This is a genomic window from Nostoc sp. (assembly GCF_036919675.1).
Lineage (GTDB): Bacteria > Cyanobacteriota > Cyanobacteriia > Cyanobacteriales > Nostocaceae > Nostoc.
On the sequence record NZ_JBALCP010000050.1, the window covers coordinates 1 to 115,343 of the forward strand.

Annotated in this window: 98 protein-coding genes, 1 tRNA gene and 7 pseudogenes (1 of these 106 running past the window's edge); 47 read left to right on the plus strand and 59 right to left on the minus strand. The window is 42.0% G+C overall.

Features of this window, described 5'->3' with window-relative positions; all coding sequences use genetic code 11:
* The first annotated feature begins 312 nt into the window (after positions 1-312).
* Complete coding sequence (locus tag V7K49_RS09250) at positions 313-555, plus strand: hypothetical protein (RefSeq protein WP_335205312.1); 243 nt, start codon at positions 313-315, stop codon at positions 553-555.
* Between the two features lie 8 nt (positions 556-563).
* Here V7K49_RS09250 and V7K49_RS09255 read toward each other — a convergent pair whose 3' ends face one another.
* From V7K49_RS09255 to V7K49_RS09265, 3 genes are all read right to left on the minus strand, one after another.
* A complete protein-coding gene (locus V7K49_RS09255; protein WP_335205313.1) occupies positions 564-1,118 on the minus strand; it encodes a hypothetical protein in 555 nt (184 codons plus the stop codon).
* A 13-nt stretch (positions 1,119-1,131) separates the two neighbouring features.
* Positions 1,132-1,497: a toll/interleukin-1 receptor domain-containing protein gene (locus V7K49_RS09260; RefSeq protein ID WP_335205314.1), complete on the minus strand. Its 366-nt coding sequence runs from the start codon at positions 1,495-1,497 to the stop codon at positions 1,132-1,134.
* A gap of 711 nt (positions 1,498-2,208) precedes the next feature.
* Positions 2,209-2,397, minus strand: coding sequence for a hypothetical protein (locus V7K49_RS09265; RefSeq protein WP_335205315.1), 189 nt, complete (start codon positions 2,395-2,397; stop codon positions 2,209-2,211).
* Positions 2,398-2,525: 128 nt separating this feature from the next.
* On the opposite strand from V7K49_RS09265, the gene V7K49_RS09270 reads away from it, so the two are divergent.
* From V7K49_RS09270 to V7K49_RS09280, 3 genes are all read left to right on the plus strand, one after another.
* Positions 2,526-2,903: a hypothetical protein gene (locus V7K49_RS09270; protein WP_335205316.1), complete on the plus strand. Its 378-nt coding sequence runs from the start codon at positions 2,526-2,528 to the stop codon at positions 2,901-2,903.
* Between the two features lie 234 nt (positions 2,904-3,137).
* A complete protein-coding gene (locus V7K49_RS09275; protein WP_335205317.1) occupies positions 3,138-4,013 on the plus strand; it encodes an SDR family oxidoreductase in 876 nt (291 codons plus the stop codon).
* A 217-nt stretch (positions 4,014-4,230) separates the two neighbouring features.
* Positions 4,231-5,727, plus strand: coding sequence for an HlyD family efflux transporter periplasmic adaptor subunit (locus V7K49_RS09280; protein WP_335205318.1), 1,497 nt, complete (start codon positions 4,231-4,233; stop codon positions 5,725-5,727).
* A 232-nt stretch (positions 5,728-5,959) separates the two neighbouring features.
* Here the strand turns inward: V7K49_RS09280 and V7K49_RS09285 are convergent, their stop codons facing one another.
* The 6 genes from V7K49_RS09285 to V7K49_RS09310 all read right to left on the minus strand — a co-directional run bounded on the left by V7K49_RS09285 (position 5,960) and on the right by V7K49_RS09310 (position 14,197).
* Entirely contained in the window at positions 5,960-6,436 is a 477-nt protein-coding gene (locus tag V7K49_RS09285) for a Uma2 family endonuclease (RefSeq protein WP_335205319.1), read from the minus strand.
* A gap of 372 nt (positions 6,437-6,808) precedes the next feature.
* The gene (locus V7K49_RS09290; RefSeq protein WP_335205320.1) at positions 6,809-8,602 is read right to left on the minus strand and encodes a S8 family peptidase; all 1,794 of its coding nucleotides are present in this window, start codon (positions 8,600-8,602) and stop codon (positions 6,809-6,811) included.
* A gap of 468 nt (positions 8,603-9,070) precedes the next feature.
* On the minus strand, positions 9,071-9,265 hold the full coding sequence (locus tag V7K49_RS09295; RefSeq protein WP_335205321.1) for a hypothetical protein: 195 nt from the start codon (positions 9,263-9,265) through the stop codon (positions 9,071-9,073).
* 159 nt (positions 9,266-9,424) lie between these two features.
* Entirely contained in the window at positions 9,425-12,172 is a 2,748-nt protein-coding gene (locus V7K49_RS09300; protein WP_335205322.1) for a peptidase domain-containing ABC transporter, read from the minus strand.
* Positions 12,121-12,903: a peptidylprolyl isomerase gene (locus V7K49_RS09305; protein WP_335205323.1), complete on the minus strand. Its 783-nt coding sequence runs from the start codon at positions 12,901-12,903 to the stop codon at positions 12,121-12,123. The genes V7K49_RS09300 and V7K49_RS09305 overlap by 52 nt, the downstream gene beginning before the upstream one ends.
* Positions 12,904-13,351: 448 nt before the next feature.
* The gene (locus V7K49_RS09310; protein WP_335205324.1) at positions 13,352-14,197 is read right to left on the minus strand and encodes a DUF92 domain-containing protein; all 846 of its coding nucleotides are present in this window, start codon (positions 14,195-14,197) and stop codon (positions 13,352-13,354) included.
* Between the two features lie 506 nt (positions 14,198-14,703).
* Between V7K49_RS09310 and V7K49_RS09315 the strand changes: the two genes are divergently transcribed.
* On the plus strand, positions 14,704-15,135 hold the full coding sequence (locus V7K49_RS09315) for a VOC family protein (RefSeq protein WP_335205325.1): 432 nt from the start codon (positions 14,704-14,706) through the stop codon (positions 15,133-15,135).
* A gap of 124 nt (positions 15,136-15,259) precedes the next feature.
* On the opposite strand, the gene V7K49_RS09320 is transcribed toward V7K49_RS09315, so the two are convergent.
* Complete coding sequence (locus tag V7K49_RS09320) at positions 15,260-15,964, minus strand: esterase/lipase family protein (protein WP_335205326.1); 705 nt, start codon at positions 15,962-15,964, stop codon at positions 15,260-15,262.
* A 404-nt stretch (positions 15,965-16,368) separates the two neighbouring features.
* On the opposite strand from V7K49_RS09320, the gene V7K49_RS09325 reads away from it, so the two are divergent.
* Entirely contained in the window at positions 16,369-16,914 is a 546-nt protein-coding gene (locus V7K49_RS09325) for a hypothetical protein (protein ID WP_334870349.1), read from the plus strand.
* A gap of 55 nt (positions 16,915-16,969) precedes the next feature.
* On the opposite strand, the gene V7K49_RS09330 is transcribed toward V7K49_RS09325, so the two are convergent.
* The 6 genes from V7K49_RS09330 to V7K49_RS09355 all read right to left on the minus strand — a co-directional run bounded on the left by V7K49_RS09330 (position 16,970) and on the right by V7K49_RS09355 (position 24,668).
* Positions 16,970-19,276 carry a VIT domain-containing protein gene (locus V7K49_RS09330; protein ID WP_335205327.1) on the minus strand — a complete coding sequence of 769 codons (2,307 nt, stop codon included), beginning with the start codon at positions 19,274-19,276 and terminating at the stop codon, positions 16,970-16,972.
* An 88-nt stretch (positions 19,277-19,364) separates the two neighbouring features.
* Positions 19,365-20,429, minus strand: coding sequence for a tetratricopeptide repeat protein (locus V7K49_RS09335; protein ID WP_335205328.1), 1,065 nt, complete (start codon positions 20,427-20,429; stop codon positions 19,365-19,367).
* 64 nt (positions 20,430-20,493) lie between these two features.
* The gene (locus V7K49_RS09340) at positions 20,494-21,201 is read right to left on the minus strand and encodes a 16S rRNA (uracil(1498)-N(3))-methyltransferase (protein ID WP_335205329.1); all 708 of its coding nucleotides are present in this window, start codon (positions 21,199-21,201) and stop codon (positions 20,494-20,496) included.
* A 13-nt stretch (positions 21,202-21,214) separates the two neighbouring features.
* Positions 21,215-21,859 (minus strand): Uma2 family endonuclease, encoded by a 645-nt coding sequence (locus V7K49_RS09345; protein WP_335205330.1) that lies wholly within the window; start codon positions 21,857-21,859, stop codon positions 21,215-21,217.
* 112 nt (positions 21,860-21,971) lie between these two features.
* On the minus strand, positions 21,972-23,888 hold the full coding sequence (gene sir / locus V7K49_RS09350; protein WP_335205331.1) for a sulfite reductase, ferredoxin dependent: 1,917 nt from the start codon (positions 23,886-23,888) through the stop codon (positions 21,972-21,974).
* A 240-nt stretch (positions 23,889-24,128) separates the two neighbouring features.
* The gene (locus V7K49_RS09355) at positions 24,129-24,668 is read right to left on the minus strand and encodes a hypothetical protein (protein WP_335205332.1); all 540 of its coding nucleotides are present in this window, start codon (positions 24,666-24,668) and stop codon (positions 24,129-24,131) included.
* Positions 24,669-25,195: 527 nt separating this feature from the next.
* Between V7K49_RS09355 and V7K49_RS09360 the strand changes: the two genes are divergently transcribed.
* Positions 25,196-26,137 (plus strand): ADP-ribosylglycohydrolase family protein, encoded by a 942-nt coding sequence (locus tag V7K49_RS09360; protein ID WP_335205333.1) that lies wholly within the window; start codon positions 25,196-25,198, stop codon positions 26,135-26,137.
* Between the two features lie 134 nt (positions 26,138-26,271).
* Here the strand turns inward: V7K49_RS09360 and cutA are convergent, their stop codons facing one another.
* The 4 genes from cutA to V7K49_RS09380 all read right to left on the minus strand — a co-directional run bounded on the left by cutA (position 26,272) and on the right by V7K49_RS09380 (position 29,290).
* Complete coding sequence (cutA, locus tag V7K49_RS09365) at positions 26,272-26,604, minus strand: divalent-cation tolerance protein CutA (RefSeq protein ID WP_335205334.1); 333 nt, start codon at positions 26,602-26,604, stop codon at positions 26,272-26,274.
* Between the two features lie 5 nt (positions 26,605-26,609).
* Positions 26,610-27,617, minus strand: a complete 1,008-nt coding sequence (locus V7K49_RS09370; RefSeq protein ID WP_335205335.1) for a transposase — start codon at positions 27,615-27,617, stop codon at positions 26,610-26,612.
* A gap of 21 nt (positions 27,618-27,638) precedes the next feature.
* Positions 27,639-28,490 carry a hypothetical protein gene (locus V7K49_RS09375; RefSeq protein WP_334870369.1) on the minus strand — a complete coding sequence of 284 codons (852 nt, stop codon included), beginning with the start codon at positions 28,488-28,490 and terminating at the stop codon, positions 27,639-27,641.
* A gap of 140 nt (positions 28,491-28,630) precedes the next feature.
* Positions 28,631-29,290: an Npun_F0813 family protein gene (locus tag V7K49_RS09380; RefSeq protein WP_334870371.1), complete on the minus strand. Its 660-nt coding sequence runs from the start codon at positions 29,288-29,290 to the stop codon at positions 28,631-28,633.
* A gap of 356 nt (positions 29,291-29,646) precedes the next feature.
* On the opposite strand from V7K49_RS09380, the gene V7K49_RS09385 reads away from it, so the two are divergent.
* Positions 29,647-29,719, plus strand: a tRNA-Arg gene (locus tag V7K49_RS09385).
* Positions 29,720-30,031: 312 nt separating this feature from the next.
* Here V7K49_RS09385 and V7K49_RS09390 read toward each other — a convergent pair.
* Positions 30,032-31,333: a dihydrolipoamide acetyltransferase family protein gene (locus V7K49_RS09390; protein ID WP_335205336.1), complete on the minus strand. Its 1,302-nt coding sequence runs from the start codon at positions 31,331-31,333 to the stop codon at positions 30,032-30,034.
* A gap of 25 nt (positions 31,334-31,358) precedes the next feature.
* Between V7K49_RS09390 and V7K49_RS09395 the strand changes: the two genes are divergently transcribed.
* Both V7K49_RS09395 and V7K49_RS09400 read left to right on the plus strand, forming a co-directional pair.
* Positions 31,359-31,706, plus strand: coding sequence for a hypothetical protein (locus tag V7K49_RS09395; protein ID WP_335205337.1), 348 nt, complete (start codon positions 31,359-31,361; stop codon positions 31,704-31,706).
* Between the two features lie 245 nt (positions 31,707-31,951).
* On the plus strand, positions 31,952-32,473 hold the full coding sequence (locus V7K49_RS09400; protein WP_335205338.1) for a hypothetical protein: 522 nt from the start codon (positions 31,952-31,954) through the stop codon (positions 32,471-32,473).
* Positions 32,474-32,733: 260 nt separating this feature from the next.
* On the opposite strand, the gene V7K49_RS09405 is transcribed toward V7K49_RS09400, so the two are convergent.
* Both V7K49_RS09405 and V7K49_RS09410 read right to left on the minus strand, forming a co-directional pair.
* Positions 32,734-33,183: a YlqD family protein gene (locus V7K49_RS09405; RefSeq protein WP_069072569.1), complete on the minus strand. Its 450-nt coding sequence runs from the start codon at positions 33,181-33,183 to the stop codon at positions 32,734-32,736.
* Positions 33,184-33,225: 42 nt separating this feature from the next.
* Positions 33,226-35,202 (minus strand): AMP-dependent synthetase/ligase, encoded by a 1,977-nt coding sequence (locus V7K49_RS09410; RefSeq protein ID WP_335205339.1) that lies wholly within the window; start codon positions 35,200-35,202, stop codon positions 33,226-33,228.
* 257 nt (positions 35,203-35,459) lie between these two features.
* Between V7K49_RS09410 and V7K49_RS09415 the strand changes: the two genes are divergently transcribed.
* From V7K49_RS09415 to V7K49_RS09445, 8 genes are all read left to right on the plus strand, one after another.
* Entirely contained in the window at positions 35,460-35,705 is a 246-nt protein-coding gene (locus tag V7K49_RS09415) for a hypothetical protein (protein WP_334870383.1), read from the plus strand.
* A gap of 1,153 nt (positions 35,706-36,858) precedes the next feature.
* On the plus strand, positions 36,859-37,200 hold the full coding sequence (locus V7K49_RS09420) for a CU044_2847 family protein (protein WP_335205340.1): 342 nt from the start codon (positions 36,859-36,861) through the stop codon (positions 37,198-37,200).
* A 6-nt stretch (positions 37,201-37,206) separates the two neighbouring features.
* A complete protein-coding gene (locus V7K49_RS09425; RefSeq protein WP_335205341.1) occupies positions 37,207-38,100 on the plus strand; it encodes a trypsin-like peptidase domain-containing protein in 894 nt (297 codons plus the stop codon).
* Positions 38,101-38,117: 17 nt separating this feature from the next.
* Positions 38,118-38,246 (plus strand): hypothetical protein, encoded by a 129-nt coding sequence (locus V7K49_RS34625; protein WP_442948660.1) that lies wholly within the window; start codon positions 38,118-38,120, stop codon positions 38,244-38,246.
* A 255-nt stretch (positions 38,247-38,501) separates the two neighbouring features.
* Positions 38,502-39,773: a hypothetical protein gene (locus V7K49_RS09430; protein ID WP_335205342.1), complete on the plus strand. Its 1,272-nt coding sequence runs from the start codon at positions 38,502-38,504 to the stop codon at positions 39,771-39,773.
* Positions 39,774-39,787: 14 nt separating this feature from the next.
* Positions 39,788-42,577 (plus strand): tetratricopeptide repeat protein, encoded by a 2,790-nt coding sequence (locus V7K49_RS09435; RefSeq protein ID WP_335205343.1) that lies wholly within the window; start codon positions 39,788-39,790, stop codon positions 42,575-42,577.
* Positions 42,570-43,523, plus strand: a complete 954-nt coding sequence (locus V7K49_RS09440) for a radical SAM protein (RefSeq protein WP_335205344.1) — start codon at positions 42,570-42,572, stop codon at positions 43,521-43,523. Before V7K49_RS09435 ends, V7K49_RS09440 begins: the two co-directional genes overlap by 8 nt.
* A complete protein-coding gene (locus tag V7K49_RS09445) occupies positions 43,492-44,079 on the plus strand; it encodes an SPASM domain-containing protein (RefSeq protein WP_335205345.1) in 588 nt (195 codons plus the stop codon). Before V7K49_RS09440 ends, V7K49_RS09445 begins: the two co-directional genes overlap by 32 nt.
* A gap of 40 nt (positions 44,080-44,119) precedes the next feature.
* On the opposite strand, the gene V7K49_RS09450 is transcribed toward V7K49_RS09445, so the two are convergent.
* The 3 genes from V7K49_RS09450 to recQ form a co-directional block, all read right to left on the minus strand.
* Positions 44,120-45,259, minus strand: a complete 1,140-nt coding sequence (locus V7K49_RS09450; RefSeq protein WP_335205346.1) for an MFS transporter — start codon at positions 45,257-45,259, stop codon at positions 44,120-44,122.
* Between the two features lie 62 nt (positions 45,260-45,321).
* Complete coding sequence (locus tag V7K49_RS09455; protein WP_335205347.1) at positions 45,322-45,894, minus strand: Uma2 family endonuclease; 573 nt, start codon at positions 45,892-45,894, stop codon at positions 45,322-45,324.
* A 242-nt stretch (positions 45,895-46,136) separates the two neighbouring features.
* Positions 46,137-48,296 carry a DNA helicase RecQ gene (recQ, locus tag V7K49_RS09460; protein WP_334870397.1) on the minus strand — a complete coding sequence of 720 codons (2,160 nt, stop codon included), beginning with the start codon at positions 48,294-48,296 and terminating at the stop codon, positions 46,137-46,139.
* A 28-nt stretch (positions 48,297-48,324) separates the two neighbouring features.
* Here recQ and V7K49_RS09465 point away from each other — a divergent pair, with 28 nt between their 5' ends.
* From V7K49_RS09465 to V7K49_RS09480, 4 genes are all read left to right on the plus strand, one after another.
* The gene (locus V7K49_RS09465) at positions 48,325-48,477 is read left to right on the plus strand and encodes a hypothetical protein (protein WP_335205348.1); all 153 of its coding nucleotides are present in this window, start codon (positions 48,325-48,327) and stop codon (positions 48,475-48,477) included.
* 38 nt (positions 48,478-48,515) lie between these two features.
* Complete coding sequence (locus V7K49_RS09470) at positions 48,516-48,728, plus strand: type II toxin-antitoxin system HicB family antitoxin (RefSeq protein WP_335205349.1); 213 nt, start codon at positions 48,516-48,518, stop codon at positions 48,726-48,728.
* Positions 48,729-48,868: 140 nt separating this feature from the next.
* The gene (locus tag V7K49_RS09475) at positions 48,869-49,108 is read left to right on the plus strand and encodes a type II toxin-antitoxin system HicB family antitoxin (RefSeq protein WP_292759850.1); all 240 of its coding nucleotides are present in this window, start codon (positions 48,869-48,871) and stop codon (positions 49,106-49,108) included.
* A complete protein-coding gene (locus V7K49_RS09480) occupies positions 49,105-49,335 on the plus strand; it encodes a type II toxin-antitoxin system HicA family toxin (RefSeq protein ID WP_335205350.1) in 231 nt (76 codons plus the stop codon). Before V7K49_RS09475 ends, V7K49_RS09480 begins: the two co-directional genes overlap by 4 nt.
* Positions 49,336-49,628: 293 nt before the next feature.
* On the opposite strand, the gene V7K49_RS09485 is transcribed toward V7K49_RS09480, so the two are convergent.
* The 6 genes from V7K49_RS09485 to V7K49_RS09510 all read right to left on the minus strand — a co-directional run bounded on the left by V7K49_RS09485 (position 49,629) and on the right by V7K49_RS09510 (position 55,881).
* Complete coding sequence (locus tag V7K49_RS09485; RefSeq protein WP_335205351.1) at positions 49,629-51,236, minus strand: eCIS core domain-containing protein; 1,608 nt, start codon at positions 51,234-51,236, stop codon at positions 49,629-49,631.
* Positions 51,237-51,451: 215 nt separating this feature from the next.
* Entirely contained in the window at positions 51,452-53,014 is a 1,563-nt protein-coding gene (locus tag V7K49_RS09490) for an AAA-like domain-containing protein (RefSeq protein WP_335205352.1), read from the minus strand.
* Between the two features lie 130 nt (positions 53,015-53,144).
* Entirely contained in the window at positions 53,145-54,530 is a 1,386-nt protein-coding gene (locus tag V7K49_RS09495) for an AAA-like domain-containing protein (protein WP_442948661.1), read from the minus strand.
* A 318-nt stretch (positions 54,531-54,848) separates the two neighbouring features.
* The gene (locus tag V7K49_RS09500; RefSeq protein ID WP_335205354.1) at positions 54,849-55,511 is read right to left on the minus strand and encodes a class I SAM-dependent methyltransferase; all 663 of its coding nucleotides are present in this window, start codon (positions 55,509-55,511) and stop codon (positions 54,849-54,851) included.
* 27 nt (positions 55,512-55,538) lie between these two features.
* The gene (locus tag V7K49_RS09505; protein ID WP_335205355.1) at positions 55,539-55,760 is read right to left on the minus strand and encodes a hypothetical protein; all 222 of its coding nucleotides are present in this window, start codon (positions 55,758-55,760) and stop codon (positions 55,539-55,541) included.
* Positions 55,744-55,881, minus strand: a complete 138-nt coding sequence (locus V7K49_RS09510) for a hypothetical protein (RefSeq protein WP_335205356.1) — start codon at positions 55,879-55,881, stop codon at positions 55,744-55,746. The genes V7K49_RS09505 and V7K49_RS09510 overlap by 17 nt, the downstream gene beginning before the upstream one ends.
* Before the next feature lie 592 nt (positions 55,882-56,473).
* On the opposite strand from V7K49_RS09510, the gene V7K49_RS09515 reads away from it, so the two are divergent.
* Both V7K49_RS09515 and V7K49_RS09520 read left to right on the plus strand, forming a co-directional pair.
* Complete coding sequence (locus tag V7K49_RS09515; protein ID WP_335205357.1) at positions 56,474-58,465, plus strand: alpha-amylase family glycosyl hydrolase; 1,992 nt, start codon at positions 56,474-56,476, stop codon at positions 58,463-58,465.
* A gap of 322 nt (positions 58,466-58,787) precedes the next feature.
* Entirely contained in the window at positions 58,788-59,726 is a 939-nt protein-coding gene (locus tag V7K49_RS09520; RefSeq protein WP_335205419.1) for a phosphoribulokinase, read from the plus strand.
* 138 nt (positions 59,727-59,864) lie between these two features.
* Here V7K49_RS09520 and V7K49_RS09525 read toward each other — a convergent pair whose 3' ends face one another.
* The gene (locus V7K49_RS09525) at positions 59,865-60,134 is read right to left on the minus strand and encodes a hypothetical protein (protein ID WP_334866574.1); all 270 of its coding nucleotides are present in this window, start codon (positions 60,132-60,134) and stop codon (positions 59,865-59,867) included.
* The gene (locus V7K49_RS34630) at positions 60,082-60,420 is read right to left on the minus strand and encodes a DUF6972 family protein (protein ID WP_442942247.1); all 339 of its coding nucleotides are present in this window, start codon (positions 60,418-60,420) and stop codon (positions 60,082-60,084) included. Before V7K49_RS34630 ends, V7K49_RS09525 begins: the two co-directional genes overlap by 53 nt.
* Positions 60,421-60,764: 344 nt before the next feature.
* Between V7K49_RS34630 and radC the strand changes: the two genes are divergently transcribed.
* Entirely contained in the window at positions 60,765-61,496 is a 732-nt protein-coding gene (gene radC, locus V7K49_RS09535; RefSeq protein ID WP_335205358.1) for a RadC family protein, read from the plus strand.
* Between the two features lie 83 nt (positions 61,497-61,579).
* Here radC and V7K49_RS09540 read toward each other — a convergent pair whose 3' ends face one another.
* The 4 genes from V7K49_RS09540 to V7K49_RS09555 form a co-directional block, all read right to left on the minus strand.
* A complete protein-coding gene (locus V7K49_RS09540) occupies positions 61,580-62,371 on the minus strand; it encodes an SDR family NAD(P)-dependent oxidoreductase (RefSeq protein WP_335205359.1) in 792 nt (263 codons plus the stop codon).
* Between the two features lie 206 nt (positions 62,372-62,577).
* The gene (gene ccsB / locus V7K49_RS09545; RefSeq protein WP_334866580.1) at positions 62,578-63,576 is read right to left on the minus strand and encodes a c-type cytochrome biogenesis protein CcsB; all 999 of its coding nucleotides are present in this window, start codon (positions 63,574-63,576) and stop codon (positions 62,578-62,580) included.
* A gap of 161 nt (positions 63,577-63,737) precedes the next feature.
* A complete protein-coding gene (locus tag V7K49_RS09550) occupies positions 63,738-65,210 on the minus strand; it encodes a PGAP1-like alpha/beta domain-containing protein (RefSeq protein WP_335205360.1) in 1,473 nt (490 codons plus the stop codon).
* Positions 65,211-65,433: 223 nt separating this feature from the next.
* Positions 65,434-67,389 (minus strand): hypothetical protein, encoded by a 1,956-nt coding sequence (locus V7K49_RS09555; RefSeq protein WP_335205361.1) that lies wholly within the window; start codon positions 67,387-67,389, stop codon positions 65,434-65,436.
* Positions 67,390-68,212: 823 nt separating this feature from the next.
* Here V7K49_RS09555 and V7K49_RS09560 point away from each other — a divergent pair.
* The 8 genes and pseudogenes from V7K49_RS09560 to V7K49_RS09595 form a co-directional block, all read left to right on the plus strand.
* Complete coding sequence (locus tag V7K49_RS09560; RefSeq protein ID WP_335205362.1) at positions 68,213-69,607, plus strand: NADH:flavin oxidoreductase; 1,395 nt, start codon at positions 68,213-68,215, stop codon at positions 69,605-69,607.
* 66 nt (positions 69,608-69,673) lie between these two features.
* Positions 69,674-71,140 (plus strand): cytochrome c, encoded by a 1,467-nt coding sequence (locus V7K49_RS09565; RefSeq protein WP_335205363.1) that lies wholly within the window; start codon positions 69,674-69,676, stop codon positions 71,138-71,140.
* A gap of 31 nt (positions 71,141-71,171) precedes the next feature.
* Positions 71,172-72,608, plus strand: coding sequence for a cytochrome c (locus V7K49_RS09570; protein ID WP_334866591.1), 1,437 nt, complete (start codon positions 71,172-71,174; stop codon positions 72,606-72,608).
* A gap of 7 nt (positions 72,609-72,615) precedes the next feature.
* Positions 72,616-73,896: a hypothetical protein gene (locus V7K49_RS09575; RefSeq protein WP_335205364.1), complete on the plus strand. Its 1,281-nt coding sequence runs from the start codon at positions 72,616-72,618 to the stop codon at positions 73,894-73,896.
* Positions 73,897-73,901: 5 nt separating this feature from the next.
* Complete coding sequence (locus V7K49_RS09580; protein ID WP_334866595.1) at positions 73,902-75,488, plus strand: GMC family oxidoreductase; 1,587 nt, start codon at positions 73,902-73,904, stop codon at positions 75,486-75,488.
* 38 nt (positions 75,489-75,526) lie between these two features.
* Positions 75,527-76,168: a hypothetical protein gene (locus V7K49_RS09585; RefSeq protein WP_335205365.1), complete on the plus strand. Its 642-nt coding sequence runs from the start codon at positions 75,527-75,529 to the stop codon at positions 76,166-76,168.
* Between the two features lie 88 nt (positions 76,169-76,256).
* A pseudogene (locus V7K49_RS09590) lies at positions 76,257-76,436 on the plus strand (IS630 family transposase); the annotation flags it as partial.
* 125 nt (positions 76,437-76,561) lie between these two features.
* Positions 76,562-77,469, plus strand: a pseudogene (locus tag V7K49_RS09595) (IS630 family transposase); the annotation flags it as partial.
* Between the two features lie 171 nt (positions 77,470-77,640).
* Here V7K49_RS09595 and V7K49_RS09600 read toward each other — a convergent pair.
* A complete protein-coding gene (locus V7K49_RS09600; RefSeq protein WP_335205366.1) occupies positions 77,641-78,315 on the minus strand; it encodes a glutathione S-transferase family protein in 675 nt (224 codons plus the stop codon).
* A 461-nt stretch (positions 78,316-78,776) separates the two neighbouring features.
* Between V7K49_RS09600 and V7K49_RS09605 the strand changes: the two genes are divergently transcribed.
* Complete coding sequence (locus tag V7K49_RS09605) at positions 78,777-78,986, plus strand: DUF389 domain-containing protein (protein WP_335205367.1); 210 nt, start codon at positions 78,777-78,779, stop codon at positions 78,984-78,986.
* 301 nt (positions 78,987-79,287) lie between these two features.
* Entirely contained in the window at positions 79,288-80,841 is a 1,554-nt protein-coding gene (locus V7K49_RS09610; protein WP_334866601.1) for a cation:proton antiporter, read from the plus strand.
* Positions 80,842-81,270: 429 nt separating this feature from the next.
* On the opposite strand, the gene V7K49_RS09615 is transcribed toward V7K49_RS09610, so the two are convergent.
* The 9 genes and pseudogenes from V7K49_RS09615 to V7K49_RS09655 all read right to left on the minus strand — a co-directional run bounded on the left by V7K49_RS09615 (position 81,271) and on the right by V7K49_RS09655 (position 87,993).
* Positions 81,271-81,885: an FAD-dependent oxidoreductase gene (locus tag V7K49_RS09615; protein WP_335205368.1), complete on the minus strand. Its 615-nt coding sequence runs from the start codon at positions 81,883-81,885 to the stop codon at positions 81,271-81,273.
* Positions 81,886-82,155: 270 nt separating this feature from the next.
* Positions 82,156-82,866 (minus strand): FAD-dependent oxidoreductase, encoded by a 711-nt coding sequence (locus V7K49_RS09620; protein ID WP_335205369.1) that lies wholly within the window; start codon positions 82,864-82,866, stop codon positions 82,156-82,158.
* Positions 82,867-83,286: 420 nt separating this feature from the next.
* Complete coding sequence (gene speB, locus V7K49_RS09625; protein WP_335205370.1) at positions 83,287-84,321, minus strand: agmatinase SpeB; 1,035 nt, start codon at positions 84,319-84,321, stop codon at positions 83,287-83,289.
* A gap of 132 nt (positions 84,322-84,453) precedes the next feature.
* Positions 84,454-85,494, minus strand: a complete 1,041-nt coding sequence (locus V7K49_RS09630) for a hypothetical protein (protein ID WP_335205371.1) — start codon at positions 85,492-85,494, stop codon at positions 84,454-84,456.
* A 22-nt stretch (positions 85,495-85,516) separates the two neighbouring features.
* Positions 85,517-85,753, minus strand: coding sequence for a hypothetical protein (locus V7K49_RS09635; RefSeq protein ID WP_335205372.1), 237 nt, complete (start codon positions 85,751-85,753; stop codon positions 85,517-85,519).
* A 2-nt stretch (positions 85,754-85,755) separates the two neighbouring features.
* Complete coding sequence (locus tag V7K49_RS09640) at positions 85,756-86,028, minus strand: hypothetical protein (RefSeq protein WP_335205373.1); 273 nt, start codon at positions 86,026-86,028, stop codon at positions 85,756-85,758.
* A 225-nt stretch (positions 86,029-86,253) separates the two neighbouring features.
* Positions 86,254-87,465: pseudogene (locus V7K49_RS09645) on the minus strand (ISAzo13 family transposase).
* Positions 87,466-87,623: 158 nt separating this feature from the next.
* Entirely contained in the window at positions 87,624-87,782 is a 159-nt protein-coding gene (locus tag V7K49_RS09650; protein WP_335205374.1) for a hypothetical protein, read from the minus strand.
* Positions 87,775-87,993 (minus strand): hypothetical protein, encoded by a 219-nt coding sequence (locus V7K49_RS09655; protein WP_335205375.1) that lies wholly within the window; start codon positions 87,991-87,993, stop codon positions 87,775-87,777. Before V7K49_RS09655 ends, V7K49_RS09650 begins: the two co-directional genes overlap by 8 nt.
* 279 nt (positions 87,994-88,272) lie before the next feature.
* On the opposite strand from V7K49_RS09655, the gene V7K49_RS09660 reads away from it, so the two are divergent.
* Entirely contained in the window at positions 88,273-88,476 is a 204-nt protein-coding gene (locus V7K49_RS09660; protein WP_335205376.1) for a hypothetical protein, read from the plus strand.
* A gap of 147 nt (positions 88,477-88,623) precedes the next feature.
* The gene (locus V7K49_RS09665) at positions 88,624-89,484 is read left to right on the plus strand and encodes a leucine-rich repeat domain-containing protein (protein WP_335205377.1); all 861 of its coding nucleotides are present in this window, start codon (positions 88,624-88,626) and stop codon (positions 89,482-89,484) included.
* Positions 89,485-90,003: 519 nt separating this feature from the next.
* Here the strand turns inward: V7K49_RS09665 and V7K49_RS09670 are convergent.
* Positions 90,004-92,253 carry a glycoside hydrolase family 65 protein gene (locus tag V7K49_RS09670; protein WP_335205378.1) on the minus strand — a complete coding sequence of 750 codons (2,250 nt, stop codon included), beginning with the start codon at positions 92,251-92,253 and terminating at the stop codon, positions 90,004-90,006.
* A 1,061-nt stretch (positions 92,254-93,314) separates the two neighbouring features.
* Here V7K49_RS09670 and V7K49_RS09675 point away from each other — a divergent pair.
* On the plus strand, positions 93,315-95,975 hold the full coding sequence (locus V7K49_RS09675; RefSeq protein WP_335205379.1) for an ATP-binding protein: 2,661 nt from the start codon (positions 93,315-93,317) through the stop codon (positions 95,973-95,975).
* 458 nt (positions 95,976-96,433) lie between these two features.
* Here the strand turns inward: V7K49_RS09675 and V7K49_RS09680 are convergent, their stop codons facing one another.
* On the minus strand, positions 96,434-97,135 hold the full coding sequence (locus tag V7K49_RS09680) for a helix-hairpin-helix domain-containing protein (protein ID WP_335205380.1): 702 nt from the start codon (positions 97,133-97,135) through the stop codon (positions 96,434-96,436).
* A 24-nt stretch (positions 97,136-97,159) separates the two neighbouring features.
* The gene (locus tag V7K49_RS09685) at positions 97,160-97,501 is read right to left on the minus strand and encodes an NINE protein (RefSeq protein ID WP_335205381.1); all 342 of its coding nucleotides are present in this window, start codon (positions 97,499-97,501) and stop codon (positions 97,160-97,162) included.
* A 544-nt stretch (positions 97,502-98,045) separates the two neighbouring features.
* Between V7K49_RS09685 and V7K49_RS09690 the strand changes: the two genes are divergently transcribed.
* Positions 98,046-98,210 (plus strand): hypothetical protein, encoded by a 165-nt coding sequence (locus tag V7K49_RS09690; protein ID WP_334866630.1) that lies wholly within the window; start codon positions 98,046-98,048, stop codon positions 98,208-98,210.
* A gap of 39 nt (positions 98,211-98,249) precedes the next feature.
* On the opposite strand, the gene V7K49_RS09695 is transcribed toward V7K49_RS09690, so the two are convergent.
* On the minus strand, positions 98,250-98,594 hold the full coding sequence (locus V7K49_RS09695; protein ID WP_334866632.1) for an STAS domain-containing protein: 345 nt from the start codon (positions 98,592-98,594) through the stop codon (positions 98,250-98,252).
* Between the two features lie 815 nt (positions 98,595-99,409).
* Positions 99,410-99,802: a hypothetical protein gene (locus tag V7K49_RS09700; protein WP_335205382.1), complete on the minus strand. Its 393-nt coding sequence runs from the start codon at positions 99,800-99,802 to the stop codon at positions 99,410-99,412.
* A 605-nt stretch (positions 99,803-100,407) separates the two neighbouring features.
* Here V7K49_RS09700 and V7K49_RS09705 point away from each other — a divergent pair.
* The 5 genes and pseudogenes from V7K49_RS09705 to V7K49_RS09725 form a co-directional block, all read left to right on the plus strand.
* A pseudogene (locus V7K49_RS09705) lies at positions 100,408-100,581 on the plus strand (alpha/beta fold hydrolase); the annotation flags it as partial.
* Positions 100,582-101,156: 575 nt separating this feature from the next.
* Positions 101,157-102,710, plus strand: a complete 1,554-nt coding sequence (locus tag V7K49_RS09710; protein ID WP_335205383.1) for a group II intron reverse transcriptase/maturase — start codon at positions 101,157-101,159, stop codon at positions 102,708-102,710.
* Positions 102,711-102,798: 88 nt separating this feature from the next.
* Positions 102,799-103,176 (plus strand): annotated as a pseudogene (locus V7K49_RS09715) (alpha/beta fold hydrolase); the annotation flags it as partial.
* Positions 103,177-103,295: 119 nt separating this feature from the next.
* The gene (locus tag V7K49_RS09720; RefSeq protein WP_335205384.1) at positions 103,296-105,020 is read left to right on the plus strand and encodes a serine/threonine-protein kinase; all 1,725 of its coding nucleotides are present in this window, start codon (positions 103,296-103,298) and stop codon (positions 105,018-105,020) included.
* A 13-nt stretch (positions 105,021-105,033) separates the two neighbouring features.
* Positions 105,034-105,132 (plus strand): annotated as a pseudogene (locus V7K49_RS09725) (transposase); the annotation flags it as partial.
* 375 nt (positions 105,133-105,507) lie between these two features.
* On the opposite strand, the gene V7K49_RS09730 reads toward V7K49_RS09725, so the two are convergent.
* The 5 genes from V7K49_RS09730 to V7K49_RS09750 form a co-directional block, all read right to left on the minus strand.
* A complete protein-coding gene (locus tag V7K49_RS09730; RefSeq protein ID WP_335205385.1) occupies positions 105,508-106,296 on the minus strand; it encodes an ABC transporter permease in 789 nt (262 codons plus the stop codon).
* 46 nt (positions 106,297-106,342) lie between these two features.
* Positions 106,343-107,323, minus strand: a complete 981-nt coding sequence (locus V7K49_RS09735) for an ABC transporter ATP-binding protein (protein WP_335205386.1) — start codon at positions 107,321-107,323, stop codon at positions 106,343-106,345.
* Positions 107,324-107,910: 587 nt separating this feature from the next.
* A complete protein-coding gene (locus V7K49_RS09740; RefSeq protein ID WP_335205387.1) occupies positions 107,911-109,557 on the minus strand; it encodes an ABC1 kinase family protein in 1,647 nt (548 codons plus the stop codon).
* Positions 109,558-109,589: 32 nt separating this feature from the next.
* Positions 109,590-109,886 (minus strand): membrane protein insertion efficiency factor YidD, encoded by a 297-nt coding sequence (yidD, locus tag V7K49_RS09745; RefSeq protein ID WP_335205388.1) that lies wholly within the window; start codon positions 109,884-109,886, stop codon positions 109,590-109,592.
* Between the two features lie 78 nt (positions 109,887-109,964).
* Complete coding sequence (locus tag V7K49_RS09750; RefSeq protein ID WP_335205389.1) at positions 109,965-111,131, minus strand: mannose-1-phosphate guanylyltransferase; 1,167 nt, start codon at positions 111,129-111,131, stop codon at positions 109,965-109,967.
* Between the two features lie 115 nt (positions 111,132-111,246).
* On the opposite strand from V7K49_RS09750, the gene V7K49_RS09755 reads away from it, so the two are divergent.
* A complete protein-coding gene (locus V7K49_RS09755; protein WP_335205390.1) occupies positions 111,247-112,761 on the plus strand; it encodes an LCP family protein in 1,515 nt (504 codons plus the stop codon).
* A gap of 48 nt (positions 112,762-112,809) precedes the next feature.
* A complete protein-coding gene (locus tag V7K49_RS09760) occupies positions 112,810-113,316 on the plus strand; it encodes a pentapeptide repeat-containing protein (RefSeq protein WP_273767147.1) in 507 nt (168 codons plus the stop codon).
* A gap of 106 nt (positions 113,317-113,422) precedes the next feature.
* On the opposite strand, the pseudogene V7K49_RS09765 reads toward V7K49_RS09760, so the two are convergent.
* Positions 113,423-113,677, minus strand: a pseudogene (locus tag V7K49_RS09765) (sensor histidine kinase); the annotation flags it as partial.
* 177 nt (positions 113,678-113,854) lie between these two features.
* On the opposite strand from V7K49_RS09765, the gene murJ reads away from it, so the two are divergent.
* Positions 113,855-115,343: the 5' portion of a murein biosynthesis integral membrane protein MurJ gene (gene murJ, locus V7K49_RS09770; RefSeq protein ID WP_335205391.1), read on the plus strand. The gene runs 116 nt beyond the window's last position; only the first 1,489 of its 1,605 coding nucleotides appear in the window; the start codon lies at positions 113,855-113,857; its stop codon lies beyond the right edge, outside the window.

The following is a 115,343-nucleotide window of genomic DNA, read 5'->3' on the forward strand; positions in this document are numbered from 1 at the left end:
ACTATTTTTTCTCGAAGTTCGACAGAATATGACTTCATTTAAAAGTATTTATATTTTAATCTAGTGTACCTCATAACAGACGGAAGTGCTGTAAGAACTGGAGTTTAGACTAACGAATGACAAAATGACCCAGCAGTAGTGAGTTTACAAGTTACACGTCTCAAAGTAGAAAAACTAAAAGGTTAAGCGGACTTGGGTTGTTATTTTTTCGGCTTTTAGTACTTTTTCTGACTACTGGATACCGAATTATACGTAGGCGGACATTTCCAGTAGGCCAGCCAGGGGACTTTCTACGGGGTTTGGGTGGAACAGATGGTGTACCAATCGCGGCGAAAACTCCTGCCATTGCCTGAGCCACCCGTCCAAGGGATAACTTGGACTATTGCTTCTGCCAAGGCAAAGGATTGTCGGTCACAATATCATGTGCCAGCCAGAGTTGCCAAGCCATTAAGGGTAAAAGGTCGCTCCACCTTTCACACTGTTCTGGGGTGCTCAGTTGAGGCAGAGTTCAATACAAGCGCACTAACCAACCTCCCTCCCTCAATGATTACTTGATCGGTGTTCTAGTGTTTAAAAATCTCCCAATGTGTACCTGTATATCTATCTCCTGTATTAGGAGCTAAACCAACAGAATGATCTTCTGTTATACGATCTAACCAACTTAAATAACGAATTTCTTGCAGATTTTTTAAGGCTACTGTTCCATCATCTAATATATTGATTTCCCAGTATATATATGTATGGTTATCTCTTGTGTTAGAAGCTAAAATTACATCACAATTTTGTGTTATAGCCAACCATTTTAAACTATTATTTACACCCAGATTTTCTAAGGAAACTATACCATTACCAATAATATGTACCTTCCATTTAGTTTGAGCATTTATATTAGAATATAAGGTTATATTTCCATTTTTTATGTTATAAGATAACCATTTAAATTTAGTATAAAAGCTTCCCCTACATTCTAATGTAATAACATCATCTTGTAAGAGTGAAGAAGTTTTGGTCATCTTAAATTTTTTCCCGTTGCGGAGTTCGCTGTAGTCTACACCTTTTTCAGAACTGAAGTCATCAATTTGTTGTCTTGGAGTTTCCGATGGCGGAGTTACCTTCACCACTGTCGCTGGTCTATTCCCTGTAATACCCCATTCCAATAAGTCTAAGAAAAATTGGGAGTTGAGGCTGGTGTGGTGTATTCCCAAGCAAAACGGGAATCACGGGACAGTTTCTCTTTACAAATTCGTTTAAAAAAGCTCTCATCTCTTGATCTTGCCAGGGGACTAATCCACTGCTACCTATAAAAACTGCTGCTGATTTAATATTTTTTATTTGTTGTTCTAGTAAAAACTGCCATGCTAAACCAGGACGAAGTTCCCACTTATCTAGCCAAGGTTTAATTCCTTGTCTTGTTAATTCATTAGCAATTTCTTCTACTTCAGGCTTGTCTTTGCTATTGTGGCAAAGGAAGACATCAAACTGATCTTCGTTACTCATCTTAAAGTCTCCTAAGATCTACTTCTCTATATAGGCAATAATTGCCAACGCCCTATACTTACTATTTTAATTAATTTTATATTACGTAATATAGTTTGATTTATTCTTGCTTGCTTACTTAAGGTATTAGTTAATACATCGAAAAAATGAATAAGGGGTTTCCAACAAATAAATTATTCAATCTTGTAGAGTGGTCATCTTAGAGGTTGTTTGAAAAGTAGTTGGCTGTGATTTTAATCGAATTTTTACCCCCCTTAATCCCCCCTTTCCAAGGGGGGAAACTGGAAAATCTAGTTCCCTCCCCTTGTAAAGGGGAGGGTTAGGGTGGGGTAAAAAAACGTTGATACACCAATTATGACTTTTCAAACATCCTCTCAACAGCTTTTGGCTAAACTGAATATTTTTTCATTTGGGAGTCCCTAAAATCGAATTTAATAAGCAAAATGACATTTGACTTACTCAAAAGCTGTGTTTGCTTTCTCATTTCGGTGTATTCCGCAAGCAAAATGAGCTTTTACTTTCTCAAACCCCAGTTTGCTTTCTCATTTCGGTGTATTCCGCAAGCAAAATAAGCTTTTACTTTCTCAAACGCCAGTTTGCTTTCTGATTTTGGTGTATTCCGCAAGCAATCAAGCATAGTGCTATCTCAATATGCTTGATTGCTGACTAATTCCAGTAATTCACACACTCGTGACAACTATCCCTTTGAGATTACTTGTCTTTATCCTTATCTAATGCTTCCTGGATTGCACGACGGCAAAATTCTGGAGGATCATCCTTGGTGGATAGTTCTTCCTTCATAGTCTTGGTAATGCGTAGGTTAATCCTTTCTGTTAATGATTCTTCTCTATTTGATTTAATTGGTTGTAAATTTTGTGGGTTCCCTTTAGGATTAGGCATTATTGAGAAATATGAACAAGACTTGATTTACTTGGTGCCAAAACAATAGATTGTTTTTTGGTGGTTGCTACAACTTGCCTGAAGTACAACCACCAATATCCAATTTCAAAAATGGACACTACTATTTTATGTTCACGCGTTCTGAACTTGAAATCAAGACTATTAAAGAATTACGCGACTTGTGTGGTAGATACGGCATCAAACCAACCGGGAATGCAGGATACAAAACCTCGTACATCGTAACTCTGATGGCATTTTCACTTTTAGCGCTGCAACAAATGAAGCAAGGTAAACGATTAAAATTCCCTAACTTTAACGCTATCCAGGTAATCAGTTCTGCTATTGAGGAGATGAATTCACCCACAGATGAGCAAGCAGCACTAATTCGGATAACTTTAGAGGGCAGGAAAATGAGCTATCCTGACCGATACGACCAGGAGAACCTGCTGAACTTGCACAAGGCTAAGATGTCGCTTGAACAAGCTATTAACTTGTTGAGCCAGTAAAACTAATCCCATTACCCTATCCCCTGCATCTACAAGGATGTGGGGGATCATTTTTAGAGTATTAAGATAAATAAGGTGTGATCTATTGGCTTAGTTGGCGTGAGGATATCTTGAGCATAGTAACAAAGTATAAAGATATGCTCATGTTGTTTAAGTATTGCTCAACGGATTTTGAGCATATATCAAGGATTTCAAGAATTATAAACGCTGAAAGTATTCAATTTAGGTATTTATATGTTTCTAGTAACTGGAGCAACGGGAGGAATTGGTCGCAGAGTTGTGCGACTCCTACGGCAACGAGAGCACTCTGTGCGGGCATTTGTCCGCCTTAACTCACGCTACAGCGAGTTAGAACACCGGGGTGCAGAAATTTTCATCGGTGACTTGTTAGAGGAAAAAGATATCCAAAAAGCTAGTCGGGATATCCAGTATATTATCAGCGCCCACGGTTCTGATAGCGATGCTCTATCTTTAGATTACCGCGCCAATATTGAACTGATTGACCAAGCAAAAGTCAATGGGGTAGAGCATTTTGTCTTCATTTCTGTATTGGGAGCCGATCGCGGATATGAAGACGCTCCTGTGTTCAAAGCCAAACGAGCAGTAGAGCGATATTTGGCAGCTAGTGGCTTAAATTACACAATTTTACGCCCAGCTGGATTAGCATCTAACTTGTTGCCACTGGTAGAACGATTTCGGGAAACGGGATTGTATTTGCTGATTGGCGATCGCAAAAATCGTACCTCAATTGTCAGTACCGATGATTTGGCAAGGATAGTGGTGGATTCTGTGACAGTTGAAGGTGCTCGCAACCAGATTTTACCAGTGGGAGGCCCGGAGATTTTATTACGAGAAGATATTCCCCGAATTTTTGGTCGGATCTTCACCAAAGAGCCAGTAATAATTAACTCACCACTATTTCTCATTGATGGGTTACAAGGTGGATTGGGTTTATTTAATCCCCAAATCCAGAAAGCTTTAGGAACCTATCGTACATTGCTAGCAAATGAATTTTTCTGTACAAAAGATGAAATTGCCAATTTAGAGGCGATTTTTAACTTCCAGTTGGAGACATTAGAAAACTTTTTGCGGCGCTATCTAGCTGTTTGAATTAAGTAATGGGGCATGGGGCATGGGACATGGAGCATGAGCAGAAAAACTAATACCCAATGTTCTAATACCCAATGTCCAATGCCCAATACTTCTCTACGAGAGGCTGCGCCAACGGCTTACCTCGGCTCCGGTTCCATCGAGCGAAGTCGAGATGCTCGGCACAAGTCGCTCAGTACAAGTGCCCAATGCCTAATTACCGATAATCTAAAATTCTATGAAATCTTCCCTAGCTGCAAATGCTGCTCAAGCCCGTCAGACAAAAGAGCGATTCGCTCAACCAGAGGAACAACTCACCTATGAATTAGGGAAGGCAGTACAGGAATTGCCACCCCTGTACACTAGATTATTAGCGGGAACGATGAGCGTCATTGTATTTGGGGCGATCGCCTGGGCGCACTTCTCACAAATAGATGAAGTAGCAACAGCACAAGGGGAATTAATTGCTTCCACACAGGTAAGACCGGTGACATCCTTGGGTGGGGGGTCAATTGTCGCCGTCAAAGTGCAAGAAGGCGATCACGTTACCAAAGGTGAAGTTCTGATTCAAAAAGATCCAGACTTGCAAATAACCGATGTTTCCCGCCTAGCTAAATCTACTAGATTGATTCAAGACGATTTGCAACGTTTGGATGCAGAACGCACCGGAGGCAAAACTACTGGGACGAAAGTGCAAGATGAACTTTTAAATTCCCGCCTGCAAGACTTCCAAGCTCGTCAAGCAGCGGCGGAAGCAGAAGCAAATCGCCAAATAGCACTCATCAATCAAGCCAAAGTCCGCTTGACTAGATTGCAAGACAACTTAGTTAATGCCAAAAGCAGCGTTGGCAATGCCAAAACCAACCTTGTGAACGCAGATAGTATCAGAATTAAAATTGAAAGTAATTTGGCGCTTGCTCAAGAAAGGGAAAAAAGCCTACACACCCTAATTACTCCTGGCGCCGTACCTCGTGTGGATTATTTGGATGCCCAAGAAAAATTAACTCTTGCAAAGACAGAAATCACTAGAGCACAAGATAATGTTACCAATAGCCAGAATAAAATCACAGAGGCTCAAGATAAAGTCACATCATTAGAAAAAGATATTGCTGCCCAAGTCCAAGAAATTCACCAAGCAGAACAAGCTTACAACGCTGCACGCAGTCAAACCGAGCGTGTATCATCAGAACGCCAAAGTGAAATTTTGACCCAGTTCAACAAGCGTAAAGAGGAACTGACAACTGCTCAAGGTCAATTAGAGCAGGCGAGGAAACAGCAAGCTTTAGAAACGATTGAGGCTCCCGTTGCTGGTACGATTTACAGAGTTAAAGCCACCAAGGGGCCAGTGCAATCTGGTGAAGAATTGCTGTCAATTTTGCCGGAAGGGGAAGAAATGCTCTTAGAGGTGAAAGTTCTCAACCGCGATATTGGGTTTATTCGTCAAGGAATGAAAGCAAAAGTCAAAATGGCGACTTTCCCCTTTCAGGAATTTGGCACTGTGGATGGCGAAGTCATACAAGTCAGTCCGAATGCAATTGTTGATAAAGAATTGGGGTTAGTTTTCCCCACCAGAATTAAGGTAAATAAACACTCAGTTAACGTGCGAGGCCAAGAAGTAGAATTTACACCAGGGATGGCTGCTACAGGTGAAATTGTCACTCGTAAAAAGTCAATTTTGACATTCATCACTGAGCCTGTGACACGGCGGTTCAATGAGGCATTTTCTGTTAGGTAGGTTTGTAGTTTCTCCTGTTTGAACAAAATCGCCCTCACCGAATTTACGATGTTTAAATTTTGGAGAATGGAATTAAAAGATTCATCTTGAAAAGTTTGCTGCGGAGGAAAACCCTTCCGCAGCGCTGGCTCATTATTACAACTTTTCGCAAAATTAAAAATTTAAAAAGGGCTGAGAGCAATCGAATTTAAACAACGCTATTGCACCGCTATCCCACAAGATAATTCATTACTTACCGTTTAATTTGCTTAGGAAACTCAGGGATTAACAAAGATTGCTCTAATTCACCTTGTTCATTATAAAATTTTATTTGACCTTGTTCACTACATAACCATACTTCTATAGCTTTAGCTTCTAAATATAAACTTTTTTTAAATTCCATTTCATCGAAAGTGTTACCACTGGATTTCACTTCCACACAAATTTCTGGTGCAATAGATGCTGATACCTGATCTTCAATTTGAGCAAATCTTGTATCTGAACACCAGACAACATCAGCAACTTTAACCCCATCAGACGTATCAACAGCACATTCTGGCATAACTTCTCCTGTCTGCAAGAAAGATTCTAATAAACGTTGAATTCTTCCTTGATAAAAAGAATGTTTAATTTTAACGGGACTCATTACAATTTGACCCCATTTATTTAATTCTATTTTGAATGGTAAATTTTGTAACTGTTTATGTTCACAAACTTCTTCCCATTTCATAGTTAATATTTGCCTAGAGTGATTTAATTGTAACTCATCCGTTCTGACTGATTGTTCCCTGTCATTTCAGACAATCTACAAAAGAGCGATCGCACTCTATTATTCCAAGCAAGAGAAAGGCGATCGCTGCCAATTAACTTCTGTAAAAAAGAGCGATCGCCTATTTTCTCTTATCCTGTGATAGCTTTTTATCAAATATATTCTATCTGAAATATATGTTCTTTTCGCTTGGTATACTTATGGGGTAAGGATTATTAGCAATAATTATAAAAATGTAGAGACGCAAAATTTCACATCTCTACAAACTTTTTTATTTGGTTAATTTTCTGAAGCGAGCAGTATTAAACTCAATTGCAAATCGCTATATAATTTTCAAGCGATACCCAAGTATTTTTTAGACTGCTCTATTTGTTTTTGGATTCCCTCTAGTAATTTGCCAAAATCAGGATTATTCTGATCATCATTATCATCATTGCTATCCACATTGATGCTGCTCAGAATCTTCTCAGACTTTTGGAATTGCGACCGTAATTCTGGATTGGCTAATCCGTTATTACCTTCGGTTGATGTCTGATAGTTTGTCCTTTCTGTAATTGCCTGACCTGTTAGAGAACTGACATCAGAATTATTAAAACTAGAAATTGTCTCTGGTGTCTGATAGTTTGTCCTTTCTGTAATTGCCTGACCTGTTAAAGAACCGACATGAGAACTATTAAAACTAGAAATTGTCTGTGATGTATAATTTGCTGTTTGTGCGTTGATGTGTAGCAGGTTGTCGTCAGACATCGCCTGCCTTGCCAGAGAATTGACATTGGAAAGATTAAAACTAGAGCTTGTAGTTTGTGTACTATTTGTTGCTGTGCTTGCAATCACCTGATTCGCTAGAGAACTGACATTGGAAAGATTAAAACTAGAGCTTGTAGTTTGTGTACTATTTGTTGCTGTGCTTGCAATCACTTGATTCGCTAGAGAACTGACATTGGAAAGATTAAAACTAGAGCTTGTAGTTTGTGTACTATTTCCTGCCGTTTCTGTGACAATCTGACGGACTTGGGCATCAGTCAGGTTGTGGTTAGCACTAAGCATCAGAGCAACTACACCAGCAACATGGGGAGCAGCCATAGACGTGCCGCTATAAGTGGCATACTGATTATTCGGAACTGATGAGTAGACTTTGACTCCTGGGGCTGTGACGTAAGCGATTTCCTTCGTTCCAGAGCGGTCAGAGAAGTCGGGCATATTATTATTTCTATCTACTGCCCCAACTGCAATTCCCGACTTGGATGCATAGCTGGCGGGATACTCTGGTGATGAGCCACCATCATTACCTGCTGCCATGACGACAATCACTCCTTTGCTGCTGGCATAGTCAATGGCTGACTCTAAAGTACTATTGGAAGATGGCCCTCCTAAACTGAGGTTAATCACATTAGCTCCATTATCCACAGCGTAGCGAATACCTTTAGATATGGAATTAAAGGAACCGGAGCCAGAGTCATCTAAAACTTTGACGGGCATAATCTTGGCATCATAAGCAATACCAGTAACACCGTAGTTATTATTTTCTCCTGCGATCGTGCCGGAAACATGAGTACCATGACCGTTGTCATCTAGGACATTATTAGTATTGTCAACAAAGTTCCAGCCGTGGATATCATCAGCATAGCCATTGCCATCATCATCTTTACCATTGCCAGCAATTTCCTTGGGATTCGTCCAGATATTATCCTTTAAATCCTCGTGATTATAGTCAACTCCAGTATCTACAACAGCGACAACAACACCTTTACCTGTGTATCCATGTGCCCAGGCTTCCGGTGCTTTAACCAGGTCTGCTCCCCAATTATTGCCACCAAGATCAGGAACATCAGCAAAGGTATTCTGATTAGCAGCTTTAGCCACTGCTGCTGCTGCATTAATCAAGCCATAGCCATTGGTGGAGTTATAATTCGCAGCATTAAAAGCAGTAGCAGTAGCGTTACCGCTATTTTTAGAGTCACCCCTATTTTGCAACTGCACATCAGCATCGGCTGAGTTGTAGCTCCTACGTCCGATTGAGTTGAGGCTGTAGTCATCCTTCGTATTAAAGCTATCTAATGAGGAGATTGAAGTGACATTGAGCCGTTTATTTGACAACACATTGTTATTAACATGATCAATGCTCATAAGTATTTTTTCTCAAAGATAGCAATCTTTTTTTGACAGTTTGAAGCGTTAAAACCTTTCTTTCAAAGGTTTTAATGTGTGAATTAACTCCATTGTCAATAATTACTATGAATTTTCATAAAAAATTGCTAAATTTACTACCAAAAAACATTCTAAAAATAGTGCTTTTTGTGAAGAGTCAATTTATCAAGTCAATTTTAAATTATTAATAGTTAACTAATCGAAATTAGTGCCATATAAAAATTGCATTATATTTCTCAAATTAGAGTTTGCAGAGATTTTTAATGCATTACCTTAACTGTGTCATGCCAGTAGGGTGCGTTACAGTCCGTTAACGCACCTATTTTTATACCTTAAAAAGAATTGTTCCTATTTCCCTTTCCGGTGATGCAAGACTAAGACGACAAATACCTAATTTAAAAGCACACCATTCTGATCACACCTGTAATACAAGTGTTGGATTTAAGATTAATCATCTAATGTGTCTTGCGTCTGTGTATCCATCTTGTGCTTTTTAGTATTTTTTTGGCGCTTATCTTCTTTCCATCTCCCTGTTTTGCGTGCTGCTTTTGTCAGCAGATACTCAATTTGAGCATTAACGCTCCTTAATTCGTCAGAAGCAGAAGACCATTTTTCCAGCACATTAATATAAGATTTGGGCAAAGGGAGAAAGCCAGAACGTCACCAAACAGCAAAACGCTCTTAATCCCAGAGAGCGTTTTTAGTTGAATTATTGAGGTGAAATAGAAGTTGGCTGCTTATCCAACAGGCGTTTTAGAAGCCGAATTAGGAAAGGTGGTGTTAAATCTAGACTTGGCATCACTAGATATTTGCCTGCTGCCGTTGATATAGTGACCAGTACAAACCCTTTTGTTGCAACAACTGGGAGTGAGTACCACGTTCGGCAATCACGCCTTGCTCTAATACCAAAATCAAATCAGCACGTTTGAGGGGGGCAAAGCGGTGAGCAATCAGAAACACGGTGCGATTAGCGGAAATTTTTTGTAGGTTATGCAGTACCTGCTGTTCAGTTTCACTATCCAAAGCGCTGGTAGCTTCATCTAAAACTAAAATCGGTGCTTGGGAAAGAAATAGCCTTGCTAGGGCAATACGTTGTCTCTGTCCGCCAGATAAAGCTGTACCGCGTTCACCAACATTGGTTTCGTAACCGTAGGGTAATTGACTGATGAAGTCGTGGGCCACGGCTAGTCTTGCCGCCTCTACTACTTGCTCTGCGGTAATGTCAGGACTACCGAGAGTGATATTTTCCAAAATGGAACCGTTGAATAAAAAGTCTTCTTGAAGAACTACACTAATTTGTTGCCGCAGTGAGGCTAAATCGGCACTTTTAATATCAAAACCATCAATAAGGATGCGTCCTGATTCAATTTGATAGAGGCGTTGCAATATCTTAGACACCGTACTTTTACCAGAACCGCTGCGTCCGACAATGCCAACAAATTGCCCTGGTTCGACATTGAAAGATATTCCCCGCAGAATTGCTTCAAAGTTTGGCCGGTAGCGGAAAAATACTTGCTCGAAGGTGACTTGACCTTTCAGGGGTGGTAAAACTAGGCCAGTTCCTAGTTCAGCTTCTGGAGAGACGTTAAGAATATCACCAATGCGATCTACAGAAAGTAGCACTTGTTGGAGATTTTGCCACAACTGTACTAAGCGCAAAAGTGGCCCTGTGACTCTTCCAGACAGCATTTGAAAGGCAACTAGCTGTCCGATTGTGAGCTTTTGTTCGATGACTAACTTGGCTCCAAACCAGAGAATCAGCATGGTGGAAAAATTGGTGAGAAAGTCACCGATGTTGCTGCTGATATTGGAGGTGGTAGAAGCTTTGAAACCTGTGCGAATGAAGCGAGCAAACAAGCCTTCCCAGCGATCGCGCGCTACTGGTTCTGCTGCATGGGCTTTAACGGAGTGAATTCCTGTGATTGTCTCTACTAGAAACGATTGACTATCGGCACTGCGGTTAAAAGTTTCGTTGAGCCAGTTACGCAGAATTGGTGTTGCAACTATCGTTAATGTGGCAAATAGCGGCAGTACTGCTAAGGCGACAAAGGTGAGTGGGACGTTATAGTAAAACATCAACGCCAGGTACACCACAGCAAAGATGCTATCTAGAATTACAGTTAATGCTGTACCTGTGAGAAACTGACGAATTTGTTCAAGTTCCTGGACTCGTGCTATTGTGTCTCCAACGCGCCGCGACTCAAAATAAGCCAAAGGCAGACGCATTAGGTGGCGAAATAGCTGTGCTGATAAACTCAAATCCAGACGACGGGCTGTATGAGTAAAAATGAATAGGCGCAGAATACCAAGTATCGATTCAAATATGGCTACGAACAAAAGTGCGATCGCCATCACATCGAGAGTCGGCAAACTCCCCTGCACCATCACTTTATCAATGACAACTTGCGTAATTAGCGGTGTTGTTAACCCCAAAAGCTGCAAGGTAAAAGATGCTAACAATACTTCTGTTAGCAATTTCTTATACTTCCAAACTGCCGGGGTGAACCAACTGAGGTTAAATTTTTCTTGCTGAGATATTAGTTCTACTTGCCACAATTGTCCATCCCAAGACGCCTCAACTATCGACTGCGGCAAGCTTTCGCAAATCCGATCGGGATTTAGAGGGTTAGCGATAATTAGGCGATCGCTCTTAACTCCATAGGCTACCACCCAAGATGGACTCTGGGGTGAGTCAGAATTCCACAGCAGTAAGGCTGGAAATGACAGCTGTCGCAACTCACCCCAATTTACTTGTAACCGCCGCACCACTAACCCTAACTTTTCTGCTGCTTCCACAACCTGTTTTGGGCGTTGTCCTCTGAGTTGGCGCTGCACCCATTCCAGTTGCACAGAATTTTCTAACTGTTGCGCCACCATTGTTAAACAAGCAGCAGCGGTGTTCCAGCTGGCAACAAACGGATAATTTGAGACGATTAGATTAGCGGCTGGGAGTCCTCTTTGGGGTTGGAGGCTGTGGGGGCTGGAAGTTCCCTCTGAGGCTGGCGCTAGTGAACGAGTGGAAGAGAAAGAAAATGTCTCCCTTTCTCTCTCCATGCCCACTGGTAATACTTGCCAGAACTCCTGAATTTGTGGGTTAGAAAATTCTGCCCACAACGCTGTATCCCAATACACTACTACCACTTCTTTACTAGCAGCTACAGCTTTAAAATCCGCAGACAGCTTTTGTAAGTCACCAAACCAATCCCCTACATCTAGGGCTGCTAAAGGTTTGCCAATGCCCTCTTGAGATAGCGCGTTGGGCAGCTTTGCCGACTTGTCGCGACTGTCGTCTCGCAAGCGAACTTTTCCAGCCACAATTAAGAATTGGTAACCGCCGACATCGTTTGACCAAATTTTTTCTCCAAGACGATACTGACGGGTTTGGGACTCATTTTCCAATCGGGATTGTTGTTCGGGAGTCAGCCAGCATAGCGGTGGCTGATTCCAAGGCAAAGAAGCTAGCACTTTTAATCGTAAAGATTCATTATCCAGAATATTTAACTCACTTGTAATTTGACTGTCAGTTTTTGAATTTTCTCTGCTAGCCATTTTTCAAATAACTCATTTTGTAGTGCTTGCTTTAGTTGAGTATCTTCTAAAGACGCTGGCAGAAATTGTTCTACTCGAAACAAACCATAAGGTCCTTCTCCTGGGGGAGAGTCTTTGCCAACGATTTCTATTGGTCCTACTAATTGTCCAGGACTCGCCACATCAATAGCTGCCCGTAATATATCCGGCATACTTCCTCGGCTGACTATTCCCATCATGCCGTTCACAATTCGGTCATCTGAAAGTGAATACTCTTTGGCTAGTTGCTCAAAGCTACCTCCTTCTTCAATTTGGGTTTGTAGTTCGTCTGCCAGTTCTTGATTATCAACAACGATCCGGGAAAGTACTACCCGATCCAAAAAAATTTTGCGTTCAATAAAATATTCTTGGAGTTTTGCTTGGGTAACTACAGCTTTTAGCTTTTCTAACTTGTAACCAAAAGCAACCGATGTGTGAAAGGTAGTGTAATCTGTGTTATTAGTTTTTAACCATTCTTGAAAACTTTGGGGGTCAGTCAGTTGATTTTTCAGCCTAAAGTCAATAATTGCCTGTTCAGTTATTGCTGTACCAATCTCAACATCATCTCGGTTTCGGATTTCTTCCTCAATTACGTACTGGCGAAGAATATCCCCAATGAAGTGTCCCAATTTTCCAGAGGCTTGCAGGTACTTTATTGCTTCCTCAAGGGAAATTATTTGGTCATTGATTGTCAAAAATGATAAAGGTTCCATGAATTAATTATGTTAATATGGTTAAACACTTATAGGACTTTTAAATTAAATCATACATATAGAAATTATCTTGTCCTTGATGGATCAATATGATAAATATTCCATGAACTAATTACATCTAAATGGTCAAAAAATTATATACCTAGTAAATAAAATAATTTCCCATGATTACTTTTACGGTCTAGTGGGGACAAAACAGGATTGAAAATATCAGTTGTAAAGCAAAGCAAGTTGTGTAACCAAATCTTTATAGATTCAGAGAAATAATCAGGTAGGTAGATAGGCGAAAATAAAGCAAAACATATTAAGAATTGTTTCTTGCCAGTTTTCTATCCTAGTTGCTAAAAGTCGAGCCACTGCGTTGCTCAGGTGACCAAAGTTGTCGCAAGTGGCGCAAAAAACCCATACCATACCCGATATTAACGAGTAATTGTTTATTCTCACCGAGCTACTTAATGATGCTTATCCATGTCCAGGCAAGTAGCACAGCCGCGATCGCACCGATTAAAGTATTAAAAATATTAACTACTTCATTGGTCAGCCAAGTATACTTAGATTGGAGTGTTGCCCCAATCACACTTTCTAAGTTGTTGGCAATAAATGCTGCTAGGACACACAAAGCTACTCCTAATAGATCAATTAAACCAACTCCCCAACCAACAAATGCGATCGCTACAGAAGCCACAATACCAGCTAAAGTTCCTTCTAAGCTTACCGCCCCTTCGGTACCGCGAGGTACTGGTTGAAGTGTGGTAATTAGAAAGGTGCTTTTACCATACGCTTTACCGACTTCGCTAGCAGTGGTGTCAGCCAGCTTGGTACTGAAACTCGCTACATAGCCTAACAAAAGTAGGGACTGGAGACTTGTACTGAGCATCTCGGCTTCGCTCGATGGAGCCGCAGCCGAAGTATTGGGGACTAGAAATTGGGGACTAGGTACAATAAATCCCGAATTTATTATCCCTACTCCCAAAGCACACAGCGCCCCAGTCAAAGCCGAACCCCAAACATTTTCTGGGCCTCTTGCCCCAGAACGCTTTTCAGCAATTCCTTCAGCCTCCTTCTGCGCCATACCGATGCGGGTGACCCCAGAACCAACCAGAAAATAGAACATTACTACTGCATATCCTTGCCAGCCTAGAGTTACCCAAATTAAGATGGCTAGAAACCAAGCGTGCAATAACCCTGCTGGAGTAAGCAGCTTTTTCGGCACAATCCAAGCTAAACCCACTAAAATTGTGTTTAATCCTACCGCCACCAACCAGGGATTAACAGAATCAATTAAGGATGACATCAGCAATTAATCACGAGTAATTTTGTCTGAATATCAACAGAATAACGAATTTATCACCCTTAATGCTTAATTTCTGACACCTCCCCAGATCAGGTAATATGTTTGTATTATTAACTAAATAGCATAGGCATCACTCTGAAAACTGAGTATAAAACTACAAACAATGTCTTAGATATACACTGCAATATTGACTAAAGAACCTGGATTAAACAAAATGCAAAACTTCTGTTTAGTTAAGTGAACACTTTGAGTGCGTAACGCACCCAACACATCCTAAAAAAGCTTTAATTTATTAAATCTACGTTCCTAAGTGTGTGCTCATGCAAACCTAAATTAGTATAGCTGCCTGGTGCAGCGGCTGAAGTGGTACTCAATCCCCAATCTTAGTCATCACGATAAAGAATATAAGTTAATGTCAATTAAAACTGTGTTCAAGTTGACCACAATCAAGACTTAACAGCAGAAATTGTAGATAGCATCAACTACTAGTCTTTTCCACACAAGCTATGAGCCAAACTTTATTCCATCTTGCTTTCCCTGTGACTGACGTTGCCCAAACAAAAGCATATTACGTGGATGGCTTGGGCTGTATTCCTGGTCGTGAAAACCAGCACGCCCTGATTCTCAATCTCTACAGTCATCAACTAGTGGCTCACGTCACCAAAGAACCCTTGGTACCGCAACGCACTATCTATCCCAGACACTTTGGGCTAATTTTTACTCAAGAATGTGACTGGCAGGATTTACTAGAAAGGGCACAACAGCAACAGCTACTTTTTCGCGAATCAACCAAAAACCGCTTTATTGGTTCTCCTCTTGAGCATCGTACTTTCTTTTTAGAAGATCCTTTTTATAACCTAATGGAGTTCAAATATTATCGTTACCCAGAGGCAATTTTTGGGAGTTATGAACATACACAAATTGGCGATAGGACTTAAGCAATTCAAAATTAAAAATAAAAGAATGCAAGTGTAACAAGTATCCTGGCTACTAACTGGATGCTTTCTTAAGGAAGAGCAGTTTAATCCGCTTTCAATCCGCTTGGGTTAAGCTGCACAATCTTTAAAGATCCCCCTTAATCCTCCTTAAAAACGGGGAAATAGAGACATTCTGAGCAAGCTTTTTTAACGGGGGTTGAGGGCATCGAGCCTTATCCGAACCGGATTGAATCCGCTCTGCTAAAGCTGCTGTGACTACTGCTAAACTCTTGGAGTCTATCAGCATCCAAGGGTGGAAAGAAACTGGCACAACTACCTCTTCTCCTACGGGCATTTGTGAACTATTCGCTGGGACAATCATCAAATCATAAGGTGTCCAGATAGATGTAAAGTTAAGCTGTCTTAACATATCAGCATCAGAATTCAAATCCTTGAGAAAAAGGCTGTTGGGGCGCATTTGTATACAACCAGGACGCTGGGAAGCATAAGCAACCACAGTTCCATGATGGGGCGAAGAGATGGTGATAAACCTCTGTACGCGGTTAATTCCTCCCAATCGCTGGACATAGTAACGGCTGACAATTCCTCCCATGCTAAAGCCGACTAAATCTAGGCGTTGTTCTGACGCAAAGCTGGTCGTGACATAACCAGCTACTTGCTTTGCCAACTCATCAAGAGCCACATCACCATTATTAGGAACCAGATTCAAGCTATATACAGACCAACCCCGTTGTATTAGGTATGCCCTCATTTTATGGAAAACTGCCTCTGTGTCGTCAATCCCGTGTACTAGTAACACGGGATTGCGCTGCTGATTTTCAGTGTTCATCTACAAAATCCGGCTGAATTAAGTCTGTAGAAAATGTAACTGAGTAGCGTTGCTATCTGTCAACAAACTATGACACTCCTCCCACTGGTTGAAAGTAAACTGCTTGCTTTTCTCCAATCAGTAATTTTCAAACAAAGAAATGTTAATTATTGTGAAGCCTGCTTTCAGGATCTTGCTCTTAGTTACAGTAAAATTTAATAATTAGTTCTCGGTGATACAGGTCGCAAGTGCTTGCAAGAAAACATTTGCCCTCTAGTTTTACTACAATGTTGATTAAGCACAAACCCATAACGGTTGTCACCAGAATGGGGTGACGCAAAGCATAAAATGTAACATTTTGTCGTAATTTTTAACAATTACGGTTGAGTTTCAAATATAAAAGGTAAAAGGCAGGAGCAATTGTAATGGGTTTTATCAAAAAGTCAATTTCGAGTATTCAGGGTTTTCTTAGCGGTATTCTAGGTTTCATTACCGGACTCTTACCAGGGAAGAAGAAAAGCAACGGCTACTTCCTAGAATTGGACGAAGCCAAAGATGCTGTCAAAGATGCTGCTAAAGATGTAGCATCGAATATGAAGAAAGTAGCAGAGACAGTTGGATCGAATGCTAAGAAAGTAACGGCAACAATTGGATCAGAAGCACCAGATCCATCCAAGCCAGATTCATTGAACGGAACAAAAACCGCCACAGCTAAGGGTAAGGCAAAATCAGCTAAAAATGCCAAACCACCTGATGTTACACTAGTTCAGACTGCTGAGGGTCTTAAAGTTGAACCTGGCAAAAATGCAAAAGCCGCAGCAGCCAAAGTCCTCAAAGAGGAGCCAAAAGAAACAACGTTTGCGCCTAAATATCTCGCTCCTTCGGCTACTAGCTCTAATGGCCGGCGGCGTCCAGGAGCGAATATGAGTGCTTACTTAGACATGGCACGTCAGATAAAAAAGCCTGGTTAAGTCACAGAGGCGCGGAATTTGGTGCCTATTTTGTGTATCTATTAGGACTGATGAGTTAAGTGTGAATACGCAAGATTAAGATAAGTTTACCAGTTGTAGATGGGAGAATCCAAACTAGGAGCGATCGCTTAATTTTCTCCACTACAACTGCATTTTTTAGGGTAGAGGCTTTTTCATCCAACACTACCCGTTCTACCCGACCTTTGTTGAGAGTGAACTCAAAGACGATTTCACCACTGAAGCCGGAAGGCAAGTTTAATTGTTGAAGGTGTTGGCTTAGGTTAGCAATTCCTATTTCATCCAAGCCAGTGACGCTGATGACCTCTAACTGATGGTTGATGGCTGCGTCTAATATTTCATCTTGTTCCATCTCCTCAAAATCAAAGCTCAAAGAGATATCGACTTCTTTCGCTATTGGGGATCTTGGCGATCGCTTTTGCCGGAGAAAATCTGGAACGTCTGCAAAGGTTGGTGCTGCTGCCTTTAAGGTTGAGACTTGACCCGCAAAACCACCAGCCGGAAGACCACCAATGTAACTAACTGCTTCAGGCATTTCTACTGGCACTTGCATAGACACATATTCGCTTCCTGGTTCAACCCCCACGTCATCACTGACAGCTACAAAAGCAGTGTATTGAGAAAGCAATTGATAAGTTAAGGCAGTTTCTGTAACTGCTTCTACACCAGCCTTGGTTTCAAAGCTGATCATTTGATTCATCAAATCTTTGATGCAAGCACGTCCCCATAACTGCGCTACAGCAAGATTTCCTGTTTCCTCAAATTTGAGGTGAAGTATTTTTTCATAGTGCTTATCACCCGCAGCAATGCCGGATATTTGCAGATTACCGCTGACTCTATCCTGTTTGCGACCAAACAAAACTAATGGTTGTTCGCTGAATAAATCAGGCGCTGTAGCTGGGTAAATGACAGGTGATTCTGCGTCACCTTGCCAAGAGATTTGAATATTTGTGAGTACGGGGTTGTTGATTTGCCTGTAAAACTTTTCGGCAACTTCTTTTGTGGGTTCATCATGACGAATAATTCTGGATATTCCCCGGCCAATTTCGGCAAGGCGATTCAGTAAAAAACGGTTAACTGAACTACCAGCACCAAAACTGTAAAGGCGATTTCCTGGTTGGAGGTGTTGTTGTACCTCCGCCAAAATTTCATTTTCGTTACCGATGTAGCCATCGCTTAGGAGTACAACACTCCGTAATCTTCCAGCTGGTGTAGGGAAATTTATGGCTGCACGAATGCCACTGAGCATTTCTGTGCTGCCATCAGCTTGTAAATTGTTAATGTAAGCGATCGCTTTGGCACGATTTTCTGATGTATTCGGTAGAGGTGTTGGTGATAACTGTCTGACTCTATCGGAAAAATCGATAATTGTGAAAGTATCATTAGGATTCAACCCATTAATAAATCGCCGCATTAATTCTTGACACTTTTGCAATGGATCGCCCGATTGTGAACCTGAAGTATCCACCAAAAATACGACATCTTTGGGGACAATTTCATCAGTAGAATATTCCAAAGCTGGAATCAGATAAATTGCAAAATGTCCGCCGCGATCGTCGGCTTGGGTTAATATCGTAGATTGAGTTTCTTGACTAGAAATTTGATAGCGGAGAATTAAATCTTTGTTGGGAATTGTATCTTCTCCAGCTAATTGAATCCGCACTATTTGACCTGAGTGTTCAATTTTTAATTGATGTGAAGGAGAACGCACTTGAGAAATTGGTAAACCTGCATCAATTTCTACTGTGACATTAATATCGTGACGCGAGCGCATTCCTTCTGGGACTACAGGCGGTGTAATCCGAGAAGCATCAGGAACTTGGTCTGTATCACCGCTACCATCTATCGGCGTTCCTGGAATATATCTTGGCCCCACCACCGTCGGGAAAACAAATTCGTAATTTCCCGACTCAAATTTTAAACTTTCGGTGTAACGAATTGTGACATCAATTTGTTCACCAGGTTTGATGTTAGCCAGAGATTGGGTAAAGATGTTGTCTCGTTGCTGTTCTAGAAGTCCGGCGGTGCGTCCTTCTTGTTTGGCCTTTTCGTAAATTTGTTGCGCTTCTTCACGTTTTTTAATATTACCTTTGATAATGCGGCTACCTATTTTGATTTCCATGTCATCCACCGCCGCCTCATCGGGTAACGGAAAGATATACACTGCTTCTAAAGGCTGTGTGAAGGGATTTTTAAAGCTTTGAATCACCTCAACTCGTGATAAGTTACCTGCAATTTTTGCTAGAACTTCCGTATGCTTGAGCGGAAAAACTAGTTGCTCTCCTTGAAGGGATTGAACGTACAAACCGCCTAACTGTTGATTTTGGTTGACTGCTGAATTCATAGGTTAGATAGAGTACTTTTATTTGATTTGTAAACTTACTACTTAAGGTAGGCAGTAGGTAATAATAAACTTAATTACGAATTACGAATTATTTAACAAACACCAGTCCACTATATAAATGAAAAGCTGAGTCCCAATTAGTCTCTTCCCTGCGAAATAGATGAATGTGAGACTTGATATGGCCCAGCATTTCTGTTTGATCTAATGTTGTATTTGCAAAGGATGTGAAATCTGACCAAATTTTGACTTGAGGTAGTTGCTGGTCAATCCAACTTGATAAACTATTCCAATTAATTCTGATTGTATTTTGGCTAGCTTGGGAAATGATTTTTAAACCTTGCTGAAATTCATAGCCGTTGTCATTAAATCGGAGAATGCAACATCTACCAGGTAGATGTAAATCACAAAACTGACTATAATCTTGTGTTTGAGTTTTCCGTTCCAGTTTCCGGTAGGCATCAACATCTACAACTTGTTCAAAAATGGGCAAAAGTCCCACTACTCTTGCTGTGACTTCTGACCAGTCAAAGGTGAGAGAACCGAGTTGATTTGCCTGGTTGCGGCAAACAACAGTAACTTGTGGGGTAAATTCCTGGAAATATTTGACTTGATAAACTTGAATTTGCTGAATTTGAGCTATTGTTGCCCAAAAGCAAGGAATGCCAGCCTGCTGTAACTGTTTTCCGTAAAATTTTAGTTCTCCTACTTGGCCAGTGCGGTACAATCTCCAGCCACGACTTGGCAGTATTAGTCGTGCAGTATAGGGGTCTAGCTGCATAATCTGGGCGAATTTTCGAGATGCTTCTGTTTTCATCTCGTTACTGAGAGGCTCTAAGACTAATACGCCAAGTTCGGTGTTATTAGGTTGAGATGTTGCTTGAGAAATGGCTCTTTGTCTTTCTTCTAGCTCCATTTCTTGTAGTCTTTGCAAACCTTGACGTGCTAGCGTCACTATTTTGGTATTTGTCGTATCTTGCAGCAGTTGCCGATAAATTTTTTCCGCATCCTGATGCTTTCCAGATACTTCATGCAACCGACCAAGATAAAATTGCACCCAAGGATTGTCTGGCGATTCTTTTCGCAGCTGTTTGAGTAATTTAGCAGCTGTTTGATAATCTTTATGCTCAAAGGCGATCGCAACTTGCTCAATCATCACTTTAAATACACGCTGGAGTGATGTCTCGCGCAAAAGGAAATTTGCGTGAGCTATAAATCATTTATACTTCACAAATTGCGGTAATCAAGGATAATGCTACTATCGGAGCTGTAACTGCTCTCAGGATGCGCCGACCAAGGGAAACAGGTTGAAATCCAGATGACTTCGCATTTTCAATTTCTTGTGTTGTCCATCCTCCCTCTGGCCCAGTAGCAATGACAATCTCCTCAGAGATGCTACTCAGCACTTTGTTTAAATGGGGATACTCTCCACGAGCCTCACAAATGTAACGGTGACTTGTCTGATTAGCGGTGACAGCAGTATTAAAAGTAACAGGTTCTAAAATTTTCGGCACGAATGAGCGCTCTGATTGCTCGGCGGCTTCTGTTGCGATGCGCCGCCAGCGTTCGAGTTTTTGAGGACTAGGATCAAGCAAAGTGCGATCGCTCAATACTGGTGCAATACAAGCTACTCCTAACTCTGTACAAGATCGTACAACTTCATCAAATCCATTGCCTTTAGGCAACGCCACCATCAGCGTAATCAATACAGGTAATTCAGTTTCTACTGAAACGGGTTCTAAAACCTGTGCTTGTTCATCTGCTAGCTGCGCTAACCACCATTTTCCCCTACCATCCATTGCAATAAAGCGATCGCCCTCACGCAAGCGCAACACACGCCCTAAATAATGCTGTTGTTCTTTGGTGAGCAAAATTTGCCCTTGTTGAAATTGGGAGGGTCCGATCGCAATTCTTTGCAGTTGAGACATTTTTCTTAATAAATTACTGCCCTGTTGTAGACATCTGCTGTCTAACCCAGGTGCGGAAAGCACGGGTTGCTGCTATTTGTCCAACTTTCTTGCTTTCTTGGATAAATCGGGAAATCTCCGTCACCAGCACAGGCGCAAAAGTTGGACTGCGATCGCTCTGTGAGTATTGCCCACCATTGAGGGTGTAAACGCGCAACACATTTCCGTTATACCGCCAGAATTCTGGAACTCCCATTGAAGCATAAAGAGCCAACTTGTCTATCTTGGATCTGGAGTATTCTACTTCCAGTACTAAGTCTGGTGGTGGGTCTGTACTCAGATCAATATTTTCTTTATTGCGGACTAACAATTCATTTTGGATGTAGTAGCTACTGTCCGGCTCGGCTCCTTGTTCCAAATCATCTCGCGTCATAGTCAACGAGCCAGCGCTTTTAACTTCTAAACTAAATTCTTCACACAGCACAAGAACAAAACCTTCAATTAGACGGTTTGAGTTCTGGTGTGGCATCAGCGGAGTCATGATTTCTACTATTCCGTTGTCATAAGCTAGCCTTTTGTTTCGCTCACATCCCATATCTGCCAGCATGGCTTTGAATGTGTGCCAGCTAATGTTTTGCAGCACATCCCTAGTTTCTGCAAATTTTGCTGTTGTTACCATAGTTCAGTTTTCCTGTGGATGTGTTACCTAACGGCATTAGGATTTACACAAGATAGACACAGATAAATCCATCTGTGTCTATCTGTAGTTTTATTATCTTCAATTTTTCGGCTTAGGAAAGATTCTGGAAGTAAACCTCTAGCGCTTCACTCACCAACTGAGTCATCGGCTTACTTTGGCTTTGGGCTACTTCCTTCAACTTGCTATAAACCTCTGCTTTCAAATTCACCCGGTGGCGTGATTTGTTTGCACCATTGGCTGTTTGGGGATCGTAAGTGGCGGTAAATTCCCGGATAGCATCAAAACCAACGCGATCGCAAAAATCACCAAAGCTTTCCTTCGATTTCCGAAATTTCTTAAAGTAAACAAAAATCGGCTCTAGGAAGCTTTCCAAGTCATTATGGTGCAGCTTCTCTGTGTAAGGTTGCGCCAGTCGAGTCTGATTTGGCGAACCCCCTAACCATAATTGGTAAGATTCTGGGGCGCTACCGACAAAGCCCAATTCTGCTAAGTAGGGACGAGCGCAGCCGTTAGGGCATCCGGTCATCCTCACCACAAAATGCTCATTTTGTAAACCTATTTTATCTAACAGGGCGCGAATCCGCTCCAAAATCCCCGGTATTGCCCGTTCGGATTCCGTGATTGCCAAGCCGCAGGTGGGCAAAGCAGGACAAGCCATTGCATACCGCACTAAAGGTTCGATTTTACTAGGGTCGTCTCCGACACCGTGACGGCTGAGAATGTCTTGAATAGCTTGCTTGCTATCTGGTTCGATATCGTAAAAAATCAGGTTATGGTTGGGTGTCAGGCGGATGGACAAGTTTAACTGCTCGACAATTTCCCGCAAGGCGGTTTTCAGTTGAAACGAACCTTCATCCTTGATTCGACCATTGTCAATGGAAATTCCTAAGAATAGCTTGCCATCACCTTGTTCATTCCAGCCGAGGAAGTCGTGATATTTAAACTCTGGCAGTGGTTTGAAGGCTTCAACAGGTTTACCGAAATATTCTTCAACTTGGGTACGGAATTTATCTACACCCCAATCGTTGATTAGATATTTTAATCTGGCATGACGACGATCAGTGCGATCGCCATAATCTCTCTGGGTAGCAACAATCGCTTTCACTATATCGTAAACGTCATCCTTAGCCACATAGCCAATCGGATCTGCTAACCTAGCGAAAGTTTCTTCTTTACCGTGTGTTCTCCCTAAGCCACCACCAGCAAAAATATTAAATCCTTCTAATTGTCCCTTCTTATTGGTAATTACTACCAAGGTCAGGTCTTGGGAATACAAATCAACCGAATTATCCCCTGGCACTGTCACGCAAATTTTGAACTTGCGGGGCATATAGTGAGTGCCATAAATTGGTTCTTCGTTGTCATGAATAATTGTGCCATTACCATTGCGCTGTCGGGCCGCCTTCACCTCTGGGCTTTCTTCAGCACTAATTGCTTTTTCCCCATCCAACCAAATTTCGTAATAAGCACCTGTTTGCGCTGAGAGCAAGTCAGCAATATTCTGGGCATACTCCCAAGCATACTGATATTCTGGGCGATTCTTAAAGGGGGCTGGTGGTGCCATCACGTTGCGGTTGATGTCGCCGCAAGCTCCCAAAGTCGTACCCAGGTTCTTGACAATTGTGGCGATCGCTGTCTTAAGATTCTTCTTTAAAATTCCGTGCATTTGGAAACCTTGACGGGTAGTTACTCGTAAGGTGTGGTTGCCATACTCATCAGCTAGTTTATCTAAAGCCAGATACAGCTGCTGTGGTACTAAACCACCTGGATTTTTTGTCCGCAGCATAAACTGGTAATCTTTTTCCTGTCCCTTAGTGCGGTTGTCACGGTTATCCTGCTGGTAAGAACCGTGATACTTCAAAAGCTGCACCGCATTTTCGGTAAAATGGGTAGTATCTTCAAGGATCTCAGTTGCTACAGGTTCACGCAAAAAATTACTATTTTCCTTGATTCCTTCTAGTTTGGAAGGCTTACGGTTAGTGATGGGGGAAGGAGCAGATTTAACCATTAGACTTGTATAGTATTCTCAATAAAGCATTACGTAGACGCCGAATCAGCACCCTTCGGCTACTTGATCCCCGGTAATCCGGCCGGAATAATGAGGAATAATTTAATTTTACCACGGCAAAAGCCGGCTTTCTCAGTGATGTAACACTTAACAAAATTAGCTTTTTGGCGCAGTGAGTGAAGAAGTGCTAAGTCCTGAGTACTAAGTAAAGTATAGAGTGAGTGAGGACTCAATAATCTTTTATTTGAAGCTATAGCCAATACTACGATTGATACCAACAGCAGAAGCATCGCTATTTTGGTAAGCACCAAGCCCTACGTTGGCATTAGTATAGACGAGGAAATTGTTAGCAACTTCCGATTCAACACCAGCACCTATCGCTACTGAATCTCCGTTACCTATGGGAATTGATGAGCCATCTTTCTCTACAAAAGAATAACCACCAGTTAAATAAGCATTAGTTCTATTAGCGATAGGTACATCCACAGAAAGTTCTGGGATGATGGCACTCGTCTTATTACTCCAGAGGACATTAACGCGTGCAGAAAACGGCGTATTTCCTAATTTCACGCGACCTGTGAGATTACGACCAAATGTGGCATCATCGTTGATGCCTTGTCTACCGCTGGTAACGCCAGCTGCAACACCAGCACCAACATAACTAGCATCAGTACCTTTTTTGGTTTCAGCAGAAGCTTGACCAACTGATAGAACAAGAGGAGCAACTATTAAGGAAGACAATGCAGAAATTGTCATTAAACAATTGAGTGAGCGTTTCATAATTTTTACCAAATTTTGTATTTTTTACTTATATATTCCAAGTCAAAATTATGTAAAAATGTTCCAAATAATTCATAAATTTTATTAAATGACTGTTATTGATTCATAACGCTTACAGGGTAACTATCCCTGAAAATAATAAATAAGCTATTATAATTACATTTCAATATCTTCTCATCCTAGTTCTTTATCTCAAGACAGACGCTTTTTAAACTAGCATAATATTTGGAACTTAAACTGATACCAATTATCAGTAAACTTGCACTAAATGATTATTCCTTCTTCCTTGGCGTACTTCTCTCCGAGACGCTGCGCAATGGCGTACTTGGCGGTTCGTTAAATAAAAATTAATTGCATTTTCATAGCGAATTGGTATAAGTCAGAATATGGTAAAAAAAATACCCGATTAACAACTTTTTACCGAGCTTTTCACATAGGATGAAAAAGTAGGCTGTAGCATCTGTTGCAACAAGCTATAGAGGGAATCTATAAAGTTAATTTTGAGCAATTATTGTGGAGATTGAATAATGCTAACCGCTGCAAAAACGTTGTCTGGTTTGATGGGTTTATGTGTCGGTGATGCGTTGGGTGTGCCAGTGGAGTTTACTAGCCGTGCTGAACGAGTGAAATCTCCAGTGACAACAATGCTGGGTTATGGCACATGGAATCAACCACCAGGAACTTGGTCAGATGACAGTTCGTTAAGCTTTTGCTTGGCAGAATGCCTTTGTAGAGGGTATTCGTTGGATGCTATAGCTAATTCCTTCTGGCGCTGGTACAAGGAGGCTTACTGGACTCCTCGTGGCGATGTCTTTGATATTGGTCAAACTACCCACACAGCAATTATGCGCCTGAAACAGGGAGTTGTTCCCCATCAGGCGGGTGGCAAGGTTGAAAATAATAATGGCAATGGTTCGTTGATGAGAATCTTGCCAATGGCTTATTGTCACAGAAATTTAACTTTAGGCGAATTGCTGGCGCGGGTGCATGATGTTTCGGCGATTACTCATGCTCATGCGCGATCGCAAATCGCTTGTGGCATTTATATTAGTATTGCAGTGGCGCTCTTGGAAGGGGCTGACCTGCAAACAGCTTATTTACAAGCATTACAAGATATCCAAACAATTTATTCTGCCCGAGAATTTTTGTTAGAGAAGCCCCATTTTGGCAGAGTTTTGAATGGTGAGATTGCCAAGTTACCAGTGGAAGAGATTAGTTCTAGTGGCTATGTGATTGATACCTTAGAGTCATCCCTATGGTGTTTATTAAATAGCTCCTCTTATTCTGAAGCGGTACTGAAAGCTGTTAACTTAGGCGGGGATACTGATACTACCGCTGCTGTGACAGGTGGATTAGCGGGAATTTATTACGGAGTCGAAAATATTCCTCAAAAATGGATGAATCAAATTGCTCGTAGACAAGACATTATTTACTTGGCAGAGCGTTTTGCAAAGGCTATTTACAGCTAGTTTGGAATTAGAAATTATACCAATTGCTGGTAAGCAGGACATTATTAACTTGGCAACTCGTTTTGAAGCAGCTGTTTACGCTTAAAGTTAGTAGTTGAGAGTGAGGAGTGAGGAGTTATGAAAATCCTCACTCCTCACTCTTCACTTTTAACTTGCTGAGAAATCCACTGCAAGTAGGCTTGAGAACTGGCAACAATTGGTAAAGCAATAATTTCTGAAACTTCATAGGAGTGCAGTTCCTTAATTTTGGCCTCCATTGCAGGAAATTGCGCCAAATCAGTTTTAATCAGTAATTGCCATTCTTGCTCTTTATGCAGTTCCCCTTGCCAGATGTAAATTGAGTGGATTGGTAACAGACTCACACAAGCAGCGAGTTTAGCTTCCACAAGGACATTTGCAATTGCTTCTGCCTCCTGCATGTTGCCGGCTGTCACCAATACCACACCATAGCCACTAGGTATCTCCATAACCTCTAAACCGTCGTAGACAACGAATAAACCTGACCATCAATCAACAGTCGTGTAATGCCCTTGGCTTGAAGATGAGTCCGAGCCTTATGAAGCATTTTACTATCAGGAACTTTAATCACGCGATCGCGCTTAGTAGAAAAGCGCTTGGCGACACGATGGTTATCAAACACCGGCAAAGTTCTTTGCTGAGTTTCGAGGCTGGGAATTTGCCCCAAGTCACCAAAGTCCTTGAGAGGTCGGGTAATTAATTCTGAGGAACGGTCAATCACTAGATAGCAAGTTTTAGGCAAATTGGCTACCGACAGAGGTAAAACTTGAACTGATGCTTCACCTGGTCTTCGTTTTGTGACTAAAGGTCTTTGCTCATCCAGGTCATCGTCATCAAAGTCTTCTTCCTCAAAGTCATCATCTTCTAAATCATCATCTTCTAAATCGTCCAAATCCTCCGATTCGTCTAGCAAGTCTTCGCCCAGCATCTGCGCGATGACGGCCGCTCCTGGATGTTCATTCTTTAGCGGTGGGATGGGGATGCTAACTATTTCCGGCGGCTTTTGCTCTGGAGTTTCTAATTTCTCTGTAACTCGGAGCTTCGGTTTTTCCGACGCCGAGGGGCGTCGCCGCACCCGTCTACTAGCGGCGATTGACTCCGCCGTTTCCCCTGAGTAAAGTTCCTGCTCTAGATGAATTACCCGACGTGGCTGTGGCTCTACTTTTGGCACCTCCAAGGGTTGACTTTCATTTTCAGTGGGTGGAACTTCTATCTCAGGCTCTGGTTGAATCAGCAGGGGTAACTGCTCGTAGCTTACCTGCGCCCTACCCTCAGGAGTTCTAGCAGCCCGCTTTAAGGAGACCAAGTATTCATACTCATCTTCTGGCAAAGTGCTTTTGAGCAGGCGACTAATTGTCGAGTTACTCACACCATAGCGGTCTGCCAAAGTTGAGGTTGTTTCGGCAGTCTCTCGATATAACTTAAGAATTTCTTGCTTGTCAGAGTCTGTTAATTTTCTCACGGTAGATACCAAAAATCTTTACTAAGCTCGTTTTCGTCCGCTGGTACGCCGCGTTCGTCTTAGTGATGCGTCATATTCTAAGACAGCGCCCATGCCAAATAACACTCCACTAAACACCCAAAACACTTCTAATATCTCCCCACTTTGATAATTGGGGCCTTGGGCGTATTTAAACCACATATCTGCAATGTAAAGCGAAAAGGCCGCCGCTGCAATCATTCGCCAAGACTGGGAAACTCTTCCCCCCCAAAAGGCTAAAAGCAGAATGGTAGCAATAATTAATAGAAGCACATCACTAACTACGTAAAACCAATTCAAAATAGCAACTAGCAGTTCTGAGGGTGTCTCCTGTTGCATAGAAATCCACCATGCTAACAAACTACCGAACACTGCGATTGCTAATACAATTAGCCACTGCCATTTTTCCAGATTGATTCGCCTGGAAGCCACAGCGAAAATCATCCCTGCGCCAAGTAATAGATAAGTGAGTACAAAAAATATATCGCCTAAAGACACATCCGGTTCATTTTTTAAAACTATTTCGGTATAGCCGAAAATTATCCCCCCAACTAAATAGGAAAGCATACCTAAGCCAATTAAGAGCCAAACATTCCGGCCACTGACGATTTGTGGACTCAGCCAGTTCCTCAAGCATAAGATACCGGCACTCAAATAAGCTAAACCTTCAAAAATATTTGTACCAATCACATACCACTCGGCCCGGCTTTCTATGCCATCTGCTCCGGGAACTTTGGCACTAAACAACAAATAGTATAGCAGTGCCAGTACAGCCCAGCCAATATTAGCTAAGACAATGTTCTGAGTGGTGAAAATGGATTTAGAAAGGAACGAATTTTCGTAAGAGTTATTCATAAGACTTGACTATGTAGATGCACTCTGGCAGGATTTTGAGTTAAAAAACTGTATATCTAGTACTGTGTCTGCTAAACAATACACAATCAGACACCAAAAGCAAGTACCAGTGGCAGGAACTTTGTTAAAAAATTTCCATGCTACTGCCATAGTTTACCCAGTGGCGATTGATTTAGCCAACTGATAAACAGCGATCGCTCGCCTTCTGGCATATCTTCTAGCTTATAAATCACTTGTTTGGTAAAATTAGCGTTGCCAAAATATGCCTTTCCTAGTCGATGCAGTTCTTCCAACAGGATAACTACATGATTTTCTTGCCAATCAGGTATTTTGGCACTCGGCAAAGGATTCGTAGATATCAAATATTTAACTGCTTCTAGGGAAGATGCTTGGGGAAATTGTTTCTGCTGTAATACCTCCGCAATATCTTTCTCAAATAATGCAGCTTGCCTAGCACCTAAAAACTCTTCAATGTCGATAGAAACACCTTGCAACAGCAAAATACTGGCTTGGATTAAAATCCCCGTTTTACTATGACCAGCTGTGTCATTACCCAGATGCTCTAAACGGATTTTACCCCAGACGCTAAAGCGTTCCGGTTCCTCCAGCAAAACACAGGCTTTACCCCGATTATCCGTTAATTCTCTCCATAAGGCTCTAGCTTCTTCTTCTTGACTAGCTTTGAAAACACTAATCAAGCGAAAAGTCTGCCCTTGATAATTGAGGATCGGCACCTGCTGATCCCGTTTTGGGTGCTGAATGCTTGATATTTCAACATCCTGCCGTTTGAGAATAAACATGGCACTAGCAAATAACTCCTCACAGGGGCACTCTTAATATGGAATATATAATGGCATTTGGCAGCATCGCCAAGGCTGAAATTACCTAACGTGCTGTGGAAATGAACGTAGCGATCGCTAGATACTTCTCGAAGGTAGCTAACCAGGGGCATTAGCGCTAACAGGCAAATAACCCCTTGGCAACACAATATATCTAAACCAATACCCCATCTGTTTCGTTTTTAATGTAAATTGACTAGCTAGCGACTAGCATCTTAGCCTTGCTAATGGTGAATTTGCAATTTTCGATTGCTTCTTGGTAGGTAAGAACGATATAATAACGCAGGTGACTCCTTTGGGAGCCATAGTTTTGTTTTGGGCGCGTAGCTCAGTGGATAGAGCAATTGCCTTCTAAGCAATCGGTCGCAGGTTCGAACCCTGCCGCGCTCGTTTTAAATAAATATTAACCCTCAAGCACTGGGACGTGATCTGATGATTTCCTCAATTGAGGGTTTAAGTCCCCCGCAACTAGTAAACTGCATGGTTTGTGTCGGGGTTTAAATCCCGACACAAAACGTAATTGCTTTAGCGAAGCCTTGAGCGTCATTGCGAATTGGTTTAATGGACAGATGCTGTCCATTGTGATATTAATTTATGTGCATAAAAAATTTAAGTGTAAGTATTGTTTGTTGTTAGCGCTACTCTACGACAAACTGCTGCTCGCTGATAGCGCTAACATTTAAATTTGGTGTCTTTTCAAAATTACATTGTCAAAGATTGAGGATTCGTCTCAATCAATTTCGCTAAATCTTGCAAGAACGCCGCAGCATGGGCACCGTAAATAATCCGATGGTCGGAAGTAATATTGACTTGCATTTGTTGTCGCACACCAAACAAACCGTCTGCTGTTGCTACCACTTGCGGACGGGATGCCCCGATCGCTAAAATTGACCCTTGTCCAGGCGGTAAAATCGCATCAAATTTGTCTACGCCAAACATCCCTAAATTTGACAGGGTAAAAGTACCACTGTTGTATTCTTGGGGCTGTAGTTGTTTTGCCCTAGCTCTTTCTACCAAAGACTTCCAAGTACGTGATAGAGAATATATATCCACTGCGTCGGCATTTTGCAGCACAGGCGTAATCAATCCGCCATCATCCATCGCTACTGCTACGGAAATGTTGATATCAGAATGATAGACAATGCCCTGGTCTGAGTAGCTAGCATTTAACAATGGGTGTTTTTGTAAAGTCACTGCGGCAGCTTTCGCCAGCAGCGCTGTCATTGTCACGCCTTTGGATTTAATTTGTTTATAAAGCTTGTCTAAACCATCGGTGGTAATTGTATAACCGACGCGGAAGACAGGCACGGATATGGTGGCTACCATGTTCCGCACTACGGCATTTTGGAAGGTAGTTAGAGGCACGATTTGACCAGGAACAGCCGCTACTGCTGGTATTGGTGCTGGTGTCCGAGGTGCTGGGGGTGCAACTGGGGTGCTGCTTGGTATAGGTACTGGTGGGGCAACTGGGGTAGTAGCAGGTTGCTTGCCCTGATTGGACAATGCTTCTATATCTTCGGCGACAATGCGGCCGTGGGGACCACTGCCTTGGAGAGTAGTCAAATCAACTTTGAGTTCTTTGGCTAATTTGCGGGCACGGGGTGAAGCTACAAGCCTTCCTTCTTTGTGGTTAGACCCGTTTTGAGAGACTAAGGCAGGTGTTGCAGCTGAGGCTGTGGCGGGGATTGGTTCGGGAGATGACGTAGCATTAGCAGCCACGCCGCCTGAATTGGCAAGAGATTTCGCCTGTTCAATTTCAGCTTCCGTTTCTGCAATAAAGGCGATCGCAGATCCTACCGGGGCAGTTTCACCAGCTTCAACTATGATATGAGCAAGAAATCCCTCATAAAAGGTTTCTACATCCATATCTGCCTTATCTGACTCTACAACCACCACTGTTTCGCCTTTTTCCACTTTGTCACCTGGCGATTTCACCCAGGAGACGATTTTGCCTTCGGTCATGGTAGAACTCAGCGCCGGCATAAATACTTCGTGAATGCTCATAGGGTGGTTTGGGAATCAATGGTTTATGGACTTTAACAGCTTTTATCAGATCGAATTGTATCTTGTTGACACTCCCCGGACTGAACAAATCTCGCTGCGCTCATTTGTTCGGAAAGTCTGGGGATTCTTGGTTCATCCAGCAATCGCTAACGGGGGAATTTTTAGCGAACCGGATTGGGGCGGGATGTCGGGTGAGCGCGATACTTTGACTGTTACAAAAAGAATTTTGGATTGGAGATTTTATATTTTAGGTTGGGCATTGGGCACTTATACTGAGCATTTCGGCTTGCTTCGACTAAACTCAGTACAAGTCGCTCGATGGAGCCGGCGTCGTTGGCGCAGCCTCTCCAAACTCCAAACTCTAGGAACCTAAATATAACTTAAAGGTCTATAATACAGAGCTATCCTCAATGGTTAGCCAATATCTCGATCTCGTTTTAGTAGTTAACTAGCAAAAACCACCACGAGTTGTTCACAGATTAAATGGGATTGCTATTTATATTCCTCATAACCACTGCTTAAGATACAGGAGCTTCTCACAGGTAGAGGATATGGGATGCAGTTCAATCTAGAATTCAAAATTGGTAATAAACCTATTTGAAATTCCTGTTTACTTTTATGCCGGCAAAGTTGAAATTCTTTTTGATTGTGATACTAAGTATCTTTGCCACTACTGGCGCTGGAGTATATATTACCCAGAGCCAGCAATATGCACCGATTGTTGAGACTAGTAAGGGATTTGCCCAGCAGGTGGGAGCAATACATCAGTCTCAGGAGGTTGTGGCATACTTAGAGCGTTCCGATTATAAAACTATACCTTTAGAAAATATTAACTCATCGCTCCAAGGTAGTGATCCTGCTACCCTTGCGCTGAATGCTTTTGACGACATAGCATCAGTGGGAGGAACGCGAAAGGTAGAGGTAGCTTATCCGCAACGAAATCAGGCTTTTGTAACGATTACGCAAATCAAGCGGGGTGATGATTCTGTTGGTATTAAATATCGAGTTGAGATGACAACCTTTGGGCGATCGCTTTTTATTAGCTCACCTCCAGTGTGGGAAATTGTTTGGGCTGGCTCCCAGGTGGAATGTTGGGCTGGGAGCCAGCCCAAACTCAAGTTAAATCACATCTGTCGGTAATTAAAAGTCTGCCAATTTTAGATTTTGAATTTTGGATTTTGGTGAAGCAGTGCGGTCTTCTCCCAAAAAGAGAGGCTAGCGCCTGCCGTAGGATGCCCGAAGGGCTGTAGGGGGTTTCCCCCATGAGTGACTGCTGTTAGCGCAGCGTTAGCGAGGAACGAGCGTCACCCGTTCGCGCAGCGTCTCCGACAGGAGAAGGGATTAAAGGAAAAATTTAAAATCTAAAATCTAAAATCCAAAATTGAACGACTCATAACTTTCTAAATGTCGCCGCGAATTTCTTCTACAACGCCATCACGCAGAACAATTTCGACCTGCATTTTGCTAATCAGATTATCTCCCGTCTCTACCCGGAAAAAGCCTTCCATTTGGAATTGGTTGACTTCCTGATCTTGCTGGAGAAACTGCACTTGCTGGAGATTTTGCAGCAACTGATTTTTCTGCTCTAGAAATTCACTTTTCTTTTGATTGACTTGGAGTTGGATATTGTCAATTTGTTGGAGGGTCTGGGGTCCAGGTGGTTGCAGACTCTGCTTTTGAATTGCAGCGATCGCTCTTTGTCCTTCAACGTCTAGCTGTTGCAGTTGCTGGTCAAGTTGATTGATCTGTGTTTGCAGCTGCTGTTGTACTTCCTCTTTCCAGAGGGGAGTAACAATGACTTTGACGTTAACAACGCGTTTTAGGAGCAAATTAGATTTGGAGACATCCATAAATATTTCACGTTCACTCTTACTAGTTGGCAGGTGGAATTATCAGGCAAACATGCCGTCAATAATATCGTGATAGCGTTCCGTGACGACCTGTCGTCGAACTTTCAGTGTTTGTGTCATCATGCCATTTTCGATGGAAAACGGTTCCAGAATGAGTTTGAATGTCCCGATGCGGTCATCCGGTCGAAAGCCTGGACGATTTTGCACTTCTCGATTCAATTCTTGCCGAAATAAATCCTGGATCATTCTACTCTCCAAGTCAATTTTTTGACTAGGTGAAGAAGTAACCTGATCATTTTGCCTATCCAGCGTCAGATTCTGACTTGCTGCCCATTTTTCTAGGGCTTCGACATTGGGGACAATTAAGGCTCCCAGGCTGCGCTGATCTTGACCGACGAGCATAATTTGATCGATATATGGCGATCGCAAACACGCATCTTCGATCGGCTGCGGCTCGATGTTTTCCCCATTAGTCAATACAATCGTATCCTTTGCTCTGCCAGTCAGCACCAAGTCGTCTTGTGCTGTCAGCCAACCCAAATCGCCGCTATCAAACCAACCTTCGGCGTCAATTGCTTTCGCTGTCGCTTCGGGATTTTGGTAATAGCCTTGCATAATCTGCGGCCCCCTCAACAATAACAAGCCTCGCTTCTCTACTGGCAAAGGCGCTTTTGTCTCAGGATCTACAATTTTAGCTTCTGTAGCCGGAAGTGGTAGCCCTGATGCACCAATCAAATTTCGCCAAGGACGCCGCACATGGGTAACAGGAGAAGTTTCTGTCAAACCATAGCCTTGCAAAATCTGCACACCAATAATTTCAAAGAAGTTATCTATGTGTCTGGGAAGCGCACCGCCGCCGCTAATCATCTGCTTAACTTGTCCTCCTGTGGCTTCTCGCACTTTGGCATAAACCAGTCGTTCTCCCAAGGCATGGAGAGCTAATAAAGCAGATGCTTGGATCTTAGCTGCTAATCGTTCGCCAGATGAGGTATGAAGATTATTTAAACTCAATCCCTGAACAATTCGCCGCGCTTTGATGTATTTCTCACTAATGTCCAATAAAAAGTTAACTAGGCGTTGCTTATTTGCTGGTTGTTCGCGGAATTGCTTTTGAACTCCTTCATAAATCGATTCCCACAGGCGGGGTACACCCACCATATAGTTGGGTTTAAATTCTCTCAAATCTCCTTTGACAGAGCGCAAGTTAGTATAAACTTGCGTGCAACCTTGAGATAGTAGGTAATATTCAACAGTCCGCTCGTAGCTGTGCCATGAAGGTAGGATGCTGAGAACGATGTCGCCCACGTTTGGTTGCAATACTGTGCCAAAGGTTGTTACTTGGTGCATCAAATTGTTATAAGACAGCATTACACCCTTGGGTTTACCTGTGGTGCCAGAGGTGTAAATTAGGGTTGCTAAAGCGTCACGATTTTGCTTGACGGGCACAAAATTATGATTTACCCCAATTTTGATCAACTGTGCAAAGTTCAGTACCTTTAGGGTTTCATCTGTTGGTGGTGCTTCATCCGAAAGTAAGATGACTACCTGAATTGGTAAATCTTGAAGGCGGTCTTGTAGTTTTTTAAATGTCTTTAAATCCTCAACAACTATTGCTGTGCTGCCACTATTAGCAATGATAAACAGCAGTTCTTCTTTTTCGGCTTGGGAGCTACGCACTGCATCAACTCCACCAGCAGTCATGATACCTTGATCGGCAATAAACCAGCGAGGACTGTTGTCAGAAATTAAGGAAATGCGATCGCCAACTTTTATTCCCAACGCCTGTAACCCAGCAGCAAATAGTTGTATTTGCTCTGCTAACTGGGTATAAGTAATCACTACTTCTAGTTTAGCGTGAGGGCTGCGGAGGGCGACAACATCACCAAATCGTTGAGCTGCCAAAGGCCAAATTTCTGGCAGCGATTCCACATTTGTGTAATCTACCAACCGCTTTAATGCCTGGCGTTCTCGCTCACTGATGTTAGATAAAAAAGAAGACGCGGTTTGGGTTTTTGACATAACACCTTACCTAAATATTGTAAACTGATCGTTTTCCAGTTTATTTGTTATTTTGCTACAATCACCGTCATTATTATCCACATTCGCTTCTGTGCATGATAATTCCAGGAATTCCACGTTTATATTTACAAAAATTTATGTTAAACTTAGTTTACATAGATTGCAAGCAATAGATTGACTGAACATCAATCCTACACATATATTATGCTTGCATCTAAGAACAGCGATCACCTATTTTTGACAGGGGATGATTACCTATGAATTTGATAGAGGCTATACTGGTAACGCTAATCAACACTGCTGCTTGCATGGTATTTCCTAAGCTTGTAGCTATCCTTCTAGCTAATAAAACCAAACCTACTGAAGCGTTGCTGAATGGTTCAGAATTACAAACAGCCAAAGTGGAACTTACGAGTTTTCCTTATTGTACAGCTTACACACTAACAGGCAGTCAATTCTGTAAATTCAGTCCTGATTTTTGTCCCAAGTGTTCTCCAAATTGATGGGCTATTTGCCACTAAAAATTACTCTGTACTTCAGTCCAACTTTGTAGATATTTATATTGGGAATTGGAAAAATTTGTTTTTTCTGACACCTATATTTTGCGTTCCAAGTAATAATTTATGCGTCTACTTAGTCCAGCATAGGCATAGCCCGCACTTCTCTACGAGACACTCTTGCTAACTTGCTTCCCCGTAGGGGTACGACATGGTTCGACTGCGCTCACCAGCCGCTCAGTGACCATCGTAGACATCGCTCATTCTACTATAATCGCTGAAACTCATATACTGTAAGCATTTATAATTTCTACATAAGTCCATTGTCCAGTGCGTACATACTTTCACAGTGGCATCCTGTCGGTGATTGTAGTATTTACTCATGAGCATGTGATTAAGCTGGTACGCAGAATTTCTTAGTATCCAGCATGAACATAGCAAGTAAGATTGCGAAATTGCCGTGGGAAAACGTTGGATAATCAGACATCCAGACCTTTTTGAGTCTGGTGGGGTGACATTATTGGGAGATAACCGATGTGTGAATTACCCACCCAATAAGGCTTCCGCTACATCTTTGTTTGCTTGCCAAAGTCAGACTCAGTATAATTACTAATTGAAGTTCCGGTCTACATATAACTAATATAACAATTAATATATTAATTGTTAAATCTATTACATGAGGTCAAACAGCTTGTAATGCCCAAGCAGCCGGAAGTTGGTCAGTTTCTTAAGAAACTTCACAAACTTCTAGGGTTAACGCAGGAAAAGTTTGCAGCAAGCATTGTTTGTAATGAGCGATTCATCGCTCATAGCAGGGTCTATTAGGACTAAAGTCCTTACCCAACAGGAAAGTTAGGCGCTCATGGAGAGCCACTGCGGTGGACGGGTTAAGAGGCATTAAGGGAGCAGTGCGCCCTTGCGGTTTTCCGACTTGTCCCTTGCGCGTCTCCCTTAGGAGAAGCAACTGCCGTCAAGTGGCGTGGAAACCCCCTTAGCGCTAGCCTCTTTCTTTGGGAGAAGACCGCGCTAAATCACTACAAACTTTAATTTATTTACGCCTAGCTACTTAGATTAAAAGAGGATTATATACAAAAAAATTCTACCAACTATCTTGATTATCAACACATTCAACTATTAGTTCAAAATCAAAGGTTTTACCATGATTCGGAAACAACTTACAGAATTTTCTTTAGAAGATGGCACGAAGTTTTTAGCTGAAGTTGATGAGCCAGAAAATAGCAATGCTCTTGTACGTGTTGCCAGACCAGACACTGGGCAAATGGTAGTTGAAGCTAAAAAGAGATTTGACGAGGTATTAGATGAAATACAACCTGTAGCTTCAGCAATTATCACCAAACTGAGTCAGCTTAATACACCTGCCGATGAGGTAGAGGTTAAATTTGGTATTAAGTTAAATGCTGCTGTGGGTGCAATTTTTACTTCTGTAGGTGGTGAAGCTAACTACGAAATTACCTTGAAATGGAAGCAAAACAAGGCATAGTAACGTATGGCAGCGAGTACAGATAATTATATTCAAACTTTTAGGTCAGCGATCGCCCGAATTTTTCATGCTAATGGTGCGGTAGTTGGTGGAGGTTTTTTAGTCTCTGGGCGAACTCGAAATTACATCCTGACATGCGCTCACGTTGTTACCTCAGCTCTATCTTTACCAGAGGATATAGTTGAAGCTCCTAGTAATGATATCTACTTCGATTTTCCCTTAATTGCATCAGGACAACTACTAAAAGCTAAAGTTGTTTTTTGGCAACCTGTTGTCAACAATATATCAACCTCCAAACCTGAAGATATTGCTGGGTTGCAAATAGAAGGGCAGTTGCCTAAACAAGCGCAACCTATCAAGCTCATCTCAGCTAGTAACGTCTGGGAGCATCCTTTCCGCATATTCGGTTTTCCTCACGGACACAATGATGGCGTTTGGGCCACAGGCGTGTTGCGAGACGGGCAAGGAAAGGGATGGGTGCAACTGGAAGACAGTAAGGTAACTGGCTACAGGGTAGAACCGGGCTTTAGTGGTGCGCCTATATGGGATGAAACCCTTGCGGGAGTTGTTGGTATGGCTGTGGCGGCAGAGAAACAGCGAGAAGATATCAAGACTGCTTTCATGATTCCTGCGGATGTATTGATCAAAGCATGGGATGAAATAACCTTGCCGATTTCATCAAATGCATATACTCAGAATAATCCGAGCCGGATACAACAACTCAAAGTCAAAACTTTGGAACAACGCTTTGATGTTCTAAGTAGTGATTATGAGGCAGCTTACAATCAACTTAACTATACACTCAGCGCCAGCGATCGCAATATCATCCAACGCCAAATAAATACCATACTACAAGAACTTGAGCGAGTAGAAAGCGAACTTAATGCCATTAGATATTAATTTAGTACCTAAATGCCATGACAAATTCTTCAGATTTACGAAAAAACCATCAACAGCAGTTAATAAACAATTTAAAAACTGAGATTGAAAGTATCAGTAACCAAATAGGGTGGACGCTTAATGATGTAGATAAAAATAAATTGTAAAGGCAACTTGACGATAAGTTCGATGCATTAGAAAAAGCTGAATTAAAGTTAAACCAGCTAAATCGACAATCTCTAGAGCTTGAGCCTGACAAGATCCCATTCACTAATAGGGATGCTGCAATTAATGAGATTACAGCAACTAATTCTCCTCCTTATCGTTTGGTAACTGCTCCAGAAGGTTACGGAAAAACAGAATTTCTCAAACATGTCTTGAGGCAGTTTCAAAAATTACAATGGTGTTGTGCTTATGCTTCTATGTCTAGTTTTGAAAGTATTGAAGACTTAGAAAAACGATTAGCAAGTTCTCTGCAAATTACGCTTCCAGAAGGGCATGAATTAAGTTGGGGAGAGCGTTTAGGTTTACTATTGCATAGAAATTGGGCTAGATGGCAATCTCAGGATAAAAAAGGTATTGTGCTGCTAATCGATCTGGATGGAAGTGCCCCACAAAAGCAACGTTTAAACGAAATTTTTAATAACTTTAAGGAATTTGCATGGAGAATTGAAAGATGTTTGAAAGAATTACAGTTCTTTAAAGATAATTCCCGGAGACTTCGAGTTGTGATTGCAGCTCGCTGTCTGATTGATCTCCCCTTAGATCGGACTTTTCCTAAACTAACACTCTCTCCTTTTAACTGGGAAGTGATTCAGGATACAGCAACCAAATATCTCAAGCCCATCGAGATGACTTCTGAAAGTCTTGCTCTACTAGCAGCACACTTACTGTATTTAACTGGCGGACATCCAGGGGGAATTGCTGAAGCACTAAAAGTTTATCGAGGTGGCGGTTACACAGTTAATTTGTTTTTAAACAGTTATGGCAACCAATTATGGGAAAAAAACCTCAAAAAGTGTAGAGACCAAATTAGAGAAAGCTTGACAAAAGAAAATAACCATCTATACGAATCCATTGAAAAATTAAGTATATTTCCCATAATCAATAGTAGTTGCATATTAAAGGAAGCTGTTCAGAGATTTAATTTACCTTTCAGTGATGATAGTTTTAAACTAAATACTGAACTGACAAAGACATCTATTTTTACTCGTGAGAAAACGATTATCAAAGATGGAATGACACGGCGGCTACTAGTTATTGGTCTTCTCCGAGAAAGTTCACCTGAGAGCTTTCAAGAGCTTTGTAAGCAAGCGGCTGAAATCTGCTTGAAATATATTCATGAACTGAAATCAAAGAATGATTCTGCTGTCGCGGGTACTTGGTCTATGCAGTATTTTTTTCAAAGTCTTCAGCAACATGCTGGATTTATCAATTGTGGTACTAATAGTCTGGCTTATCGACAAGAACTCCGCAAAACTTTCTTCGATCAAACTGTTGAAGAAACTCTGGGAATATTCTGCAATACAGACCGAGAGCAAACCCATGAATTTCTGTCTACGCTTAAATCTGAAGTAGAACACGATTGGAAATTTCAGTTTCTTGTAAATTACTATCTGCATAATGACGAATATAATGATACACCCTATAGAGATTTAATTCAGAAGCTTGATGAAGCCATTCAAAATAACTAACTCAGGAGTCTATTATGTCTGAACTAGATAAATTAGAGTTTGTTGGTCGTGAAGAACATCTAAATCGAATTATTTCCCTTGTTCTGGAGCCTAATCTGCATGTAGTTTTGGTGGAAGGTAGAGGTGGAATTGGTAAAACTTGGTTGCTTCGTGCATTACAATCCCGCCTAAACCAAGTTCAGATTGGAACAAGTGAAATTATTGATTGCGATACCCCTGTTTTTAATGATGCAGAAGATTTATACACTCAAATCGCCAAACAATTATACGATTATACATATAAAGAATGGTTACTCCGGTTACGACAATTGCGAGAAGATAAAAACCGCCTCAGTCTAACCGCATACCAAGAGAAACGAAAACAAATTGAAAAGTTCCTAGTCGATGAAATTAATCGAAAATCCAGCCAACAGAGACTAGTATTTCTAATTGATACGGTTGAGAAGTTAGGACAAGCAGATGTAAGAGAGCAAGTTTGGAAGTATATTAGCGATCTATGCCATCAACTAGAGAATGCCGTATTTATTTTAGCAGGTCGCCCTAGTATTGCCCGTCAAATTCTGGAAAAGTCATTCAAAGAAGAAGAATTAACTTATTTGGAGTTAAATGAATTTACTCGTGAGGATGTGCAAACGTACATTCTTTCCAAGGAGGAGCAGCTTCACTTTACTCTTGGGAAAGACTTAGTTCAAAAGATCATAGTTCTTTCTGGTGGCAGCCCCATCATGATTGAATTTGGAGTAGAGTATGCTTATCGAGAAGTCATACCAGATTGGTTAGAGAGTGAAGATATAGAAACTATTCCAGATAGGTTGGAAAAAACTGGTGGATTTGAAGCTGAGATGGTTCGACATATTACGCAGCTTCGGACATCAATGGATCGGCTAACCCTGTTACTTTCACGTATCTACCCATTAGATAGCTCTGATATTGCTAATTTATTAGAAATATCTACAGAAGATGCTCAAAGATTATTCATTGATGCACAGAGTTACTTTTTTATCAAACCAGTAATGAGTAATACTCACATATCATTGCATGATATTGTCCGAGACTTGGTTGATAAATATGTATGGTCAGATATTGACCCAGATATGGAATGGAGAAAACGAGATAGTCGGATTGCTGCTAAATATTTCGAGCAAAAAGATTATGAGCTAGGTCCACATAAAAGGGTATTAGAGGTTCAACGTTATTCTGATGATTTTCATAAAGTTGCTAACATCGAGTTTCTGATTGAAGAAGTGAAGCAACTGCGGGAATTCAATACTACGCGATGGCTATCGAATGCTTTATACGCCGATCCGATAACAGGCTTTGATACTTGGCATGAAGTTACTGATAGGATACGCAGTCAATCTAAGAAATATAGCTTTGTGGAACAATTGTTGATAGTTGCGAAACAGTTTGAAAAAGAGCTAACCCCTGATCAAAGATTTAAACTGCTTATTCTTGAAGCAAAGCTTGTTTATGCCCTTGAAGGCAAGATTAAAACAGAAAATGAGGTGAGAAAGCTAGAGGAAATTCTATCAGAACAATCTTGTAATTATTCTTATCAAGCAGATATTTATAATGTCTTGGGAATGCTGAATGCCAAATTACATCTTTATGACGAAGCCTTGAAATATCAACAAGAGTGTTTATCCCTAGTTCAAAGCAACAAGCTATCATCTGCTATACCTCGCGTAGCTAACCTAGTTGGTTATCTTTATCGACAACTCAACAAGTTTAACGAAGCTGAAAAATATTACAAACTAGGTTGGGATGCTGCTATGGAAGTTGACACACCTGACAAAGGGTTAACTCAAGTTATGGCTAGCATTCAGAATAATTTGGGATTCTTGTACGGACAAGAAAAAGATTATTTAAAGGCTGAACAGTGTTTTAAGGCTGCTATTGATATGTGGTCGAGTGTTGAGAGTGAACGCGAAATAGCCCACGCCGAAATTGCCTCTGCTACTATTTCGGTAGAGAATGGTAACTATATTAAAGCTAAACAGCTACTTGAACGAGCCTTAAGCCGTTGCGACAATGAAGAAAACGATCATCGAATATTGTGTAGGGCATACTTTCAATTAGGCTTAAATCAGTGGTTTAGTGCCGAGGTAGTAAATCAAGCCGTTTGGGATGTGACACAGGTAGAGTGGGATCTCAATCTGCTAAGTCTTGCTCAAGATGCTTTAGAAAAAAGCCTGAAATTGGCAGAGAAATACGGAATTGAAGAAGAATTACCTAGAATTTTGCACCAAACTGCTAGTGTCTATTGGCATCTTGGGTTTCAAAAGTGCGATCGCTCGCTGCAAGAACAAGCTCTAAAACTCAACGATCGCTCTTATCAGACTAGTCTAGAATACAATGATACGCGATATGCCATTGAAAGCCTGGTAGGTAAAGCAGAGTTTGATTATTATGCAAAAGCTTATGAGCATATTTCAGATTATGCACGAGAACTTAGCGATCGCTTCCAATCCTATGAAAATATCCATCAATTATACTTTGGTCGGATATTACGGATAGAAGGTGATGTCGCTTTTCAACAAGCTAACTACGATTTTGCTTTTAAGAAATATGCTCAAGGAATACCCAAAATCTTTCAGGATGGAGGTTTCGGGCCATATTCGAGCCAACATGAGCTAAATCTGCTCCAAAAGAAAATTGAACGCTTGCCTATAGAACTTTCTAAAACTTTGATCCAGCAACTCAAATCTCGGTGGAATGATCAGAAAGCTCTTAAGGAATGGTGTGATCAACAAATGTTTCTGACTCGAATACGTGCCACAAAACAGCCATCTTCTCATGTTTAGTAAAAAAATTGCTCAACCCAAAATTTTAGTTTCTCTAAATTCTACCTACGTACCCACTGGGCAATGCGATTGTGATGGAGGGGACTGTGCCTGTGACTTATCCCCTTTACCAGAATTAAGCTCAGATATCCGATTATCTTTGGGGATGTTGGAGACAGAGTTTATGAGAGTTCCCAACTCGCAGATTATGAATCTAGATGATACTTATTCTATCTGTTATGGTACGCATCATCAAGTAGCACTTCTGAATCAATCAGCATTATATTTACTAGATAAATTTACAAATCCTCAGAAATTAGATGATATTGTAATAGAGCATCCTCAAATTAACCTAACAGACTTACAGACAGCTATTCAGGAACTATATCAAGCACGTTTGATAGCACCAAAGAATAATTGCTCATTTAACCTAAATGAAATACCAGAAACTTTAACAGCATGGTTGCATATCACCGATCGTTGTAATTTAAGATGCGACTACTGCTACCTTCCTCATCTAGCAAAGGATATGTCAATAGATATTGGTAGAGCAGCTCTTGAATCTACATTTCGCTCTGCCAGCTTAAATCATTACCGCCGCGTCAAACTGAAGTATGCAGGAGGAGAGGCATTACTATGCTCTCCTTTAATTAAGGATCTCCATTTGTATGCTCAATCCCTTAGCAAAGAAAGAAACATCATATTAGATGGAGTCGTTCTTAGTAATGGAACATTGATTACGCCTGAGATTCTTGAGATGCTGCAAACATTGAATCTGCGTCTAATGATTTCACTAGATGGATTATCAAATTTCCACAATATCCAACGATCGTATGCAGGCGGAAAGGGATCGTTTCAAGATGTTGAACGAGGTATTAAAATTGCTTTGCAAAATGGTCTGATACCAGATATTTCCATTACAGTTAGTGGGCGTAATGCAGGCAGAAGGATTACCCGAGCTGATTGAATGGATATTGGAGCATAATCTGCCCTTTAGTTTAAATTTCTATCGTGAAAATGAACTGTCAGCTTCTTACGAAGACTTGCAACTAGAAGAATCTAGGGTTATAGAGGGAATGTTGGCAGCGTTCAAAGTTATCGAATTGAAATTACCTAATCGGAGTTTACTAGGTTCATTGATTGATCGTGCCAATTTATCGTCTCCTCATAAACGAACTTGTGGAGTTGGGCAAAGCTATCTTGTATTTGATTACCAAGGGCAAATTGCCAAATGCCAGATGCAGCTACATAAAACTGTATCCTCAGTTGACAATCAAGATCCTTTAACTGTTGTGCGACAAGATAAAGCAGGTATTCAGAATTTGTCCGTTGAGGAAAAAGAAGGCTGTCGGACATGTGAGTGGAAATACTGGTGTACAGGTGGTTGTCCTCTGGCAACGTTTAAGGCTACAGGTCGTTACGATATTCAATCTCCAAATTGCAATATTTACAAAGCTCTCTATCCTGAAGCTGTCCGACTAGAGGGTTTACGCCTTCTCAAATATAGTTACCTAACTAAGTAAGTAGGCAATAATAAATCAAAAACGAGAGTTTGATTATTTATTATTTATTTATTCTTGCTGTAGTTATTTTAGGTCTGACGATCATAAAAAATGCCAGCAAAGTAAAACCTAACATTTGCCAAGTCACCAAATTCCAGCCACCAAGATGCCAGCATAATAGACCAATGCTAGTACCTATAGCACCGCCGAGAAAATAGGTAGTCATGTAAACTGTGTTGATGCGACTATTCGATTGAGCATCAAGAGTGTATATCGTTGCGACATTAGTGACCTGCGTTGCCTGTACACCTACATCTAGTAACAATACAGCAACAGCGATCGCCAGCGCTGAACTAGAAGCAATTTTAGCAATTACTAAACTTGCAATCACCAGCGATACAGCAATAGTCAAGGAACGTTGGGAGTTACCTTTATCAGCTAATTTACCAAAAACTGGTGCCATCAATGCACCGACAATCGCCACAAAGCCATACATCCCAATTGTGTCAGATTGAAAATTAAAAGGCGCTCCACTTAAATGGAAAGTTAGCGTTGTCCAAAATGAGCAAAAAACACCAAACAATAACCCACCAATTAAAGACGTTTCTCTCAAGAGTGAAAAACGTTTTAATTGTTGAAGCGTTGATTTTAATAAATCTAAATAATCACCACTATATTCATTCTTGACATTAGGCAAGTATATCTGTAGTAAAATAGTAACAATTAAAATCATTCCTGCTGAAAATCCATATACATAACGCCAACTCAACCATTCAGCAATATATCCACTAAAAACCCTTGCTCCTAAAATTCCGATCAATATACCAGTAAAAATGTTACCTACAGTTTTGCCTGTAGTCACTCTATCTATACTTGCTGCTAAGGGAAGAATAACCTGAGCGGAGACTGTCGCAATCCCAATTGCTACGCTCAATATCCAAACTTCGACGATGTTTTGTGAAAACGTCATGAGGATCAACAAACAGAACAAACATGTCAGTAAGGAAAGAATTAATTTTTTCTTGTTGATTTTATCGCCCAAGGGGATTAAAAAGAAAAGCCCAAAACCGTAACCAACTTGCGTAAGCACAGATATGCTACCCGCTTCGCCTTCACTGACTCCAAAAGAAGATGCAATATCTTTGAGGATTGGCTGATTATAATAAACGTTGGCAACACAGACACCAGCTGCGATCGCCATAATCAGTACCTGGACTTTAGTTAATCCGTTACTTGAGATTTGTTTTTGCATTCAAACTAAATTTATACAGGAAAAAACTGGTTTACAGTACAGCTAAAACCAGGCAATAAAGGAGAAATTATAATATCGCTACTAAATAGGGTTTCTACTAATTTAAGTTGATTGTCTTCGCGCCGATAGACCTCTAGTTTACGCGATCGCCAATCAGCAATCCAATATTCTTTTACTCCTCTGGAAGAATAAAGTTTAAGTTTAGCTTCCTTATCCCGTCTTTGATCTGACTCGCTAAGAGACAAAACTTCGACTACTAAATCTGGTGCGCCAGTTAAATGTCCCGCTTCATCCAATGTTAGCGCCAAGGTTTCTTTAGTAGCCCAAACTACATCAGGTATCACATTATCTGATTCTGAAAACAAAACGTCGGGATTGATCACAGCTTCCCCTAAACCAGAAAACTCCGACCAAATATTAAGCTGTTGGAAAATTCTGCCACAAGTTTGCTGATGTTTAAAGTGAGGTGCCCTAGTCACAAATAATTCTCCATCAACTATCTCGTTGCGTGTCCCTTCATTTTCTGCGAAGAGTTCCACGTCATGAATTGTCCAGCGTACTCCTGTATTAAGCATCTGACTCATCGGCTAACTCCTTTAATCTTGCTCTTGTATTTTAATCATAAGAAGATGTTTGTAAAGCCCTGGCGATTATAAATTGCACGCCAGGTGCAAGATATGAGGCACTGGCTTGGCTATACAGACAAAACCCACCTCCGTGGGTTTAAAGCCTTGATTTTATCTTAGTCCACGGAGGTGGACAATGCTAGTGTAGTAGCGAATTCTATTCGCCCAATACTTTTAAAACATCCTCTAAAATTTAATTATTACTTGCGATTTTCGCGCCGCCATTTTCCCCGTACTAAACGAATTTCATCAAAACTGTAACTTTCGCCTAGTTGTTCTCGAATTGGCGTTAAAGATATATCACCCAGCACTTCTAAAACTTGCCAAATTTTTTGTTGATGTTCAAGAGATACTAACTGATTTAAATCTACAGGCTGATTTTTTTCAATTAAATCTGTCAAATGACGAATGATTGTAGTAGGACGAATGTTGCGTTTTTGGGCAATTTCATTAACACTCAAACCTTGTTTATGCAACTGGAATGTGAATATTTCTGTGTCGGAAGGTAAGCTAAGAGAGGGTGTAAAATTAACCTGTGGTGGATCTATCAAACCTTTTTCTTGGCGGTAGGCGCGAATTTCTGTGAGGAACTTATCGCCATATTGGGAAAGTTTGTGACTACCTACGCCCGAAAGTTTACCAAATTCGGTTAGTGTTCTAGGTTGTACCTGTGCCATCAATTTCAAGGTAGAATCCTGAAAGACAACGTAAGGTGGAACGGACTGTTCATCAGCAAGTTGTTTACGGAGCGATCGCAACCTCTGCATTAATATCTCTGCTTCAGCAGCTTTCTCACTCCCTTCTTCCCAAGTAATCTTCTGTGCTGTGGGAACAGCAAGAGAAACTGTGTGCTGTCGCCGCATCACTTCCCAACTGAGGGCGTTTAGTTTCAAAACTGAGTAACCATCGCTAGTCTGTTCTAGCAACCCTTGATGTAAAAGCGATCGCCCCAGCATCCGCCACTCATCTACACTCTTATCTTTGCCAATACCATAGGTAGAAAGTTTATCGTGTTCGTTTTGGGTGATTTTCTGGTTTTTTGCCCCCCGCAACACATCAATAATGTGCAGCATCCCAAATCTTTCTTTACAACGCGCCACACAAGATAAAAACTTCATGGCTTCAATTGTCCAGTCTTGCATTGGTTTGGGATAACGGCAATTATCACAGTTACCGCAATTCCCACCGAAACGTTCCCCAAAATAACCTAGCTGAATTGTGCGCCGGCAGACAGTACCTTCAGCATAGTCAATTACCTGACGCAGTTGTTGTTTAGCAATCAACTGTTCTTGAGGGTCAGTTTTTTGGTTAATACTCCATTCAATGGTTTTAATATCACTGAAACTGAAAAAAAGTGTACAACGTGAAGGTTCACTATCCCTTCCCGCCCTACCTGATTCTTGATAATAACTTTCCAAATTACGCGGTAAATCAAAGTGAATTACTAACCGCACATCTGGCTTATTAATTCCCATCCCAAAGGCAATTGTTGCCACCATAACGCGCACATCATCTCGAATAAATCGAGTTTGATTGCTGCTGCGTTCTTCATCAGTTAATCCGGCATGATAGGACAAAGCGGCAATATGATCATTTTGCAGTTTAAAGGTGAGTTCATCAACTTTTTTTCGCGTCAGACAATAAATAATTGCTGAACCCTCAGTTTCCCGAACGAGTTCTAATAATTCAGCGTAAGCAGACTTGCTTTTAGAACGAACTTCGTAGTAAAGATTTTGGCGGTTAAAGCTAGCAAGATGGATACTGGGTTGCTTTAGCCCTAGTTGTTGGATAATATCAGCACGGACGCGATCGGTTGCTGTGGCGGTGAGGGCGAGGGTAGGGACATCAGGATAGCGTTTCCGCAAAGATTTCATCTGCCGATATTCTGGGCGGAAGTCGTGTCCCCACTCAGAGACGCAGTGGGCTTCGTCAATGGCAAAAGCTGCAATCCCAATTTTTTCCTTGACTAAATCGAGAAACGGAAGAAATCTTTCACTCAACAGACGTTCTGGGGCGACGTAAAGTAATCTAACTTTACCGCTAAGGATAGCTTCTTCCCGCGATCGCACCTTATAGGGATTCAGACTACTATTCAGAAATGTGGCAGCAATGTTATTATTTCGCAGTCCTTCCACTTGGTCTTGCATCAAAGCGATTAATGGCGACACTACCACCGTTAAACCTTTTTTGATCAATGCAGGTAACTGAAAGCACAGAGATTTTCCCCCGCCTGTAGGCATGACAATCAATAAATCTCGATTTTGCAGCGCATCTTCGATAATTTGCCGTTGTCCGGGGCGGAATTTGTCGTAACCGAAGTGATACTTTAGCGCTTGTTCGAGATTGGGGTACTGAAGCATAGCGATCGCTTTTTCGGGGGCTGTCTGCGTGAGTAGTTATGAAGATATCAGGATTTTAACTCACATCATCGGCAGTGTTGGTCAGACCATGCTTTCTGTTGGCGATCGCAATTGTCTTAACAGAACTTCTCTTACCCCAGCTTTGACAGCGTTGCTTTCACTTAGCTGGTACTGGCGGTAATCGTGAGAGAATGGAATAATAATCTTGGGCAGCTAATCATGAAGCGAGAATTTAATGTGATTATCGAGCAGGATACAGATGGCTACTTTGTCGCTTCGGTTCCTAATCTTGCTGGGTGTCATACGCAAGCTAAATTTTTAGATGAGTTGATAGAACGTATCCGAGAAGCGATCGCACTCTGTTTGGAATTTGAGGATGAACAGGATTCATTGGATTTTGTGGGTGTCCAACGAGTTGCAGTTGAAGTATGAGCTAACTGCCAAGTTTGACAGGACGCGAAGTCATAGCAGCCCTTGGTAAAATAGGTTTTGAAGTTGCTAGGGTGCGCGCAAGTCATCATATAAATCAGTCTAAGTTAAAAGTAGGTAGATCACAAACAAGTTGAAAATATATGGACAACAACAATAAACAAATTTACAATTACACAGTTCTTCTTGAAAAAGAATCAGATGGAGGTTATCACGCTTTTTGTCCTATTCTAAAAGGTTGTCATTCTCAAGGAGATTCTTTTGAAGAAGCCATCGAGAATATTACAGAAGCTATTGAATTATATATTGAAAGTTTAAGGGCTGATAATCAGTCAATTCCTAGAGATGATTTAATTGTTAAACCTTTAAGTATCTTGGCATGAGTAATTTTCCCTGTGTCAAAGCTAAAGAATTTATCAAAGTCATCGAAAATTTAGGTTTTTATCTTGACCGTCAAAAGGGGAGTCATGCTATTTACAAGGATAGTCATGGACAAAGGGTTGTTGTTCCTATTCATTCGGGAAAAGACCTAAAACAAGGGACTTTAATCGGTCTGATTCAGGATATTGGTATTGATAAGGAAACTTTCTTTGAGTTATTGGGAAAATAAATTAGGTGTAATTTTATTGTTTGATGTCGGTACTAAACCCAACCTACAAGCTCGGCGATGTCTACGACGGGCTACGCCTACGCACGCTCATCAACCATCATGCTAGGAGCGATCGCTTTTATTGTTTGACTCTCGCTATCAGATAAGCGATCACACGCTCATCAATCATCAGACATGATGCGATCGCTTGACTTTTAAAAGAGTTGCTACAAGAACCGCGATCGCTCTACAAGAATGGCTATCACACTATATATTTTTTATTATATGCGGACATTTTCCTGTATTTATCGACGTTAGTATGTCCCCTTTTTTTCCGCGCTTTCATTCTTTACCCAAAGTCCTTGGCTTGCGCTTATGGGTGTTGTGCTAGCCAATTTACTACGTCCTCCAACATGAGGATAAATTGTATACTCTGCGTAAATCCAATCGCAGAAGTTGCTCAGATATCCCGACTTATTGAGGATGGCTTTATCGTTTTTGGATAAATTCTTACCAGCTAGTTCTTCCGCTGTTGGAGGCTTTTTATAATGATATGCCGCTTGTATATTGTAGAGTACATCCTTCCCCTGCTTTACACTATTTTTTACAGTCCTTTCAAAGAAGTTCAGCATCGTTGTATTTGCAGAGCCCGTAATTGGGGTCAGATTTTTCATCAAGTCACCGCCACCCACATGATGGTTCAATAAATGCCCCTGTACCAAATAGTTTTCACTGAAGTATTTTATGCCTGGTGAAAGACCCTTAAATTGACTCCACCAGTTTGGCCTTGACGATGGGGGTGATTTACCTGTTGGTACGTTAGAAGCATCAATATAAGCATCCACTGACCTTCCGCAGTTGTTGTACATCGAGCCGTATTGTATGTCCGATACCTTTTGTAGCAGCTCTTTCTGCACCTGTTGCACCACAACCGCACCTTTATTATTTTCCTCATGCACCCCCGACGCTCCGATGTGAGCGTCACTTGTCTGCGATCCCCCCGTTTCCGCTAACTGTGCCCGTTGCACCTCCCCACCTTTCTGTTGCACTACATGGGTCAACTCATGCGCCAACAACTCCTGCCCCCCTCGACTCCCCGGCTCATACGCCCCTTGCCGAAAGAACACATCCTGACCTGTCGTAAATGCCTTCGCCTGTATCGCCCGATTCAGTTGGTCAGCCTGAGTATCAGTGTGAACCTTCACCCTACTGAAATTAGCCCCAAATGCTTGCTCCATCGGTTCACGGATATTCTTTGCCAATGGCTGTCCCCCACCCCGTGCCTGATTGATGGATGCTTCCAAATCTTGTGTTGCTGCTACACCACCGTTTGACACACGACGCTGCACCATCGGCTTCATTTGCAATTCTTCTTCATCAGGCAATGACTCGCGCTGGATATTGCCCGATGGTTTCATTTGCAATTCATCTTCCTCTTCAGGCAATGACTCACGCTGATGTTTATCGCTCTGTGGCTGATGAATCCTTTGCACAACCTGACGCGCTGTTTCGTCAGCTTCCTGCTCGTACTTATCTCCAGGCTCCCCAATTGTCAACTTTGCCTGAATTGGTGTTGGTGTATCTGGTCTTCTTAGTGGAATATTGGCAATGTTATGACTAAATCGCCTTGCGTGTTCCAGTTGAGAATTCAATAAACCATTCATCTTGGCTTGCAGCACAGTCAGGCGTTCCTGCCCTTCGGGCGTAATCTTGCCATATTTGGCTTGTAATTCCAGTCCAAAAGCCTCCATCTTTTGTTCTGCAAAGGCAACATCTTCTTTTGTACTTTGTGTCACAGGTGCAGCTGATGCTTTTTGAATTTGGCTACCAAACGGTCTATAGGCTAATTTCGGGTTTTGTTCTGCTGCTTGGGAATTGCTATTGATGGATGAGGGAGTCTTTGACAATCTTTTGTTATGCATTGTTTTTACAAGTTCTGTACTTGGTAGTCAACCTGACATTAAGTTTTTGGTCTACTGACTTTGAGTAATAACTTTATCCAAAGTAATACATATGTAGTACTAGATAGAATTATTTGTTCGCTGAAAAACCTATTCATCTCTCTTCAGATAGAGATTACTATTCCTATAATGTAAATTTTAATTAATTCTGCACAAAGTAAAATCTAAAATTCGCTTCAGCATCCACCTAACCGAGAATTTGCAGTTATTACTTTGCCCTGATGCCCTATTTGGGTGCATTTTCCCTGTGATTCTAAAGCATCAATCTTTCGTAAAAGCGACATTCCCCAGATTATAGAAATCACCAACTTAATCGTCATGCCCAAGAGCAAAAATGTTACTATTCTGGCAGATTTCTTTTGTTGAGCCAGTCTTTTTTGTTGTTCTGCAAGTCGTGCTTCAACTTCTTTGGCACGTTCAGCCTCTAATGCTTGCTGCATTTCTCGCCGATCTAATTCTTCACTAGCAGCTAAAAATCGATAATCTAAGTTGCTCAAGCTTTTGCCATTTGCCCAAGTTTGGGCATCAATCAAGGCTTGTCCATGTAATAAGCGAGATTCATCCTTTTCTTTTGAAGCTACCCATGCATTGAAGGTTTCGTAGTAGGGGCGCAAGTAAGCTAATTTTTTTCCAACCCATTCTAAATTGAAAACTTCTTGATAAATTCGGTTTTTGATTTGGAGAAAACCTTGCTTTTTGATCACCAAACCAGACAGTAACAGTTCTACCTGTTCTCGACTATCGTCGGCTGGTACTTCCACTCCTTGGAGAATTTGTTGATAAATTCCTAGCAATCTGGCGGCAATTTGTTCGTTTCTGAGGATGCGATCGCGAATTGTCCGCAAATGCTCCGGTTCATCAAGTGATTCCCATTTCTCGATGATGTGCGATCGCACCACATTTTCTATCCAAAATTCTTCTGTGCCAGGGGGAATTTTTAGCTTTCTACCCAGATCATCTTGAGATAAACTAACAAGCAGCCGACACAGCTTTTGAGTAAGAAATGGTTGCCCTTTTGTCCAAGCTAATACTTCTTTCAAAACTTTCTGGGGATGATTGTCTTTTATATCCAGTCCCAAAGATAGTGGTTGAGCTTCTTCAAATGTAAAACCATTCACTTGTATGGCTTTACCAAAATTAAACGGTGTAGGATGATTTCGATATAGAATTAATTCTGAAGGTGTCGCAACACCGAAAATTGCAAATGTAATCCGATGATACTCTGGATCAATTGCTCGTTGGTTATAGCAAAATCGAATTAAGTTAAAAAAGTCATCAACAGAGAAATCAAGGTTGAGAATACTATCAATTTCATCAATAAAAATAAATAATCTTTCGTTAGGAAATTGAGCTAACAGATTTTCTGAAATAAATCGACTGAGTTTCTGAACTGAAGAGATATCATTTTGTTGTTCACACCAACTTTTTAGATTGACTTTTCCTAACAGTTTAAAACCTAACCATAAGTCCCCGATAATTCCCTTATACCACTGCTCTGGAGTTATATTTTCGCAACCAATATTAGTCATGTCAACGGTTGCACATCTAAAGCCTTCTTGTTGCAAACGATGCTTTGTTTTGACCATCAGTGAGGATTTGCCCATTTGTCTACAGCTAAGGATGTAGCAAAATTCACCCTGTTTCAAGGCTTCGTAGAGTTCTACATCTGCCCTGCGCTCAACATAGCTAGGAGCGTCACTGGTTAAAGTGCCGCCAACTTGGTATCGATAATTGTTCATTTGATTTAAAATTTCAAATTCGTTCTCATTCTTAATAAATGAATTGGTATCGAGACAATTGATAAAATTCATATTAAGAATGAGAATTACTTATTTTGATTATTTGTCTTTCAACAGTCTACCAGAACCATTAGCAACCTGAGTGCTTTCCAAGTTGTTGGCTAAAATAAAGGCGATATAACTCACACATCGTGTGAGCTTGATTGCCATTTAGTTGAACCAAACCCATACTTTCTAGCTTATAAGCAGCGATCGCGTTTAGCTCTACTTTTTCATCTGTTGCAATTACCTGTTGCATAGCTGACATTAATTCTGGTTCTTTTTGGAGTAGGTTCAACAATTCTCGTAAATGCTGACTGTAAATTCCCACTGGTGTAGATGCGGTTTCTAGTAACACCTCTAATGTCATTTCCTCCTGACATAGATGATAAAGCGCAAGGCTCACCAAATAGGGATGTCCTCCTACCATTGTTTGTAGGGGTACAAGGCGTTTTGCCCCTTCGGAGTCTGCTGCCGAATGTAGTCCGTAACATAATGCTAAATTCTGTATCTGATTGAGAGTAAACGGTGGCAGCGTAATTGTTATCCCTACATTGAAAGGTGATTGGTTGAGGTTGAGCGGAATATAAATTTCTGTTGTGTGAACCACCACCATCCGCAGTTTTTGCCAGATTTGATTCTGCTTTCCTTGTTCGTGCCAAAATCGCAGCATTGGCAGAAAGTCTTGGGCAATATTGGGATGTTCAAAAACTCGATGGACTTCATTCAAAGCCAAAACTACAGGACTATGATCAATGTATTGCAGCAGATACGCTTCAAAATAGATTTTGCAGCTTACCTTGCTGCCCATTTCCGTATCCCAAAAATCATCTAGAGAGGGAAGGAGATTTAACTGCCTGCTGACATTGACACAAAACCAACGCAAAAATTTATCAAGACAAGCAAAAACATCTTGGTCAGCTTCTTGAAAGTCCAAATAGACAATTTGATAACCTTGCTCTCTAGCATAAGCAATCATCCGGTTGAGCAGTGAACTTTTTCCCATCTTTCTAGGTGCTTTGATCCGGATTAAGCAACCAGGGTGTAAAATCTCATTACAAACAAGTTCTTCCAGGGGAGGGCGATTGATGTAAAAAGGAGAACTCAGTGGTACAGGGCCGCTAGGAAATTCTATCTTGCTTGCTGAAAAAAAGTCTGGAGATATTTCTAAGCTAGATTCTTCGCTGAACTGATGTTGGCTCTGATTCTCCCGATCACCTATCTCGTTTTGCAGGTATTTATTCAAGGCTAAATGCAGATTTTTTTTCGTTACTCTTTTTCCAAGTGCAACGGAAAGGTCTTGCCACAACTCAGAGCCAACTTCCTTGATGTAATTGTTGCGGTAGCCTGATGCCTCTGCCATTTCACTGTAACTTTTGCCCAACCACGATTGAGAGAGCACAAACCACTGAATGGAAGCAAGAGGCTTGTCTTGCAAAATTCTTTCTACTGCTTGCTGAATATCTTCCACGGATATTAAAGGTTAAACAATTAGTAGATGCATTTATCCACTTTAGTCTAGTAATAATATACTACTGAATAAATACTTAAAAAAAGAAAAAAAATGTGTATGGGTAAAAAATTGTCCCCTTTATTAATCTTCAAAGAAAGAAAATTCTTAGTGTGACACTTCAGAGTAGCAAAAGTGCATTTTAGTGGGAATCAGCTGCTACAAATAGTCTTCTTCTCAAGGGTCACAGATGAAAGTAACTTATGGAACCACTATTTTTTGTCAAAGCGACACTACGGCCGCTTCTGCGTTCGTAACAAATGGATAAATGGGGATTCAAAGATATTACTTCTTCAGTGCCAGAGTCAAGCCATCTGCGATCGCTACTACACTAAGACTAACTCGCTGGTCTTGATGCAGCTTTTGATTAAAGGCACGAATTCTTCTAGTTCTATTATCTTGCACTTGGGGGTCGGCAACCCTGCCTGACCAGAGGACATTATCGATCGCAATCAGTCCCCCCCGTCGCACTAATTGCAGCGATCGCTCATAATAGCCATCATAGTTACTCTTATCTGCATCGATGAAGGCAAAATCAAAAGTTTCCGCTTCTTTGGTTGCGAGTAGCCGATCCAAAGTCTCCAAAGCTGGGGCAATGTGCAGTTGAATTTTATCCGCGACTCCTGCTTGCTGCCAATAGCGCCGTGCGATCGTTGTAAATTCCTCACTCACATCACAGGCTACCACCTGACCGTCGCTCGGTAACGCCAATGCCACCACTAGGGCACTATAGCCCGTAAATACCCCAATTTCCAAAGTTTTCTTAGCTGCCAACAACTGCACCAGTAACGCCAGAAACTGCCCCTGTTCGGGAGCAATCTGCATTCTCCCGATTGGATACTGGGCTGTTTCGTGTCTGAGTTGGGTTAAAATCTCTGGTTCTCGCAGAGAAATTGATAGTAAATAGTCATAGAGGTTTTGTTCGAGTCCTAGTGTTTGAGTTGTCATAACCTGCGTTCCTGCAATCCATAATGTTCACACAGCGCTTGCGGTTTCAATCTCAACAGCGAGTGGGGAATCTGCACAAAGTTGAGGCAGTGCATTGCGTATTTCTCCAAGAGTTGTAGCAATTGCTGTTTGATTGTCGCGCTTACCAATATTGATTTCTTGCTTGATTCCGGGGTTGAACCCAATAATCACGGTTTTGATCTGGTTAGCGATCGCCAATTCAACACTACACTTAGTACAGCATTTCATTAATTCGTAGCAAATTAAATTTGGTAATACCCGGCAATGCCAATGCGTCGGCTTGCATTGTTAATGCGTCGGCTTGCAATGCTAATGTGTCGGCTTGCATTGTTAATGCGTCGGTTTGCATTGTTAATGCATCGGCTTACATTGTTAATGCGTCGGCCGCATTGTTAATGCGTCGGCTTGCATTGTTAATGCGTCGGCTTGCATTAAAAACGCTACGCTTTTACGCAAAGCTGTACCTAGTACTTAATATATAGTTCTTTTCTTTACCTTTAATTATAAATATGCAGAAAACCCGAAATGCAATCTTCAAAACTCCAAAACTTTTGAGGATTGAATATCTTTGAAATCGGGGATGAAAGCTAATAGCAGGAAATATCAAAACCTTGATAAACCGCGTCCACATTGAAAACTGTAGTTCTGTATAAACAGAAAAACCCTCATCCCCCAGCCCCTTCTCCCAATATTGCCAGAAGGGGAGCCGGAAAAAAGTCCCTCTCCCTACTTGGGAGAGGGATTTAGGGTGAGGGCAAAAACTACGGTTCTTAACATAGATGAGGTTTATATATAGTTAACTTCCTAAATTTACCAGCAAAATACTCAATCCACTGCCTAATATTGACAGTTCAAAGAAATTCAACCTCTCGTCTGGAATAACGCTCGGCTGTTGTGTAAGAACTTCATAACTGAACTTTGCTCACCCAGAGGTTTTTGTAATGTTTATCGATTTATTGAGCCGCAAAAAAACTCATTTTGTCTTGTGGCGTCCCGGTGCTTCAGAACTAGCTCCCACTCTCTATATTGGCAACACTGCTCCCGAAAGCCCAGACAGATTAGCTCAATTTAAAGAAGTTCCGCTTCGTCAATCAACGGAATTTCCACAATTGTGGGAAGTTTCGGCTCAAGAATCTGGTCTGACTGAAGGACAGGTCTACTTTTACTGGTTTAAAGTCCGCAACTCAGACCCCTACGACTCTGCCAATGCTAATCAAATTCTCTACTGCACAGATCCAACAGCGACAACTGTGGATCGACGCTTACGTGCACCAACGCCGTCAGAATCGGGAGGTGTTGCTAGCTTCGATCCGGCAAGCGTCGTGCTTTATCAAAATGGGACGCTGATTCCCTGTGATCCCGAAGGGCAAACTGTAAATTGGGAAGGCGATGCTGCTTTAGAGACGCTGCCAATCAATAATCAACTGGTGATTTACGAATTACCAACTCGCTGGACAAAGATTAACTCAAATGGATTGATTGAAGAAGGAACCGGCACATTTCGTGATGTACTAGCACTATTAGTACCAGAAGCGATCGCTCCTACTTTTCCCATACTCAGCGCCTTGAATAACCGCGCTCATCTTGTGGAACTGGGAATCAACGCCCTAGAACTTCTGCCACCAGAAGACAGTGATGATAATCTCAATTGGGGCTATGGTACAGCAAATTATTTTGCAGCGGATTTTGACTTAGGACGCCCAGATAGCGAGTCAGCACCTACTGCTTCGACTGATTTAGCTAATTTGATCAAAGTTTGTCATCAGCAAGGGTTGCGCTTTTTTGTAGATGTGGTGATGGCATTCTCGCGGAATAATCCTTACCATAACGTTAATTTTTTGGAATTTTACATCAAATGGGCCAGTGGTGATCCAGAACAAGGGTCAAGAGATGGCTTTGGTGGCGATTTATTTAAGTACGACTATTGGGTAGAGGGTTATAACCCGATTACTGGGCAAAAGTCCTGGCTTGTCCCAGCCCGTGAATACTTAAAAGCCCATATTGCCCACTGGTTAGAATACTATCGGGTTGATGGTCTGCGGTTGGATAGCGTGAACAATATCGCCAACTACGACTTTTTGCAGGAATTCAAAGATTTTGCCCGCACCCTTTGGGACAAAAGAGGCGGAACCAGCGATAGGTTCCTCGTAGTTGGCGAAGAGTTGAGTGTACCCCTATCTCTAATCCACCAAAATCGTCTAGATGGACTTTGGAATGAAAAGTTCAAGCAAATCATCCGACAGGTGATTTTAGGTAAGAACGCCTGGGATGAACCCAGCTTTGAGTGGAGTATCCGCAAACTAATTGATTGCCGAAACTTAGGCTTTACAGATGGTTCTCAGGCGGTAAACTATATAACTTCCCATGATGTTGGCGGTTATGGTAACGAGCGTTTCTTCAGCTACCTGGTTAGTAATGGAATTGATCATACTGAACCGCGGATTAAGTTGGCATTTGTCTGTCTGCTTACCGCTGTAGGAATTCCCATGATCCTTGCCGGAGACGAATTTGCTGATCAGCAGGATTTGCCTCCAACAGATGATCATAAGCAGATTGACCCTGTTAACTACAGCCGTGTGAAAGATGATTGGCGGCAACGCATTTTCCAATACGTTGCCAGGTTGGTTCGCTTGCGTAAGACTTCCGATGCTTTAGCTGTAAATGAGACTCAATTTCTTCATGTTGACTTTAATGATGGTAAACGAGTTCTAGTCTGGCAGCGTGGTAATAAAGCCGATCAATTAGTAGTTGTTGTGGCGAATTTCTCTGACTACGGCACTCCTGTTGGTTCTGAGTACACAGTCCCGAATTGGCCTGCAACTCCAGTTGGCAAGCAGTGGAAGGAAATTACTCAAGAGCGGATAGTTCCATCTGAATGGGTAGGCAGAGAAGGTATCTTCCCTTGGGAAGCAAAAGTGTACGCTCTAGTTTAATCTCAATGCCGCTCAGTGAAAGATCATGTTAGGTCAAGTTTGGTACTTCAAACTGACCTATTTCTATTACTAGGGTGAAATACCACAAAATTCGGATGCTTAATTCTGAAACTCAGCGGCTACATCCATAATTATGGGTACAAATGACTCTGAAAGTAATGTAGTTTGTAATTATTATGCAATAAACCAGCGCATAGACATTCTATATGTAGAGATATTGCATACCAAGCCTTTACTTGAGTTACTCGCCTAAACCCTTCTAGAATTAAAACTATTGTAGGGAAATTGTATTAATAAACTTGCTTTTATTCTGGGAGGTATGATGAGCCGTCCAATAATTCTTGGTATTGTCGGCGACAGCGCTGCTGGGAAAACAACACTAACACGCGGAATCGCTCAAGCACTCGGCCCAGAAAATGTCACAATCATCTGTACAGATGATTACCACCGTTACGATCGCAAAGAACGTGCAGAAATTGGGATTACTGCTCTCCACCCCGACTGCAACCACCTAGATATTATGCAGCAACACCTGTCGCTGCTACGCACAGGACAACCAATTCTTAAGCCAGTTTACAGCCATAAAACCGGCACATTCGAGCCACCAAAGTATATCAAGCCCAATAAATTCGTGATTATTGAGGGATTACTCGGTTATTCTACCCGTGCTGCCCGTGACTCTTACGATGTTAAAGTTTACCTTGCACCTCCAGAAGAACTACGCGCTAAGTGGAAAGTCAAGCGAGACACGCAAAAGCGGAGCTACACTGCCCAACAGGTGCTAGCGGAACTAGAAAAGCGCGAACCAGACTCAGCAGAGTTTATCCGTCCGCAGCGGCAATGGTCTGATATAGTAATTAGTTTCTACCCACCTACAGACGAAGATGATGAAACCAATGGACACCTGAATGTCCGCCTGGTACTGCGTCCGACAATTCCGCACCCAGATTTCACCCCAATTACCAACTCTAGTTATGGTAATTCTGACTCAGCGATCCGCCTGGGGCTAGATAGGGATATGAGTAAGCCTGTGGATGTGTTAGAAGTTGATGGTCATGCAACTTTAGAACAAGTGAATAAGCTAGAACATATTATTTGTTCTGATATGCCCCATTTACAAAATATTTGCAATCGCGAAAGTAATCCAGAACTGGGTAAAATCGCTGGTACAACTGGGGAGACATTGCAAAGTTACCCCCTCGCTCTTACTCAGTTGATCATTACCTACCACATGCTCAAAGCAACGCAAATTTATCAGTAATCAGCGAAGATGAAGGGATTTAAGTTGCTGGCGTAAACGCAAAGCGGCGAGTCAAGAGACATTGCTCACTCGCAGTTTACAAGTACAGTGTAGTGTGCTAATTATGTGATGCCTAAGGCGGTAAACTACGCACTATGCTTACTCAAACTCAGATGCAGAAACGCGCCCTTCAATCGGCTCATACTCATCTTCTAGCAACCAGAGTTGAGCCTCTTCGTAACTTGAACAAGTAAATATGACTTTATAACCCTCAGCGGGATCGTATACACAACACCTTCCCTCTCGATCAACAAGAAGTAACAACACATAGGGAGGCGACAGCATTGCATCAATCCAGACTTCGGTAAACTCCCAGTTATTCTTCACTGGGTCGGGTGCGGGGAGTGATGTGGTATCGATTTTCTGCATTAATTTTCACCTCTGCATAAAATAGCGGAATACTTGAACCTTCTGGACTGATTCTGTAACCAATGGCTTCAGCAAAAAATAGACCATAACGCTCGTATCCCCGGACAGTTCCAGTGTACTCTCCTCTTTCTATCAGAGCTTGAGTAACTCTATTCATTGTGGCTTCATCGTTGAAAACATGAGCGGATCTTCCTCGTCTCAACAATCTTTGCGCTTGAGGAGTACCTGGTAAATGTTTATAAATGTGTCGAGGATCGAAAATAATTTCACGCTCAATGCCACTCATAAAGCTAGGTATTTATCCCCTATGAGAATATCACGCTCCATGAGCGATCACTCGTAGTGAACCATGAATCGCAGTGTAGTGTTGGGTTGTTGAATTATGCGATCGCATTTCTTTCTTCTCTCTGCGTCCTCTGCGCCAACACTTGGAGACGCTGCGCGTTGGCCGTTGGCTCTCCAAGAGTTGGCGGTTCGTTAAAAAATTGACTTTTATTCCTCCGAGAACATGATGTACAGAAATAGATAAAATTTCCCAAGATTAAAGATTTTCTCAAATAAAGATGATTTCTAGAGCAAACAAGGGATAACTAAGGATAGTTTGATGTGTGGTGACGATTATCTTAGTTTATGACCTATTGCCTCAGAATTGCCGACCTACCTACAAATGAGCGTCCGCGTGAACGGCTAATGACGCACGGTGCCAAAATTTTAGCCACAGCGGAGTTAATTGCAATTCTACTAGGCACTGGTCAAGGTCCGGGAAAATTATCTGCTGTGGGTTTGGGACAATATATTTTGAGTGAATTAGGCAAACACCAACGTGATCCTTTAGCAACTCTGCGAGAAGTTACACCCGCAGAGTTGATGCAAATTTCTGGTGTTGGCCCAGCCAAGGCGACAAGTATCTTAGCAGCAATTGAATTGGGCAAACGCGCCTTTCAATCTCGGCCTTTAGATGGCACATTAATTGATAGCCCACTTGCTGCTGCTGCTACCCTCAGTCAAGATTTGATGTGGCAAACAAAAGAACGTTTTGCAGTAGTGCTGTTAGATGTCAAGAATCGTTTGCTGGGTACGCAAGTAATTACTATTGGCACAGCAACCGAAACCCTAGCCTCTCCCCGTGATATTTTTCGGGAAGTTATTCGTCAAGGCGCAACGCGGGTAATAGTTGCTCACAACCATCCATCTGGGAACCTTGAACCAAGCCAGGAAGATATAGAGTTAACGCGTCAGTTGTTAGCAGGGGCGCAGCTTTTGGGCATTCCGGTATTAGATCATCTGATTTTGGGCAATGGCAATCATCAAAGTTTACGGGAACTGACAACCTTGTGGGATGAACATCCACAGGGGGATTAAGTTAGTGAATAGGACACGGTGATACGAAATATTTCACCGCGTCCGCGCATATTCTTTCTTCGCGTCTGTCCTAAAGTTACAACTTATTTGCTTTCCTGCATGTTTCTAACTAGTTTAGTCACTAGCTTTCTGGGAGTAAATCTTACGGATTCAGCGAGGAGCTTATTTTTAATTCCAGGAACAACAACAGTTTTGTTTTCCAATAGACCACGATAGCCGAGATCGGCTACCGTTTCCGCAGTCATAATCTTTTGACCGCTTACCAGCTTTGAGTCTTCCATTGCGGCTCTTTGTTGAAAACCAGATTCTGTAGGCCCTGGACAAAGCGCCGTCACAGAAACACCTGTACCTTCTAATTCATTAGCGATCGCTTCTGTAAACGACAAGACATAGGCTTTACTAGCGTAGTATACTGCCATCAGCGGACCTGGTTGAAAAGAAGCAGTCGAAGCCACGTTTAATATTTTTCCAGACCCCCGCTTAACCATACCCTTGAGGAATAACTTGGTTAAATGTGTGAGACATAAAATATTGACCTGTAGCAATTGCAGTTCAGCATTCAGGTCAATTTCGTGAAATAATCCGTAGGTAGCAAATCCAGCATTGTTAATCAGCACATCAACTCTGATAGATGCTTTTTCTAACTCAGTGAAAATTTCTTCTGGGGCTGATGGGTTAGATAAATCCTTGGAAATAACTTTGGCATCAATACCAAATTTATTTTTAAATTCATCGGCGATTTTATTTAGCTTGTCTACACTTCTAGCTACCAACACCAGATTGTAACCATCCTGAGCAAATAACTTTGCGAATTCATAACCGATGCCGCCAGATGCACCAGTAATAAGAGCCGTTTGTTTGCGATTACTCTGCATAATTTTTCCTTTCTTAACAGCCTGAAAACAAATGAATCATTAGTTATTAGTCATTAGTAACCTAACGCTCTTTAACCTTGATTATTCTCTCATCATAATAATTAAAAAGTGTTAATTAACCACAACTAATCACTGACTACAGAACAACAAGCAGTATTTTGCTAAACAAATATTAAAATTTACATCACTTTTTCTCTGGTACAAGCTCAAAGAAACCACCCATAGGAATGTAGTCCTTTCCCCAAGATATTAACCCCCAAATAGCAAATCCAAACTACAACAAAGCCGATTGCCGCTAAAATTGCCGGACGACGCCCTTGCCAACTACGAGTAATCCTGGCGTGGAGGTAGGCAGCAAAAACTAGCCAAGTGATTAGCGCCCAAGTTTCTTTTGGGTCCCAACTCCAGTAAGAACCCCAAGCTTCGTTTGCCCATACTCCACCAGCAATAATGCCAATGGTCAGGAGCGGAAAACCCAGCCCAATAACACGGTAGCTGATATTGTCAAGAGTTTCTGCAAGGCTAAGACGCTGTGGTGAAAGAGGTTGAGAATTAAGGATTGGGGATGTTTTGACTTTATCCAAAACTGCGGTTGTACTGCTGCTGGCTGCAAAAACAGCTACTTCTGGTTGAACAACTAGCGTGGGAGATTTATGCAAGCGGTATCCCCCAGTGCCTACGGAACTACCTTGTAGTTGGATATTTTGACCGCGAGTCACAATTAAAAAGGCGATCGCTAGCAGCGAACCAACCATCAACGCTGCATAACTGAGCATCATCACGCTCACGTGCATCATTAGCCAATTGGACTTGAGCGCAGGTACTAAAGGTTCTGCCTGCTGCATTGAAGAGGGCAAAGTTAGAGTTGCAAAAGCAGTAATGCTCATTGCTACAGGTGCTGTAACTACTCCCACAAGATGACTAGCACTCCTATTTTCGGCAATTAGATGGATAGTTGTAATCCCCCAAGTTAAGAAAAATAGAGATTCATAAAGATTGCTCAAAGGAAAGTAGCCTGCTTCTAGCCATCGCGCCCCAAGTAGTGTTGCAATAGACAAATTAGCGATCGCCATCCCAGCTGTTCCTAAAATCCATAGATAAGGTATGTCCTTAAAAGCTGTCCCCACCCAGTACAGCAGCATGGTAACAAATAGAACGGCAAACGCCCCATTATCCAACCAGTTTTCTAATCTGACTAAATCCATTGAATTTGTACCTCAATATTTTGCAGCAATTTAGTAGTCCACCAAAGCAACTTTGCTAGGTATCCAAAAATTTAACAAAGCGAAAAAACCTTTCTCTACTCCCTATTCCCTACTATCACTCCTCAAAGTTGGCTTGAGTGACTACTACTTAACAATCACATTTATTGCCATTTGGAGATTTCCAAGCGAACTGCCGCATTTGTTCCTAAGACTTTTTGCCCACGTTCAGGTAGGGGAACATCTGCAACATATACATCTGAACTGGATTCTCGATTGGGATTTAAGTTCGTTACTGGCTCTTTTTGATCGGAATTCCAGCTATATGCAGCTTTGTATGTGCTATTTAATTCGGCAACATCAGTAATTAGATAGTCAGACCACAGGGGTACTTGGTCGAGATGACTCTCACCTAACCAATTTGTCTGTTGTTTTGTGAAAGAATGCAGTGCTAAACGCAGGGCATATCTACAGACATTATTATCACTGGCTGAGTTTCTTGGGATTAAAAAGGCTGTAAATAGGGGAATGGGTTTATCTGTTCTGGTTAACTCTTGTGTAATTGGGCAATAATGAGCGATCGCCTGCTCATATATCGGAATAGGAAGACCACGCAAAGCAACCCTAGTTTCCAGTTGATAAAAATTATTATCTAGATCTGTTAACTGGATATTGCTAAGAGACAGTTTCACCTGAATATCACCAAACAAAAAGCGTTGCAGGTTTTGATAACCTTCTTCGGAGTTCACTATGCCATAACGCCCACTATGAGAGCGGTGAACATAGGCCCGATGAGATCCTGTGATGTAAGCTCTATCGATCTGAACTAGACCATCACTTTTCACCCCCACAGTCTTGCGTGAAAGACCAAAAGCTTCTTCATAATCATGTGCATTAGTGCCGATCAGAGAAAAAACACGGTTTGGCGAAAATGCATTCTCTAGGCTTTGTAGTTTTTCTAGCTGAAAGCCCTTGGGTAACTCATCCTTTGGCTGGATACCAGGTGTTAAATACTGGTACATCCGCTGGGGGCCAAAGTCATCAGAATTATTCAATTGGAACCTGTCCCTCAGGTTTTCAAGCAAGCCACTCCCGACCTCAAAATAAATGCCACCATGAGGTGTAGCGTAGGTAAATAACTTGTCAATGTGATCGGCAGCTTGCTTGCGTTCTTCTGGATAAATCTTTTGAATCAAGCTGCGACAAACAAGGCCTCCCATCGAGTGGGCGACAAGATAAACTTTGCTTGCACCCGTCGTTTGCTTGACATTCTGGATCAGGTCTCTTAAACCCTGAGCTAGCTGCTCCATCTCCTGTCGAACTACACTTGAAGATCCATAACTAGGTGTAGTTAGATCATAAAATCGGTAGACCCAAATAGTTTTATGAAGTTGGCCAGACAATCTATTAATCTGATTGCTCACATTCTGATTGTCAACAATCGGTTGATAACCATGATCGGTCATTAGCCGCAGTAATGGACTCTCGAAAAAAAACTTCTGGGGATTTTCTTTCTCATCCACTCGAATATGAGTTGAACCACTATTGAAGCCATAAAACGGATCATCAACCGTTTGCTCAACGTCTTTTTGTGTACCTGCATATCCACGAACGAAGATGATCGGTAAATACTGCATATATATCCTCACTATTTAATTTAAGTATTTTTGCTCGTTCCTAGATTTAATCTGGAAACGAGTGCTTGTAATGCAGAGCATCCAGACAAGTTGTCTTAAAACCAAATAAATACGCTTGGGTTAGGGCATGATCCTCCCTAACCCTCCTTATTAAGCCCCCCTTTTAAAGGGGGGTTGGGGGGATCTTCCGGGGCCAAATATCATGAACCCAAGCATATTGGTCTTAGAACATTTTCACGAACTCAATTAAGGCTTTCTTGTCTTCATCTGGCAGATTTGAGCCAAAATAATGACCTTCATCTTCCACAAAATCAGGAGATTTGTTGGCTCTTAAAAGCACGCGTGCCAACTTACCCTTAATTCCACCCCCCGGTTTCAAGTCTTGAAAAAGGCTGCTGAGATTGAGAGATGTAATCGCCTCTCTAATATTGATGCTTGCCAGCAAATTCACAGGCGTACCTTTAGGAACAGGAAGTTTAAATCTCGGATTCGGATCCCCTGGGGGAAGCTCTAATTTGGTATCTCGATCTGTCCTGCTGATAATTCCCTCACGCTTTTCAGGCGACAGCAGCTTTTCCATAGCATCCGTATAGGCTTCTACACGTCCTTTCACTGAAGGATCTTCGTTGTACAGTCCTAGTGTATTGTTGTGAAGAAGTGGTGCTGTTGCCCAAATACTTACTAGCGAAGGTGTACGGTAATATCCCAAACCGCCGTCCGGTATCTTAAATTCGATCGGTTTTTTCTCATCCAAAGGGTTGTACAGCGTCAAAGTACCTGGTGACGGTAGTTCTTTGTAGGTCTTCGACGAGAACTGATCCCAAATATGCCCCTTGGTAGCATTTGTCCCCAACGATCGCGCCGCATTAGTACCAATTAGTGTCACCGGATAACGCTGGTCATCAGACAAGAAGTTGTGGTCGAGAAAATTACTACTGAGTACAGACTCTTCGTACCATTTCTGAGCCTGTTCGGGGTCAGCAGCAATCTCAGCAGGTGGCTTTTTGCTGGAATGGCAACTAGCACAAGTGCTGGCAAAAGCAAGCTTGCCACGTTTGAGAACTTCCTCGTCTTTAGTTAAGAACTCTTCACCACCCGGTGCATCTTTCAGGTGCATCGGCTTGATGCTTTTTAAGAATGCTTCTGCATCAGCCATGCGTGCTTCTGTCTGTCTCCAGCCTTCGCAGTCCTTCCGCGCCTTTTCGATATCAAAAGGTTTTTGGGGAGTTCTGCCTAATAAAGGCTCATGAAGACTTGTCCAGTAATCGCCGCACATCCCAATGTTGACGTAGACGCGTAGTGAGGCAATTGGTACTCCTGTAGAGTCCGCGCCATCCTTGAGAATATGATTAACATCCTTGGTTGAACCATCGTTCATCACCTCTGGATATTTGGGGCGATCGCCTAAATTAAAAATGGCATTAATCGCATTCGGATTGTTGATGTGATCGGTGGCAATCCGTGAAGTATCAGAAGTCCCGGGTTTCTGAGAGTTAAGTACTTGCTTAATAAAACTATTGTCCGCAACACTGGTGTCAAAGAATTTGTTTTCCTTGATGTACTGATTACCCAATGCTGGTACGAGGTTTTCCCATCTTGGGTGTTCCTTGTCTTTGGGTGGGTTGAGGGGATCTAACGCTACGTGACAGATAGCACAAGACTGCCCGATCAAGTAGGGAGGCTCGATTTGTGAGTTTTTGGCATATTCAACAGGATTCCATTTTGCCCGGTCAAAGTTGGGGTTGGGGAACTTACGCAACCCAATAACACCAGTAGAGAGCGGGTCTTTACATTTATCTAGCTGCAATCCGTATTCATCTTTTGATGTCGATTTTTCACATCCAGGATCGTTAATTGCGCCATAGAGCTTGAATCGCTGATCATGCTTATCCGAATCAATCAGCTTTAGCAGATCAGCACCGCCACGCGTTCGCTTCGCTAAATCACGATAGTACTTGTCATTACCGCCAGTCCATAAGTACCAGGTGCAACGACCCCGTTTCTCGGCATCTGTCAAATTCTCCTTTGTGTACTCTGGGAGATAACCGATACCCTCACAGTTATCAGGGTATTCGGATGCACCCGTATCAGAGTACTCAGTACTTATGGGTGCAGATGTTTCACTATACTCATCACCTAGAGCTGTAGGCGTTCCATAAAAGTCGCAGACTATAAACATAGTCACGAACAGGAGGAGCAGACAGCCCTTAAAAATTAGACTTGTCTTTTTCATAAAACTCTCTGGTTGTAACACCTAAATCTTCTTCACAGCACCTCACGTTTGCAGAGGTACACTAATGCTCCATCATCGTTATCCCATTTTCCGGATTTAGCCTTGGGATATTTTTGATGATTTAAAATGTACCTTACTTTCGTTATATATGAACTTACTACACAAGTTTGCAAAACTTCATCATCAAATTTTATACATTTCTAAATCAAAAATTTAAAAAATTGTAAACTTACAATAGCCTTCAATAACCAATTTGCTATGGTTATATCCATTCCCTACGTACTTGCTTAAGTTTGTAACAAATTGTTAGTAGCTTCTATTAAGGTTGCTTTAACATAAGAGAAAATAAAAGACCAAAATTTTCGCTTTTTTTAAGAATTGCTCTGTGAGTCATGTAGGTTTATAAATTGCAAAAGTCTTTGTATACAGCACTTCCCGCTATTGTGAGGTACATATTTAGTACTGAAACGGTCGAAAAAAAGTGAGTGTGGACGGGGAAAGACTGTACTTCATAACAGCAGGAACCGCTGTAACTGTAAAAACCAATAAGGATAAACATCCATGCTGAAATTTGGTAGGCAAATCTAGGTAACAAAAACTTAATACTTAGCGATCACATCCGAAATCCTGCATTGTGGATTTGTAGACATAAACAATTGCCCTCCCAGAGACACTAGAAATAACAGTTCTCTGGCGAGGTGATTCGTGCTACGAAGAATTCACCAAGCCGAATCCTATTGCCAAAACAACACGAAAAATAGAGGAACACATGGAAAACGATATTATCTTTGAACCATTGAGATTCCGTAATCTCACAGTTAAAAATCGGATATTTCGCTCTAGCATTTCTGGAAGGTGGGATAACTATGATGGTTCAGGTACCCAAGCCCGAATCAACTGGGAAGAAAAGTTTGCTCGTGGTGGTGTAGGGGCTATTATTACTTCCTTTGTCCCAGTCGCCATCCGGGGCAGAATTATGCCCAATTACGCCACCATTCACTGTGATGAGCGCATTCCTTTTTGGCGAAAAGTAGGAGAAAAAGTCCACGAATATGATTGTAAATTTATCTTGCAATTAAGCCATTCTGGGCGACAGCAGGACATTGGCGGTATAGAAAACTCAGGAAAAAAAGCGTTAAGTTCCACCAGCCAAACTGAGCCATTCCACGGATTTCTGTGTCAGGCGATGACACTAGCAGAGATTAAAGAAACAATCCAATACTTTGCCGATGGTGCTAGACGTGCCCGTGAAGCAGGGTTAGATGGGGTAGAATTGCACAGTGCGAATGGATATCTTTTTAACCAATTTCTCAGTTCTGGAATTAATGACCGTCAAGATGAATACGGTGGTTCATTAGAGAATCGAGCGCGGTTTTTGCTAGATGTAATTAGAGCAATCCGCAAAGAAGTAGGCAACGACTTTCACCTGCAATTCAAAATTAGTGCTGTTGACTATAACAACGCCGTCACCTTTTGGGAAAAACCAGGTAATACCATCGAAGATTCCATCCAAGTTTGTAAATGGGCAGAAGAAGCTGGGGCTGATGGCGTGCATGTGTCAACTGGTAGCTTGTTTCCTCACCCACTCAATCCCATTGGTGATTTTAATTTTGATGTCATTACTAAAAGTTATGACTCCATGTTGTCGAGTGGCGTTGAAACCACACGCAACTACATTTTATTCCGCAAAGCATTTTTGCATCCTATTTTCAATCTTTTATGGAATCGAGTGAAAAAGCAATTGCCTCCTCAAGCATTTAGTGGTTATGATGTAAAAGATCCCAAAATCAAGCAGTTACTGGCAGAGAACCAAGGCAGAAACTTGCTGGATGCCAGAGAAATTAAAAAGCACGTTAATATTCCCGTATTGTGTACTGGTGGTTTACAGCAGGCTTCTTATATTCGTCAGGCAATTAATGATCATTATTGCGATGGCGTCACAATGGCTCGGACCTTAATTGCTAACAATGACTTAGTTAAATCTTTTAAAACAGGTAAAGACCTGGCAGATAAACCCTGTACCTATTGCAATAAATGCCTGCTGAATGTAATTGAAAACCCCTTAGGTTGTTACGAGCAGGATCGCTTCAATAGCTATGAAGAGATGATGGAAGAAGTAATGTCAGTCTTTCATCAAACTGAGTTGGCAAAATTATCTAGATAAAAAAGCGATGCGGATCACATTGACAATTTCGCTTACAGATAATCTCGACAATATAGGGAGTGTTTCATGACTGAACAAACAAACCCTACGCTACTCCCGATCTCAATCAAGGGAGTCTTGCAGCGAATTTGGGTTGTGATTGTGGGTGTTGTAGCAGTAGCAGTATTTTTGCTTTGGCCTGTTTTGTCTAACTCCCCAGTAGATTTTGCTGACATTGAAAACCACTTTAAATATGGTTCAATCGGCAGCGAACCTATCAATGGCATCCCTTACTGGATTTGGAAAGTTTTACCAGAACTATTCCCAGATAAATTACCTGGAAAAGATTATACTTCTCTGGGATTTATCAAAGAACCTGATAAAGATTTGCCTGTAGGTTTTTCGCAACGGAGAGTCTTTATCGATCGCATTGGGTTGAATTGTGCTGTATGTCATACAGGAACACTGCGAAATACCCCTAATAGCGAACATCAAGTGATTACAGCCATGCCTGCTAATGTGCTGAATTTGCAGGGATATATCAAGTTTTTATCAGCAGTTGGTCTGGATGAGCGCTTTACTGCTAACCGGATGTTGCCAGAAATTGAAAAAATCAGTGGTGGTCTTAATCCCATTGAAAAATTACTTTATCGCTTCATTGCAATTCCCCAAACTAGAGATGCACTAATTAATCAGGCATATCGACTTAAGTTTGTTGAAAAACAACCAGATTGGGGCCCAGGAAGAGTAGACACTTTTAATCCTTATAAAGCAATTCAATTCCATTTCCCAATGGATAAATTGCATCAGGATGAACTGATTGGTACTTCTGATTTTCCTTCAGTTTGGAATCAAAAACCCCGCGATGGATTGCAGTTGCATTGGGATGGTAATAACACTTCCGTTGATGAACGTAATAAGAGTGCAGCTTTAGGGACTGGAGTCACACCCACAACGATTGATTTGCCTCGAATTAATCGAATTGCCGATTGGCTTTGGAAACTACCACCACCAAAATATCCTTATGAAGTTAACGAAACTTTAGCGGCCACAGGAAAACCACTTTTTGAAAGCAATTGCGCTAGTTGTCACGCTTTTGGTGGTGCGTATACAGGCAAAGTTGTACCAATTCAAGAAATTGGTACAGATCGGCATCGCCTAGATTCATTTACTTATGAAACTATCTCTAACCAAAATACCCTGTATGCAGGTTATCCCTGGCGCTTTAAGAATTTCCGCAAGACTAATGGCTATGCAAATATGCCCCTTGATGGTGTTTGGTTACGCAGTCCTTATTTGCACAATGGTTCAGTCCCTACCCTACGGGATTTACTAGAAAAACCAGAGAACAGACCACAAGAATTTTATCGGGGCTACGACGTTATCGATAGAGAAAAAGGTGGTTTTGTCTCTGATGTTGCCGAAGAAAATGGTGAAAAGTACTTCAAGTTTGATACAAAACTTGATGGTAACAGCAACAGTGGTCACTTATACGGTGTTGATCTTTCCCCAGAAGAGAAAGATGCAATTGTTGAGTACATGAAGAAACTTTGAAGGACACTTTAGCAAGGAGAAACCTAAGTTTATGGCAATACTTAAGTCAAAATTAGGGAAAATAATCACCTCAATTGCTGTAGTTATTGTCCTGATTTTTGGGGTTGTGGGTTACGTGGGATGGTACAACCTTTTCCGCGAAGTTCCTAGCGAAGTTTATGAGTTACCGGAGGATCATTTTAAATATGGTTCTATTGGTACAGAACAGGCGCAAGGTGTACCGTATTGGATTTGGTTAGTATTGCCGCGCATATTTCCCGATAAGCTACCAGGCCCAGGTGGTTATACTTCTTTGGGAATTACATGGGAAGAAGGTAAAGAGCTACCAGTCGGTTTTGCTAAAAAAACAATTGGGTTTCCTAGAGTTGGGATAACTTGTGCTGTTTGTCATCATGCTACCTATCGAGAAAACATCAAAGATAAGCCAACAATCATTACAGCTGGGCCTGCGAATAAATTTGATTCTCAAGGCTATGTCCGCTTTCTCAGTAATGCTGCTAGCGACCCCAGATTTGAACCTGACTATATCCTTGATGAAATCAAATATAGCCATGAGTTTCCCTGGTGGGAAAACCTGCTTTATCGCTTTGTAATTATTCCCCAAACAAAGAAAGGGCTGCTGCAACAAAAAGCAGACTTTGCTTGGACTGATTCTCGTCCCAATTGGGGGCCAGGTAGAATTGACCCGTTTAACCCTGTGAAGTTCACTACCTTAAAGTTGCCTAAAGATGACACCATTGGTAACTCAGATATGATGCCTCTGTGGAATGAAAAGCAACACCAAAACTTTGCCTTGCATTGGGATGGTTTAGAAACTTCGCTGCGAGAAACGGTGCAGACTGGCGCTATTGGTGACGGTGCAACTAAAGAGTCTCTACCAGTAGAGGATCTCCAACGGGTAGAAGATTATATTTCGGAACTACCGCCTCCAAAATATCCGTTTGCAGTTGATAAGCAACTAGCTACACAAGGAAAAGAGATTTTTAGCAGTACTTGTGCATCTTGTCATGCATTTGGCGGTGAAAGGACTGGTAAGGTGATTCCTATTGATGAAGTGGGAACTGACCGCCACCGTCTAGATATGTGGACGCAGCAAGCAGCAGATACTTACAACAAATTTGGTGATGGTTACTCTTGGGACTTCAACGAGTTGCGGAAGACCAATGGTTATGTATCTGTCTCCCTTGATGGTCTTTGGTTAAGAGCGCCTTATCTCCATAACGGTTCGGTGCCATCCCTACAAGACTTGTTAGAAAAACCAGAGAATCGTCCCCAATCTTTTTACCGAGGATTTGATGTCTATGACCAAAACAAAGTTGGCTTTATTTCCGAAGGAGAACAAGCGCAACGTGTAGGTTTTAAATATGACATTAGCGTTCCTGGCAATAGTAACCAAGGACATCTTTATGGCACTGATTTACTCGCCAAAGATAAACAAGCATTAGTCGAATATCTCAAAACTTTATAACCAAGCTATGAACAAATATGCTGTTTGGTTTCGCCGCATTGTCTGGCTAGGCGTTATCCAAGACTGGGCGATCGGCTTACCGGCGATCTTTGCACCGAATTGGTTGCTGGAATTACTCCACCAAAGACCTACCCAAGACCCGGTATGGACTTCCTTTGCTGGCTTGCTAGTTGTTCTGCTGTCGCTGTTCTACATTCCTGGAGCAAATGACCCGTACCGCTACACTCCCAACGCCGTATTAGCGACCCTTTCCCGACCGCCTGGAGTCATCTTCTTTTTCTTTATTTACCCCAACATTTATCCTGCCTTCGGGATTATTGACTTAGTTTTGTGCTTATTCCAAATCCCATTGTTGATATTAACTATGCTCAACAAACCTCAAGCTTCCACCCCGGATAAAGATGTTTTCGAGTATGACGGGTCTACCCACAACGAAGTCAAAGAAGTTGGTTTCAGTGGGTCATATAGTGAACCACTGCCTTATCACGAGGGTCTGGGACTAACAAAGTTCTTACAGTTTCTCAACGATTCGGCGCGGAATATGTTCGATAAACGGGATATCCGCCCTTATTACGACAAGTTAATTCATGCCAATGGTGTTTGTTACTCAGGCATTTGGCGAATTACTGAGAATTCCCCTTATACAGGCTACTTTGCTAAGGGTTCAGAAGGTTTAGTGTTTGCCCGCCTTTCGGTTGCTGGTGCTGGAATTAAGCGGGGCGATCGCCGGGCCTTTGGAATTGCAGGTAAGGTTTATCCTACCCTCAACCCTAACGAGAAAGTAAAACCAGGCAATTTTGTTAGCGTCGATTATCTGACAGGCATCAAGACGAAGCATATTACTGATACCGAGTTAACTAACTTTCCCTCTGTTGGGTTAGATATTGGAGCTAACTTAGTCAATCGGATCATTTTCCGACTGATGGACAAAAGACCAGGGTTTCGTCAGCTATTCCCGATCTCAACCCTTGGTTTAGCACCAGGAAGCAAAGTTGTTACCCCAGACCAATTTATGCTGAGGGTAACCGAAGGCACAGCCAAGATAGATGCAGAAGACTTCCGCGATGAATTACGGTTGGGAAAGTATCCTGACCACAAATTGGTTTATATCATCAACGTCAAAAACTTCAATGAAAAAGAGTGGACGAAGTTGGGTGTGATTGAATTCAATGACTATGCCATCTGTGAGGGTTGCGATAAACGGATACACTTTTGGATTCCCCGCGACATCCCAGTACCAGAAAGAGATAACCTTGCCCGTCCAGCAGACCCTGTAGTGATTAAGTAAATCGTATGAGCCAGCAATTTGATGTCATCGTTATCGGTAGCGGCTTTGGTGGGTCAGTAGTTACCTGCCGTTTGGCTGAGTCAGGAGCGCGGGTTTTGGTGTTGGAACGCGGTCGGCGTTGGACTAAAGACCAATACCCACGTCAAGCGAAAGATGCCTGGATTTATGAACACACCCAGCCGCAAAAACATAATGGCTGGCTCGATTTACGTTTTTTCAAGGGGATGGCTGTTGCTCAGGGGGCGGGGGTTGGTGGCGGTTCTCTGTGCTATTCCAGCGTGGTTTTGGAGGCGAATCCAACGCGATTTGAGCAGGGCTGGCCATCGGAAATTACTTATAGTGAATTGCTGCCTTATTACGATCGCGTGCGGAAAATGATGGGTGTGCATCCCATACCGCCAGGGCAGCATACCCAACGGGCAAAATTGATGCAACAAGCGGCGCAAAAGGTGGGGTATGGCGATCGCTTCCAAAGTATGCCCCTAGCAATCTCCTTCGATCCAGACTGGAATTACCAACTGGAAGACCCATTGAATGAGAAGCACTCCCGGCAATTTGTCAATGGCCAAGGGCAGAAGCAAGGGACTTGTATCCATCTGGGTAATTGTGATTTGGGGTGTGATGTCCACGCCAAGAACACCCTCGATTTGAACTATATCCCCGCTGGGGAGAATAAAGGAGCAGAAGTGCGATCGCTCCACTTGGTACGGTACATTCAACCAGAAGACGGTGGCTATCGCGTCATCTTTGACCAGATCGAAGACGGCAAACTAATTCGTGGTGAAGAGAGAGGCAAAATAGTTGTCATTGCTGCTGGTTCCCTCGGTTCTAGTGAGTTGCTGTTACAAAGCCGCGATAAGTACCGCACTTTGCCCCAAATTAGTAGGCAACTCGGTAAAAATTGGAGTGCCAACGCTAACGTTCTTACCCCCGACTTCTACGGCAAAGATGTTGAGGTTAGGCAATCCATTGGCCCAACTATTACCGCAGGTATGGATTTTACTGACGGTAGTTTTGAGGGAGAAAGTTTTATTATTGAAGATGATGGCTTTCCCAATATGTTGCTTAATGCCATTAGCAGCAAACTGAATTCTGGCAAATTCAGCCTATTCGCTCTAGCTTTACGCAACCACTTGCAGCGTGGTCTGGACGAAAAGAACCCCTTAAGCAACGTTATGGTTTGGCTAGGTGCGGGTGTTGATGCTGCCGATGGGCAACTTTCTCTCGGTCGCAACTGGCTTAAACCTTGGGAAACAAACTTAAAACTTGACTGGAATATCCAGCGCTCAAAGGCTGCAATTGATGCCATCCTCAATCTACAAAAGCAACTTTCCCAAGCCAACGGCGGTAAACTTTACATTCCTTTGTACTGGTCAGTTCTCCGCAGTTTGTTGACAGTGCATCCCCTTGGAGGATGCAAAATGGGGACAACCGCTGAAGATGGCGTTGTCGATCACAAAGGAGAAGTCTTCGGCTACAAAAATCTTTACGTCGCTGACGGGGCAATTTTACCTCAAGCTGTTGGGCGCAATCCTTCCATGACCATCGCTGCTTTAGCAGAACGGGTGGCTCATCTAATGGTGAGCAACTGACATGTTGGTTAAATTAGGATTTCAAGAGAACCACAAAAATGCTTCGCACCAACTTTTTAGGGATAGTTCCACTAGTTTGTTCATTGGTCAGTTTGGCGGTGGTTACTACTCCAGCGATCGCCCAAACTACGTACCCTTTTACCACTAGCTATGAAACAAATACTAGTGACATACCTACTGATATACCGGGGATTCTCAAATTGATTTTTCAAGCCACAAGTACTGATGCCCCCTATGGTTTGACTAACACTAACAGCCTCGCCTACGCCAAAATTGATCTGAATACTGGCGCAGGAATATTTGGCACAGATCCAACCGCATTGGGTGCGCCCAACTTACCAAAAGGATTTTTTACACTACAGGGCAGTGGCAACAATAAGTTTTTTGGTGAGGTGAGCGGCACTAGTTTACTAGACCCCACTACCCTAATCAACACTTTATCTGGTAATGTCACCATCACCGGCGGGGAAGGAATATTTCAGGGTGCTATCGGCAATCTCACGCTGTCAGCAACCGAAACCTTCAGCCCTGATTTTAGCAGCTCCAAAGGTCAGTTTTCAGTCAATGGCTCGATTGTTACTAGTGCCCCTACTACCGTTTCAGAGCCTACTTTTGGATTCAGTCTATTAGCCTTTGGTGCTTTAGGTGCAGGCTATTTCCTCAAGCGCAAACTAAATTGAAGAAAGAGAGTTGGGAGAAATAAGATGGGGATTCATATCATGTCCGGATAATTGCTTACGATAGAAGTATTGAGTGCAAAGATGAATAATGCCGAAACGAATTAGTGTAGCTACACATCTAAGTATTGAAGAGCTAGAACAACGTTACCGTCAAGCTAAAGATGGGATATAAAGCCGTCAGTATCAAATTATTTGGTTAGTGGCACAAGGGAAAAAAACAGAAGAAGTGGAGGAAATAACTGGCTACAGCAGAACATGGATATACGAACCTATCCCACTATTCTAAAAATCCCTAATTCTTGTCGTCACATGGGCTTGAAAAGCTTGATTTTTCGTTTGTGGTGATCAATCAGCTTCTGCTTTGGAGCATAAATATGATTAGTGGGATAGGCTCACGCATTGGTAAAAAGATACAACTATTCAGGGGTGGAAAGGTTATGCGATGCCTTCGGCGGGCTTTGCCTACGCAGACAGTTAAACCAAGGTAAACAGCCGCTAGTAGATGATATCCAGCAGGCACAGTTATGGCAGGTGTTGCAAGAAAACGCACCAGATGGAAAATTCTGGAACGGAAGAAAGGTGGCAGATTGCTTAACTGAAGCGACTGGAACTGATATTAGCCGACAGCGGGGATGGGAAATACTACGGCAGATGACTTTTAGACTCAGAGTACCCCGCCCATCTCACACAAAAAGTGATTATTTTGAGCAAGAAGCCTGGAAAAAAAACTCGCAACAGAAGTAGAACAAATCCAAACTACCTATCCGGATGCAGAAGTTCAGTTGTGGTGTGAAGATGAACACCGACTAGGACTCAAACCTATTTTGCGAAGAGTTTATGTATCCGAAAGAGAAACACCAATCGCTGATGTCAATTGGCGGTTTAAATGGTTATGGCTGTATGCTTTTGTACATCCGAAAACCGGAGAAAGTTATTAATGGATTCTTCCTTACGTCAACACAGAATTGTTTAATCAAGTTTTGGCTGATTTTGCTCGTGAATTTGACTTGGGTGCGAATAAACACATTCTTTTAGCCATTAACCGCGCTGGGTGGCATACCAGCAAAAATTTAGAGATTCCTGAAGGACTACATCTAACATTTTTGCCGTCTCATTCACCTGAATTACAACCCGCAGAAAGGCTGTGGACTGTAATTGATGAACCAATTGCTAATCAATCTTTTAAGACACTCGATGATTTGGAGAATGTTTTATATCATCGCTGTCAATCTTTACTCCAGCAGCAAGATTTAATTCGCGGGCTAACTGGTTTTCATTGCTGGATGAAAATTGGGGTTTAATCGTAACTAATTACCCGGACATAATATCAGACTCCACCTGATACATAGCCAACAAATAAGATTTGTGGGGGCATAAAACCCTCTTTAGTTGCCAATAGACTTTTGGGATGGGTATACAACGTCTCCTTCGATCCCTGTCTCCCCATCCCAAGAGTCCTCTTTTGGTCAGGATTAGATGCGTTCTAGCCAATCTTTGACGTGAGAATATGACAAAATGCGCTCTTTGAGTGGACTAGTGCGAAGTATCTCATCTATTTGTGCAGCAATAGCTAGGTCCGCTATGGTCTGATGGTTTCCCGCTAACCAATCTTGCAGGCTGAGGATGGTATCGAGGTTTCCTAGATGGGTGAAAAACTTTTTTTCAACGCGGTTCTTGCCGATGCGACCAATTCCTTGAGCATTCAGTTGCCTTTCGTAGGTGTAGCGAGCTAGGGGAGCAAAGATTACTTGCTCAAACTTTGATCGTCCTTTACACAGTAAGCTGGTCGCTAGCTGGAGAGCATCTGGATAGCGGAAGCGAAAATATACTTCAAACCAGTACAATGATTCATCTGCCCAGTCTTCCCACAAATAGGCTTGTGCTAAATCTTTGCTGTCTGCGGGGTAAAGTGGATGTTCTGGGTGTCGGGCTTCCAAAAATTCTGCAATATCCGAGCTGTCTTGAACCTTCTCACCATCGTATTCGATCACGGGAAGCTTTCCCGCAGATGACAATCGTGAAGCTGCCACTGCCAGCAAACCGTTATAGTTGACGACAGAATAGGCAAGATGCTTGTGCTTGAGAATCTTACGAACCTTGTTACAAAAGGGAGAAACTTCCCACTGATGCAGAACGATTTTTGGCATCGCGCTCACCGATATTTTTGAATGTCGATAGACTTGAAAAACATTAACGCGATCATTGTTTGATGTTAACAGAGCAATAGTATCCTAGTAAACATACTGAGGGCTAGAGGAAAGATTGTCTAGATTTATCTACAAATTTTTACGCTTTTTTCTTGATTTAGGAAATTTTGACAATTTGACCTATGGCCGATTTCGATTGACTGAGCAATAATAGCCCATAAATGCACAAAGAGAGGTCAACCTTCTTGTTGATTATTCTGTAAGGGACTTCCAGTTAAAAAAACATCCCCTCCTAGGGGCGCAAGGCCAAGATCCCCTACAAATGTACAAATAATTTTGGATAATTTATTTTTTGTCAGTCCCTAAAACATCCTCTAGCATAGACGCTAATTCTTTATTTAATCGACCAGACTTGATAAATTCTGCATAAGTATCTGCCTCAATTGCAAGCAGATATTACCTTGTTCCACAAGGGAGTAATTGCTGTAGCAGTGGGCACAGTATTAGCAGTAGCAATCGCCTTCACTCTGGGTTGGCTGGTGGGATTGCCCAGCTATGATAGCGAAGTGTTGGCTCGATCAAGACCAACATTGTTAGATTTGGGAATTGTGGTAGCTGCTGGTGGTATCAGTGGCTACGCCAAAATTGAGACGAAAATCTCTGGTTGGTAGTTTAGCGGTAACTGCGATATCTCACAACAAGCCACTCTGCGTCTACGCTATTGCCCTCATGCCCCCATCAGTGTGATTGGCTTAGGCTCCGGGCAAGAGAACCTGTCACACCTCGACAAGTAGAGTTATTAGAAAAATTTCTCGAACGAGAAATGGGGCAACCATTCACTCTAATTTTTTTTTGAAGTTGGTCAAGTGGAGGAAATTCGATATTCCGAATCCACACGCTGAAGTTGCTAATTTGGCATGAATGAGGAGAGAATCTATCAGTCAAGTCAAAATAACTTTCCAAAACGCAATAGTGGATGTTACAGAATTAGTCAAAGTTTTAATTATTCTCCTAATCGTTGCTACAGGTGTAGCTTTGCTATCCCGGCGGTTGCGAATTCCTTATGTTGTGGGTTTAGTATTAGCAGGTTTGCCGATCACTGAACTATTATCTCGTCCGATTGGTTTAAATCCAACCCTTGTTTTGAATCTTTTCCTGCCAATTCTCCTCTTTGAAGCTGGTATTAATACAGATGTCAGCCGCCTACGCAGCACCTTTAAACCAATTGCCCTTCTAGCTGGGCCAGGGGCTGTGCTTTCCAGTGGTATTATTGCCGTCCTGTTGAAATTTGGGCTGGGACTGAGTTGGATACCTGCCTTATTTGTAGGAGTAATGCTGGCAAATACTGATACAGTTTCAATGATTGCCATCTTTAAGGAAATACCGGTGCCCTCCCGGCTTTCCACCATCGTTGAAGGAGAAACCCTATTTAACGATGCTGCTGCCCTAGTTACGTTCAACCTGGTTTTGCAAGTATATTCGACAGGTTCACTCACCTTACTACAGGGAATCCAACAATTCGTATTTATCTCTCTAGGAGGCTGCCTCGTGGGGTTAGTCTTAGGCTACTTGAGCATACCTATATTCGCCCGTTTGGATGATCCCCTTAGTAGTCTATTACTGACGGTAGCAGTTGCATTAGGCACTTTCCAGGCTGGAGAATTTCTAGATGTATCAGGTGCTGTCGCCGTAGTTGTAGCTGGATTAATTTTCGGAAATTTAGGGCTTTCTGGCAATACTTCTGCTTCTAGTCGCATCACCTTATTGAGTTTCTGGGAATATGCCAGTTTTACCGTCAACACCTTTATTTTTCTGCTGATTGGTGTACAAATAAACCTGGTAACGCTCTGGAGGACTTTACCTGCAATTCTACTTGCAGTTTTGGCTTATCAAGTCGCGCGAGTTCTTACGGTCTATCCAATGTTAGCAGTGGTTCGTTGGTTTGACCGCCCAATTCCCCTGCGCTGGCAACATTTACTGTTTTTAGGCAACATCAAAGGTTCACTCTCAATGGCTCTGGCATTGAGCTTACCCACTACTTTACCAGGGCGAGAAGTCCTCATTGCTATAGTCTTCGGCAGTGTGCTGGTGTCATTGGTAGGACAGGGTTTAAGTTTGCCTTGGGTGGTAAAACGCTTAAAATTATCTAAATTTTCAGAAGCTCAACAACAGGTTGAAGAATTACAAGCCCAGTTGATGACAGGTAAGGCAGCACAGGATGAATTAGATAGCTTGTTGAAATCAGGGGTGTTACCAAAAGCCGTTTATGAAGAGATGCGTTCAGCTTATCAGGTACGAATTGCTGGTGCAGAAAAGATCCTGCGAGAACTTTATAATCGTCGTCCTGATGAGTTGTCAGGCAAAAGTGGCAACAGCAGTAAACTTGATGCCATTCGTCGGCGTTTACTGCTGGCAGAAAAAGGAGCACTCAATGAGGCAATGCGGAAGCGAATTCTCTCAGAAGAAATTGTGCGCGGGCGGATACAAACTCTTGATGAACAATTGCTGAAGCTAGAAGATGATTGAAGTAATTCATAATTCATAGTTATGAAAATAGAGATTAAAAACCTACGCTTATTCATGATTAAGGTAAACACATCTAAATATTGACGAACCTGGATAAGAGGGGAATGCACCAAGACCGCAATTACATAGAACTTTCAGAAAATTAAATATTCATTCTCATAGTAATAATAATTATTATTATAGGGCGAAGTGTAGAGGTAACCGTCAGTTGCCTCTCAAAAAACCTAGTATTCTCACGCCCAGTAAAAGCAGAAAAAAGAATTATAGCAATCCTAAATCATTGGTGAAAAGTTAGATCCCCGACTTTTCATAGAAGTCGGGGATCTGGACACCGCGAATTTGAACGAAATTAGATAGGACTGCTATATATTAATTACTTTAATAATTAGTCAGGAGTCAGGAGTTAGAATTGCCTCCTGCTCTATGTATCTACAACAGCCCCTCTATCAATTGATCGAAATTGCGGCAATACACCTGTTGGGCGTATTCTTGCCACTTTTTGTCTGACGAGTAGGGTGACAGTTTTAATGTTGCCTGTTGGACGTATGCCATCAATGGGTGACGAAGACACTCATATTTATCGAAGGCTTTGGCTATAGCTTGCGGATCATCCCAGTTATTCTCCTTAGCAATTTTAGTGATCAGTGTTGTAACTACTAGTGCATCTTCAAAACCTTGATTAGCTCCTTGAGCCATGAAGGGAGGCATTCCATGTGCGGCATCGCCAACTAATACGATTCGTCCTACACTCCAGGTTGGTAGAATTTTGGCAGGATCAGCTTCAGTATTGAGGTCAGTTGGGTTATAAACTTGTAGAGAATCCGAAATGGTAGCGTGGTGAATATAGAATGGACGCTGCTGCATCTTGGCAGGAGGAGATATACGTACTAATTGCTTAAGTGCATCAGGAAAGCCTGCCTTCTCCAACTCCTGCAAAGCTAAGTCAATTAAAGAACTTTCAGACTTTCCTTGCAATGAGTCTAAAGGCAAAGGAAGATGTATCGTGTACCCTAGTTCAGTAGTTGATCTATTAAATAAAATCATCCTGATGTTATTTATACAAATATAATTTCCAGATATTTCATCATTAGTGATTGTTACAATTGGTGAGTCTTGAAAGAAATATTCTTCTAATTTCGTCCGCAGTTCTTTTGCTATCTCAGTAATTTCCCTACAAAATATAGCTGCAAATCCAGAGTATTCGGGTCGGGCAAAATTATGGTATTGACTATCTGTGTAAAGCAGCCTCCGAACTGTAGAATTAATCCCGTCTGCTGCAACAATTAGTTTACCTCTAATCGATTTTGTTGCTAATTATTGGGAGGCAATATCTGAATTTTGGGGCTGCGTTTCATTATGTTTCTGCCCATCTGTCCAATACGCATAGGGGTTGGCTTCTATTCCTATATCAGCTACACAATCTATCCGGACACAACCGTTTTCCGGCTCATTCACAACATTAATACAACGGTGATTAGCTTTAACTCGGTCTTGGGGAAGTAGCTGTCTAAGGGTTGTCTGCAAATTGTACCAAGAAATTGACACTCGACCCTCGCCATAATCTTTAAACCAGTCATCGAAACTAAGCGAGATTGACAGAATTATCTGCCCCTGTAAATCTTTGTAAACCCATTGGGGTGAAGTCTTTGGAGGTTGTTGCTCTTGAGTAGGTTCGACAGTTTTCTGGTCATTGGACTGCTTGGAATTCAAGAAACCAAGTCCAATTTTTTTGACTTCTTCGTAAGCGTTAGGATCTAAATGTTTGAGAGCTTGTAATCCATTGGGGAGTAGATCCAATCCTTGTCCAACTTCACGAAAGGCGCGAGTTTTATCGACGACAAGGACATTTTCAATACCACGTTTACGTAAGCCAATGGCAGTTGCTAACCCAATTGGTCCAGCGCCAACCACTACAACATCGTAGATTTCCTGAGGAGCAGAAGAGGAGACAACAGATGCAGCTAAGGTATCAACTTTGGTTGATGTGTTTGTATATGTATGAGGACTTGATTTAGTTTCTGGCATATTTATACACAGGAATCTTGGATAGAAGCTGGGCAATGTGGAAAGCTATAGCCATCAAGTTACATAGCAACACACAACAATATTAAAATCAAATACAAAAAGTTAGATATTTTGCGGCGATCAAACTTTTATCTAAAACACCAACTATGGTTAGCTGATAAAAATCCTAAGTCCTCAAATCTCGTTTCCAGTCTCTGGCTGAAAATGCATACCCTGGTGGCTCTGCCGCCAGAAGAGGGAGGCGGAGCCTCCGAACTGGCATTTCCTAGTCTCAGACTGGGAACGAGGCAATCTCTGAAAAGTCTATCTAGGCAGGCTTTTATGTTAAGTTGACATGCATGAGCAATGCTGTGCCCCTACCAACGTATTTGTATCATTCCTCTACTATTCGTCTTGCAATTACAAATTACGATATATTTTCTACTGAGACAAATCCATCAAGTTTGCCAGCTTGTAAACTACCCGCGCTCCAACATTACCATCCCACTCAGCATCACCGACTTCGCAGATATCAAAGCCAATAATTTTTCTCCCACTATTTACCAATTCTCGGAACAGACAAAAAGTCTGCTCTAATTCCAACCCACCTGGAACAGGAGTACCTGTACTGGGACAGAGTTTTGGATCTAGACCATCTGCATCAAAGCTAATGTAAACGGACTCAGGTAAATGACTGATAATTTCTCGACATAAATCAATCCAAGTTGTTCCAGAGTAAAGCTTTTGCTTAATGGCTGGGTCGTAATATGCAATAATGCGATCGCTAGATTGGTCAATTATTTGCACTTCATCATGACTAATATCACGCAAACCCACCTGCACTAGCTTGGAAATTTGCGGTATTTTCATCGCATTAAACATAATAGATGCATGGGAAAACTCAAATCCCTCATAGCCATCGCGTAAATCTGCGTGGGCATCTATGTGCAAAATACCATAGTTTGCGTATTTAGCCGCTAATGCTTGGAAATAACCTAACGGCGAACTGTGATCTCCACCAATGACTGCAACTCGCTTACCATTGTTAATTGCTTGTTGACAATTTTCAAACAGCCATTTATTAACCTGTTGACAAGCCTGATTAATTTCTGTCAGCACAGGTGTTAAATCTGGTGTATCTGAGAGTTGTTTCCCTTGGGCTAATCGCTCGATAATTTTTGCTGCCAAGGCGCGGTAGTATGTATTCTTCTCTAAAATATCCTGGGGAATTTCCACCATGAAAATTCCCTGCTTCCAACCATTAGGGTTATCGAAATCGAACAAATCTAGTTGAGTCGAAGCATCTAGAATTCTCTGTGGGCCGTTAGCTGTGCCTGCGCCATAGGAAACAGTGACTTCCCACGGCACACCAAAGACAATCAAGTTTGCAGACTCGTAATCGCAGGGCAAACCTAAGAGGTTGCCATTTACTTCACCTACGCCGCTAGGATTGTAGTCTTGTAGTTGATTACTCATCGATTCTCTTCTGGATTTACGTGGATAGACAGCACAGTGGACATCTGTATTGTAATAGAGCTAATGCTTGAAGGGGACATAAGGATATCCCTGTTTGCATCTTGGCGTCCCCACATCTTTTTTAGTTACCTCTTAATCTCTCGGTAAAATTTGTCTCAAATGTTCTGGTAGTAAGCCTTCAAAGAAACGTTCAATAGCTTGGCTGTTACGTTGATACAAAATACCCAAATAGATCACAAATATTCCCAAAATAGTCAGCACAATCGGAAATAGTACAGCATTATTAAAAACTGTAGAGGCAAGGTATCCCAAATATCCAAATACACCCATTGCCCCAAAGACGATAAAAACTTTTCGTCTCAACAACACCGACAGCACCATTAAGCCTAAATTAATCAAACAATATATAAATTTTTGGAATTCGTTGTTGTCTCCCATGAAAGAAAGACTAAACCAGAAAGGGATTAACCCAAACAGATACAGCCAAAAAGCAAAATCTCCATCCCGCCTGCGAGTGCGAATATCGACTAGGTACGCAACGATTAAACACGCGATACCAAACCACATAGAAACTAATGCTTGTTGCTTCCAATTAAAATCAGTTTTACCAAATAGCAGTGGTGTTAAATCCATCGAGATGAAGTACAGCGAAAAAGCAATGGGAGCAGTCAAAAACGGAAACCGCACCAACTTGAGTGCAACTAAAGCTGCAATGATAGTTCCCACTTCCATGAAAAACCAGCTGCCTTTGATCCAATGATAGTAATCACGATACGTACCTGGGTCGGCTTGAATCCAAAATCCCGTCCATCTTTGCAGTCCATAAATCGCTAGGGGAGTCATGCAAACTGCGATTGTAAATAACAGTCCTCCAGGAACTTTCAGATTTTGGTCGAACCACAGCCTTCTACCCATGATGACGAAGCAAAAGGCATAAATGCTGGCTAGGAGAAAAATTCCTCCACCGCCAAACGACTCCCAAGCCAGTACCATAAACCAAGTCATGGCGGAGATCACAATCAACGCGCCAAAGTAAAAAGCTACATTGGCAAAATTAAATTGAGGCCGATCGCTGTTACGCTCAGACAGTGCATCCCAAAGTCCATTCACTTGTTCCGGGGAGATTAAACCTTGGGAAGCAGCCCATTGCAAATCTTCTTTATAAATTTTCATATTTAAGATTTGATTCGATTTTCTATATCCAATGACGCCAGTGGCTGACAAAAGTCATCACTTTTCTTTTATGGTATCCAGTCAAAGCGATCGCAAACCAAATATAAACAAACAAAGCACAGACGCGTAGCCATTTGTCGTCAGTGATGTCAAAGGCGGGCTGTGAAGCTCTCTGCGAGACGCTAGGCGAACGATGACTCGCTAACGCTTCTCTACGAGACGCTGCGCGAACGCTATGGGTGACGCATGATTGGCTCAATCTTACGACTTAGAAGACAGTTCAAAAGCCATCTGCGAACGATAAAAACAGACATCGAATTCCAAGAAAAAATTCATGCGTCCTAAAAGTAACGGCGCATCATCCGTGAGACTCCAAGCAAATACCAATCGTACTGGTGCAAAACTGGCTATTTGAGCAGATACAACTAACCCTTTTGCTTCAACTGGTGCTAGATTTCCAGCCAGTCGCACTGAGGTTGTTAGTTCTTGCCAAGCTGCCCCTAACTGAATACCAACACTGTAAGGGACTTCCAAGGAATAAATTACTCAATAAAAACAAAAACCAGCGTCCAAATTTAAATAACAATAATGATAATCATTATGAGAGGGGATAAGAGGCGGTTGCCGACGGCAACCGCCTCTTATCCCCTCTCAAGTATCAATGAAAAACTTTGCACTCTGTAGCAAATTTCAGGTGCATAATCATAATTAGTATTGATAATTTTGGTACCTTTAAATTTTTAGGATTTTTGGTTTAAATTAAGTAACTCCACAACAAATATCAATGAACCACTTACCTAGATTGGGAAATTTTTCATGTGTTGAATTGGTAAGACGGTCGATTTGTTGTTCAATTTCATCCATAGCTTTTTTAGTAAGCTTAACTCCCTTTTCATAAGTTTGAGTTACTAACTTGACAACGGGATGCTGACCTTTCCATGTCATATTTTGAGCAAAGTTTAAAGCTGTCTCTACTTCATCTAATATACTGCCATTCCAAGATTTTTCTAATATCCCCCATGTTCGTTCAATGGGATTATATTTGCTGTGATATGGAGGATAATAAGCTAAACGTATATTTAATTTGTGCTGATAAGCAAACTAAATAATACGTTTCATAAACTGGGTACGTCTAGAATGATTTTCTCCACCATTATCTTGATTAATAAAAAGTGTTTTTATATCTGGAAATCGCCAACTTTGACTTTTCCAAAAATCAGCTAATACATCTACAATAAAATCACTCGTCACCATTGATTCTGTAAAGTATAAAAACAGTTCATCTAGGTTTGGAAGAAAGATGCCATAGGGAGTTAGGGTTGTTTTTGCGTCAAAATGGTGGTATGAGGGTTTTAGTTGTCACTCGATTTCTACCTCCTCGGTCAAAGTCGCCAATATTTACACGAGCTTTGGCATCAAGGCTTAGACGTAAAACGCTGTTATCGTCTAAAGCCAATTGATTAACTATTGCTAGTTGCTTAAAGATTGCATCTGTTTCTGGTATTTTTTTTGAGGTAGAACTTTTGCTACCCGTTTGAGCCGATAACCTAAATAATTCAATTTGACGCGAATCGTTTCTTTGGTCGGTAACTGTTCATCACTATAGCTAAACTTCTCAATTAATAGCTTTCTTACTTTACTTGCAGTCAGCCGTGTATACAATCTCTGACTTTTAAAACTTGGGTCAGTTTGACTCTGGCAATCCACTAGCTTTTTAATATCTTCTAACAGGCTTGGTAAGTGTTCTTCTGCTTTATAACGCCCCTTCGCCGAATAATTATCTACACAAGTAATACCACTAATTAATTCTTTAATCCCTTTACAAATAGTATTTCTATCCCACCCTAACTCTTTTTGAGCCAGTAATTGTCCTCCGTAACCTAACTCTATTACAATTTGTGCTTGAAAACGCCGCCTTGCTGCACCTTTGAGTTGGCTTGCTGTTTCCTTGAACACTTTTATTGACTGGATAAGTTAATTCTATCGACACTCCAAATACCCAAAATTTTCCCTCAAATTGAATTTACTACAAAAAGGGTTAAGGAGAAGCAGCCGACGGCTGCTTCTCCTTAACCCCCATAACAATGATTATCATTCTGGTAATTAGTGATTTTATTCCTTGGAAGTCCCTAAGGTAAAACATTAACACTAGCTCCAGTATCCAATAACCCTGAAACGTTGACGACAGAATTTTTGTAGCTTAACGTCAGAGGTAATATTGGTACTACATCGATATCCCCGAATACATCACGACTTTCAACGAAGGGAAATCTTTGTGAATTAAGCATCGTTTACCTGTCTGTCTTCTTCTAGCAGTGCAGCTAGTTTATTAGCAGCTTCATGGGAATTGTAGGGAGACCACACATGATAAGTGACTCCTGGCTGTAACGACAATGCTTCTTCTTCAGTCGCTAGTTCTTGAACTAAAAACTGCATGACCTTGAGTTTATCTGCACGAGATAGGTTGTGCAAGGTTAGGAATAAATCTGCTGCGCTCATATCAAGTTGAAGATAACGACTAAATACTTTTTATATTTTTACAACTACTATAAGGTGATTGCAAACTTTGTGGCATCGCATTGTAAACAACAAGCGATCGCAAAGTAAATATAAACAAACAAAGCACAGACATATAGCGGCTTGTGTCTCCAACGGGCTACGCTTACACCCTTTTAACTCGACAATTGGTGTTCTTTGGTACAAGCTTCGAGTTGTGAGGTGGAGCGATCACCTTTTGGACTCGACAATTAGTGTTTAGAGGTGGAGCGATCGCTCTTTTTGCTTGACAGTTGGTGTTCAGAGGTGGAACGATCGCTCTTTTTGCTCGACAATTGGTGTTCAGAGGTGGAACGATCGCCCTTTTTGCTCGACAGTTGGTGTTCAGAGGTGGAACGATCGCCCTTTTTGCTCGACAATTGGTGTTCAGAGGTAGAACGATCGCCCTTTTTGCTCGACAGTTGGTGTTCAGAGGTGGAATGGTGAGGTTTTGAGGTCGAGTCTAGAGGCGTAGGAGCCTGCGATCACCACAATGCGATCGTTGATGCAGGCTAGATTATTAATTAGCTCAATTTCTCTGCTGCGCGTCCAAGCAGCAACTCCTCGTCAGACATCACCTCTGTAAAACCCGAAATGACTAACGAAGAACTGCTGCAAATTATTGAACAAGCTGCCAGAGACAATCTGACAAAATTAGACCTTTCTGACAAAGGCTTAACAACCCTACCACCGGAAATTGTCCAACTCACCAACCTGCGATCGCTCGACCTCAGCAGTAATCAACTGAGCAGTCTGCCACCGGAAATTGTCCAACTCACCAACCTGCAAACCCTCTACCTCAGCAACAATCCTTTAGAATCACCTCCACCAGAAATTATCCAGAACGGGTTTGGAGCAATTCTTGACTTTTGCAGGCAGCAGCTAGAACAAAAAACCGATCTCCTCTACGAAGCCAAGTTAATCATTGTGGGAGAAGGTGGTGCAGGTAAAACTACGCTAGCTAAAAAAATTCAAAACGAAAACTATAAGCTACAACAGGATGAAAGTTCTACTGAAGGCATTGATGTTATTCAATGGAAGTTCCCGTTCAAGGGTAAAGAATTTCAAGTCAACATTTGGGACTTTGGTGGTCAAGAGATTTACCATGCCACCCACCAGTTTTTTCTCACAAAACGCTCTCTTTATGCCTTAGTTGCTGATACTCGTAAAGAAGACACAGATTTCTACTACTGGTTAAATGTAGTTGAATTACTGAGCGGTAATAGTCCTTTATTAATTGTCAAAAATGAAAAGCAGGAGCGCAAACGGGATATAAACGAGCGGGAATTACGGCGCGAATTCACTAATTTTAAGGAAACAATTACTACAAACCTTACCACCGATCGCGGTCTACCAGAAATCCTCAATAAAATTAAGCATTATATTAGTAACCTACCCCATATAGGAACAAAACTCCCCAAAAACGTAGAAGAACCTCTGTCTGCCTTGAACTAAAGTTCAAGTCTGTCCCTCTCGCCCGTCGGAGAGGGACGGTTTTGCGTAGTAAAACCAGAGAGAGGTTTCTTTTGTAAAAGCTAGAACTTACGCACTGTACAAATTGTCTATTATGCGAATAAGGATATTTGGTTGTCTTAGAGTATTGTCGATTTTAACCGGGTGATGATAGCTTTACGAATGCGTAGGCGTAGCCCGCACTTCTCTACGAGACGCTGCGCGAACGACATGGTTCGACTGCGGTTCCATCGAGCGGAGCCGAGATGCTCACCAGCCGCTCAGTGACCATCGTAGACATCGCTACGGACTTGTCCTTTGAACCAAAAGACTTGTCCTCTGAACCAAAAGACTTGTCCTCTGAACCAATCGTTATGCACATAATAGCCAATTTTTACAGTGCGTAAGTCCTAAAAGCGATGGCTGCGCCAACGTCTTCTCTACGAGACGTTGCGCGAACGACGATCGCAGGTAAACTCTTAGCTATCGGTTAAAACTCCATCCAAGTCGAAGATAACCCCACTAAATTTCTGAGTGTGTATCTGCCAAGGTGGGAACTTTGACTTCTGTTTCGGCTTGTAAGTCGAAGTCATACCACTCGTTACGCCATTGCAGGCGAAACTTCAAACGCGTCCAGTTAGGTGGTAGGTTGGGACAGGCAACGGGACCAAATTGAGTCATCCGAATCCCGCCAAACCCGAAAACTACCGCTTGCCATACTCCTCCAGCACTGGCGGCGTGAATTCCTTCGCCTGCGTTACGCCTCACATCCTCTAAGTCTACCAAGGCCGATCGCAGAAAATGCATATAGGCTTCGGTTGGTTGATTCAGGTCACAAGCTAAGATGGCGTGAATGGCTGGGCCTAGTGAAGAACCATAACTGTGGTCGGTGCGCTGGGTGTAATAGTCCCAGTTGGTGGTAAGGGTGTTATGGTCGTAGCGATCGCGCAGTAAGTACAGAAGCATCAATACATCTGGCTGCTTGAGAATCTGCTTTTGGCTTGTGGCTTCAATTCCCAACAAACCTTGTAGAGATTTGCTGCGCGGTTCATAATCAGCGAAGTTAATGTCTTCTAACTGGAAAAAGCCCTCAAACTGCTCAATTAAACCTGTTTGGACATCTTCATTGATAAATAGACGCTCTTGGATTTCCGCCCAACGGTGCAGACGCTCTGTGGTTAAGTTGAGTTTTTGCACCAGTTGGGCTGAAGTTTCAGGATAGGCTTGCTTGAACCAGTCCCACAGCGCCAAAGCTGACTGCAAATGCCACTGAACCATGAGATTGGTGAAGGCATTATTATCGACGCGATCGTGATTTTCATCAGGGCCAATCACATCTAGGATGTCATAGCTGTGGCGCTCTTGGTTCCACTGCACCCGACTTTCCCAGAAAACAGCCGTATCAAGGATAATTTCCGCACCATAATCCCGCATCCAATGATCATCGTTGGTAGTCTGCCAGTAGTGTAAAACTGCATAGGCGACATCAGCAGTGATATGCACTTCAATGTCACCGCACCAGATGCGGATTAGTTCGCCGTTGGGAGTTGGCACCCAGCGCGGAGTCACTTCATCTCCAGTAGTAGCACTTTCCCAAGCAAACATCGCCCCTTGATAACCTGCTTCTTGAGCTTTGCGTCTAGCTCCTGGTAAGGTGTGGTAGCGATAGGTGAGTAAGTTACGCGCTAGGGCTGGTTGAGTTAAGGTGAGGAACGGCAGGATGAATATTTCCGTATCCCAAAAGATGTGTCCGCTATAGGCAAAACCTGAGAGGGTTTTGGGAGCGATGCTCACCCGGTTATCGTGACGCGGTGTGACAGCTAGTAATTGGAAGAGATTGTAACGGACGCTTACCTGAGCCAAGCGATCGCCTTCTATAATAATGTCACTGTCTTGCCACACTTGATCCCATGCAGTAATGTGAGCTGCCAATAGGGTAGTATATCTGGGTTCATCAGCGAGTCTTTCTAAGGCGGTTGCGATCGGGACTTCTGTTTCCCGTGAAGTAAACAGGGTGACAATCTTTTCAACAGTCGCTGTTTTTCCTGGGTATAACTCAAAGGTGGTTGTCAAAGTAGGAGAACTAGAAACATTTTCAATGCCCACGGGTGTAGTTTCCTCACCATCTACAACTAACTTAGCAGCCATCCCAAGTTCAATACCTGAGTAGAGGGTTTGACTATTTAGCCAGATAATCTGATCTATGCCACCTTGGTTTAAGGTTCGCCAATGTTTAACGCCTTGGGTATATGGTTCGCTGTCAAATCCTGCTTCGACGGTAATTTCACCCTCAAAGTCTACGGATGTAATTTGAGCGCGAATCGCCAAAACGTGTTGATCTGCTAAACTGGCAAAACGCTCGAAGTGAAAATCGAGGGTATGACCATTAGGACTACGCCACCGCAGATCACGGCTAACTAAACCTAAACGCAGATCAAGCCGACGTTCGTAGTTGAGAATTTCACCACTGTCCATGCTAAAGCGTTCGCCAGCTACTTTCACTACCAATGGCAGCCAGTTGGGACAGTTCACAAGTTCGGTATGAGCAATTGTCACATCATCATAAACACCGTGGATGAGTGTAGCTGCTAAATCCTGGCAATACCCTTCCTCAAACGTACCCCGTACTCCTAAGAACCCGTTACTAAGGGTGAAGACGGTTTCTTTGTGGTGCAACTGCGTCCGGTCAAACTTCGTTTCAATAACGTTCCAGTCAGTAGTGTCAATCAGTTGCTGATTTTGTTGAGAATTGTGAGTGGATACGTTGAGCATGAGTAATAAAACCTATGTCTTGATGCTGGCTGTGGGTAGGATGCATTACAATTAGGAGTAATCTTTTAGTGATTAACTCCTTTTCTCTAGCGCCTAGACTTAAATATTGCCTAAACACAAAAAGAATACGCTACTAATAACAGTAACGTTTCAAATTACATCTGTCTAGAGTTATATTTACTTAATAACGTAAGTCAGAACTGATAAATTTCAACTAGAAACTAATTGATCGAGTTTTTGATCAATTTTTTTCATATTTATAAGCTTTACAATATAATTTATCGCACTGACAAACAGGCAGTATAATCTGAAATTATTTTTGTTTTTTATTTTTAATCGAAATTAGCAAGAAGGCATCAGATTCAATCCGGTTCATATCGAACCTAGAGCATCAATTCAGTAATCAAAAACCTAACCCCCCAGCCCCCAACGCTAGTAGGGAAGGGTTAGCTCAACTCCCATTGGTGTGAACTTAACGTAAAAGCCTCTCTAGATAAGTCCTTCAGAGATTGCCTCGTTCCCAGTCTCCGACTGGGAATGCCTAATGGGGGGCTGCTGCCTCAAGACTTGCGGCAGAGCCGCAATGAAAGAGCATTTCCAGCCAGAGGCTGGAAACGAGATTTTAAAGGAGTATTTTCTTAAGTTGACACACATGCTAAACTCCCCTCTCCTACAAAAAGAGGGGTAAAAGGAGAGGTTCTTCCAGGATTACTGAATTGTAGTGTTCTAACTTGATGAGGATTTTCCTCGTTCCCATACTCCGCATGGGAATGCATTCATCGAGGCTTTGCCTCAATATTTAACTGCTGAAATTATTATCTCATCTCTACTTTAAGAGTTTTGGCTTTGATTCTTGCTCCCCAACGCTACAAGGGTTGGGGTTGGGGGTTAGGTTTGAGAGAAAGTTGCACACGGCGTAATGTTTTGTTCTTTTACCATAAGTGGTATATTGGCACTTGATCTGAGGGAGTACAAACTATGCATAAGCCCACACGAGTGCCAAGTCGAGGTGTTGTACTCAGTACTACAGGACAGTCAGCGGGAGCAGGGGAAGTGGGCAGATGAACAAAAATTTTGGAAAAAGTAGTGTTTTTTCCCTGTTTAAAGGCGTACCCCTAAGTTACATCCTGGTAGCGTTGTTTCTGCTGCAAATCTTGCTAGCTGTGGGATTAACTGCATACTTATCAATTAGTAACGGGCAAAAGGCAGTCAATGAGGTAGCCAGCGAATTGCGTCGGCAAGTCGCCAATCGAGTAGAGCAGAATTTACAGACTTATCTCTCAACCCCGCGTCAATTACTACGCGGTAATCAAAATGTCATTGACATCGGGTTGCTGAAAATGGAGAATCTTGCAACCTGGGAGTCATACTTAATAAAGCAGTTAGAGATTTTTCCTGATGCAATCGCCTTAACGGTAAGCAATGAACAGCAAGAACACTTAGCAATCCAGAAGCTCAACGATCGCCAATTTTTGCTAAGATTTGCCGATAAGTCAACTGGGTACGACCTCTACACTTACAGAATTGACCGTCAAGTTCAACGTACCCAACTACCAGAGGTGATCAAAAACTATGATGCGCGATCGCGTCTTGATTATCAAGCAGCAGTTACGGCCAAAAAATTCAGCTTTAGTCGGATTTTTACACCCCTCACCGAACCAACACTTCTAATTAGTGCATCTCAACCTATATATAACTCCCAAGGTCAATTACTCGGAGTCAACAGCACTCTAACTCATATATCACAGATTGGGGATTTGCTGCAAAATATTAACGTTGGCAAATCTGGGCAAGTTTTTATTATCGAGCGATCGGGGCTATTAGTAGCAAGTTCCACAACCGAAGAACCATTCCGCGTCCAAAATGGTAAACCCATTCGGTTAGCAGCTTCCCAGAGCGGGAATTCTTTTACTCAAGCAAGCGCTAAATATTTAGCAACTAAATTTAGTAACTTTGACCAGATTCAAAGTTTACAGCAGCTGGATTTCTTCCTTGACGGCAAACGACAATTTTTAGAAGTTAGACCGTTACAGGGCGAACCAAATGTCAATTGGTTGATTATAGTGGCTGTTCCAGAAGCAGACTTTATCGGACAAATTGATCGCAATACTCAAACCACAATTTTTCTCTGTCTGGGAGGATTGGGACTAGCTACTTTACTGGGGATTGTCACTGCCCGGTGGATAACTCAGCCAATTGTGTACTTCAGCACGGCAACAAAAGATTTAGCCAATTTTACTAATAGCGAAGACTCAGTGGTGATAGTACAGGGCATTAAAGAACTAGAGGTGCTAGGTGGATCTTTCAACAAGATGATGCAGCAGTTACGCAAAACCTTTAGTGTATTGTCTACCAAAAATGAAGAGTTAGAATTGCAAGTTAAGCAGCGAACTCAAGATTTAAAGCAAGAGATCCAAGAACGGATTAACAGTGAGCGAAGACTGGGCCAGCATAATCAGGCACTAGCAGAACTGGCAAATCACAGGGCAATTTCAGAAGGAAATCTGGAAACAGCATTCAAAATCATTACCCAAAAAGCAGCAAATGCCTTAGAAGTAGAACGAGTAGGTGTGTGGTTATTCAATGGCGAGCGCACCAAATTACAATGTATAAGTCTCTATGAACGTCGCAACCAGATACATTCGGCAGGTTTAGAACGTAACCTTGTAGATTACCCTATCTACTTTAAAGCCTTGGCATCTGCCCGTACCATCATCCTCACCCACACTCGCACCGATCTACGGGTACAAGAATTATGGGATGAATTGCTAGAACCAAATAACATCGTATCCCTAATTGATACCTCTATTTGGGTTGGGGGCGAAGTAGTAGGAACAGTATTGTATGAGCAGATTAAGGTTCCCCGGACATGGGAGCTGAGTGAGCAAAACTTCGTTAGCTCAATCGCGGAATTTGTCGCCCTGACTTTAGAAGTATGCGATCGCAAACGGGCAGAATCCGCTCTGCGTGAGGCTAAAGAAGCTGCCGAAGTGGCAAATCGTGCCAAAAGTACCTTTTTAGGAAACATCAGCCATGACTTGAGGACTCCCTTAAGCTCCATGCTTGGGATCACAGAGGCACTCCAAGATCAAGTGTACGGTCTTGTAAGTCCACAACAGCGCCAGTATCTAAATATGCTCGAATCCAGCGGTAAGAATTTACTAGAATTGATTAACCAAATCCTTGATCTTACTGACATCGAATCCAGCAAGATAGAACTACAACTAGCTGCTACTTCGATTCAGGGATTATGTGACTCTAGTCTCAGTTTTGTCAAACATCTAGCGTTTCAAAAAAATATCCAACTGAGTGTACAAGTCCCTGAAGAACTCGAACCCATCCAAGTTGATGAAGGCCGTATTCGTCAAGTATTTATCAACCTGTTGACTAACGCTATCAAGTTTACTAAAGAAGGAGGCAAAGTTTGGATTGAAGTCCAGCCAAATTCCACAAATGAATATATCTTTTTCAGCGTAGTAGATACGGGTATTGGTATGCTTTCCGATGACCTTTTCAAATTATTTCAACCTTTTGTGCAAGTTGAAAATTCCTCTACTCACCGAGCAGCAGGCACTGGTTTAGGATTAGTAATGGTGCAAAGAATTGTAGAGTTGCATGGTGGGACTGTCCATGCCGAAAGTCAGTTAGGGAAAGGTAGTCGATTTACAGTCAAACTCCCTTGGAAAAAGTTTGGGGAGTGGGGAGTTAGAACTAATTATTAATTAGAGGTGTCTCGTTAAGAGTCTCCGACTGGGAATGCCTAATCAGAGGCTCCGCCTCAAGACTAGAGGCACCGCAATGAGGTGTATTTCCAGTCAGAGGCTGGAAACCAGATTTTAAAGGAGTTTGCGCTTAAGGGACTTCCAAGAAATAAATTATCCAAATAAACGTAGACGCGCAGCGGCTTGCCGCAGGCTACCACAGAGACACAGATAAGCCAGTGCGCCCTTGCGGTTCCCCGACTTGTACCCCTGCGGGGAAGCAAGCTACGCGCAGCGTCTCCCTTAGGAGAAGCAACTGGCGCGACACAGAGAGAGGAGAAATGAGAGGGTTTTTGCGTCAGTTTTGGGACATTTTTTTATTTGGAAGTCCCTAAGTTGACACCAATGGGCAATGCCGTGCCCCTACACCTGGCGATATAATGTTGTACTGCATCTGAAATGGGAACCGCTATAATCGTTTAAGCTATATGACGATAAGTAGTAAACGGTAATCCAGTGCGCTGCTTTACATCAATAAATGATTTATACTCACCTCGTTGTTGCCTTTCTGCAACAATTTGTTCTGCGATCACTCCATCTAGTCCACAGGTAATTAATTCTTGAGTTGAGTATATGTTTAATCGTTTCCAAGAATATTCAGCTTCTTTTTTGTAGTTGTAGCTAAAAGTAATCAATGGTGTAATTCTAGCTACCTGCTTTTCAGGAATTCCGGCTATTTCTATTAACTCTTCTACATGAGTGAAAACATATCCTTCATTCATCAGGGCTTCAATATTATTTGCATAGACTATGGGTAGCCCTAAATAGTTAACTAGTTCATTTTTAGAGCATTCATTAATATCTATTTTGTTACGAGTACTGGCAACTAACTTTGCTAGCTCTTGTTCTTCAGGAATTGCTAAGTTTTTCGGATAAGTTTTGACCAAAAAAGCTTTTTTGAGGTAGAAAGCAATGCCAATTTGAGCCATCCAGATCACAAATGCTAAACTATTTGCAGATAAAGCTAAAGCTAAAACAGAAGTGCTAATCCCTATTACAATCCAAGTATTAGTCTTGGATTTATAACCTGCATAGGCAATAGCAAATCCCCCCAATGTTGGAATGAATGATAACCACAGCCAAGCAGGAGTTTGTTGAAACCAAGATTTAGATTGTGACACAGTAAATCAACTAATGATTTTAATTTACAAAGATTTCAGAAGGTTTTGCCGTTTTTCTTCATACTCTTCTGCGGTAATTACACCAGATTCAAAAAGATTTTTTAAATCAGCTAGCGCACTGGTTGCATCTTTTGCAGATATTGCTCCACCTCCGATTGCTATACCTTGATTATACTTTGTATTGAATTCTGTATCTGACATGAAAATTAGCAGAAAAAACTCAACGAAGGCTATTAATCCTGGGATGAAAGTCCAGGAAAATAATAAATACAAAATACCTGCTACATTTTGTCCTAGATAAAATTTGTGAATTCCCACCCAGCCGCAAAAAAAGCAAAGCAGAATAGCTGTAGATTTAGTTTTCATAACATTTCTTTTCTTGATTAACTCTAATAAATATTTCCTGGCATCCAATCCAAGTAAAAGTTTTGGGCTTCCCCGATTATTTATGTGGTTTACTACTAAATTTAGCTGTAAGAAAATAAATAAGGATTATAGATAGCTGAGATTCCATTAAGACTAAATATCCTTTGACTAGGTAGTTAAAATCTAGGTTGGAATTAAAATAAAAAATCAGGCAACCAATTGCTATATATGGAACCAGACGCAACCGATGAAAACTTAGTATTAATTTTTGGTTCTTCAAGTTACTCATCAGGTGATAAAGTTATGTTGACAAATAATTGCTGATAAACAATTTATAGGTCACTACAAAGTTGCTTGACTTAAGAGAAACTTGAGCTACAGGTAATTTTAGTTAAATCCTCTCTTTAAAACCTCATCAAATTTACCGATTTTGTTTAGATTTAAATCAACATATTTCCGTAAACTTTCTGATGACTAAAGTAAAGTACAAAGCAGAAAAACTCATTGAAATTTTGTATTCATTGCTGTTTTAAACAACAAAAAGATGCAAAATTTAAGAATGACAGCGATTGGCAAAGTCCAGCTTTTTGACATCACGGGCTTGACAATCACTCAGTTCGGTAAACTGTTTAGCATCACGGAAGATAAATTCGATTTGAAAGCGCAGTTTGGAGAAACGATAAATGTCGCTCGACTACGTTTGGTGTAACCCTGAGCGTAGTCGAAGGGTTACTTCCGCCTTGCGGTACTAGCCCTTTTTGTCCCCATTCAAGATTACTAATACTTGGCGATTGAATTCCTCTTGGTCAGTGAAGATTTTAAAAAGTTTATCCACTTTAGTCATCTCAAACAACATCCTGACTTGATCGCTAATAGAACAGAGAAAAAGTTGACTATTAGCTTTTTGCACCATTTGCATTACTGAGACTAAAGCACCTAAACCAGTGCTATTGATCAGCTTTATTTCTTTCATGTCAAGCAAAAAAATATTGGTTCCATTTGCCATAAGTCCACTAATTTCACGACGTAGTTCATTGCCTCTAGTTGTATCTAAAACTCCCGACAATTGTAGTACTGTTAAGCTAAATTTCATGTTTATTTACTATTATTTTGATTGAAAATATATATTTATATTTTGGCATTGACATAAGGTAAACTGCAACAGAGATTACAATACTATTATCTCCTGGCATCCAATCCAAGCAAAAGTTTTGGGCTGACCTGATTATTTATGTGGTTTACTACTGGCTTTTGCTGTAAAAAAATGAACAAGGATTATACATACTTGAGATTCCGTTAAGATTAAATATCCTTCGACTAGGCTCAGGGTTACATCAAACGTAGCCGAGGTGTAAAAAGTAAAAAGAAAGAACACAAGCGGATAAAGTTATGTTGACCAAGAATTGCTTATTAACAATTGATTAGTCACTACAAAGTTACTTTACTTAACAAAAAAATGAGCGTATTTACAGTTAATTTTAGTTAGCTTTTATCTGTAAAATCTCATTAAATTTACCGATTTAATTTAGATTTAAATCAATATATTTTCGTAAATTTTCTGATGACTAAAGTAAACCACAAAGCATAAAAACTCATTGAAATTTTGCATTCATTGCTATTTTAAACAACAAAAAGATACAAAAATCAAGAATGACAGCAATTAGCATTTATTGTTCTATTCACAACCAGAGCAAGTTTTAGAGGTTGATTCTGTGGCGTTGACTTTGGAAGTATGCGATCGCCAATAAGTATAAGTCTATTTTAATCTATTTGAAACACAGTTTCCTGTAAGGTAGCACAGCTAGTTGTGCTACCTTACCATATATTTTAATTATCCGAAAATCGCTAAAAGTGGGCATCAAAGAACAATCTTGTGCCTTTAATCGTGTACCTTAAATACAGACGAGGCTATGCAGTTTTAGTGTTATTACTGGCTGGTTCCTTTGGAGTCGCCCTTAAGGGTGTTATGCTTTTGCGGGTGCGTTTGCTTTTGCGAATACCACCTGATATTTCATATTCACTGCTGTCTGTACCGTAGGTAAATGCAACTGCAATTAGCATTTTATCAGTGAGGTCAGTTAAAGTTTTTTCCAATTCATCCATCTCGCTTTTAGAAGAGTCAATCACAGATAGAGCAGTGTTATAAGCATCAATTTTTGTGCGTAATTGCTGACTTACTTGTGTTATATATTGCAAGTTGCGAACATCTCCAAAATCCATATCAGGATTAATTGCTCTGAGTCCAGCAACTCTTAATTCAGCTTTTTCTAGAGCGCGGTATGTACGTTTTTGACGAGGCATACATATATTGTTTTGATTGTGTTCTAGAGCTAGCTTGCCTTACTAAGGCTAGATTTTGGCTCAGTAAAATCCACAAAAATTACTAGTAAGTGTAATATTTACTTCAGCAATATTAACGATAAGCACGATGTTACTAACAAAAAAATCATGATTATAAGAAAAAAATCATGATTATAAGAAAAAAATCATGATTATAAGAAAAAAATCGTGATTATAAGAAAAAAATCGTGATTATAAGAAAAAAATCGTGATTATAAGAAAAAAATCTTAGATATAAGACGCAATGAGTTGAAAAACCAACGCTGGGGTATCTAAAATCTGAAATACTCACATAAATCTAAATTTTTTAACTTAAAATGCCGAATTTAGCTAGTAGGGTGCGTTATGGTGAGCCAGCGCCGTGGTGAGGCAGTCCGGTCTTCTGCCAAAGGGAGAGGCTAGCGCCAAGGGGGAAACCTCCAAGAGGAACTGCCGAAAGGGTTTCCCGACTTGAGGCGACTGGCGTTAGCGTAGGTTTCTCGTCACGTTCAAAAAACAGTCTCCCCTTCTTCTTTGGCAGTACTATATAAACGCCAAACTATCTCTTCACTAGTGGATGTGCAATCATGCCTGTACGTCAAACTTTATCAAAGCCTGATATCCAACTTTCTTATTTAGAGTGGAACCAAGGTCAAGAACCTTTACTGCTGTTACACGGTTTAGGCGACCATGCTCTAGTCTGGTCTAGTTTAGGAGATTACTTAGCGGCAGACTACCACATAGTTGCACCAGATATGCGCTGACATGGCCAAAGTGTGCGATTCGTTGGTTAGTGAATCACGGTATTCAGTCCGTAAATAACTAATCCAGCCCGTCAGCAGATTACTGACATTAAGGCTGAACTCTGGGTTTGATGTAGGTGAAAGCCCTACCATTCAGACTTAGAATTGACTCCTTATCTGCCCACACCAAACAAGCTCGGTTCTTGTAGAGTGAAGCTGGGAACAGGGCGCAATCAGACAGCCGTTACGGGCTGACACTGGCGCTAACAGGGAGTTCCTACGGCGAAACCGGGTCTAGAAAAGCAACTTACCATGAAGCAGGGCGTAACACAAAATCCCTGACTCCACTGGAGAATTTAATTCCCGCCGCATCTGTTTTGAATAACGGCAAGAGTCAAGGGAATCCAGTAGTTGAATTGACCACGCCTAACGGAACTATCAATCTCTCCGAGGGAACGAATAAAAACGAATTGCGGGTCTTAGGGCAGTCGAACCTTAAGTAGACCAGACGAGCGGAGGAATCCCCACAGTTCGGGTAGGACAGACCGTAATTGGTCTGAGGTGTTCAGAAAATACAAACCAGAGAAGAGAAAATGATTAGACACAGTTACAAAACTAGTGAATCTTGGAGAGCTTTACCGTGGAAGAAATTCCGCCAAAACCTTTTCCGCCTTCAAAAGCGCGTATTTAAAGCTGTTCAAGTTGGCGACAAGCGGAAAGCTAGGTCACTCCAAAAGCTTATTCTAAAATCTACCTCGGCTCGATTTCTTGCAATAAGACAAGTATCTCAGCTAAACGCTGGTAAAAAGACGGCTGGTATTGATGGTAAAAAATCCCTCACTTTTAGCGAACGCTTCCATCTGGAAGAATGGCTAAGAGTGAATAGCGGAAATTGGAAACATCAAGGCTTACGAGAAATCCCCATTCCTAAAAAGGACGGGACTATCAGAATGCTTAAGATACCAACTATCGCGGATAGAGCTTGGCAATGCCTAGCAAAATATGCACTTGAACCAGCACACGAAGCCACTTTCCACGCTAGGAGTTACGGGTTTAGAACTGGGCGCTCTGCTCACGATGCACAAAAGTACATCTTTAATAACCTAAGCTCCAAATCCAACGGAATAGAGAAACGAGTAATCGAACTCGATATTGAAAAGTGCTTGCGCCTGATTAACCACTCAGCAATAATGGACGAACTCATTGCCCCCAAAGGCTTAAAACTCCGTATCTTCCGATGCCTCAAGACTGGAGTCAACCCAAAACTCCCCGAACAGGGTACACCTCAAGGGGGAGTAGTTAGCCCATTACTAGCCAATATCGCACTCAACAGGATTGAGAGTATACACAGATACCAAACTCAAGGGTGGTCAAAAGGGACAATGAGCGAACCATCAGTCCGATACGCGGATGACATGGTTATTATACTTCGCCCCCAAGATGATGCGATAGAAATACTTGAAAGAATCAGCGAGTTCCTCCGCAAACGCGGAATGAATGTAAGCCAAAAGAAAACCAAAATTACCGCCGCGACAGATGGGTTTGATTTCCTCGGCTGGCACTTTAAAGTCCAGAAAAACGGAAAATTTAGAAGTACGCCCTCAGTGGATAACTTCAGAGCATTTCGTAAGAAAGTAAAACACATCGTCAACAACTCGAATTATGGTGCTACCACAAAGGCTGAGAAAGTAGCCCCGGTAGTTAGAGGTTGGAGAAATTACCACAAGTTCTGCAAGATGGACGGGTCAAAGTTCTCACTTTGGTTCATAAGTCACAGAGCATATACGGTATTTAACAAGGAAACCAAGCAAACACGCCACACCAGCAAGGAGTTAGTTAAAAAGGCATTCCCAACAGTTTCCTCCTCCGAAAATAAACACGTCATGGTTCAAGGGATAAAATCCCCCTATGACGGAAATACAACCTACTGGAGCGAACGTAAAAGTAAGCTCTACGATGGTGAAACTTCTATTGCTCTTAAGAAGCAAAACCATAAATGTGCTTCCTGCGGTCTGAAATTCATTGATGAAGAAAAGGTACATTTGCACCACATCGACGGAAATCACGCCAACTGGAAAAAGAATAATCTAGAAGCAATTCATGAGAGTTGTCACGATTATATCCACATGAGCAAAAGCGCAAGCTGAGAACATCGGAAGCTGGGTGCGGTGAAAGTCGCACGCCCAGATTTAACTGAGAGGTGCGGGGAATAATATCCCCCATCGACTCAACCCCAGTCATGAAGAAGCTGAACAACAAGCACGCCAATTAAAGCAATATCAAGGATGGAGTTCCTTACAGCAGCAAGTTTTCCAAGCCGGAATAGAACAAAAACCCGATGGTAGTTGGGGCAGCAAAAATACCATAGCCGCCCGCGATGGTATTTTTGAAGCAGTAATGCAAGTGCCTGGTTTTACAATTCCCCTTGACACTCCTGCCATCTTCGTCCAACCAGAACAAGGACTGAACCGCCAAGATTGGCAAATTCGACCCTACAAAACCTATCTTAAAAACTTACGCATCTGCCAAGTTCCCGGCAATCATTGGCCGTTTTTGACACAACCAGAGGCATTTAACCAAACTGTAGCAGCTTTCTTGGCAGAACACAAATAGAAAATCTCATCATTATTTGGACGGGATTATCATCCGGCAACAGAAGAATTAATAGGAACGATGTCTAGCGACAAACCCTTTTGCGTCTACGTTCTCCTTCAAGTACGGATAACCCAGTCATGAGCCTTTGTATCAATCCCGTTTGCCCTAAACCAAATCACCCGAATAATCATCAAAACCGCTTTTGTCAAAGTTGTGGTTCCCATTTGGAATTGCTAGGACGTTATCGGGTGACATGCCTGTTGAGCGAGAAAACAGGGTTTAGTAAAGTTTATGAGGCATACGAACAAGATACCCCCAAAATCCTTAAGATACTTAAAAAAGATGTATCATACGATGCCAAAGTAGTAGAACTATTTCAGCAAGAGGTAACTGTGCTGGGACACCTCAAGCATCCCGGTATTCCCAAGGAGGATAGTTACTTCCAGTATCAAACCCGAAATGGTTTAGTGCTGCATTGCATTGCGATGGAAAAAATCGAAGGCTACAACTTAGAACATTGGCTAAAGCAGCAGCAGAATTACCCTATTTCACAGGAACAAGCTATAGCCTGGTTAAAACAATTGCTAGAAATTTTGGATTTAGTACATGCTAAACAGTACCTGCATCGAGATATTAAGCCATTTAATATCATGATTCGCTCTCCCCTTGGGAAGGGTTGGGGGGATTTGGTACTGATTGATTTTGGCACCGCCACTGAAATTGGCAGAACCAATCCAGACAAACTCAGCAATGGCGACGGGATGACAGCACTGATGTCATCTGGCTACAGCGCCCCAGAACAAATGAATGGTCAAGCAGTACCGCAATCAGATTTTTTTGCCTTGGGACGCACCTTTGTATTTTTGTTGACGGGACACCATCCCTTAGATATGTATGATGTCCAGCACAATTTATTGCACTGGCAAAATCATGCCATCCATATCTCACCCTTACTATTGAATTTAATTGATTGGCTAACAGCACCGGATATAAAAAAGCGTCCTGCCAATACTCAGCAAATTTTCCAGCGCCTAGAAGAAATTGAAACCCAACTAACAGAAATTACTCCGGAAAATATTAATTTAGTAGAGGATTGTAACGTTGAGCAATCGCTACCACCAATTACTCAAACTTCATTAACTCCACATAAACAGCCAGAAGAAGTACCACTACTGGCATTTTTTGCAATCCTGTTAGTGATATTAGGATTACTTAGTATAGTGGCTTTAGCAACACGGACATCAAAATTTACTGGGATGCAAAATTACGAACAATCTCCCGAAAAAAAAGGTAAAATTGATTATTTTCCTTATCAAGAAGGTAAGGATAGTCAGGGGAAGGTAGCCGAATTTAATATAGCTGTTTTATCACTAGAATATAAATGGCTTTTAGGTAGCAATTTTCAAATTAAATATAATGATGAAATTATTAGTTTAGACCTTTTAAAGTTTAACTTAGAACAAGAAGGTATCCAGAATATAATGGAAGACCCTAGCGAGATTATCGCTGTAGGTACAGTTTCTTGCAAGGCTAATATAGCAGTTCAAGAACGGATGGCTTTAGAACGTTCTAAACAAATACAATCTTTAGTGAAAAATTTATTTATTAATACACCAAGCGTCAAAGGTTATCGGATATTAAATTTGGGACAATTTCAACGGAGTGATTGTCAGGGAAATCAGGATTTAACTAAATATCAGAGAAGTATTATAATCATTGGGGTTAAAAAAAAATCAGCAGGTTTAATTCTGGATGAGGCATTACGGGATAGGTTACAAAAGAAGCCTTTTGCTGATTTTAAGTTAGAAGATTATTCTTTGGGGTCAGTAGAAAAGTTCAAGACGATACCAAGTAATTTGTAACATCTCTAGCAAAGTGCAACAAACATTGCTAATTCTTTGCGCCAATGAGCAATTGAGCCAGTTAGAAACTGTTATGGCTTTTTTTGCTAGCTTCGTATTAGACAGTGCTTTATAGCGGTTCCCATTCAGATGCGGTGGAACATTATATCGCGAGGTGTAGGGGCACGGCATTGCCCATTGGTGTCAACTTAAGCAAAAACCCTTTTCAAACCTCGTTTCCAGCCTCTGGCTGGAAATGCTGTTCATTGCAGCTCTGCCACGAGTAAGGAAGGCGGAGCCTAAGAGTAGGCATTCCCAGTCTGAGACTGGGAACGAGACAGAGACAACCCCTACGGGTGTACCTCATATAAACGAGAACCGCTTTAGTCCAACAAATCGTGAGGTGGGATATATCAGTGTTCGAGAAATCTTTCTTCTATCAAGGAAGTTTTAAATTACCTTAACTTAGCCAAACTCTGGGTTGGTAAACCTCCTAATTATGAATTGTTTATGCTCCCATCCCAGAATACCGCTTCAAACCCGCACGCCACAGCAAGCGATTCGCACCCAAAAACACTAATATCCAACCCACCATTGACCAAAATCCTCGCCCTATATCTACGGGTAGCCCTACCAAAAGATTCGCAGGAAAATCAATCAAATAAGGAAAAGGCGTAAACATAACTATTTTTCGCACAGGTTCTGGAAAGACCTCTAAAGGTGCTATCAAACCAGATAAAAATAGATAAAATAACAACCAAAAATTTTCTAAAGCGCTAGCCCGTTCTGTCCAAAAAGCTAACATAGCAAAGGTGTACTGAATCGTAAATCGCAAAGCAAAAGCTAGCACCACCGCCAATGTAAATAGCAAAAATCTACTCAAACTTGGTAACCAAAAAGCTTGGGGATAAAGAATAAAAAATAATGCCACTAATAGAAAAGCAAACATTAGCCGAGTAAATCTTTCAGAAACATGCCGCGCAACATGATGCCATACTGGATCGAGTGGTTGTAGCAACTTGGGCGAAAGCCTGCCTTCCACTACCTCTCTTTCAAAGTCCCAAATTACCCAAACAGCGGTGAGTTGCCTAACAATGAAAACCGTGATGAAGTAACGACCAAAATCCACAGGTGATAGCCCAAACTGTCCGCCTTGTGCCGCCTGTATCCAGATACCCATAAGGATAATCGGCAAAGAACCAGACAAAACCCAAAAGATTAGTTCTGCTCGATACTCAACCGAATAGGCGTAGTATACTGACAATAAAGTTAGAGCTTTTCTAATAATCTTTTTCATTTGTGGTGCATTCTCCTCTTGGCAACTATATTCCTCGCAGCACTGACTACACGACACCTGCCTGAAAAACTCGTCCAATCACTTCTTCCACGGGCGGTTCGGTAACTGTTAAATCAATTACCTCCAAATCCGCCAAAATCTGAGAAACAGTGCGGGTGAGCACCTCTCTCGACACCATAAAACGCACTGCTCGTCCTTCTAAGAGTTGCACATCACCATAGGTCATAAGTTTTTCTATCGGTAGAGGTTGGGCTAACTCTATATGGACTTCCCGGTACGGGGCAAAACGTTCCAGCAGTCCATCTAAACTACCGTCATACATCAGCTTCCCCTCATGAATCAACAGCACCCGTTGACACAAAGCTGTGATGTCAGCCATGTAATGACTTGTCAACAACACTGTAGCCTGATAAAGCTGATTGTACTCGCGCAAGAACTCGCGCACTGCTGCTTGAGCATTTACATCCAATCCCAGCGTTGGTTCATCTAGGAACAATACATGGGGACGATGCAAAAGTGCTGCTAGCAATTCTGCTTTCATTCGCTCACCCAAAGATAGCTTCCGTACTGGTTGGGTAAGTTTACCTTCTAAGGAAAGCATCTCTGTTAATTCTCCCACCCGCCGTTGGAACTCTTTATCAGAGATGTTGTATACAGCGGCGTTAATTTTTAAAGAATCCAGCGCTGGCAAGTCCCAAATTAGCTGCTGCTTTTGCCCCATTACCAAGGTAATTTTTTGCAAAAATGCTTCTTTACGATGAAACGGAATTTGTCCAGCTACTGTGACTGTACCGCCAGAAGGATGAATTAGCCCCGTGAGCATTTTGAGTGTAGTAGTTTTACCAGCTCCATTTGGTCCTAAAAACCCCACTATTTCACCAGGGGCAATTTCAAAGGAAACATCCTGAACTGCTTTAATTGAGCGGTAGGTACGGCGAAAAAGATGGGTGATTGTACCTTTAATACCCGGACTTTTAACTGCCACTGGATAAGATTTACTCAGATTTTCAGCAATGATGATTGACATATTTTTTATATTAGAACCACAGATGTACGCAGAGAAAAGTCTGAGCGGCGGCTTCCACCAATCAGAACTTCGGGGTAAACACACATAAATTATTAGTGTTTAGCAGTATTTACAGCAGGAGTTAGGGTAACCGTTCACAGGGTGATCAAAAAAGTGTCCGATATGAAATCACACGGAAACAGGATGAAAACCAGTCTAGATTTGATTTTTTCGGGATAATTTTGAATAGGCAAAAGTCCTATACTGGGATGTAAATTGTCTTTTAGGCATTAAGGAAAGCGATTATTTCATACCAGAAATCATCCCAAAGCCTTGCTAAAAATAGCTTTAGACATTTAGGCAAATGTTTTACCCTTCGTGAACGGTTACGAGTTAGGAGTCATTCAATTTTAGATTTTAGATTTTTCTTTCAATCCAAAATCCAAAATTGGCAGAGTCGTAAGCAAAATAGGTTTTATACCTGGCTTTGTCTAGGCTCTGTACCTCATTCAGTTACAAACTGCTGTATATATCTATGTTTCCAAATAGTAAAGCAAGAATTTTTGCCAGTGAGAGCGATCATGATTTCCTAGCACAACATATAGGTTTTACCGTAAACGTCCCGATCGCAATGTACTAATAATTAACCATAAACCCAATAAACTAGCGACTGCAAAGAGGATGGTGCTTAAAAAAGATAGCTGAGTTGTCTGCGCTCTGGTGGAAATAATTGCCGCACCCATAATCAGCGAACCCACTAAAATACTAAAAGATAGTCGGTTAGCCGCATCGTCCATAGTGCGCCGCACGCCATCTAACCCCCGTAGCGATAGATTCCACTGTAAGGTTTCTGAAGTAACTCGGTCTAATAACAGTTCGATTTGGCGAGGAGATTGGAGAGATAGACTTTTAATATCTAAAGCTGTCCGTAATAGCGATCGCACTGGATTATCGCCCAGTAATTGCCGACGAAACAAGTCTGTAATTAATGGTTTAACTTCATCAAAAAAATTAAGCTCCGGATTGAATGTCCGCGCCACACCCTCTAAATTCGCTAGGGTTTTGGCATACAAACCCATATTGCTAGGTAACCTAATTTTATTGTTGCGGGCAACTTGTAAAACTTCATAAATTATCTGACTGAAGTTTATTTGCGTGAGGCTGACGTTGTGATATTTTCGCAACATGCGATCGTAATCATTTTCTAACCGCGACAAAATTACTGGTTGAGCAGAATCTGATAGCTGCAAAGTTAACTGAGCGCACCTTTGAGCATCTAAATCAACGATCGCTAACAACATTTCTGTTAATATCTGCTGTGTGCGGGGATCAAGTCTTCCCACCATGCCACAGTCTAAGAGGGCAACACGACCATCTTTGAGATAAAACAAGTTTCCTGGATGAGGATCAGCGTGAAAAAAGCCATCAATATATAGTTGCTGAAAAAATACCCGAAATAACAAAGTAGTTATTTCTTTACGCTCTACATCTGGGTCTTTACCATTATTGTTGTTGTTCAAATCCGCCTCTAAGAACGGCACCCCATCCAGCCATTCCATCACCAATAATTTTGCTGTGGTCAATTCCCAGTTAATTTCCGCAACCACTATTTGTGTAGGATCGTACCAGCGACTTTTAGATAAATTGCGCCGCAGTTGGTCTGTAAAACCCGCTTCCCGTGTAAAATCTAACTCAGCTTCTAGAGCTTTGGTAAATTCTTCGGCGGTAGATTTGATTTCGTAGGTTTGCCCAAACTCAGTCCGCGCTACTAAATCGGCAATACCTTGAATTAAAGCAATATCTTGGGCAATAGTAATATCAATTCCCGGACGTTGCACTTTCAGAGCGACTTCTCGACCGTCTATTAATGTAGCTCGATGTGTCTGGGCAATTGATCCCGCCGCCACTGGGATCGGGTTAACTGTGCTGAAGGTTTCTGCTAGTGAAAGTTTTAATTCTTTACGGAGGATTATTTCTATCTCTGACCAAGGAACTGGCGGTACTTCGTCTTGTAGAGTTGAGAGTTCCTCAATGTAGGCGGCGCTCAGTAAATCTGGACGCGTAGAGAGTAGCTGGCCAAGTTTGACGTAAACTGGCCCCAAGTCTACCAGGATATTTTTTAAAACCGCAGGTGTAGGTAGCTGGGGTTCATCAGCTTTGCCACCAGTAAGTAACCTTCGCATATAGTCCCAGCCATTGCGAAGGAATACTTCAAGAATTTCTCGTTGACGGGGAACAGTTTGGGTGAGGAACATTTTTGTAAAGAACTGCAAAGAAGCAGAAAAGTTTAAAGAGGTAAGCAGCAGGGGATGACAAGACAACGGAAGTTGGCTGTAGCTTTGGTACTTGTTAAAGTTTTACTAGCTGCGGCACAGTCTTGGAATCTTTTGATGGATGATTGTACGGCTTCGTGAAGCTTCTGTTCGTTCAGAAGAGTTTTGACGTAATTAGAGCAGGAATCCCCGCCGTGTAATAAGCGATGGGAGCAACAAAATCCTTTGGACGGAGAAATATATTTTTGATAGGCAGTAATAGACTCGATTGCCATTGTCTTGGCCAGAGGCTCAAAGCTAATAATGTCCATAACTGTCAGATAGAATAACAGACTGTCAAGTTATAATGGAAAAATAAACTTTTTCGCCTCTGCCAAGGGTTTTAACTTTTATAGCAGGTCGGTAAATCGGGAATCGCTTTGGAGAATTTTTAGGATCTGCTTAATTTCCTGGGTACGTTCTTTTTTGACAACGAGGGTGACATTGCGATCGCGCACAATCACCACGTCCTCTAACCCAATAGTAACAACTACATCCTCTGGATTGGAGGCATAAATAATCGCCCCTTGCGTATCCAGTCCTACATGTGTACCGAGTTCTACATTGGGACTCTTCTCTGTTTTGAGTAGGCGCTCGATCGCATTCCAATCTCCTAAATCATCCCAACCAAAATCAACTGGCAAAACGTATGCTAGAGTTGTCTTTTCCATTAACGCATAGTCTATACTCTTCTTAGGCAACTGGGGATAGATATCAGGACCATGTTGTTCTAAAGGTTCGATAATTTCTGGTGCATGGGTATGTAGTTCTTTGAGAACAACCCCTGCCCGAAAAACGAACATTCCACTATTCCAGCTAAAGCGTCCCGTAGATAAAAAAGTCTCGGCTGTTTCACGGTTGGGCTTTTCAGTAAAACGGTTGACGTGATAAGCTGGCAACTCATTAAAGCTACCTATTTTTTCACCTTGTTCAATGTAGCCGTAACCGGTTGATGGAAAAGTAGGCTTGATCCCCAGTGTAACGATCGCTGCTGTGCTTGCTGCCAGTTGCGTAGCCGCGCTTAATGTGTGTGCAAACGCCTTTTGGTCAGCAATCCAGTGGTCAGCAGGGAAAAAGCCAATAACAGCGTCTTCTCCATAGCGTTGTTTGATTTCTAAACTTGTCCAAGCAACGGCGGCGGCAGTGTCTCTTCCTTCCGACTCAATCAGTAAGTTTTCAACTGGTAGATCAGGTAATTGTTGTCGTACCCCTTCAGCTATCTGACTAGAAGTAATCACCCACAAGGAATCCCACCCCCTTGGGGTTCGCCAGTCGCCTGTGGAGGAGCCAGCGCGGTCTTGGGGGTTTCCCCCATGAGCGACTGGCGTTGGAAACCCTCCCACAGCGCTGGACTCACCGCCACTGAGTTCTATCAATCGATCGGCGGTTGCTTGTAATAGACTTCTAGAGCTACCATCAAGACTTAAAAATTGCTTGGGTCGGTCTTTGCGACTCAGGGGCCAAAAACGTTCACCTTTACCACCAGCAAGGATTACGGGGAACAATAAAGTATTCATGTTGTCATACACGCCTACCGAAGAACATTACAAGTTTACAGTGAGCTTTTCCACTGGCAATATTTGTAGCTTGGATTAACATACTTTTAGGGAGTGGTTGAGTGGGGAGATAATTGTGATAAAACAAGTCGAATGGTCGGAAAATCCGGTGACATCTCAGCAAGTAGCATTTGAAACTGAGGTGCGATCGCAGCAACTTCAACGCCCGGAAAATCAGGTAACGCCTGCACCAGTAGCAGACGCACAGGAGGAGGTAGAACTAAACCAGCCAGCGAATCCGAACCGTAGCGTCGTCGAATCAGTGGGTGCAATTCCCAATCAGCTTTATGAGAGACTGGGCTTGACCATGCCTCGATGGCTGTTGTGGATCATGACGGTGGTCATCGGCATCATCTTATCTGGGTTACTGGTATCAACGTTAGCGCTTTGGACTCCGTTGTGGAGCAATCTAGATCGAACAGATGAAGATTTAGGAACTACTGCTAAAGACGAGATAAAAATACCACTACCAGGGGAGTTATGGAGCAAACTCTCCCAATACCAGCTTTCACGACCGATGAATATTTTAATTATGGGGATTGAACCAGTCAGCGGTACTGTTGATGGTTCACCAGAAAGCTTTGCTGGGAAAAGCGACACCATGCTGTTGGTACGGCTTAACCCTAGTGAAAAATCTGTACGGGTGCTTTCGATTCCCAGAGATACGATGATCGCCATCCCAGAAAAGGGAGAAAAGGGATTAACTAAGGTATCTGATGCCAATGCCAAAGGCGGCCCAGTCTTGGCAGCGCGGGTAGTTAGCCGGACCTTAAATAATGCCCCAATTGATCGCTACATCCGCATTTCTACCAGCGGCTTACGGCAGTTAGTCGATCAGTTAGGCGGAGTAGAGGTCTTTGTTCCCAAATCAATGGAATATAAAGACTCTAGCAGTCGGCTGTCGATTAATTTAGTCAGTGGCTGGCAAACCATCAACGGCGAACAAGCAGAACAGTTTGCCCGGTTCCGCGACCCAGGTTTGGGAGATTTGCCGAGAGTGCAGCGTCAGCAAGCACTAATAGCAGCCCTGTTGCAACGCCTCAATAGTCCCACCGTCTTACCCAGGTTGCCTCAATTAACTCGCTTGATGCGAAAATATTTTGATACCAACCTGAAGATGGAAGAAATGATGGCGTTGGTGAATTTCGGCCTCAACTTGGATCGAGATAATTTCCAAATGACCGTGTTGCCTGGTACGTTTAGCCGTTTTAGCAAAGACCCTGATAGCTATTGGCTGAATATGACTGGACAACAGAGCCTGTTGAATGATTATGTTGGGGTAAATGTACCTGGTCTAAAGCCAGATATGCGCCGGGTTCCTAACCTCAAAATTGCTATTCAAAATGCTTCCAATCAACCTCAGCTAACTGAAAAAGTTATTGCTTATCTCAAACAGAAAGGCTTTACTAATATTTACAAAGTGCCTGATTGGCCAGATACCCAACGTCAAACTCAGATTGTTGTCCAAAAAGGCAACCGACAAGTTGGAGTTGATTTGCAAAAAGTCTTAGGCTTGGGTCAAATCGAGGTGTCGGCGATTGGTGATTTAGAATCTGATCTCACAATCCGCATTGGTAAAGATTGGAAATAGTCAGGAAGGGCGTACAGCTAGCTGTGCGCCCCTATTAATAATAAAGTTATGAAAAAGATTTTACTACGCTTTTTTGGTTTGATTGTAATTTTAATACTAGCATTTTTGTGGATAATACTTAATCCCAAACCTGCTTTTGCTCAACTAAACACAATTAACTACAACAATATAAATTTAGAAAATCGTGACTTTTCTAATGCTGATTTGGCAGGTGTGACTTTTGTAGCAGCAGAAATGCGAGGGGCGAATTTCCAAGGAGCGAATTTAACCAACGCAATTCTCACTAAAGGAGTTTTATTAAAAGCAAATTTGGAAGGCGCGAACCTGAGCGGTGCTTTAGTGGATCGCGTGACTATGGATAGTGCTAACCTAAAAAATGCCATTTTTACAGAAGCAACTTTGACAAGCAGCCGCTTTTACGATGCCGAAATTACAGGCGCTGATTTTACAGACGCTTTAATTGATCGTTATCAAGTGTCGCTATTGTGTGAAAGAGCCGATGGAGTAAATTCAATTACGGGTGTGTTAACGCGAGACAGTTTGGGTTGTAAGTAAAGAATCTCAGCGTTGAGCATAAAAACAGCGGGGAACAGAAGAAACCTCTGCTTATCGTCGCTTTTTTACTTAAGATTGACTGAGAATTGTGAAAAACCAGTCACCTCTAATTACTGCTGGGAATTTCAATCAAAAACTCTGTTCCTTCTGCTGGTTTAGAGGAACATTTAATCTGACCATGATGTTTTTCAACTATTATTTGATAGCTGATAGACAATCCTAAGCCTGTACCTTGACCTGGTGCTTTGGTGGTGAAGAAGGGGTCAAACATGTGCGATCGCACCTCTTCTGGAATCCCAAGACCATTATCAGCTATTCTAATTACAATCTGGTTATTAACGGCTTGCGTACTAATCCAGATAGTTAAGGGTATTATTGGACACGTTTGGGAAAATTTCAAATACCTTTATCGCTCCGCCTTCACCCTTGGCGTAGGCATTTAAAATCACTAATTTGTGAAAATTTACCTGACAAACTGCGGGATTTCAGGTTAAATGTTTTAAAGTATGCACTCTGCAAGAGTTGTCGGGTATTATTCGTGACACAACAAGACCAAAAACCCTCTCGTTCTTTCGCTGGAATTGCTGGCATTGTTGCCGCAGCTACATTAATTAGTAAAATCTTCGGTTTAGTGCGGCAGCAAGCGATCGCTGCCGCTTTTGGTGTTGGTGCAGCTGCCACTGCCTATAGTTATGCCTATATTATCCCTGGTTTTCTATTAATATTACTCGGTGGCGTAAATGGGCCATTACACAGTGCAATTGTCAGCGTTTTAGCCAAGCGTCGGCAAGAAGAAGCGGCTCCCCTAGTGGAAACCGTGACAACGCTGGTGGGCGGATTGCTGTTGTTGGTGACAGTTGCTCAGATTTTCTTTGCGGATGCGATCATTGATTTCGTCGGTCAAGGTTTGGAGGCGACAACTAGAGCGATCGCAATTCAACAGATCCGGATTATGGCACCGATGGCTTTATTTGCCGGTTTAATTGGCATTGGCTTCGGTACTCTCAATACAGCCAATCAATATTGGTTACTCTCCATTAGTCCTTTATTATCCAGTATTACCGTTGTTGGCGGTCTTGGTCTCTTGGCTATGCAACTGGGCAAAGACATTATTAAGCCGGAGTCTGCTTTAATCGGTGGAATGGTATTAGCTTGGGGAACTTTGGCAGGAGCCATTCTCCAATGGTTAGTGCAGCTAATTGTCCAGTGGCGGTTAGGATTAGGCACACTACGCCTGCGGTTTGAGTTTAAATCTCCAGGCGTTCAAGAAGTAATTAAAATCATGACTCCGGCAACCATTTCCTCTGGAATGATGCCAATTAATGTCGCCACCGACCTTTATTTTGCCAGTCCTATCCCTGGTGCTGCGGCAGGATTTAACTATGCGAATCTATTAGTACAAACTCCTTTAGGGATTATTTCTAATATCATTTTGCTGCCCCTATTACCGATATTTGCCAAACTAGCCGGCCCAGAAAATTGGCCAGAGTTAAAATTACGCATTCGCCAAGGATTGCTACTGACTGCCTTCACCATGCTACCACTAGGGGCGTTGATGGTAGCGCTATCTGTACCTATTGTGCAGGTGGTATATGAACGCGGTGCTTTCAAGCCAGAAGCCACACAGCTAGTTTCATCCTTGTTAGTTGCTTATGGGATTGGGATGTTTGTCTATTTGGGACGTGATGTTTTGGTGCGGGTATTCTATGCTTTAGGCGATGGACAGACCCCTTTTCGCATCAGTGTTTTTAACATCTCGCTCAACATCTTATTAGATTGGTTTTTCGTTAAACCTTTTGGCGCTCCCGGTTTGGTGTTGGCAACAGTGGGTGTAAATTGCAGCTCAATGTTAATGCTGTTATGGTTGCTTGATCGCAAACTCAATGGTTTACCTTGGCGTGAGTGGAGTTTGCCGATTTTGGGTTTGACTGCTGGTAGCGTAGTAGCTGGGGTAGCAAGCTATGGGACTTTGGTTGGTTCTCAGCAGTTGTTAGGTAAAACGGGTTTACTGATATTACTGTTGGAGT

Bases quoted from the DNA above. Each gene is read 5' to 3' on its own strand.
- V7K49_RS09250 (WP_335205312.1), top strand. From the start codon at position 313: ATGGTGTACCAATCGCGGCGAAAACTCCTGCCATTGCCTGAGCCACCC.
- V7K49_RS09260 (WP_335205314.1), bottom strand. From the start codon at position 1,497: ATGAGTAACGAAGATCAGTTTGATGTCTTCCTTTGCCACAATAGCAAA.
- V7K49_RS09265 (WP_335205315.1), bottom strand. From the start codon at position 2,397: ATGCCTAATCCTAAAGGGAACCCACAAAATTTACAACCAATTAAATCA.
- V7K49_RS09270 (WP_335205316.1), top strand. From the start codon at position 2,526: ATGTTCACGCGTTCTGAACTTGAAATCAAGACTATTAAAGAATTACGC.
- V7K49_RS09275 (WP_335205317.1), top strand. From the start codon at position 3,138: ATGTTTCTAGTAACTGGAGCAACGGGAGGAATTGGTCGCAGAGTTGTG.
- V7K49_RS09280 (WP_335205318.1), top strand. From the start codon at position 4,231: ATGAAATCTTCCCTAGCTGCAAATGCTGCTCAAGCCCGTCAGACAAAA.
- V7K49_RS09285 (WP_335205319.1), bottom strand. From the start codon at position 6,436: ATGAAATGGGAAGAAGTTTGTGAACATAAACAGTTACAAAATTTACCA.
- V7K49_RS09290 (WP_335205320.1), bottom strand. From the start codon at position 8,602: ATGAGCATTGATCATGTTAATAACAATGTGTTGTCAAATAAACGGCTC.
- V7K49_RS09300 (WP_335205322.1), bottom strand. From the start codon at position 12,172: ATGGCTAGCAGAGAAAATTCAAAAACTGACAGTCAAATTACAAGTGAG.
- V7K49_RS09305 (WP_335205323.1), bottom strand. From the start codon at position 12,903: ATGGAACCTTTATCATTTTTGACAATCAATGACCAAATAATTTCCCTT.
- V7K49_RS09310 (WP_335205324.1), bottom strand. From the start codon at position 14,197: ATGTCATCCTTAATTGATTCTGTTAATCCCTGGTTGGTGGCGGTAGGA.
- V7K49_RS09315 (WP_335205325.1), top strand. From the start codon at position 14,704: ATGAGCCAAACTTTATTCCATCTTGCTTTCCCTGTGACTGACGTTGCC.
- V7K49_RS09320 (WP_335205326.1), bottom strand. From the start codon at position 15,964: ATGAACACTGAAAATCAGCAGCGCAATCCCGTGTTACTAGTACACGGG.
- V7K49_RS09325 (WP_334870349.1), top strand. From the start codon at position 16,369: ATGGGTTTTATCAAAAAGTCAATTTCGAGTATTCAGGGTTTTCTTAGC.
- V7K49_RS09330 (WP_335205327.1), bottom strand. From the start codon at position 19,276: ATGAATTCAGCAGTCAACCAAAATCAACAGTTAGGCGGTTTGTACGTT.
- V7K49_RS09335 (WP_335205328.1), bottom strand. From the start codon at position 20,429: ATGATTGAGCAAGTTGCGATCGCCTTTGAGCATAAAGATTATCAAACA.
- V7K49_RS09340 (WP_335205329.1), bottom strand. From the start codon at position 21,201: ATGTCTCAACTGCAAAGAATTGCGATCGGACCCTCCCAATTTCAACAA.
- V7K49_RS09345 (WP_335205330.1), bottom strand. From the start codon at position 21,859: ATGGTAACAACAGCAAAATTTGCAGAAACTAGGGATGTGCTGCAAAAC.
- sir (WP_335205331.1), bottom strand. From the start codon at position 23,888: ATGGTTAAATCTGCTCCTTCCCCCATCACTAACCGTAAGCCTTCCAAA.
- V7K49_RS09355 (WP_335205332.1), bottom strand. From the start codon at position 24,668: ATGAAACGCTCACTCAATTGTTTAATGACAATTTCTGCATTGTCTTCC.
- V7K49_RS09360 (WP_335205333.1), top strand. From the start codon at position 25,196: ATGCTAACCGCTGCAAAAACGTTGTCTGGTTTGATGGGTTTATGTGTC.
- cutA (WP_335205334.1), bottom strand. From the start codon at position 26,604: ATGGAGATACCTAGTGGCTATGGTGTGGTATTGGTGACAGCCGGCAAC.
- V7K49_RS09375 (WP_334870369.1), bottom strand. From the start codon at position 28,490: ATGAATAACTCTTACGAAAATTCGTTCCTTTCTAAATCCATTTTCACC.
- V7K49_RS09380 (WP_334870371.1), bottom strand. From the start codon at position 29,290: ATGTTTATTCTCAAACGGCAGGATGTTGAAATATCAAGCATTCAGCAC.
- V7K49_RS09390 (WP_335205336.1), bottom strand. From the start codon at position 31,333: ATGAGCATTCACGAAGTATTTATGCCGGCGCTGAGTTCTACCATGACC.
- V7K49_RS09395 (WP_335205337.1), top strand. From the start codon at position 31,359: ATGGACTTTAACAGCTTTTATCAGATCGAATTGTATCTTGTTGACACT.
- V7K49_RS09400 (WP_335205338.1), top strand. From the start codon at position 31,952: ATGCCGGCAAAGTTGAAATTCTTTTTGATTGTGATACTAAGTATCTTT.
- V7K49_RS09405 (WP_069072569.1), bottom strand. From the start codon at position 33,183: ATGGATGTCTCCAAATCTAATTTGCTCCTAAAACGCGTTGTTAACGTC.
- V7K49_RS09410 (WP_335205339.1), bottom strand. From the start codon at position 35,202: ATGTCAAAAACCCAAACCGCGTCTTCTTTTTTATCTAACATCAGTGAG.
- V7K49_RS09415 (WP_334870383.1), top strand. From the start codon at position 35,460: ATGAATTTGATAGAGGCTATACTGGTAACGCTAATCAACACTGCTGCT.
- V7K49_RS09420 (WP_335205340.1), top strand. From the start codon at position 36,859: ATGATTCGGAAACAACTTACAGAATTTTCTTTAGAAGATGGCACGAAG.
- V7K49_RS09425 (WP_335205341.1), top strand. From the start codon at position 37,207: ATGGCAGCGAGTACAGATAATTATATTCAAACTTTTAGGTCAGCGATC.
- V7K49_RS34625 (WP_442948660.1), top strand. From the start codon at position 38,118: ATGACAAATTCTTCAGATTTACGAAAAAACCATCAACAGCAGTTAATA.
- V7K49_RS09430 (WP_335205342.1), top strand. From the start codon at position 38,502: ATGTCTAGTTTTGAAAGTATTGAAGACTTAGAAAAACGATTAGCAAGT.
- V7K49_RS09435 (WP_335205343.1), top strand. From the start codon at position 39,788: ATGTCTGAACTAGATAAATTAGAGTTTGTTGGTCGTGAAGAACATCTA.
- V7K49_RS09440 (WP_335205344.1), top strand. From the start codon at position 42,570: ATGTTTAGTAAAAAAATTGCTCAACCCAAAATTTTAGTTTCTCTAAAT.
- V7K49_RS09445 (WP_335205345.1), top strand. From the start codon at position 43,492: ATGCAGGCAGAAGGATTACCCGAGCTGATTGAATGGATATTGGAGCAT.
- V7K49_RS09450 (WP_335205346.1), bottom strand. From the start codon at position 45,259: ATGGCGATCGCAGCTGGTGTCTGTGTTGCCAACGTTTATTATAATCAG.
- V7K49_RS09455 (WP_335205347.1), bottom strand. From the start codon at position 45,894: ATGAGTCAGATGCTTAATACAGGAGTACGCTGGACAATTCATGACGTG.
- recQ (WP_334870397.1), bottom strand. From the start codon at position 48,296: ATGCTTCAGTACCCCAATCTCGAACAAGCGCTAAAGTATCACTTCGGT.
- V7K49_RS09470 (WP_335205349.1), top strand. From the start codon at position 48,516: ATGAAGCGAGAATTTAATGTGATTATCGAGCAGGATACAGATGGCTAC.
- V7K49_RS09475 (WP_292759850.1), top strand. From the start codon at position 48,869: ATGGACAACAACAATAAACAAATTTACAATTACACAGTTCTTCTTGAA.
- V7K49_RS09480 (WP_335205350.1), top strand. From the start codon at position 49,105: ATGAGTAATTTTCCCTGTGTCAAAGCTAAAGAATTTATCAAAGTCATC.
- V7K49_RS09485 (WP_335205351.1), bottom strand. From the start codon at position 51,236: ATGCATAACAAAAGATTGTCAAAGACTCCCTCATCCATCAATAGCAAT.
- V7K49_RS09490 (WP_335205352.1), bottom strand. From the start codon at position 53,014: ATGAACAATTATCGATACCAAGTTGGCGGCACTTTAACCAGTGACGCT.
- V7K49_RS09500 (WP_335205354.1), bottom strand. From the start codon at position 55,511: ATGACAACTCAAACACTAGGACTCGAACAAAACCTCTATGACTATTTA.
- V7K49_RS09505 (WP_335205355.1), bottom strand. From the start codon at position 55,760: ATGAAATGCTGTACTAAGTGTAGTGTTGAATTGGCGATCGCTAACCAG.
- V7K49_RS09510 (WP_335205356.1), bottom strand. From the start codon at position 55,881: ATGCAAACCGACGCATTAACAATGCAAGCCGACACATTAGCATTGCAA.
- V7K49_RS09515 (WP_335205357.1), top strand. From the start codon at position 56,474: ATGTTTATCGATTTATTGAGCCGCAAAAAAACTCATTTTGTCTTGTGG.
- V7K49_RS09520 (WP_335205419.1), top strand. From the start codon at position 58,788: ATGAGCCGTCCAATAATTCTTGGTATTGTCGGCGACAGCGCTGCTGGG.
- V7K49_RS09525 (WP_334866574.1), bottom strand. From the start codon at position 60,134: ATGCAGAAAATCGATACCACATCACTCCCCGCACCCGACCCAGTGAAG.
- V7K49_RS34630 (WP_442942247.1), bottom strand. From the start codon at position 60,420: ATGAGTGGCATTGAGCGTGAAATTATTTTCGATCCTCGACACATTTAT.
- radC (WP_335205358.1), top strand. From the start codon at position 60,765: ATGACCTATTGCCTCAGAATTGCCGACCTACCTACAAATGAGCGTCCG.
- V7K49_RS09540 (WP_335205359.1), bottom strand. From the start codon at position 62,371: ATGCAGAGTAATCGCAAACAAACGGCTCTTATTACTGGTGCATCTGGC.
- ccsB (WP_334866580.1), bottom strand. From the start codon at position 63,576: ATGGATTTAGTCAGATTAGAAAACTGGTTGGATAATGGGGCGTTTGCC.
- V7K49_RS09550 (WP_335205360.1), bottom strand. From the start codon at position 65,210: ATGCAGTATTTACCGATCATCTTCGTTCGTGGATATGCAGGTACACAA.
- V7K49_RS09555 (WP_335205361.1), bottom strand. From the start codon at position 67,389: ATGTTTATAGTCTGCGACTTTTATGGAACGCCTACAGCTCTAGGTGAT.
- V7K49_RS09560 (WP_335205362.1), top strand. From the start codon at position 68,213: ATGGAAAACGATATTATCTTTGAACCATTGAGATTCCGTAATCTCACA.
- V7K49_RS09565 (WP_335205363.1), top strand. From the start codon at position 69,674: ATGACTGAACAAACAAACCCTACGCTACTCCCGATCTCAATCAAGGGA.
- V7K49_RS09570 (WP_334866591.1), top strand. From the start codon at position 71,172: ATGGCAATACTTAAGTCAAAATTAGGGAAAATAATCACCTCAATTGCT.
- V7K49_RS09575 (WP_335205364.1), top strand. From the start codon at position 72,616: ATGAACAAATATGCTGTTTGGTTTCGCCGCATTGTCTGGCTAGGCGTT.
- V7K49_RS09580 (WP_334866595.1), top strand. From the start codon at position 73,902: ATGAGCCAGCAATTTGATGTCATCGTTATCGGTAGCGGCTTTGGTGGG.
- V7K49_RS09585 (WP_335205365.1), top strand. From the start codon at position 75,527: ATGCTTCGCACCAACTTTTTAGGGATAGTTCCACTAGTTTGTTCATTG.
- V7K49_RS09600 (WP_335205366.1), bottom strand. From the start codon at position 78,315: ATGCCAAAAATCGTTCTGCATCAGTGGGAAGTTTCTCCCTTTTGTAAC.
- V7K49_RS09615 (WP_335205368.1), bottom strand. From the start codon at position 81,885: ATGATTTTATTTAATAGATCAACTACTGAACTAGGGTACACGATACAT.
- V7K49_RS09620 (WP_335205369.1), bottom strand. From the start codon at position 82,866: ATGCCAGAAACTAAATCAAGTCCTCATACATATACAAACACATCAACC.
- speB (WP_335205370.1), bottom strand. From the start codon at position 84,321: ATGAGTAATCAACTACAAGACTACAATCCTAGCGGCGTAGGTGAAGTA.
- V7K49_RS09630 (WP_335205371.1), bottom strand. From the start codon at position 85,494: ATGAAAATTTATAAAGAAGATTTGCAATGGGCTGCTTCCCAAGGTTTA.
- V7K49_RS09650 (WP_335205374.1), bottom strand. From the start codon at position 87,782: ATGCTTAATTCACAAAGATTTCCCTTCGTTGAAAGTCGTGATGTATTC.
- V7K49_RS09655 (WP_335205375.1), bottom strand. From the start codon at position 87,993: ATGAGCGCAGCAGATTTATTCCTAACCTTGCACAACCTATCTCGTGCA.
- V7K49_RS09665 (WP_335205377.1), top strand. From the start codon at position 88,624: ATGACTAACGAAGAACTGCTGCAAATTATTGAACAAGCTGCCAGAGAC.
- V7K49_RS09670 (WP_335205378.1), bottom strand. From the start codon at position 92,253: ATGCTCAACGTATCCACTCACAATTCTCAACAAAATCAGCAACTGATT.
- V7K49_RS09675 (WP_335205379.1), top strand. From the start codon at position 93,315: ATGAACAAAAATTTTGGAAAAAGTAGTGTTTTTTCCCTGTTTAAAGGC.
- V7K49_RS09685 (WP_335205381.1), bottom strand. From the start codon at position 97,501: ATGAAAACTAAATCTACAGCTATTCTGCTTTGCTTTTTTTGCGGCTGG.
- V7K49_RS09690 (WP_334866630.1), top strand. From the start codon at position 98,046: ATGCAAAATTTAAGAATGACAGCGATTGGCAAAGTCCAGCTTTTTGAC.
- V7K49_RS09695 (WP_334866632.1), bottom strand. From the start codon at position 98,594: ATGAAATTTAGCTTAACAGTACTACAATTGTCGGGAGTTTTAGATACA.
- V7K49_RS09700 (WP_335205382.1), bottom strand. From the start codon at position 99,802: ATGCCTCGTCAAAAACGTACATACCGCGCTCTAGAAAAAGCTGAATTA.
- V7K49_RS09710 (WP_335205383.1), top strand. From the start codon at position 101,157: ATGATTAGACACAGTTACAAAACTAGTGAATCTTGGAGAGCTTTACCG.
- V7K49_RS09720 (WP_335205384.1), top strand. From the start codon at position 103,296: ATGAGCCTTTGTATCAATCCCGTTTGCCCTAAACCAAATCACCCGAAT.
- V7K49_RS09730 (WP_335205385.1), bottom strand. From the start codon at position 106,296: ATGAAAAAGATTATTAGAAAAGCTCTAACTTTATTGTCAGTATACTAC.
- V7K49_RS09735 (WP_335205386.1), bottom strand. From the start codon at position 107,323: ATGTCAATCATCATTGCTGAAAATCTGAGTAAATCTTATCCAGTGGCA.
- V7K49_RS09740 (WP_335205387.1), bottom strand. From the start codon at position 109,557: ATGTTCCTCACCCAAACTGTTCCCCGTCAACGAGAAATTCTTGAAGTA.
- yidD (WP_335205388.1), bottom strand. From the start codon at position 109,886: ATGGACATTATTAGCTTTGAGCCTCTGGCCAAGACAATGGCAATCGAG.
- V7K49_RS09750 (WP_335205389.1), bottom strand. From the start codon at position 111,131: ATGAATACTTTATTGTTCCCCGTAATCCTTGCTGGTGGTAAAGGTGAA.
- V7K49_RS09760 (WP_273767147.1), top strand. From the start codon at position 112,810: ATGAAAAAGATTTTACTACGCTTTTTTGGTTTGATTGTAATTTTAATA.